The organism is Acinetobacter sp. ANC_7504 (genome assembly GCF_056779995.1).
In genome coordinates this window covers 115,343-230,685 of record NZ_JBWYIZ010000002.1, presented here as the reverse complement: position 1 = coordinate 230,685, position 115,343 = coordinate 115,343, and the positions used below count along the sequence as shown (strand labels likewise).

Sequence of the window (115,343 nt, the reverse complement as noted above, 5' to 3'; positions counted from 1 at the left end):
GCGGTACATCCCAATCATCAACGGAATGGTGTTGCTACAGCGTTGATTCAACATTTGGAAAAAAGATTGATTGCACTTGGTTGTCCAGAAGTTCAGCTTTTAGTGCAAAAAGAATTTATTGATATTCAAAACTTTTATGAACAATTGGGATATGACGAAAAAGAAGTTGTATGCCTTGCTAAAAGACTCATTCACGACCATTAAGAAATTTTATAAAACAGGAGCATTTATCAATTTACCGATCCGTAAAAATATTGGGAATCGAATATTAAATTTATGACCGGTATCATTATTCAAAGTTAAGGCATATTGGCTCATCTGATTTAAGATTTGTGTCGCCTGATTATTGGCTTGCGTATTTTGTTTAAGATATTTCTTTAAAGCTGACCATGTATTTAAATAATCAATCAATTGATCAATCCGCCATTTACAATGCATGTGCTGCTCACGGGTCGGGATTTCTTCAAAAGGAAATGGAATCGTTTGATATTTCAGATCAATATAGTGACGCTCACTCTCCCAATATGTTTTCAATACTTGGTAATATAGCTTTTCAATACAGCTTTGGAGCTCCTCATTCTCCACTTCAATAAGCCCATATCCAATCACTGCAAAGACACCCTGGGGCTTCAGTGTTCGATAGACTTCTTGAAAAAATAGCTCAAAGTCAAACCAATGAATGGCTTGGGCAACTGTAATCAGGTCAAAACATTGTGCTTTAAAATTGCTATGTTCAGCGTTTTCAATTCGGTAGATTACATTATCTATTGCTGGGGCTTGCTGAAGCTGTGCTGCGCTTATATCCGTTGCAATGATTTGATTAAAATGTGGAGCTAATATCCGAGTAAATTGTCCTGAAGCAGCCCCGCAGTCCCAAGCCATTTCATAGTTCTGAACATATTTTAAGATTTCGTCAATCACACTTTGTGGATAACTTGGACGGGCTTGTTGATAAAGCTCACTTTGATCAGAAAATAGGTCTTTCATTTTTTATTTTGGATTTGATCGAGAAATCAACCTTAGCACATCAAAGAAAATGGATGATGCATGACTTCACTTCATTTTGTATTTTTTATAAGCAAAAAAAATCCTCAACAATGTTGAGGATTTTTCGAATATGGTGGCGAGACCCAGGATCGAACTGGGGACACACGGATTTTCAATCCGTTGCTCTACCAACTGAGCTATCACGCCGATGGGGTGTATTAAGCCGTAACTGAGCTCAATAGTCAATAAAAATCATGCATTTTTTATTTGTTCGAGTAAATTTTACCCCAAAAAAAAAATCTCTGATGGGATCAGAGATTGAAAATACAAATTCTTAAAAGAATATGGTGGCGAGACCCAGGATCGAACTGGGGACACACGGATTTTCAATCCGTTGCTCTACCAACTGAGCTATCACGCCGATGTCGCGTATTAAACAGTTTCATCTCGATATAGTCAAGCAAGTTTTTGGGATATTTAAACAACTGGATGTTTTTAAAACAATATTTAGATTATTCGCTGTAAATACATACAAATCCAATAAAAAAAGCCAGTATTGACTGACTTTTTAATATTTAAAATCGAACAATAGTTTTAAATTTTTTCCAAACTACTTAAACAACGATGTATTGCACCACATCCAGGCTCAAAATGGTTGACGCCTTTCTCTTCTTCCATTCGACATGCTTCACTCACTAAGCGCTCTGCGACACCACGTCCACGGTTAGCCGGATGAACTACGATATTTTCAAGCGTTCGACTTTCACCTTGTCCAGTTGACCAAATGGCCCCAATGATCTTTGTATTAAATTCTGCCGTGTAAAGTAAGGTATACTGAGCTAAGTTTTGCTCAAGTTGTTCAATAGCATCTTGTCCGTCACTAAATTCTGGACTGGTGTCATATAAGCGCTCAAGCTGTTCACGAACTTCAACATTATCAAGCGAAGTTATTGCATGTACGGTTATAGGCATTGATTAACCCTCCTGAGCAATCTAATATGCTGTCACTTTCGTGACATCGAAAATCTACATTCATCATTTTTAACGTTTTTGAGGAACGTGTCTATGACGCAACGTATCAGTGAAGTGGTAAGAAACACAAACGAAACCAAAATTCGTGTTCGCGTGAATCTTGATGGTACTGGTCAAGGCACCCTCAATACAGGTGTTCCATTTTTAGACCATATGATCGACCAAATCAAGCGTCATGGTTTATTTGATATCGATATTCATTGCGACGGCGATTTAGAAATTGATGATCACCATACAGTAGAAGACTGTGGTATTACCCTTGGTCAGGCATTTGCACAGGCTTTAGGTGACAAAAAAGGTTTACGTCGCTATGGTCACTTCTATGCACCCCTTGATGAGTCCTTGAGTCGTGTCGTTGTTGACCTATCAGGCCGCCCTGGCTTATGGATGGACATTCCATTTACGCGCGCGCGCATTGGTACTTTTGATGTCGACCTATTCTCTGAGTTTTTCCAAGGCTTTGTGAATCACGCATTAATGACACTCCACATAGACAATTTGAAAGGTAAAAATAGCCATCACCAAATTGAAAGTGTATTTAAAGCATTTGCACGAGCACTTCGTATGGCTTGTGAAGTAGATCCACGTGCAGAAAATACTGTAGCTTCAACCAAAGGTACTTTGTAATGACCCGTATTGCCCTTCTTGATTATGGCATGGGAAATCTTCACTCAGCAGCAAAAGCACTTGAGCATATTGGTGCAACCGTTGATGTGACCAATGATCCTAAGCTGATTGCTCAAGCAGATAAAATTGTGTTCCCAGGCGTTGGTGCAATGCGTGATTGCATGCAAGGTATGCATGAGGCTGGCATTGACGAGGTTGTACGCAATGCCGTTTTCAACAAGCCTGTCCTTGCGATTTGTGTCGGCATGCAAGCTCTGATGCAACACTCTGAAGAAAATGGTGGTGCAGATGCATTAGGCATTTTTGAAGGTGCTGTTAAACGCTTTCCAGATATTGAAGGTTTAAAAGTTCCCCATATGGGTTGGAATCAGGTACACCAAGCAGATCCAAGCCATCCAATGTGGAACAACATTGATCAAGATGCTCGTTTCTATTTCGTACATAGTTTCTATGTTGAACCGAAACAATCTGAGATCATTGCTGCGACATGTAACTACGGTTTGGAATTCTGCACCGCAATCCATAAAGATAATTTGTTTGCTACGCAGTTCCATCCAGAAAAAAGTCATACAGCTGGCTTACAGTTGTTGAAAAATTTTGTAGAGTGGAAAATTTAAAGCCATAATAAAGCTCACTGTTTTCAGTGAGCTTTTTTTCAGACTTTACTCTAAATATCTTTTACGACAAAGCCACCTTCAATTGGCTCAACAGTTACTTTAATTTCTGCTTTTAGATTCAGCGCAGCATAACGACTTTTAAGTTCTGAAATTAGTTGTTCTGGCGTTGCATCTTTTAAAGCCAACTCATCCTTCAAATGATACTGTTTAAAACTTTCTGATTTTTTACCATCTTTTGCGTCTGAAACCCATCGTTCTGCAGCACTCAGTACTTTCGCTAATTCAACTAGATGTTGAGCATTGGCAGGAGTTGACTCTTGCACCCATTTCGACAGTGTTTCCTTAGAGACTCCCAATACATTCACCACATCAGCCGGTTTAATGTTTTTCTCTTTGATCAATTTTCTAAGTTTTTTAGCACCTTCGCTAAATAAATCATCTTCTTGAACTGCCATCGCTTCTGTCCAAATCTTATTCACTGTCTGCAGTTTCAATTTAACATTAAGCCTATGCAGTTGAGTCTAATATTGCCAAACAAATCAGATGAAATTTAAATTATTTTCAATATTGATAATTCACAAATAAAAGTGTGATCTAATTTTTCTCATTACTCAGTTTGAATTAAAAAGAAAAATAATTTGACCCAATGATTAATTGTTAACTTATGTAAAGACAATGAGCACCAATTTTAATCATTAAAAAAATACACAAAATTCACAAAATCAATCAACGAATCGAACAAGTTGGCATTTTAGGTATTTACACCATGCTACTCGATAATATTCATGCATTATAAGTGTACATTTATTCTATCAAGCACCAAATTAAACCACAATAAATAATTGATTTTGTTAACATTTTTAAACATTACCCTTGTGTTGTATTAAGTTGCTGTTTTTACGGCATATCTTCAAAATTATTCCACTTATATTGTCTTTTTTCGATTTGTCTGAAATTTTTTTCTTTGTTAATTATGAACTTGCTGAAACAACAAAGATCCAACACTAACCACATATATTTTGGAGCAATCTGCACATGTTTAAACTTTTTACTGGAAAAATCAGTGGCGTTCTAAGCCTTGCTTTACAGGGAATTACGAAAGCAGTTGGTTTTATTCTAGAAACCGTAACGACAGTTGTAGATACCGTTGTTGACACAGTAGGGACGCTGACCAAACCATTAACGGATAAGTTAACAGAATTGCCACTGATCGGAGATACAGTGGAATCGGTACTCAATCTTGAAAATAATTTACTAGGAAATTTAAGCGGAGGCTTACACGCTATCGCTGATGATTTTTCGAAGGGAGATCTATTAGGGGGCATTAATACTGCATTGAATGGCACTACTGCAACTGTAGGCCAAACCATCAAAGATGTTTCAAATGTTGTAGGTGAAGTCGCTGGTTTAGCCGATCCCGTGACCGACCTGCTAAGCCAAGTGCCAGGTTTAGGTGCTGTCGTAGATGTTGTCGGAGAAACTTCTTCAAATCTTTTGGGATTCGTGAGTGAAACGGGAGATTATGTCGCAAGTACCAAACCTCTTGATCTCGTGACTGGTCTCATTGATGATCCTTTAGGCAGTGTCACAGGAACATTAGGAGACGTCTCAGGAACATTGGATAATTTACTGGATGACTTAGCACCTGTAACAGATGCTCTGTCATCGATTCCTGTCGTGGGTGATCTTGTAGGATTCACGGGAGAGATCACAAATGCTTTAGGTGCAATCCCAACCAGTATCACACCAACTAGCTTTGATCTAATCTCTAACTTAGATACAACACCATACATTTAATTCAAAGTTCGTATTAAAAACCGTCAACATTGTTCTGACGGTTTTTTTTCATTGTTACTTCGCTCATTTGATGTTTCTTTGCTAAGATTGCTGCGAATAAACTCCAGAATACTGGCAAGGAGCGAAAGCATGCTGATTATCCCTGCAATTGACCTTAAAGATGGTAAATGTGTCCGTTTAAAACAAGGTCGTATGGAAGACGATACCGTTTTCTCTGATGATCCTGTGGCAACAGCACAACATTGGGTAGACGCTGGCGCTCGCCGTTTACATTTAGTTGATCTAAATGGTGCTTTCGCTGGTACACCTATTCACAAACCTGTTGTGGAAGCGATTGCAAAAGCACAACCTGAACTGCCAATTCAAATTGGTGGTGGCATCCGTTCTCTTGAAACCATCGAACACTACTTAGATGCAGGTGTATCATTCGTCATTATTGGTACAAAAGCAGTCAAAGAACCTGAGTTTGTTGAGGAAGCTTGTAGAAAATTCGCAGGTCACATCATTGTCGGTATTGATGCAATCAATGGCATGGTCGCAACTGACGGCTGGGCAAATGTAACTGACGTGAAAGCAACTGATTTAGCTAAACGCTTTGCAGATGCTGGAGTATCTAGTATCGTGTATACCGATATTGCACGTGATGGCATGATGCAAGGTGTGAATATCGAACAAACAGTTAATCTTGCGACTTATTCAGGTTTACCTGTGATCGCTTCAGGCGGTGTGACCAATCTTGACGACGTTCGCAACTTAAAAGGTCAGCCTGGTATTTTAGGTGCGATTACTGGTCGTGCAATTTATGAAGGCACTTTAAATCTTCGTGAAGCTCAATTATTACTTGATGAACAAGCGCTCTAATAGCGCATGTTTCTAAAGAGGTCTTAGGACCTCTTTTTTCTTACTTAAAAAATATGTTGAATTTATCTCCTACCCTCAAAACCAAAACACCACAACTTGCCCTCATTGCAATTACGATGATTTGGGGTGCCAGTTTCATAACAGTCAAATATGGATTGAGCTTCAGCACACCAGTGCTTTTCGTTGCCTTTCGATTTGCAGCAGCTGCGCTGGCTGTTGGTCTCATCTCACTTCAATATTGTAAAAATTTTAGTGCCAAAGATATTTGGGCAGGATTTTGCATTGGAACAGTGATTGCAATTGGCTATGGAACGCAAACCATTGGCTTACAGACCATCACCAGTAGCGAATCTGCCTTTTTGACAGCACTTTATGTGCCGTTGGTTCCCATCTTATTGTGGTTGCTCTTTAACAAAAGGCCACATGTCATGACATGGATAGGGGCAGGACTCGCCTTTGTAGGTTTAGTTTTCTTAACAGGCAATGGGTTTGGTGCTATTCGGCTTGAATTTGGTCAGATCATTACCTTGATAGGATCAATTGCGATTGCACTTGAAATTATTCTCATTAGTTACTTTGCGCCTCGAGTCAATTTACGCCGAGTGACGATATTACAACTCATTTTTGCATCGTTAATTTGTTTTCTAATGGCACCATTGGTGGGTGAAACACAACTCCCTGAGTTTAACTGGATCTTCGTTGCGATTATTGTAGGTTTAGGACTTGCAAGTGCAATCATTCAGTTAGTCATGAACTGGGCTCAACGCGTGGTTGATCCTTCACAGGCTGCCATTATTTATTCTGGCGAACCTGTTTGGGCGGCTTTGATTGGGAGATTAGCAGGTGAGCGTTTAGCTATGCTCTCAATTTTAGGTGGCGTGTTGGTTGTGCTCGGTGTAATTACCAGTGAGTGGAGACCAAAATTTAAGAAGAAAGAATAAGCTTATTGGGGCTCTTTTAGCTTTAACATCATACATGGTTGAAAATACTGCACTTCAGGCATAGGCGTATAAAAGGGATGCAAGAGTTCCTTCCATTTTAAATACGCCTCTGACTGCCTAAAACCTTCCGTATGATCTTCAAGTTTGTCCCAGTAAATCAGTAAAATATAAGCATGTTCATTATTCGTATTTTTAATCAGCTGAACCGCATTTAGCCCCTTCATTGGTGAAATAATGTCTTTAGCTAATTTAAAAGCATTTTCGAATGCCTCACTCTGGTTCATTTTGATATTTAAATGAACATGCTCAATAATCATGACACCACCCCATTCATGAGTTTTAATTATTGATACATTGGCTCGTTATCATTGACCTTAATAATTCCTTTGATCGCACGATAAACAATCCAAACCCATGACAAACCAATCACTGCGATACAGAATGTTGTTGCACCCAGTGCTACACCAGCAAAGGCATTAGGATTGTCACCCGTGAAGAATAAGAACAAAAACGGCAGGAACGCGATGATATTCCAAATTAAATACCACCAAAAAGTACGAATTTGCCAAGTAAAATGACTTTCAAAAATTGAGCCCTGTACCTTTGATCGTTTCCAATAGTTAATAATTAGCGCAATAACCGCCAAAATACCTGCTGAAAAAATAGCGATGATATACAGGATATAAAGTAAAATCGTTAAGCTGCGGTTTGGATCTTGATCAGCTGTATAATTCATAAAGTCACCTTTTTAATTTTTTTGAGGCTTTATAATTTCAAACCATTAAATGGTGAAATTATCCATAAAATAATCAGTATATTAAACGCTATAGTACAGAAATAAATTTTTCGAAATGGTTGTTTTTGTGTTTTATGACGCAAGCGTTGCTGAGCAAGCCAAGCACTCGGCCATCCTCCTAATATAGAAACCACATGTAATGTATTTTCTGGTACACGTTGACTCCCCTGTTGAGCCGCCGCTTTATCGTGTGCATATAAGCCATAGGTGATCAGGTTCATCAATAAAATGACCAACACCACCATCATACTCAATAGCCCCACGAGGACTAATGTAGCAAGCGTCAAGATATAAGCAATAATCGCTACTTGCATCGGTTGCATTTTTTGTTGAGTAACTGGTGAATGACGCGGCTTCGTTTTTACTTTTTTTGCCTGAGTCGCTTTTAAGTATGTTACTTGTTTCGCTTTAAATCGACCTTGACCATCCAATTGAACGATATACTCCAAAGCACAACCTGGAATCGGTCTTGGGCCTGGTTTGGCAAAATCTTTAATGTGAAGGAAAACGCGATCTTTGGATGAATCATTGGGTTGAATAAATCCATAGCCTTTTTCATCAAACCATTCAACTAGACGACCTTGATCACGCATATTTCCCCCAGATTTTTTAAATTTTTAAGCTGTGACAAATTTTAATCGTTCAACCAGCATATTGCGCATTTCTAAAGGATTTTTTTGCAAAATATCCTCGCCAACACGCCCCATTTCTTTGTTCTTTTGAGCCACTAGCAAACGCATCATCCAGAAACGTCCAGCTGCCATCGCTAAATAGAGTTCTAGGCATGATTTTTCATCACTGGTCATTTCACGTACACTTTGATAAGCCTCCAAGAATGCTAAGGCCTTTTCCTCATTCAAATGAACACTTGGATATTCTGTACAGAAATCATTCATCGTAATGGCGATATCAAACAAAAGTTCATCTTTATTCAACTCATAAAAATCGAGTATCCCTTTTAAAGTAGCCCCTTCAAATAAAGTGTTATCTCTAAATAGGTCAGAATGGATAAAACCTCGTGGACGATCAGGGTACATTGCGGTAAGAGCGTCATATAAACCTAACAAACTATTTAATAATACTTGATCGGCTGGATTTAGCGTAGGTCGAAGCTGCTGAGCCACACTTAACCAATAATCATGATTACGATACTCTGCGCGCTCTAAGGGAAAGTTATCGAGAGCCACATGTATTTGAGCCTGTGCAATAGCAATGGACTGAACCTGTTCAAGTGATGAAGGCATAGGATGCTTGCCACGCATTCTAGGCGCAATTTGTGCAGGTTTATTTTTTAAGATCTGAATCGAACGTCCTGAATGTTTCAAAGGTACAGGCACAGGCAGACCTGCATGACCCAGATGCTCAAGTACAGGGATGAGTTCACCTGCGCCTTGCTCATCCATATCTTCAAAAATTGTTAAAACAAATTCGGTTTGATCTGCACAAACTAGAAAATAGTTCGTATTTTGAATACCTCCTTGAATCGGAATCAGGTCAATCACCTCTAATCCATAAGGCGTAGCAAAATCCTGAACTTCCTTTAAAGTCAAAGTGGTATAAACCGACATAAAAAAACCTGCGAAAAAACTTACATTATTTTGATAGAATACCTGCTCCGACTACCAAGGTGTAGCACCAAAGTCTGTAAGTTTCATAATCGGCTGTTATTTTTGGAAAAAATTATGCTTGCTAAACGTATTATTCCTTGCCTCGACGTAGATAACGGTCGAGTTGTAAAAGGTGTTCAATTCCTTGATATTCGTGATGCAGGCGACCCAGTTGAAGTAGCACGTCGTTATAACGAACAAGGTGCAGATGAGATTACTTTTCTCGATATCACTGCAACATCTAATGGCCGTGACACCACTTACCGTACGGTTGAGCGCATGGCTGAAACTGTATTTGTACCACTGACTGTAGGTGGCGGTGTTCGTAAAGTTGAAGATATTCGTTTATTGCTTAACGCTGGTGCAGACAAAGTCAGTATTAACTCAGCTGCTGTCTTTAACCCTGAATTCGTTCAAGAAGCCTCTCAACGTTTTGGTGCACAATGTATTGTAGTTGCGATTGATGCAAAAAAAACGGGTGAAAATAAGTGGGAAATTTTCACACATGGTGGTCGCAAACCAACGGGTATCGATGCGATTGAATGGTCTGTGAAAATGGCAGAATACGGCGCAGGAGAATTGCTCATTACGTCAATGGATGCAGATGGTACAAAAGCTGGTTATGACTTAGCATTGATGCGTCAGATTAATGATCGTGTAACGATTCCAACGATTGCTTCAGGCGGTGTGGGTAATCTTCAACATCTAGCAGACGGAATTTTACAAGGGGGTGCTGATGCGGTGCTTGCAGCCTCTATCTTCCACTTTGGTCAACACACCATCCCAGAAGCAAAACAATATTTAGCTGAACAAGGCATTGAAATGCGTCTTTAATCATGCCCCATAAAAAAGAGGCAAGAGCCTCTTTTTTTTTCAAAAAAAAAGAGCCCGAAGGCCCTAAAAACCAAGAAAAAACAGCGCTTGGTTCGTTATGCAAAGCGATAAACTGGAGAGTTCTACCATCAGATTTTCATTCTCCGATTTATTCATCTCATATCATAAATGACAGATCTGCACGAAATCTTGACAAAAGCTACATATTTTATTGACCAATCATGACAAACCAGATGTCAATTCAGCCAATTCCATATCTAATCTGACTTACTCCACTATAGCCAAAGCTTTTTTTGAAATATCGGAGCGCGCTGCTATCTGCTCAACCCACTTTGCGGGGAAATATTGTTCAACAATATGATTGACTCGTTTTGAAATAAAAGACGGTAACTGCACCCCTAAAGGGTTATCTTCCTTCAAATCTGGCGTTGAAATGACACGTGTCCCTAAAATGTAATCAAACCAAGGCTTAGTGACACACCAATTTGCATCTTGATTGGCGTTCATATGGTGGTCATAGTGCCAAGGAATTTTCTTTTTTGCCCAATGAGGTTCGAGGTGAGCTCTGCGATGCGTGTAGTAGTAGTTACAAGCACTATAAAGCACGGATAAACTCATGCCTTTCGAGATTGGATAAAATGCTGTTCCAAATACAGCAGCAACAATCCCCAATGATACGATTTCATTTTTTGTTCGCCAATTTGAGATTCCCTCTACATAACCCTCATCATGGAAATCTTGTGTTCTAACTTCACGGTGATGTGCCCAATGAGATTCCATATTTTTAGGCACAGGACTAAACCTCGCTTTACCCGGACGGTGTACACCATGTAGAACATATTTATGCGCGACCCATTCAAATCCATTGGCAATGATTAAGCCTGCAACAAAACCTTTAATCATGTTCAAAATCCCTGTTTCTTTTCTTTCAATATATCTAACTCAAGCTCTCAACCATTGACGCAAGATAAAATTTTCATTGACAAATCACGACATATTTTTCAATGTCGTATGGTAGAAAAAGCGCTTGTATGGCACTGTAAAAACAGGCTTAATAACTCATCGTGATTTCAATTGATAAAACAAGAAAAGTATTAATCACATGCAGCAGATAAAGGATTATTCAGGCTCGGTTCATGGTGGACTTGGACATCTCTTACATAATTATTGTGAAGAGAGCGGTCTCCCTATTTCTGCAAAATTGGCAAGTATTCAGCAAGCCGAACGCTTTGACTTTAGCATTTGGCGTGAAATATTAAATGAAATTTATGAAGTACACCCACAACCTGCGTTAGGGTTAGAAATTGCTCAATGGGTCAAACCGCAACATTTAGGCATTATCGCGTATATCGCTTTATCATGCGATAACCTAGCAGAAGCACTCACCCGTTATCATGAATATCATCGTTTAATTTATGATGGTACACCTCTCGCCGTTGATCTGGAGCAAGGCGTATTTAGCGTACGTTGGGAAGATTTGCCAATGCATTTGTCGACACAAATCACGGATGAAATTGCGATGGCATTATTGGTTGAATTTCTAAAACGTTATGCGGGTATTGAGCATTTACATATTCAAGAAATTCACTTTCGCTTTCCAGCACCAAAAAATATTGCGATTTATGAGCGTTTTTTTCAGAGCAAAGTAAAATTCTCTCAGCCTCATGTCAAGCTTACTTTTCCAAGCCAGCTCCTACAAGCACCGATTAAACAAGCTGATCAAACTTTACAAAAACTCCTGATGCAACAAGCTCAAGATTTGTTAAGTCGACTCCCCAACAACACACAAATCGATGAGCGGTTACAGCAAGCCATTCTGATTGGAATACAGAGACACAATTATCAAATTCAAACTGTCGCAGAACAAGTGGGAATGTCCGTCAGACAACTTCAGCGCCATTTACAAAATCAAGGTGATACCTATCAGCAGCGTGTTCAAGAAGTCCGCAAACTTCTAGCGATTCAATATCTACAAGATCCTTATCTCAGCTTACATGAGATTTCGTTATTGCTCAGTTATTCTGAACAAAGTGCATTCCAACGCGCATTTCGTCAGTGGATGAAGATGACACCCCAACAGTGGCGTATTCAACATCATATTCGCACTTGATGATTGTGAATTTAAGTCTTCAGTCTAAAGATGATTGATGAATCACAAGAAAGGATTTTCTATTTCATTCTCAGCCGTCGTTTCTATTTTTTCTGCTAAATTTTTTTGATCTTCTAAGTAGATGACCATTGCATCTAAATATTGTTTTAACGCTTTCGCAGCGGCTAAACCGGCTTGATCTTTGGTGATTTGCAAGTTGCCATAAATACTCACACGATCAAGATCGTTTTCAAGCGTCAAGTCATGAATGGAATGTGACTCAGTCCCATTTTCAAAAGGCTTAAACATGGCAAATCTCTTTAAGTTTATAAATATCAATCCCTGAAGATAAATGAATCTTCAGGGCGAATTCGAGCTTTTTTATTTAAGGATTTGTAATAAATATTGCAACAACGCTTGAACCAACTCTTTCACGATTGCATCTTGTGCTTGTTCATCGATCTTAGCCTCTTGATTCGTTGCGGTTGTATTGACAGGTACGCTTTGACTACTAAACTCTTTTTGCAGCGCTTTGAGTTGATCTGTTGAGATATCAACTGCACATTGGCTTTCGGCATCCCAGTGCGAATACTCTATGGCTTGTTGAGCTTTGACCTGATTGGCTTTTAATGGCAATTTATAAGTATTACGCTTTTGCTCAGATGTAAGTTGAGGAAACAGATTCATGCCAAGCACTTCTTCTAACTGGCATACACTGACCAATTGCATCTGTAGTGAATTATTATTTGGAGCGTAATATGCGCCAATAGCACCTGTTTTAGGTATATATACGGCTTTAAACACTGCTGTTGGAACAATAACACCGCGTCCAATGGTTTTCAGTTTTTTGCCACTATATACAGGCCCGGTAATCACATACACATCATGTTTCTGCTTCATAACGATTGCACGTGTCGCTTCCTCAATTTCTCGCCAGATTTGTTGGTTATTCTGCGGAGCTTGAGGAACCATATTGGCTAAAGAAAAACTGTCGTACTGTGCAGCTTTATTTGGCATATCAGCATTTGGAGCCATATGACCACGGTCATATCCCGACCCACGATAATCTGACAATAATGCTCGATGCTTTTCTGCTACACGAGTCTCCTCATGGAAACTGTCTTCTCTTTTTATTTTTTGGCTCAGCCGATCTGGATTCAGATATTCAGCTACCCATAATGGTGTTTTTGAGACACCAGAATACATAGTGGTGAATCCATTAAAGCATAATGGGTAGCGATCTTTATTTAAGCTCTCTTTGATTAAATAAGGTGGCTCTTGGCGATAAAATTGATTTAGACAAGCTGTATTATTAACCGAACCTGAAAATGGCAGATATGAAGACAACTTTTCTTGACCGAAAGCAATTGCAAAGCTTCCTGCTGCAACAATACCTAATACAGCTTTTACCACAATATTATTCAAACTCAGATTACCTATTCATTCCGTGTTCAACTTCTGGCCCAATGCGTGGGCTTTATTCAAAACCGGCCACAGCTTAACAAGCTATGGATTTGAAGTACATCAAGTGAATTTTCAAGTGAATAAAGGATCTTCGCATTCCGTTCAAATATCACTCAAAATAAGTAACAAATTGTTGTTTTTATAGAATAGTTTTTTAATACTCTTTAAGGTTTTACGTGTATTTGATTGAATTACATCAATTACTTGTGAAATGCTATAAAAGTTATTTAGTAAATTAAAAGAATTGAAAGTGAGGACACTATGAAATTAGCACATACTTCTTTGACAGCATTAGTAATGGGTTTATCTTTGGCAAGTGCAAGTGCATTTGCTGAGCCACCAGTTCAAGCTGGCGAAACTTTGGAAAGCCTTTCTAAAGCTAAAGTCGTAACAACAGTGAATGGTCAGCCTGGTACTTTACAAGAAGTATTAGCTAATGGTCAGATGAAAGTTATTTCTGAAGGTGCTACAACACAAGCGCCTGCTGATGCGAAAGCGCCTATTGGAAACTTACCACCTGCTGAAGCAGAAGAAACTGCTCCTCAAACACAAACTGCAGTTCCAGCTCAACCTGAAGTAAATGCAACTGAAGAAGCCCCTGTAGAAGCACCAGCGGCTGAGTAAGGTATTAGACTTAATAAAAAAACCGCCTTGAGGCGGTTTTTTTATATCCAAAATTTTAGCAAACGCTTACTCAGATTTCGATCTGGCTTCCCATTTCGACTACGCGATTTGGTGGGATTAAATAGAAATCACTCACAGGACTGGTATTCCGCTGCATTGATATAAATAATTTTTCACGCCATGGCGCCATTCCTTCTCCCACGGTATGAATCAGACGATCACGTGAAATAAAGAAACTAATTTGCATCATATCAAATTCAAAATTTAACTGCTCATATGCCGCTTTCAGCGCAACTGGAATGTTGGGTTGGTCTTTAAACCCATAATATACAAAAATCCTAAAGAATCGATTATCCATCTTTTCTACACGAATTCTCTCAATATCAGGTACATATGGTACATCTTTAGTAATGACCGTAATCATCATATTACGTTCGTGTAGAACCTTATTATGCTTAATATTGTGCAACATCGCATGTGGAATGATATTAGGTGTTCCTGTGAGGAAAATTGCATCCCCAGGAACGATCAGCGTTTCATCACTCATCTTGACACTTTGAATAAAGAGATCAATAGGTAACGCATCAGACTCAAGCTTATTAAGTACGATTTGACGGCCATCTTTCCACGTCATTAAAACGGTAAATACAATTGCACCAATCAAGATTGGCACCCATCCACCACCAACAATTTTTAAAGAAGTCGAAGCAACAAAAATGAGGTCGATGATCAATAAAGGCACAGCAAAAAGGGCTACTTTCCAAACAGGCCAGCGCCAAACGCCATAAGCTAAAATCGAAATTAAAATCGTACCACACAGCATCGTCATGGTCACTGCTACACCATAGGCACTGGCAAGATTCGCACTATTTTCAAATAATAAAATGAGAATAATGACTGAAATAAATAATACCCAGTTGATGAATGGGACATAGATTTGTCCTTGTTCAATATCAGAGGTGTGTTGCACGGTTAAACGCGGTAAATAGCGTAATTGGATCGCTTGATTGACCATTGAGAATACACCCGTAATCACCGCTTGTGAGGCAATCACAGCAGCAGCGGTTGCAAGACCAATCATTGGAAATAAAGCCCAATCAGGGACCAACAGGTAAAATGGGTTCTCAATTGCATTTGGGTCTCGTAAAAGTAAAGCACCTTGACCCGCATAGTTAAAAACTAGACTTGGCAATACAATCACAAACCAAGCAAGCTTAATGGGCATGCGACCAAAATGTCCCATATCTGCATATAGTGCTTCACCCCCCGTCATCGTTAAAATGACGGCACCCATCGTGAGGAATGCAACAAAAGGTTGGTTGATGATAAAGCCAAACGCCCAGTGCGGACTGATCATTGCCAACACGAACGGTGTTTGCATAACACTCCATAAGCCTAATAGTCCAATAGATGCAAACCACAATAATGTGATTGGTCCAAAGAACTTACCCATGGTCGCCGTGCCGTGGCGCTGAATTAAAAACAGTGCTGTTAAAATACCGATGGCCAATGGTAATAACCATTGATTAAACATCGGAGTCGCAATACTTAAACCTTCAATCGCAGATAAAATAGAAATTGCTGGGGTAATAATGCCATCACCAAAAAACAGTGATGCACCAATAAAGCCCAAGGCAATGAGATAAATTTTGCGCTGATCTGCAATACGAGTTGAACGTAGATTCAAGGCAAGAAGCGACATAATACCGCCTTCACCATTGTTATCTGCCTTCATGATGACTGAGACATATTTAAAGCTGATGGTGAGCATCATGCACCAGAAAATGAGCGACAAAATGCCCAGAACGGTTGCCTCAGTAATTGCAATATGAGCCGTAAGGAAGCATTGACGCAATGCATACAGAGGACTGGTTCCAATGTCACCAAACACCACCCCTAATGCTGCCAATGTTACCGCAGGAAGTGCGGCTTTTTTTGCAGTGCTTTGCATATTTTAGTCTTCATGCATTCGACAGAATTTTTCGGCAATCATATCACTGGCTAAAAACTTTTTCTTTAAATCAATTGTTTCAACTTGGCATCTGCTTTTTTTTTAGTTATCATCGCACGCCTTGGTGAAGTGTCCGAGTGGCTGAAGGAGCACGCCTGGAAAGTGTGTATACGTTAATAGCGTATCGAGGGTTCGAATCCCTCTTTCACCGCCAGAATTTAAAAAACCGAATCATGAGATTCGGTTTTTTTTCGCCTAAAACTTCGCTTTTGGCACGTATCTCGCTTCATTTTACTGTCATCAACATCATGTTAAGTTAATAAAAACAATACTTAAGGAGCTGAACAACCTAACAACGTTATTCAAATAGATGATTTTTGCACACCTATAATAGAGAACCTGCTATTCCGGAGATAATATGAATAACAGCGCCAACTATGTAAAACAAATTAAAAATGCAAAACGTGGTGGCTACACACCCACTATCGCTAAAGATGTGAATAAACACAAAATTCAAAAAGCGCTAAGATTAATTGAGCAATGGAGAAAATTAGCACAAGAGTTAAAACCTCAAATGCAATTTGATATGGCTTATACTCTTGAAGAGTGTGCACAAGACCTTGATCGTATTCTAAAAAACAAATAGCTGATCCTATAAAATTTTCTCAAGATGCCTGTACACGCTATGACGGGCATCACTATAAAATGAGGAGAAAAGACGATCAAAAATAAAGCAAAAACAATTCATCCTGCTCAATTTTAATTAATCGATTAATTTTTGACTTGCGTTTTAGTGAAAAAACGCTATTATTCTCTCCACGTTGCCGGCATAGCTCAGTTGGTAGAGCAACTGACTTGTAATCAGTAGGTCCACAGTTCGAATCCGTGTGCCGGCACCATTTTATACTTAGCCTCGCTTTTTAGTGAGGCTTTGTTGTTTTTGATGATTTATTTTTTACTTGCACTCACTTGTACATATCGCACGATCCCCTCTTGATAAAGTTTCGCACACAACTTTGCTGTCATCTTAATTTTTGCCAAATCTAAAACGTGATACGAATGAGCTTGGATGTTATTTTTAAAAATATCACTCTGAATATACGTTGCAAATCCTGCAAATACCTCGTGACTCAAATCTTGAATATGTATATCTCTAAAACCCGTTTGCACTAAGATTGATTGTGTTTCATCGAATGAGTGCAAATGGTTCAGTTGAACGTCAGCTGCTTTTAATAATAATTTAACTTTCAATTGCGCTAGAGGACTCAAAGTATAGAACTTTGAATTCAAAGCAAGATAATGAAATGCTAAGCGTCCTTTTGAATTCAAAATACCATCTACAGAACGAAGAAATAAATTCAAATTACTGTGATAAGCAGCATCGATGCAAATTGCCGCATCAAATTTAAATTCAAATGATCTAGATTCTAAATTTAAAAATGTTCCCTGCGAGATCCGATTGACATGAGGTAAAAACTTACGCGTATGATTTACATAATATTCTTGTAATTCAATTCCTTCCAAGTATTCGATTTGAAATTTTTCTTTCCATAAAATTAGGCTAGCACCTTGTCCACAACCTAAATCAATTAATTTATCTTTTGAATTTAAATCAATAGATTGAGCAAGGGTTATTGCGAGTAACTCGCAGGCTTGTGGATAATTCAGCTGGTCAGTTTTCCACAGACCTAAATTACTCCAAGCACAATTACGGTAATCCCCCAATAAAGCTGCATTGATCGCATATTTATGTCGAGAGGCTTTCATCCATGCTTGGAGCTTCTTCATTCAATCCCTTAATATCCTAACTCTGGTGCAACCTGTACCTTAGGCTTTAAACCTAAAAATGGTAACGGCGCATCGAGTAATTTTGCTATATCCATTGCTGAAGTCACCGCTGACTCCAAAATTGGTAATCCATCACATGACCAAGAGCCACAATAAAATACTTTACGACCTTGTTGTTGGTGACGAGCATTCAACTCATGCGTTAGTGGTAGAGTATGTCGGTCTACAACAGCTCTAGTGAGTTTCACTTTATGTATTACTTTTTTAGGATCAATCTCAATTACTGGATTCCAAGTTTGAAAAACAGGAGATTTACCCACTAATGTTGGCTCAATCGAATTCAGCCAAACAGTGAAATGCTGTTTAGTAAATTTACGATCCATCATATAACTCAATACGCACCAATCTTTACGCTTCACAGGCATTACCACTGAATCAGTATGAATGACCAATTCACCATCAACAAACTTAAATTGTTTGAGAAGTGCAATATCATCCGCAAACTGTTCAGCATCTAAAAACTCATGAACTTTTGTTGTTGGTGTCGCGACAATCACGCGATCAAATAAGTCAGATTCACCTGCTTCATTTTCCACATAGACTAAATCACCCTGCTCTTGTACACGAGTAATGGGCTGCCCACTTCTTAAATCGATATCTTCCAGCAATTTATCAACGAAAGCTGGCGTCCCACCTTGAATTCGAAGGAGTGCATCTCCATCCGTCAGTTGGCGTAAGAAAATCAACAATGGTTTCGCTGGCCATTCACCAATTGTTTTGGCATCACATGTACAAATGGTAAATAGGACAGGCATGACTGCCCCATTCCAAAATACTTCTTCTATTTGGTTATATTTAACGAACTCATCTAAAGTGATATCTTGATTTTTAGATTTAAAAAACTGCTTCAATGCAGATCTAAGTTGTAACATCCCTTTCACTAAACGGATGCCATATTGCTTTAATCCTTTTCGATTGTTAATGATTGGAAAGTTGCCTATGCGTGAACGTGATGTTGTCAGCCAAGTTTCGATTTTATCTTCAAATAACCAGCTACATGACATATATGTACGTACTGGAAAAGTGTTGAGACCCAAATGTGTGGCAAGACTCAATGTATTTTTCCAGAGCATTGGATTCATGACACGTAATGGCGAATCAATAATCCCACCTTCATACTCAAGACTATAACTATCCATACCACGCCCTGGAAGCGCCTCGAAAACTGTGATCTGGTGACCAGCATCCTTGAGAATTCTCGCAGTTGCCAACCCTGCCATACCACTTCCAATCACTGCAATTTTCAAAATTATGATCCAAGCATTAAAAATTTTTTTAATTATGCGATAGAACACTTTGAAACTTGCTATTAAAAACTTCCAGATTTTATTTGTTTTTGATTAATTTTTAATCAAATAAATTTGCGTAAAATTCTTGCTACACTATTCGTCATACGCTAAATATTTAATACACTTGTATTTTTTAAGAAATCAAAAAATATGTTTAAAAACAAAATAGATATTTTCACCAATAATTTAATTTTTTAGTTTACAGCTTAAAAAAAATGCATTATCATTGTTTTGAAAATGAGAACTACATCACATTAATAAGAAACACAAATAGAATGTGATCTAGAAAATAAATATAAATTACAGCGTATAAGGACCTCTGTTGTGTGGGATAGAGGTCCTTTATTTTTTTAAAGTGATGATTACAAAAAAAGCGGAAATGATATTTCCGCTTTTCTCGTTCCAATTAACGTGCAATTTCACCAAATTTACCATTATTGAAATCATGAAAAGCTTGAATGATTTCTTCTTTGGTGTTCATGACGAATGGTCCATGCCCTTGAATTGGCTCATTTAGTGGCTCACCTGTAAGCACTAAAAATTGTGTATCTTTATATGCTTGCAATTGAATTGCTGCCTCACCATCACGAGCAAACATCACAATTGAACTGTCTAGAACTTTTTGAGCCCCATTAATTACGAGTTCACCATTCAACACTACAACCAATACGTTGTGATCTACAGGAACATGTATGAATGTTTCATACTCAGCTTTAAGCTGACCATCCCACACATTTATTGGAGTAAATGTTTCAGCAGGACCATAATGACCACCAAACTCACCCGCAATTACACGGATGTGACCAGCATCATCATCCATGGTAATTGTTGGAATATCATGAGATGTGATCGCTTGATAACGTGGTTGAGTCATTTTATCTTTGGCTGGTAGATTGACCCAAAGCTGTGCCATTTCAAGAATTCCACCTTTTTGAGCAAATTCAGGAGAATGAAACTCTTCGTGAACCAATCCGGCCCCAGCAGTCATCCATTGCACATCTCCTGCCTCGATAACACCACCACCACCACTGGAATCCTTATGTGCTAAACCACCTTGGTAGGCGATAGTCACTGTTTCAAATCCGCGATGAGGATGTGAGCCAACACCTAACTGACGTGTCGTTGGCTCAAAGTGATGTGGTGCACCATAATCTAATAACAAAAAAGGACTAAGTGCTTGACCTAACCGATCATAAGAAAATAAGTTACGCACTGGCAGACCATCACCAACCCAATGTGTATGTTGGTTACGATAAACCCCAATTACTCTTTTCATCTTTTACTCCTATATTCGATAGGATGAACATGCGTTCATTTTAGACTTTGCACAGAAAATAAAAAGAGCTTTACTGCCACACAGATTCCTATTTTTATGATTATAATAATCTAAATTAATTCATATATGTGACTATTCACTGAAATTTGAAATTCATGATTACAATATTCCTATTAATAAGACTAATTATCCTAAAAATGGTCACAAATTTATCTCATTTTCAGTCTAATATAACTAGTGACTGAATACGAGTTCATTGATACGTATTCACACTTACTAACATCATAGAGGCTAATAATAATGGGCAAACCTTACGTTCGTTTAGATAAAGATAATGCAGTAGTGCTTTTAGTCGATCACCAAACAGGTCTTCTTTCTCTTGTACGTGATATCGATCCTGATAAGTTTAAAAACAATGTTTTAGCACTCGCAGCAGCAGCAAAATACTTTAACTTGCCGACAATTTTAACAACAAGTTTTGAAGATGGTCCTAATGGTCCACTCGTTCCAGAATTAGTTGAAATGTTCCCTGATGCTCCATATATCGCGCGTCCAGGTCAAATCAATGCTTGGGATAACGAAGATTTTGTAAATGCTGTTAAAGCGACAGGTAAAAAACAACTGATCATCGCTGGTGTTGTGACTGAAGTATGTGTTGCATTCCCTACACTTTCAGCTCTTGCTGAAGACTTTGATGTATTCGTGATTACTGATGCATCTGGTACATTCAACCAAATTACGCGCGATGCTGCATGGAACCGCATGTCTCAAGCAGGTGCTCAACTTATGACATGGTTTGGTGCTGCAGGTGAGTTACATCGTGACTGGCGTAATGATATCGAAGGTTTAGGTGCTTTATTCGGTGAGCATATTCCTGACTATAAAAACTTAATGGTTAGCTATGTAAAGAACACCACTAAAAAATAATATTTAATAAAAGCGACCTTTGGGTCGCTTTTTTTTACCATATTCAAAACCCAAGATGATTTCTTGAACGGCTTAGTTTAACCTATGCTTAAACTTTATCGGATCAGGCGTCGAGGTGAAAATTGCATTCATTTGATGACTATTACTATTTTTATTTGGTCGTTAAATACGGCGGTTTCAGTGCTGCTAGTGACGCGTCAAATATAACTAAATCAAAGCTTAGTCGACGTATTTTAGAACTCGAAGCAAAATTTAATGTCACACTCATTCAACGTTCTACTCGCCATTTCAAAGTAACGCCTTTAGGTCAAGAATTTTTTCAAGAATGTGAAAAAGTAATCAACCAAGTTGATTGCGCTCATAATGTTTTACTTAAACAGAAAAGTGAACCTCAGGGTCTAGTTAAAATTAGTTGCCCACCCGTAATGATGCGTTATCAAATTCGCTCTTTACTCAATGATTTTTTGAAGCGCTATCCAAAAGTTCAAGTCGAGATGGAATTAACCAGCCGACGCGTAGATGTATTGCACGATGATATTGACTTGGCGATCAGAACTAATTTTTCTGCCAATGAAGACTCCACCATCGTGGTTCGTGATGTCATCAAAACCACTCATTGTTTAGTGGCAACCCCTGAGCTTTTACAGGGTCGCGTTTTAGAATATCCAACTGAAATCAATGATTTTCCAACAATTGTTTTAGGAACTCAAAAAACACACTATCAATGGAATTTGCACCGAATTGAAGGGCATGATCTCATTGAAATTCCATTACAACCACGTATTAAAAGTAATGATTTGGCTGGTGTGTATTATTCAGCGATGGATGGATTAGGTATTGCAGATCTACCTTATCTTACAGTACAAAAGGATTTGGCAGCAGGACGGCTTGTACACATCTTACCTGACTGGTGCTCAAATATAGGGACTGTGCAACTCGTTTATGCATCACGTAAAGGACAACGACTCGTGATGGAAAAACTCATCGACCACTTGGTTGAAGGTTTACGACAAGCAGCACAAAATCAAGAAGGTTATGCCTCTTAATAAAAAACCAGCACATCGTGCTGGTTCTTTACTTTTCAACTTAATTTAGATCTTACCTACAAGATCGATTGATGGTGCAAGTGTAGCATCACCTTCTTTCCATTTCGCAGGACATACTTCGCCTGGGTGGGCATGAACATATTGAGCCGCTTTCACTTTGCGAAGAAGTTCTTGAGCATCACGACCAATACCACCTGCATTAATCTCTACAATTTGAATTTTTCCTTCAGGATCAATTACAAATGTACCACGATCTGCCAAACCTTCAGATTCAATCAATACATCAAAGTTTTTAGACAATGTCCACGTTGGGTCACCAATAAGTGGATACTGAATTTTACCAATCACATCTGAAGTATCATGCCAAGCTTTATGTGTGAAATGAGTATCTGTAGATACACCATAAATTTCTACACCTAACTTTTGGAATTCAGCATAGTTATCAGCAAGATCGCCTAATTCTGTTGGACATACAAATGTAAAATCTGCAGGATAGAAAAAGACAACAGACCATTTACCTTTAAAATCTTGCTCAGAAACTTCAATGAACTCACCATTTTGATAAGCAGTTGCATTGAATGGTTTGACTTCAGTATTGATTAAACTCATGTGTTTTCCTCTATTTCTTTGTGAGAGTGTTGCTTCGATGAAATAGAGAATACAAAAGATGACTGGATTGGTAAAACCGAAAGTATTTATAAAAACAATCGAATTTCCAGATTTAAAAGTTAATATATTTCTTTAAGAGAATAAATTAAATATAAAACACTGATTTTTTTTAAAACTTATTTAATTGGTTTCAAATTTTTGAAAATAATACTTTTCTTTTTTCATCCCAAAGAGAAAGATCATTCACTCTGTATGACCATAAACGATTCGAGTAATATCCATTGGGTTTAACCTCACACTATGAAAGCTCACTGTTCGAGGCTTACGATTCACCATCTTTCCCAAGATCATTAATCAAACGCTGATCTATTTCTATAATCATTATAAGAAACGATTGAAAATCTTGCTGCTCTAGCTCATTAAACTTCCTCTTCTGCACTCACCTGATGATAAGATCGATTAAAATAGACAAGACTTTCCTCTTGCGAGCTTTGTTGAATGGCTACAACTCGGCAAATAAAAATACTGTGTGTGCCCACTTGTTGAATTTGCTCAATCTCACAATCAAAACTGACTAAAGCGTCCTTTAAGACCGGGCAACCTGTTTTCAATTTACCCCATTGGGCTAATCCAAAACGTTGTTCTGCACTCAATTGACTCGATGCAAAAGCATTTGAAAGAGACTCATGTTGAGAACTGAGCACATTGACAGATAAAACTTTGTTCTCAATAAAATACTGATGAGATCGGGATGATTGATTCATACACACCAAAAGTGTAGCAGGTGAATCAGTAACGCTACATACAGCAGACGCTGTGAAACCATGCTGTCCTGTTTCACCAGCTGTTGTAATAATATTGACTGCAGTAGTTAATAAAGACATTGCGTTTCTGTAGTCTGAAGCTTCAACCATTTTTCTCTTCTCAAATATAAATTGCTAAACTCGTGCGAACCTAGGATATAGGTGATTGCACAGATGATCCATCTTGAATGTAGAAAATAAACTCAGCTAAAGCACTAACTTCTTAGTTTAAGATCGCTGAACCCATACTTAAGGCTTCAAGTTTGTCACGTCCCACGTGACGAGACAGTGGTATCATTTCACAGTTGGTTGAAGGGTATAGCTTATCAGCATCGACAAATTGCAAAACTTTACGCAAAGTGTTCACCACTTCGTCAAGTGTTTCAATTTGATTGGTTGCCACATCGATTACACCGATTATGACTATCTTCCACGAATCAGTTCAATAAGATCCATGGATATATGTGAGTTTTGCACTCTAAAGAAATGATGCCCCAACTTAGATTTTTGTAGTATCGGGAGTGACGTTTCAAAAGGACGCCGTTCATTATTCAAAGTTCGTTTCCCATTTTTATTATCTTTCATAGAATTACTTTTACAAATATGTATGGCGGCTTCACATTTCAAATTTTCAAGCGCTAGCTCAAGAATAGCAATTCTCTAGACAAATCAAAATTAACTTTGTATCAAATTACTCAAGGTCATAAATAGAAATAAATCAAGTAGCGATCTAACGTCGCTCGAATTACGAGTCTAAAAGCTCTATGATGAACTGTGCTCAGATTATTCACGGTATATTTACTTAAGACCAATCAAAATAATTCGATCAATAAACCTATCATGACTACCTAAAAAAAGAGCCTAGATAGTGAATCTAGGCTTCTCTTATTTTTATGCTGGGATACTTGCTACTATATCCTCTCGAGACCAGAGTCTGTGATTTTGTATCGCTTTCTTAAATTTATCTTGATGATCTTTAAAGGTTTTACTACTAAAAATAGCATCATCTTGTTCGATACCAAAGTATTCGAGAAGGTTTTCTTTATCTCCAAGCAAATAAATTGGTTTAAGATGTTTAAAAGTTTCAAGAACATAGTGTTTTGCAACTCCATCAGCCTTAAATGCTTCTAGATTATCGCCATCAATAACAACAATTGCGTCATATGTAACTGACGGCTCACCATTTTGTCGACCATCTACTGCAATTTCTTTTCCATCTTTAGATTTAACTGGAGCTGCACTTGGAGCTAAAACTTCTGCAACCGCATTTTCACTTTCAGCCCATGCTTTCACGGCATCTACAGAAGTTGCATTTGCACCATTATGCACAAGTACTGCAATTTTACGTTGTTTAATATCTGATGCTGGGAAAGCCTCAATGCTAAGTTTTTCTGAAATTTTAACTTTACTTTGTTTTTTAATCGCTGGCTTATCAGACAGTTTTAAACCTAACTCATTTGCAACGTATGTCGCGAGATCCTTATCGATATTTACTAGAATTCGATCAACCACGCGTTGACGAATTTCTTCATCTTGAACTTTAGAGAGTTCAAATGCGTAAGCATCTTTAATATGCTGTTGTTCATGCTTCTTCAAACTCATATAGTGAAGTGTCGCTTGTGAGAAATGATCTGCAAAGCTTTCAGGTCGAATACGTAATTTACTTGCTTCCACATGTTCAGGATAAGAACTAAATCCCCCTTCTTGCTGCCCAATTTCTCGTGGCCAATTATCATCCACTGAATTTGGTTCATAATTTGCTTTTCCCTTGTAAACTTCATGGTTAGCAAATCCACCACGTCTATTTGTATGAAAAGGGCATACAGGTTTATTAATTGGAATTTGGTTAAAGTTAGCTGTACCTAAACGATGTAGATGGGTGTCTGTATAGCTAAATAATCTTCCTTGAAGTAAAGGATCATTACTAAAATCTATACCAGATACAATATTTGCTGGGCTAAAAGCAACTTGCTCCGTTTCGGCAAAGAAATCATCTGTATTACGGTTCAATATAAATTTGCCTAATGGAGTTACAGGTACTAATTCCTCTGGTACAAGCTTAGTTGGATCTAAAACATCAAAATCCCATTCAGAAGCTTCTTCTTCCGTGAAAATTTGAGCTCCTAGCTCCCATTCAGGATAATTTCCATTTTCGATTGCATCCCATAGATCTCGTCGATGGAAATCAGGATCTTTGCCATTCAGTTTTAATGCTTCGTCCCATACGACTTGAGCAACCCCTTGCTTTGGAGTCCAATGAAATTTGACTAAATGAGCTTTGCCTTGCGCATTGATAAGTCTGAATGTATGTACACCGAAACCTTGGATAGAACGCAAATTACGAGGAATAGCACGATCTGACATCACCCAAGTTGTCATATGTGCTGTTTCGGTATTTAAAGAAATGAAATCCCAGAAGGTATCATGTGCTGATTGTCCAGTCGGGACTTCATTCGGATCTTCTGGCTTGACAGCATGGACAAAATCAGGAAATTTAATAGCATCTTGTATAAAGAAAACAGGAATATTGTTTCCTACTAAGTCATAATTTCCTTCTTGCGTATAAAACTTAATAGAAAAACCTCGAACATCACGCACAACATCTGCTGAGCCACGTCCACCTTGAACTGTAGATATCCGCGCAAAAATAGGGGTAGGATTGCTGGTATCAGTCAGAAATTTAGCTTTAGTCCATTTTTCATTGCCTTTATACGGTTCAAAATATCCATGAGCACCAAATCCTCGAGCATGGACAACTCGTTCTGGTATACGCTCACGATCAAAGTGAATTAGTTTGTCGCGCAATAGAAAATCTTCTAACAGTGTAGGACCACGCTCCCCTACTTTAAGACTATTCTGATTATCGACTACAGGAACCCCTAGTGAAGTCGTAAGTGTTTTACCTTTAGGGTCGACATAGCTATCCTGTTCAAACTGTTGAATTTTTGCATTGCTACTGATCTTCTTCTTACTCATGTTATTTTCCTTATTACATAGTTGTTAAGATAATAAGTTGTGCTTTCATAGATTGCACTTATACAGGTCACTATTTGTACAGGAATTTATCTTAGTACGTTAAAAAGATATTCTCATTATAGTTTTACTTAAAAATAACAATATTAAAAAATGAATTATCCAACTTTTATTCACATAATTTTCGGATATTTTTTCTACAATCACCATTGGTATGTATGGGGTAAATCTTAATCGTGATCTATATAATTCTGTTACTAATATTATGATTCTATTTCCATAAAAGTCTAATTTTTCGCATTAGACTTTTATGGAAAATATTTTTTAAATCATAATCTTATATAGATTGTTAAATCCCAAGAAAAAAGATCGACCATCTAAGTTTATTTCAAATACTTCACCTGATTCGACTTCAACTTGTTTAGAAACTTCTACAAGAATTTGCCCTCTCATCGTATTTTGAACTTTATGAAATGGGATAATGTTAATTCGAATGGTTTCACCATTCACTGCTTTTGCTGTAGTCCAGCCATTAGAGATATTCATTTTCACTTACTCATTCATGAGCTCATGTAAAATTAAAAATAATATTAAATATTTAAATCGAGAGTATGGATTCTGATATCGAAGAGGCTCAAGCCTATAATTCAAATTACAATTTTACATTAGCATGTATTTAATTATAAAAAGCCCACAATGAGATTGTGGACTTCTAAGATCGGCATGGTGCGAGTTCATGCTCTGCGTTAACTGTTTAGACATCATAGATATTAAAATCTATAAATTGAGAATACGCAATTCTAAGTTCTATCTAAACACTTCCGTTTCGCTTACGGATTCGATCAACAATGATTATACCATAAAAAATACTTTATGGTTTAATTTTAATATTTAAATGAGCTGGTAAATTTTACCAGTATTTAAACTATGAAAATTTAAATCAAAACTAGGTCTTATATTTTCATTATCAACAGTGATAAATTTAATATTTATTTGAGATAAGTTCGAAGCATGCTGCGAAGTATTAAATGTACCTATCACTGCATATTTAACTTCAAACTGATCTTTCACCTCAATTAATGAGGTATTCATGAAATAGCTACAATATCACTTGCTTGTAAGCCACGCTGACCTTGTTGTACAACAAATTGAACTCGCTGTCCTTCGACTAGATTCTTGAAACCATTTGCTCGAATTTCACTAAAATGAGCAAATACATCTTGACCATTATCTACAGCGATAAATCCGAAACCCTTAGTTTCGTTGAACCACTTAACTGTACCAGTTGTTAAATTAGACATCATTTATTTCCTATATTATGTAATGAATAATTAGAAAATAATTTTGAAGATAGACTTTTAATAGAATGAAAGATGTAATTAATATCAGATCAAAATAAAATTAGTAAACAATAAAATTATAATTCTAGAAAACCAATATAACACATATTTAATTGATTTATTGATTTAATTTTCTTTAATAAAAAAACCTAACTACAGATCGACCGCAATTAGGTTGTAAACTTTTAAATTAGTTTTTAATTGGTAGCGGGAGCTGGATTTGAACCAACGACCTTCGGGTTATGAGCCCGACGAGCTACCAGACTGCTCCATCCCGCATCAACAAGTGCATTTGTACGCTAATTTGAGATATATAGCAATCTAAATAATTTATTTTTATCAAAAACTATAAAATCATTATCGTTACTAGATAAATTATTCAGATAATTCTGTTTTAAATTTTTGATGTAAAGACCTATACAAATTGAGTTTAAATTTTTCATTATTTAGTAATAATGTCGACTCTTCAGCCCAAGTAGCCTTTCCCACATCTAAACCAGAATGATTCAATGCCCAATCAGATATATACCCATAGATAAAAGAGTTATCAGCAAAGACCCATTTTACGATCTTATTTTGTTCATTCAGAAACACCTTATATGTAGGTAATGAACCAAAAAAACTAAATTTAGTGTATATATATTTGTAATGTTCGTTCATAGAATTATTTTAAAAAAAAGATGGACCATAATAGCAGTTTTATGTGTTTTAACTCATAAAAAAACATCGCTTGTAAAATCAATTCGAGGTTGATTTTAAAATACGGATTCACTTTTCATAAAAAATTAATGATCACATGAAGGTCTTCTCGATCACTTTTTCAAGAATAATTTTAGAATTAATGTTGGCTATACCTTTAATTTTGTTTAACTTATTAATAATAAACTGGGAAAACCCATTTAAATCTTTGGTGGCCACAAAGAGAACGTAATTCGAATCCCCTGTAATTATAAAAGCATTGATCACTTCATCAAAATTACGAATCTGGCTCAGAAAATGCTGATGATCTGATTCGGTCAGCTGATTGAGTTTAATTTCGACAATCGCCTCAACCTGAATACCCAATTTTTCATAATTAATTTTTGCTTGGTATTTTTCGATGACTCCATTGTTTTCTAAAATTTTGACACGTCGATGGCATGCTGAAGCAGAAAGATTCACTAAATCTGCCAATTCCTGATGACTTAGTCGTGCATTTTGTTGTAATAGTCTTAAAATTTTATGATCAATGAGGTCTAAATTCATTCCTAAATATCATCCTGATTTTTTATATTTAATTCGAATACTATCCAGTTTTCATGCAATTTCAAGCATAATTATCGGATAAATACTAAAAATTACCGTGATAAAATCGAATGAAATAACACGGACCGAGTCAGGATAAAAATGATTACCTTAGATCAATGCAAAGCATGGGATGCTGAAGACGAACTGAAACATTTAAAAAATGAATTTGCTATACCTGAGAATACTATCTATCTAGATGGAAATTCCCTTGGTGCACGCCCTAAATCTGCTTTAACACGTGCTCAAGAAGTGGTGAGCCAAGAGTGGGGGGAAGATCTCATCAATAGCTGGAACAAAGCGGATTGGTGGGGATTATCGACTCGGTTAGGTGATAAGGTGGCTCAGCTCATTGGGGCAAATCCAGGCGAAACGGTGATCTCTGATTCAACCACACTCAACTTATTTAAAGCACTCTCTGCTGCTGTCAAAATCCAAGCTGAAATCGCTCCTGAACGTAAAGTGATTATTGCGGAAAAGGACGTCTTCCCGACTGACCTCTATATTATTGAAGGTTATATTGACCTTGTTCAAAAAGGCTACCAACTGGTTTTAATCGAACATCCTGATGAATTAGAAACCACTCTGAAAGCCCATCAAACGGCAGTTGTGGTGTTGTCACATATCAATTACCGCTCAGGCTATTTCTATGACATGGAACAGGTCAACCAAACGATTCATCAACATAACGCTTTGGTCATCTGGGATCTATGCCACTCTGCAGGCGCTGTTCCAATCGATTTAAACAAGACCCAAAGTGATTTTGCCGTAAGTTGCACATATAAATACCTTAATGGTGGACCAGGTTCTCCTGCCCTCATCTGGGTAAATGCAAAACACCAAAATAAATTTTGGCAACCTCTTTCAGGATGGTGGGGTCATCAACGTCCTTTCGATATGGCTGATCACTACGAGCCAGCTCAAGGCATTCGTCGTTTTTTATGTGGCACACAAAGTATTTTGTCCATGAGTTTGATCGAATGTGGTTTAGATGTGTTCTTAAAAACTGACATGCAAAAGATCCGAGAAAAATCTCTAAATTTAACGGATCTCTTTATTCAATTGGTTGAACAGGAATGTGCTGAATTTGGTTTTGAGTTAATTACACCAATCGATCATTTACAGCGCGGTAGTCATGTGAGTTATTGCCATGAACACGGCTATGCCATTGTCCAAGCGCTTGTTGCGCGTGGTGTGATTGGAGATTACCGAGAGCCAGCCGTGCTCAGATTTGGGGTCACACCTTTGTACCTAAGCCATGAAGACATTTGGCATGCTGTTCAACATCTTAAACAAGTGATGCTGAATGAAGAATGGAAAAATGAAAAATATTCGGTGCGAGGTCAAGTAACTTAATTCAGTTACTCACTTTACATCACCATGGCCAGGAGGGCTTATGAGTAACTTCGATAAAATTCAAACACGCGAAGCAGGATTACATAAAAAATTAACCGCTAAACAAATGGGCATGATTGCAATAGGCGGTGCCATTGGCACCGGTCTATTCATGGGTAGTAAATTTGCCATTAGTTTTGCAGGACCTGCTGTCATTCTAAGCTATGCGATCGGCGGATTAATTGCTTTTGCACTAATGGCTTGCTTGGCAGAAATGACTGTACAACACCCCACTTCAGGCTCGTTTGGTGCTTACGCTGAACATTATATAAATCCACTTTCTGGTTTCTTAGTTCGTTATAGCTACTGGGCATGTATCGTGTTGGCTGTAGGCACAGAAATTACCGCCGTGGCTGACTATATGAAACTTTGGTTTCCTCATGCCGGTTCAGGTATTTGGATCGTGTTTTTTTCAACCGTACTTCTCGCAGTAAATGCTTATAGTGTCAAAGCATTTGGCTTAGTTGAATATTGGTTTTCGACGATCAAAGTGTTTGCCATCATTGTGTTTATTCTGTTGGCAATAGGTATTTTGACGCAAGATCCAAATCCTCATCAAGCGCTAACTCACAATCTCACTGCACATGATGGCTTTATGCCAAATGGATTTAAAGGTGTTTGGATTGGTGTCATTATTTCTATTTTTAGTTATCTCAGTATCGAAATGATCGCGGTTGCTGCAGGTGAAGCCAATGATCCTGAAAAAGCAGTTAAATACGCTTTCAAAAGCACTGCGATTCGCTTATTTCTATTTTATTTACTATCGCTGAGTTTAATTGTCACTCTCGTTCCATGGACTCAATTGATAGCACCAGGTGCAACCAGTCCTTTCGTGTCTGTTATGCAAATTGTCGGCATTCCTTTTGCTGATCATATTTTAAACTTCATTGTGATTGTGGCAGCACTGTCCGCAATGAACAGCATGTTATATATCTCAACGCGTATGTTATTCAGTTTGTCACGTTCAGGAGATGCACCGAAACTGTTTGGTAAAATTCGTAAAAATGGGGTGCCCATCAATGCCTTGCTACTTTCGGCAACAGGTATTGCTGTGGCGAGTATTGTTTATAGCATTAATCCCGAATCAGCATTTCCAATCATGATTGCACTGTCCATGTTTGGAGCTTTATTTACTTGGGGAGCGATCTTTGCCACACACTACTTCTTTAGAAAGAACTTGGCAAAAAATAATATCCACCTCAAATACAGCATTCCTGGTAGTCGTTATATTTCCTTTATTGGTTTGTTTGCCATTCTTGCAATCACGCTTACCACATGGTTTACGCAAGAATTTAAATCAACTCTCCAGTTTGGCGTGCCTTTTATCGTGATGTTAATCATTTTCTATCAAATGAAGAAATCATCCTTAAAGCATCAATTAACTGAAAATGAACAAGCCTAGTAAAGGAGCTGTAAATCATGCTCTATGACAACTCGCAAACTGTGACGGATGAAAATCAGATCTTGTCTGATTTTCAAAAAATGAGTCAAGCGACTTATATGCAACACCATCATATTGCCGATTTACAGTACGACTTTCAGAGAAGATCTACACTGGATTTTTTCCCCACACCTGTTGCCACCAATACTACTGTTATTTTTATACATGGTGGTTATTGGCAATGGTGTGAAAAAAGGGATTTTGCCTTTGTTGCTGAATTTGTTTTAAAGCAAAATGCTCAATGTGTGTTGGTTGAATATGATTTAGCACCTCAAAGTAGTTTAAATCTGATTAATCTACAAATTCGCAAAGCGCTCGATTATATCCACAAACAAACTTGGATCAGCTCCAATGTCATTGTGGTTGGGCATTCTGCCGGTGCCCATTTAGCTGCTTTAAATTTAGATCACCCCTTGATTGGTTCAGCGGTATTACTCAGTGGGATCTATGACCTAAAACCGATTCAAGAAACACATTTAAACAAGGCGCTAAATTTATCTGAGCTAGACATTAAAAACTTAAGTCCAGTTGAACATTCTACGCACTTTGCTAAGCCCTGTACGATTGTGTATGGACTCGATGAGTTACCAGAACTGAGATGGCAAAGCCAAAAATATTATCAATTTCGGCAGCAACTAGAGCCTGAATTCACGCATCTCTTGAGTTTTGCAGACACCAACCACTACTCCATTTTGGAACGATATTTTAAATCGATAATGACCACCTAATTTCTACTCAGCTTTAATCAGCTGAATCACCAGCTTAATTCATATCTAGTCACACGGATGTTACTATGTCAAAACCATGCTTTTACAAGCTATTGCTTTCCTGCACCTTTATTTTGTCAAATCTTACATTTGCCGAGATAACACTCATTGATGAACAGCAAATTGTGAGTGAATCCGATCGTTTAAAACTCACCACGTCTGGTAGTATTCGCCTACAAGCCTTAAATTTCGATCATTACGATCAATCTAACGAAAATCAGAAATATCGCAGAGATGGCTATAGCTCAAATAGCCGTATTTATGCCAATGCTGATTATGCATGGAATGAACGTTTGCATTTAATTGCAGGCTATCAAAACTATATCAATCTTCCCAAGATGCTGGATTGGGACGGTCATTACCGTTCCTCTGATGAAAACATCACCACCGAACAGGCGTATATTGGTCTGCGAGATTCAGAATACGGTACCGTTAAATTTGGAAAAATCTATAGTATTTATTACGACATTGTAGGTGCCAAAACTGACCTATGGAATTACTCAACCTTGGCTCAGCCCCAAACGTGGAGCCCTGTCGCTTATACAGATGGTACGCAAGCAGCTCATAAAACTTTACGTTATGAGTTCAAAATGGATAAAGCAAACTTATATGCCAGCTATTTGTTCAAGGATAGTACGACGGTCGCAGATACGGATGTGCAATATCAACGTAAAAATGGTGCCGAATTGGCAGTTGATGTGCATTTAAATAAAAATTTAAGTTGGGCGACCTCATGGAAGTACAACGATGCTAGTCTGAATAATCAACAAGATAAACATGATTTAAAGCAAGAAATTTGGGCAAGTTCATTATTTTATTTTGATGGAAAATGGATGCTTAGCTTTGGCGCTGGTTGGTATAAAAATCTAGTTCCAAATTTTGATGCTTACAGTGAATCGAGCGATTTTCAACTTCAATCATTGCTGAATACTGAGGCTTATGGCGTTGAATTTTATGCGGGACAGCACTTCAAGATTGAAGAATACGGTATCAAATTCATTCAGCCCTATATCATGGGAAATCAACTTGAATATACCAGTGGCTCAGAGTTTAAACGCCGTGATCTCGGTGTTGGTATAGCAGCTAGATTTAACCATGGTTTTGGATTTGATTATGAACGTTTATATACACATGATACGTTCCAAACCCCAGATATGCATTTATTCCGTTTACGTTATGAATGGTAAATTCTAATTTTAGGTTAACTATCCTTCAAAGCCTTGTTATTTAAAAAGGCTTTGAAGGATCACTCATGGATTCGCATCAAATCTCAATAAGTTGTAGCGTTATACAAAGTCTTTAATAAATTTTATTTAATGCATAACATTTCAATTAACTTAATATTTTTAGAAAGTTGCATTGACATGGGTTCAAAATAAATCGTATCGAATGAATTATTATCATCTACGGCTTTACCTTGCGGCGTAAAACGCTGGCTTTTGACATAGGCTCTGGCTTTATTTTGACAATCAATTTGATGAACGGCTTGTATGTAGCCCTTGGGTTTGATGTTTAATGAGGGTACGCCATGTTCATACACATATTTATAGTCAATTTCAAAAATATGCGAGGCTTGATCGAGTGATTTAATAGTCGTTTTATCAATATAAGACCAGCCCCCATCATCCCGATCAAACATGGTCCATTGTGGTGATTGTGCTAAGCTCATGCTGCTACACAGCACACAAGTTAAAAATATAATCCCGTGTTTCATTCAACTATCCCTAATTCAACTATGAACAAACGTTTTACTATATCACCATAAAAACAAAAAACCCTTTGTTATACAAAGGGTTTTTAACTATTTAATTCATTGTTAAATAATAAAAAACATTAAAATTTAACAAAAACTACTCTCAGGTATGTGTCAGAACGGTAAATCATCATCTAAATCAGATGGTGCTGTCGCCATTGGCTTCGGCGCTGGTTGATTTTGTGGCTTTTGGAAGCCTTGGTTAACGTTGTTATTACCATAACCAGCTTGGTTACCATAACCGCTACCTTGATTATTATTGTTATAACCACCTTGGTTGCCATAACCACCGCCTTGGTTGTTATTAAAACGTGGTTGATTATAACCTTCACCACCATTTTCACTTTGCTGACGATTATTAGAATCTAACATCTGCATTTGTTCGCCACGAATTTCAGTCGTGTAACGTTCTTGACCATTTTGGTCTGTCCACTGACGGGTACGTAAAGAGCCTTCAATATAAACTTTTGAACCTTTACGTAAATATTGCTGTGCAATTTCACCTAAACGATTATGTAAGACGATACGGTGCCATTCTGTTTGTTCTTTGCGTTCACCTGAGTTTTTATCTGTCCAAGATTCACTTGTTGCAATTGAAAACTGCGTTAATGAACCACCATTGGGAAATGTTTTTGTCTCAGGATCTTTACCTAAAGTACCAACTAAAATAACTTTATTCACGCCGCGCATGTGCTCTAATCTTCCTATTCGATTCTATGTTTTACTTTATAAGAGTTATGATTAAATGGCTACCTCTTTACCCAACAAGTGCGTTAAATGTTGTCGCGCAGTTTCGTCTAACTGCTGCTTATCAACTTTGACATAGACCACTTGTTGATCAGTCATCACCACGACCTCTTCAATACCACGAATTGCCAGTAACTGAGAAGTCCATTCATCTGTTTCTTGGACTTTGGGCAAACTCAAAATCAGTGATGATAAATAACGTGGCTGCTTTAACCCAAAACTAATCAACAGCCAAAGAATGGCAATTCCTGTGAGTGCCCCCCAGCCTAGAGCAGTGTTATTTAACATCAGCAATTGACCACCCAGTATACCGCCAAAAAAAGCACCTAAGAATTGACCACTGGCATTCACACCCATTGCTGTCGCTTTGGATTGGATAGGTGCTGCCTTCGATAACCAAGATGGCAGTAGTGCTTCCATCACATTAAAGGCAATAAAGAAAAGACCTAAACCAAGCAACAAAATGTATTTCGATTCAAATCCAAAAATCATCACGATCAAACCAGCGATGATCCCAGCAATCGCAGTCAGAAAAATACCTCGCATTTTTCGATATTTTTCAGCAAGAATGATACTAGGAAAAGCAAAAAATAAACTGATTACCAATAAGGGAAGATAGATCAAACCATGCTGAGCTAAAGGAATATCTGCAAAGTCAATCAATTGAGAAGGCACATAGATGAACATCGCCGTCAGCAATAAATGCAAAGCAAACACAGAAACATGTAAGCGATTTAAATCGCCCATTTTCAAAACTTGTTTTAGCTGAGTGAGATAACCTTGCTGAAAATTTTTATGATGACGTGTTGTTTTGGGAACAAGAAATAGCATTGCAATGGCAAGTAATCCCATGAGTGTGGTCACCCAGAATAAGCCTGAAATACCCACCACGCTGGTCAACCATGGCCCTAAACTAAATGCAATAACGAAAGAGAGACCAATACTCATCCCCATCATTGCCATCGCCTTCATACGATTTTCTTCACGCGTAACATCTGCCAATAACGCCATGACGACAGCAGAGACAGCTCCACCCCCAGCTATTGCACGCCCTATAATCACACCATAGATTGTGTCTGACATTGCGGCGATTGCACCACCCAAGGCAAACAGCAATAAACCCAATACGATCAGCGGCTTTCGGCTATAACGGTCTGCAATCAAACTAAAAGGAATTTGTAGTATTGCCTGAGTCAAACCATACACACCTACGGCCAAACCAATCAAAGCAGGTGTTGCATATTCATAAGCCTGTCCCGCAACAGAAAAGACCGGGACAATCATAAACAGACCTAACATTCGCAATGCAAAAATGCTGCTCAATGCAAATGTGGAACGGCGTTCTAAGGCATTCATCATAAAATTTAGGTAATCGCGTGATTTCTATGTCTACTTTGATTATAGAATATTCGGCTGATGAACAGGCATGAATTTTATTTGAAATAAAGATCAACACCATCTGTTTTCCCTAGGGCAAAAGCCTTAAGCCAAAAAAAGCACAGCTTGTGCTGTGCTTTTTTGATTTATTCATCTAGCCTTGCAGCGCTTGACGCTTCTTATATTGAATAGATGCAATCACTGCCCAAACAATAAATGCTACACCAATCAGACCTGTTACCACTTCAGGAACATGTACGCCCGTACCACTCGCAATCATAATGAAAGCTAATGCACCAATTGCATAGTGCGCACCATGTTCTAAATAGATGTAAGCATCTAAAGTGCCTTTCTCAACGAGATAGATGGTAATCGAACGAACAAAGATGGCACCAATCGCGAGACCTAACATAATCACCACAACATCTGAAGTAATGGCAAAAGCACCAATCACACCATCAAAACTAAATGATGCATCCAATACTTCTAAATACAAGAACCCACCGATACCTGCTTTGACTACGCCTGTTGGCACACCATTACTATCGTGACCAATTGCATTACCATTTTCATCAATTTCAGGCTCACCACCCAGCAAATGGCTCAGTACTTGTACCCCAATATAAATGACGATGCCCCAGATACCCGCCATAGTCACGACTAAGCGTTTAGCTTCATCAACATTAGCTGCCATGATCAGTAAAGCCACTAAAGCAACAAATACAGATAGTGCAGGTACAGATGCCAATTTCGCTAAACGACGCTCAATCCATTTGAACCAATGCGTGTCTTTACCATCATCCAAGAAAAAGTTAAGGAATACCATCAATAAGAATGCACCACCAAATGCTGCAATTTCAGGATGATGATTCATCAGTCGTGCCGAATATTCTTTAGGGTCATTTAATGCCAAATTGACAACTTCCATCATGCCCATATCCGCTGTGACCGCGACGATCACAATTGGGAAGATTAAACGCATACCAAATACTGCAATGAGAATACCTACAGTCAGGAAAAGCATTTTCCAAAAGTGATCCCAATGACGAAGCACTGAAGCATTGACAACAGCATTATCAAAAGAAAGTGAAACCTCCATCACAGCTAAAATTGCAGTGATGGTCAGTACGGTGAACATGGTCTTGAGGCCAGCTTCTGGACCATGGGTATAACCCCAATAGGCAGACAGCGCAAGACACACGATCGTGAATACGATAGAGAAACCAAAATGTTTCCACATAATCTAGCGACCTTATAAAAATGATGTGAATTAATAAAAATTTTACAAAACATAAACTTAGAATTTTTATATGACGAATATTAAACGAAGTCTGTGCTTAGTGATTTGTAAAAATTCTATAAATTGAATGTCTGATCTCTAGCGCTAAAAGACACTCAATTAAACTGTGCTAATTATGACGAGTTTTCAAAATTTATCCAAAGTTCTTCGTATGATTTTTTTGTTGAAGATGATGTATCGCTCAAGCTAGTTTTGTAACGACAAATTGATATGATCTTAGATGATACCTAGAGATGATTTTATTCAGGATGGATTTATGCGTTTTTCAGAAGCCGTTTGGCAACGAAACTACGATTTATATCAAAAAACATTAGCACTCCCTTTTAACCAAGAACTGGCGCTTGGAACACTGAATCAAGAAGCTTTTTGCCATTACGTCATTCAGGATGCGCATTACCTGGTTGCCTATGGTCGAGCATTGGCTATTTGTGGTGCTAAAGCATATGACTCCGATGCCATTATTCAATTTACGCAAGGTGCTAATGAAGCAATTGTGGTTGAGCGTGAACTGCACAATGGTTTTATGCACGAATTTGGCATCACTAAAGCTGATTTTGAAAATACACCTTTGACTGCTGCTTGCCATCATTACACCTCATTTCTGACAGCTACTGCATGGTCAGAGAGTTATCCTGTCGTTTTAGCTTCATTACTGCCGTGCTATTGGATTTATGCGGAAGTGGGCAAAGACATTCTTAAACGTAATATTGCAAATAATCCTTATCAAGCGTGGATTGACACTTATGCTGGCGAGCATTTCAACGAAGAAGTACGCAAAGTCATTGAAATTATTGACCGAGTTGCGGCAGAAAGCGATCAACATACCATTGAAAAAATGCATCAAGCTTACACACGGGGAGCTGAACTCGAATATTTATTCTGGGATAGTGCCTATCATCAACGTCAATGGTTAAGCCTAGATCACTCATGATGCTATCACCTGCATAACCAAATTAAAGGTCGGTGATCTAAACTGCATTGCCGACTTTCAGGCTCATTTCGATTTAAATGAATTTAAGACTGGATTTTAAAGCAAACTTCAAGCACAATTATTATTGATAATAATTCTCATTATCATAAATAAAATTTACTTGAGGTTTTCTATGCAACATTCACTGGGAACAGAAGCAATCCGTGCATATTTCACTTTACAATGCTGTTGGTTAAATAATGAAGAAGTTTATTTAGAAAAAGGCTGTACACACTGTGGATCTGCTGCCACATATCTCATTTATTTTACCAATCATCATATTCAAAATTTAATGCTCGACTTCATTGCTCAATACTCTTGTTCAAGCTCTATACGTTTTGATTTTCTAGATTTACAACATTTCGAAGCGGAATATAACGATTTTCTTCAACACTTAGAAAAAGAAGTGAATTTTTACGCACGTCAACATCATGCTATTGAAAGACATATATGTTTTGAACAGGTGGACTCTATTTTCGAACGTCACTATTCACGTGCTTGCTGATCAATATTCACCCGAAATTCACTTATATTTAACATCCTGTGGCTCATCATGACATCAAATTTGCGAATTGATTCTGTCTTGTTCATCTATTTAAAATCAGATTGCAGGAGCTCTCAAAGCACTTTACATTGGACTTTTGCTGTTCAATGAAATTTTACCGAGATAATTTGTCGTGTTTTATTTTTCATTTGTGCTTGAACAAAATTAAATCGCTATCATATATCACCTTCACTCAGCATATTTTCGAGATGTTTTATGAGCCAAAGTCATATCCGTATTCGAGGCGCACGCACCCATAACTTAAAAAATGTGAACCTTGATATTCCACGCGATAAGTTCGTGGTGATTACGGGACTTTCAGGTTCAGGTAAATCTTCACTGGCTTTCGACACCTTATATGCAGAAGGTCAACGTCGCTATGTTGAATCTTTATCTGCCTATGCACGCCAATTCCTATCCCAAATGGAAAAACCTGAAGTCGATTCGATTGAAGGTTTAAGCCCAGCTATTGCCATCGAGCAGAAATCAACCAGTCATAACCCACGTTCAACGGTCGGTACGATTACTGAAATTTATGACTATTTACGTTTGTTGTATGCTCGAGTGGGTACACCCTACTGCCCTGAGCATGACTTGCCGATGGTGGCACAAACCGTGTCGGAAATGGTTGATGCGGTTAAAGCACTTGAAGAAGGTACAGCTTTATTGTTACTTGCTCCTGTTGTACGTGAGCGCAAAGGTGAATACACCAATTTATTTGAGCAATTACAAAGCCAAGGTTTCGTCCGTGCACGTGTAGACGGTGAAATCATGGAAATTGATCCACCGCCTGAACTGGATAAGAAGAAAAAACATACCATTGAAGTCGTGGTCGACCGTTTTAAAGTCCGCGATGACTTAGGCAACCGTATTGCAGAAAGTTTTGAAACCGCACTGCGTTTAGGTGGCGATATTGCCATTTTGTCATGGATGAAAGGCGAACAATCTGATCGTGTGTTTTCAGCAAAACACTCATGTCCTGAATGTGACCGTGCCGTTGCCGAATTAGAACCTCGTCTGTTTTCTTTTAATAACCCATTTGGTGCTTGCCCAGTCTGTGATGGTTTAGGGACACGTAGCCATTTTAGTTCTGACAAACTCATTCCAAACCCTGAAGTCAGCATTAGCCAAGGGGCAATTCGTGGTTGGGATCGTCAGCGTCCATACTATTACAGCATGATTGAAAAAGTCGCTGCACACTTCGACTTCTCTCTTGATACGCCGTGGAATGAACTTGATGCGGAGACCAAAAAGAAATTCCTTTACGGTACAGGTAAAGAAAAAATTGACTTAAGCTATATCGATGAACGTGGTCGCCGTCATAACCGTGTGATGGCTTTTGAAGGGGTTTTACCACACTTAGAACGTCGTTACCGTGAAACTGAATCAAACTATGTGCGTGATGACTTAGCACAATACTTATCTAATGCTGCATGTGATGCTTGTGGCGGTTCACGTCTCAATGAAATTTCACGTCATGTGCGTGTCAAAGACAAAACCATTGCCGAAATCACCAAAATGTCGATTGGCGATGCCGAAAGCTACTATCAAGACCTGAATCTTGAAGGTGCCAAAGGTGAAATTGCCGATAAGATTTTTAAAGAAATCCGTGAGCGTTTGCACTTCCTTGTATCAGTCGGCTTGAACTATTTAAGTCTATCTCGTTCAGCCGAAACCTTATCAGGGGGTGAAGCACAGCGTATCCGTTTGGCTTCGCAAATTGGTGCAGGTCTTATGGGCGTCATGTACGTGCTGGATGAACCATCAATTGGCTTGCATCAACGTGATAATGACCGTTTGCTTGAGACTTTGGTTCGTTTACGTGATCTCGGTAACACTGTCTTAGTGGTAGAGCATGATGAAGATGCCATTCGCGCAGCCGATCATATTATTGATATTGGTCCTGGTGCAGGTGTGCATGGTGGTCATGTCATTGCCGAGGGGACTTATGATGAATTGGCAGCCAATGAGGATTCTCTGACCGGCAAATACCTTTCAGGTAAGTTAAAAATTGAGGTGCCGAAAACGCGTGTACAACCACCTAAACCTGATGAGCAAATTAAGCTGATGGGTGCATGTGGTCACAACTTAAAGAATGTTGATCTCACCATTCCTTTAGGTGTTATGACCTGTGTGACGGGTGTATCGGGTTCAGGTAAATCGACTTTAATTAACCGTACTTTATTGCCACTTGCTGCAACACAATTGAATGGTGCAACGACGTTAACGGCAGAAAAATTTGATTCGATTGATGGCTTACAATTCCTCGATAAAGTCGTGGATATTGACCAAAGCCCAATTGGACGTACACCGCGCTCAAACCCTGCAACCTATACAGGTTTGTTTACGCCAATTCGTGAACTCTTTGCTCAAACCCCAGAAGCCAAAGCACGTGGGTATGCCGCAGGTCGTTTCTCGTTTAACGTGAAAGGTGGTCGCTGTGAGGCTTGTGAAGGCGACGGTATGATTAAAGTGGCGATGCATTTCTTACCGGATATGTATGTGCCATGCGATGCCTGCCACGGCAAGCGTTATAACCGTGAAACTTTGGAAGTCGGCTATAAAGGTAAAAACATTTCTGACGTGTTAGAGATGACCGTTGAAGATGCAATGCATTTCTTTGATGCGATTCCTGTCATTCATCGTCGTTTAGAAACTTTAAATCAAGTTGGTTTGGGCTATATTCGTTTAGGTCAGTCGGCAACCACGCTTTCAGGTGGTGAAGCACAGCGTGTGAAACTTGCACGTGAGTTGGCGAAGCGTGATACAGGTAAAACCCTGTATGTGCTTGATGAGCCAACCACAGGTTTACATTTCCACGATATTGCGAAACTTTTGGATATCCTGCATGAGCTACGTAACAAGGGTAATACCATTGTAGTGATTGAACATAATTTGGATGTGATTAAAACTGCCGACTGGATTGTGGACTTAGGGCCTGAAGGCGGTGCAGGTGGCGGTATGATTATTGCTGAAGGTACGCCTGAAGAAGTAGCGAAAAATAAGGTTTCGCATACTGCACGTTTCTTAAAACCAATGTTGAAATAATCTCCCCCCTTACGGATTAATGCTCCTCATCTTTGAAAAGGAGGGTTAGGGAGGTTTCAAAATAATAATTTATTATGCTAATACGGTGATTCATTCACCGTTTTTTATTCTTATGACTTTATTAGAAATATTAGATACAGCTATTAAAATTGGTTTAGGTGCGCTCATTACAGGGATCATTACTTATTTCAATCAAAAGGCAAATTTGAAGGCACAACAAAATAAGGAAAACAAAGAATTTAATCGTAATCTTTTAACAAAAATTTCTTCTGATATAGAGGAAATAAATCATTTAATTTTAAAAATTTGGGCTATATTTGATTTTGAAATTAAAAAGCCTGTATTAGATAAAGAAGTAATTAGCGACAGACTCTCTCCTCTGCGAGAAAACCTATTTGATGACTTTAATCTATTAAGTAAAAATGAAGGGCTTTTACTTTTATATGACTATAAAGATCAACAAGAAATATTGAGAAGATACGGTGAACTTGTAGGTGCTTTTAATTCCTATACATGTTTTCGTAAAGAATCTGTTTCAATTGAGAAAACTGCTGAATATAAAGCAAGTATATTAGAGACTAGAAAACAACTTTATCAAAGTTTAAATAAAGCCATTCCTAAATAATTTTTAACTGAAATCCAATCACATGAAAGCGACCTGGATGTCGCCCGTTTGATTAAGATATAAGGATGTATCCTCAATCAAACAAAAGCATTTTGCCTACTTTTTTCTTTCAAAAGTAGGAAACTACTACGCAAATTTAATAAAAAATCTAACTGACAATTGAGGACGTGACTACTGCCAATATTCACATAATCTTAGCTTGAAACCGTATTGCGCCCCTGCGCCTTTGCCCTAAACAAAGCTCGATCCGCTTTCGCAAATAATGCTTTCCAAGAATCAGCACCTACCGCAACACCCACACTGATCGAAACCGTAAATGATTGACCTTGCTCATCTGTAAATTGTAAATCACCAATACCCTTACGCATCTTTTCTGCAGCACGTAAACCATGTTCAAGGTCTAAATTTTCAATCAACACCAAAAATTCATCACCACCAAAGCGAACGACTAAATCAGTTGATCGAACATTATGACTTAAACAATTTGCCACCTGCTGAATGACTTGATCCCCTGCCACATGACCATACTGATCATTAACCTGTTTAAAATAATCAATATCTACAATCATCAAACACGTTTGGGTAAACTTATTGGGCTGAGCTTCCATAAGTTTGGTATAGGCTTCTAAAGCAAAACGATTTGAAACACCTGTTAATTTATCAGTATTGGCAATATTCTTTAATTCAAATTCAAACTCATCACGTTGATGCAACATTTTCTGAAGTTTTTGCATCGCTTCGTGTAATGAATGTACTTGCTTCTGCTGATCTTCAATAAAATGACTATCGACCAAAGCATTGGCATACGACAATTCAACTAATTTATCTCTCACCATTATAAGCGGCGAAATAACTTTATGTTGAACATAGATCATCGTAAATAAAGCAGCCAATAGTGAAATTAAAGAGACTATCAACGTGAGTAGGAAGTTCAATTGATTCGCGTCTTTTTCTGACTTTGCGATTTCAACGCTCTTATTGAGCAAATAGTCTTGTAAATCGATAACTGTTAAGAATTTACCAGATACAGCTACACTTAATTCAGTCCCTGATAAAAAATAAGGTTGTCCCTTTCGGCTTTCATCAATTAATCGCATGATGATAGGTAAACCTTGATCAATAAACTGAGTTTTCACTTCTTGGTGTAAGCGAGCGAATTCAGCTGTACGATGGCGTTCGGGTTGGATGGTATTCACTAAATCCCACAAATAGCGAACTTGTTTTTGCGTTTGTAATGCGCGTGCAATATTGTCACTTGGTAACGGCTGCTGAAATGTCACATGTGCAGTTACATTTGAAGCAACACGTCCAGCCTGATCTCGCAAATCAGCCAACACCAAAATCATGGTGTAATAATGCCCCATCGAACTATCTTTACTTTTAGACTGCATTACCAGTTTCTTCAGTAAATCATGACTGCTATCCCACGCATTAAACATTGTAAGAATAGCTTGATCTAAAGCTTCAGGCGTACGCTCTGCAAATGGCAACGAAATATAGTGATCGACTTGTTTGCGACCTTCCGCTAATTTTGGATTTAGGTATTGAGCGACGTACTCTTCTAACCCATCATATCCAGACTGATCTAATCGATGAATCGAGACCTTAATTTGTTCATCTACTCCCGCGCGATACTCAATAAGCGCTTGTTTATTTTTTTCAAACTCTTCTTGTGAACTCGACATTGCTATGTTCGCAGGGCCACGCTCGCGTGAAATACGATTCGCTAGAGCAGCAACGGCACGAAGATTTTCTATTTCAATCAATGCTGTTTGTGATTTCTGATATTCGCGATAATGGCTAATGACCAATGGGATTGAAATACAGAGGATAGATAAGACGATAATCATCACGAACACAAATAGGCGGCGACCAATTTGCTCGGAATGTGATTTTAACATCCAAACTACCTCTAAAATAAAAGACCGTATAAAGCGGTGAGATTTATAAAATTTCTTTGAACTTAGTTATATTTTACAATATAACCATGCTTAAAAAGCACTTAAAGCACAAGTTTTTATTTAAGAAACAATGTGATAAATATCACACTATTGTAATGCCGTAAATTTTTTTTGTTCAATATTTAAATTATTTTTCCACAAATATACAAGTGACATATTTGGCAGTATTTACTTTTTTTGAATTAAAATCAGATGATTATTTTGATCACTTAATCAGCATCGAAAAAATAGATCATGCGCATAATTTTTAATCATTATACAAACCTCATCCTTTAAACCATAATGCTTACATTGCAAAGACACTGATTCATATCAGATTTGCTTAATGAATTTTGTTCTACCCTCGGATGTTTCTCCCACATACAGAACATCCTTTTTCAGCCCAGCCATCCCAATCGGCTGGGTTTTTTTTATCTTTTATATGACTTTTAACGTAAATAATGAAATAAACCAAGTCGATCTAAAATATCTAAAGTGATTGCCTTCCGTTGCTGAATTTTATCACCATTTTTCATTTCTAAATTTAATGCAAAGGCAGTGACTTGACCGCTGGCTTGTTCTACAAAACCCACATACCAGCCCACCTGAGGCTCAATATCCATTCCCCAACCACTTTTGGCATATAGCTTATTCGCACCACGTGATTCGACATACATCATGTCTCTTACATCTTGTTGTACATCTCTACGAAACGGCAATGACAACTGTGCCAATCTATAAACAAATTTAACTTGTTGATCAGGTGTAATCTCTAGAGGACCTTTTAACCAAAACTGATCTATCTCATCCCCGACTTTTGCATTTCCATACTGAATTCGAATTAATTCCTGTTGCATCAATGTTGGTCCAATACGGTGTGCTAAGGCTTGATACACAGGTACAACAGATGATTGTAAGGCCTCACCAAGCGTAAAATCACGTTGCCAACTATCAAATGAACGCTTATTTCCATCCCATTTAAACACTTCATACCGAGTTGATTTATGATGTTCTAATCCAATCAAAGCATTCACTATTTTAAAAGTGGATGCAGGGATAAAGTTTTCTTTTGCTCTTGTTCGATCAGAACCGTAAGTTTTAACGTGTTTGCCATCATAGGTGATAAATACACCTTGAATATTTTGCTGATTAAATAGGGTCTCAATATGATGCTGATTCTTTGATTCACTGCTATTCAGCATTGAATCATCTTTTAAATCGTATGCTTTTGTTCTCGGATTAATATGATCTAAGGCCTGGCAGGCAGATAGAAAAACAGACGTTAAAACAAGTGCAACAACGTAGATTCCTTTCAATTCAATGTTCCAATTTGACCAATGCATTTAATTCAATTTTGACAGATTATTTCTAATTTTTTTGTCTATTTTTAACACTTTTTTTAAAAATATTATTTACATGTGCAATATGCTGGTGCATAATGCCCCACATTAGGGCGAGATAGAAATATACCTCAGCAGAATTTCTGTATTTCCCCCAAGTTTTGGCGAAAAAACCTAGTTTTCATAGAAAACTAGGTTTTTTTTTGCTCAGTATTGATAAAGAATACACCTGATTATGCACTATAATAGTGCAAATAAATATAAGTTAAAAAAAACCCAGCCTTGGGGAAAGCTGGGCATATAAGAGAAATAACCACTATAATATTTAGTAAATCTAAAAGGCAAAACTCAATTTATTTAAATATAAAAAAAAACTTAGTTAAGGAGCATGTAATTATGTGAAAATTAACTTAAATTGCAAACATCGTAACCCTTTGAAATTCCGAATCAACCTAACACTTTACTACCAAGTAGGTGAAAAAAGTCACATTATTTATTTTCAAATGATTTAAAATTAAACGAAAATCTTAAATTTCATGTAAATTAACATTTTCTTTATACGTTTTATCCGATTCTAATAATCTTTTTTTTGTATAATTTCGATGCAATTTTTTAAGCTTAATCGACGTTGAAAATCTCCTTATCACATTGTTATTTTTGAATAAAATGTTCAAAAATTCATGTTCTTAATCTTCTTGTATCAAGACATAACACACAAAATAAATTTAGACCAGCAGACTATTACCTTAAAGATCATTGACTTAATACATTGTTACAATACAATATTTACTGCATATTCATTCGACATTTATTTGGTAACTATTATGAAAAAAATTAGTTTAGCCACTGCTTTATTAGTAGCAATGACTGGGGCACACGCATATCAAGTTGAAGTACAAGGCGCTGCTGAATACTTTGATGACTCATTGAACAATGATAACTATACTGGTTCTGTTCAAGGTACTTACTACTTCAAGAATGTAGACTCAACTAAAGGTCCTTTAGCTGAAGCGGCTTTCTTAAATCAAGCATCTAATGTTTCTGTTGCTTATAACTTCGGTGAATATTCTGCTGATATTAAAGCTGCTAATCAGAAAGTTGAAGCTCAGCAACATAACTATGGTGCAAAAGCTGAAGCTTATATCCCAACTAAACTTATTCCTTTATATGCAAGCGCGTCATATAGCCACTCAAAAACTGATGCTAAAAATGAATTCACTGCAACCAATCCATCTAACCACCCACAAGTTGCTAAATTAGCAGATGGTAACGGCGATCGTTATGCATTAGAACTTGGTGCAATGTTACTTCCAAACTTCTTGGTTGCTGTAGGTTATACAAGCGTTGCTGATCAATACTCTTTTGATGTCTTTAAAGCAATCAACAACGGTAGCGTATTCTCAGCACTTGAAACAGGTACTATTGCTGAAGATCAAGATGCGATCACAGCACGTACTAAATATGTAGGCGGTATCACTGATACAAATATGTCTATTGGCTTTGAAGCTGGTTTAGTATACGGTGAAGATACACTTTACCAATTAAAATCTGACCTTTACTTCAATCCACAGTTAAGCGCAGGCGTATCTTATACTGAATCAAGCTTTAATGACACTCCAAGCTCAGCTATCGGTGCTAACGTAAACTACTTCATCACTCCAGCTGTAGCTGTTGGTGCAAGTTATGTAAATGCTAACGCTGAAAATGGTTCTAGCCGTGATACTGAAACTGTTGGCTTAAATGCTAAATTCCGTTTCTAATAAGTTATTAGATACAGAATCAAAAAAGGACGCATAATGCGTCCTTTTTTTATCAGTCACTAGTTACTCAGGGCTACGAATTACACTTAAAAAATGTAAATGTCTTTCGTATTGATCAATAACATCTTGAATTAAGTCTTCTTGTGTCCAGTCCATTACATCATAGGCCTGTCCACCCTCTCTTAAAAACACTTCCGCCTGATAATAATCCTGCTCAGTCACCATTGTATCTGGCATAAAGCTCGGTGGCGTTGTTCTTTGTGACATCACTTGATATACAAAATTCAACTCGTCATGATGATCTACCCTCAACTCTACCCCTTCAGCCAATCGATTTACACTAACCTTAAACTGTCTTCTCTTGAACTCTTTCTGCACTTGCTCTAATGCTTGAGATACTTGAGATTCAATAAATACATCAACCTCTTCCTTAGAATGAGGATAGTGCATAATCAATCCTAAGCGTTTTTGCCAACTCCGTGGTTGATGAATTGCTCGAGGTGTAATTCTCGCCTCTTGCAGAGCATTCATTTTAATTAAATCTACTTTTAAGGCTTTGAGTAATCCCCAACAAATAAAAAGCATAATGACGGAGAATGGCAACGCACTCATGATGGTCGCAGATTGTAAAGCACCAAGCCCACCGACCAATAATAATACAATTGCCAATACCGCCATAAGCACAGTCCAAAAGAGTCGTTGCCATGTCGGTGAACCTTCACCTTTAGCCGTCAAATAGTCTGTAACTAATGCACCTGAATCCGCTGAAGTGACAAAGAATAAAATAACCAGCGATGTTGCTACTACACTCATGATTGAAGCGAGTGGTAAGCTATTTAAAAATTCGAATAATGCAACGGAAGAATCCTTCTGTACTGCTAGCATCAGTGCTTCATTGCCTTCTTGCATAATACTGAAGAGCGCAGCATTCCCCATAAAGCCCATCCAAATGAGTGTAAATCCAGTAGGAATCAACATAACCCCAACAATAAACTCTCGAATGGTTCTTCCATGTGACACACGTGCGATAAACATCCCGACAAATGGTGACCACGAGATCCACCATGCCCAATACATAATCGTCCAACCACCAATCCAACCATTCGGTTGATAAGCATATAAATTAAATGTCATGGTAAAGAGATTAGAAACATACTGACCCATGTTCTGAATTGTGGTTTGCAAAAGATAAATGGTAGAACTCGCGAAGAATACAAAGAGCAATAAACTTAATGCCAATACCAAATTCAACTCAGACAACCGTTTAATTCCTTTTTCTAAACCTAGAAAAACGGACAGTGATGCCAATGTACTGACGATAATAATCAGTATCACTTGTGTACTTGCTGATTGAGGAACATCAAATAAATAATTCAAGCCTGAGTTAATTTGCGTTACACCAAAACCCAACGTTGTCGCCACACCAAATACTGTTCCAATCGTGGCAAATGTGTCTACGGCATCCCCCATTGGACCATGAATTTTTTTTCCAATGATCGGATAAAGCGCGGAACGTACTTTTAAAGGCAATTGATGTCGATAAGCAAAATACGCCAAGGACAATCCAATCAATGCATAGATTCCCCATGCATGAAGTCCCCAGTGGAAGAAAGTCACTCGCATCGCTTGCTGCGCTGCCATAACGGTTTCTCCATCACCGACTGGCGGAGAGACATAATGCATTACAGGTTCTGCTACCCCAAAAAACATCAAGCCAATCCCCATACCTGCGGTAAAGAGCATTGCAAACCAAGAGCCATTACTGTAACTCGGTTGGCTATGATCTGGACCGAGCCTGATTTTGCCGTAGTCAGAAATTGCGATATAAGCCAGCACGATCAGAAATATGGCAACTGCTAAAACATAAAACCAACTAAAAGAATCCGTAATCCATTGGTTCAGTTGCTGAGTAACTAATTCAAAACCATGAGGAGATAACACCACAGTGGCTAAAAATACAAAAATGATGAGTACCGTGCTGATAAAAACACGTGGATTCACATTTGAATACCATGAAGGATGCTGAGAAGACATAATTCCCCTATATATTTATTTTTCGGTGAAACGCTTCAAACTGGATAAAACGCTATATGAAATGAGATCATTTATTCTCAACCTCATACAAAGCCGAGTTAGTTTCATCAAAGACGGAATAGAAAAATCGACTCAATATAGAGCATCGGAGACTGTTTTTTGATCTAATTACTTATTATTCATGATTTTGCAGATGAATGCCGTTAGCAAGATGTAACGTTCTGTTTTAATCATCCTGATGCTTTGGCAAATGAGCAATGTATTGCAGTGCAATTAAGCGCGAAACAATCAAAGCCAGATACATGACTCCACTAAACATTTGAATCATGGCAATCAGTCTCGCTAGCGGACTCAAGGGCATAATATCTGAAAGACCTGTTGCCGACTGAATACTAAAACTGAGAAACAACAAATCTAACCAACTATGTTGAACAGATTGTTCAGGCGTTATGCTAAAACTCAGTGGGTCATATAGCTGGCAGATGCTATACAAAAATGCGAAGCTCCATGCAATTAAAGTAAAAACAGCCGCTGCCGCAAATAATTCATCTTTGGTCAAATAGCGGTCTTCGAACATATATCGAACCAAACCATAAGCCGCTGTCGTATACGCGATAACTTCAAATACATGCGCTGTAATTTGAATATAGGCTTGATGATATCCAATCAGAATCAAGAAAGAAAAAATGAGAGCTCCTAATACCCCAAATAAACCTACAGCACTAAAAATTGGGGTCATTTTGATGACTTTAGCAATAATAAGAAGGACTAAAGCGCCGAGAATCCAAGTCATGGAGCGATAAGCCAAATCATGACTTGATATCACTGCGAGGAATAAAATCAGCAGCTGTAAAATCAGTAGACACGCGGATGGTAAACGTACGAGATCACGTATCACGCGGCATATTAAACTCATCTCAACTCCAACTATTTTTATTGTTTTGTTTGAATGAAAGCATAGCGGACAGTTGATGACTTGTATGTCATTTAAAATAGAAATTTGGTAAAGAAAAAAAGCCCCTTAAAGGGGCTTTTTATCATGATCAGTATGGTTTAGTGGTCTGACGCACCAGAAATACCAATACCTGTTTGTGAACGTACAAACTGTGCATCAAATGCTTTACGTTCTGCTTGCGCTTGTGCAGAATTGTCTGTCACAGAGAACAACCAGCAGAAGAAGAATGCTAAAGGCATCGCAAATAATGCAGGACCGTTATATGGATTAATTGGTGTATCAGAAATACCAAGCGTATCTACCCAAACTGCTTTAGAAAGTACGATGAGTACAACCGCTAAAACTAATCCAACAACACCACCGGCAACTGCACCACGCGTTGTTAAACCTTTCCAGAACATTGAAAGTACAAGCACTGGGAAGTTTGCACATGCAGCAACAGAGAATGCTAAACCTACCATGAAGGCAACGTTTTGTTTCTCGAACAAGATACCCAAGATCATCGCAAAGATCGCAAGACCTAAAGTCGCGATTTTAGACATACGAAGTTCAGATTCAGGTGTAGTTTGTCCTTTTTTCAATACGTTCGCATATAAGTCATGTGAAATTGCTGAAGCACCTGACAACGTTAAACCTGCAACAACTGCGAGAATCGTGGCAAATGCAACCGCTGAAATGAAGCCCATGAACAAGTCACCGCCTAAAGCATCAGACAAGTGAACCGCAGCCATGTTATTACCACCAACAAGCTCTAGCTTGCCAGTTACTGCCATTTTCGCAATATCAAGGAATTGTGGGTTGTTCGATACATAGAGAATCGCACCGAAACCAATGATGAAAGTTAAAAGATAGAAGTAACCGATAAAGCCTGTTGCAACAACAACTGATTTACGTGCTTCTTTCGCATCTTTTACTGTGAAGAAACGCATGAGGATATGTGGTAAACCAGCTGTACCAAACATCAATGCTAAACCAAGAGAAATCGCATCAATTGGGTTTGATGCCAGACTACCTGGTCCCATGATTTTGGTTGCATCATCTAAGGTTAAATCATGTACTTTAGAGAAGACTTGAATCGATTGCTCGAACATATTGGTGAAGCTAAAGCCAACGCCTTTCATCACCATAAATGCCATGAAGGTAGCACCTGACAACAACATCACTGCCTTAATGATTTGCACCCATGTTGTCGCTAACATACCGCCAAACATAACGTATGCCATCATGAGCAGACCGACGATGACGACAGCAATGTTATAGTTCAAGCCAAACAGAAGCTTGATCAACTGACCAGCGCCGACCATTTGGGCAATCAAGTAGAATGCAACAACAACAAGAGAGCTTAACGCTGCCAGTGTGCGTACAGGTTTTTCTTGTAAACGGAATGATACAACGTCAGATAAATTGTATTTACCCAAGTTACGCAAACGCTCTGCTATCAAGAAAAGTACGATAGGCCAACCTACCATGAAACCAAGTGAATAGAGTAAGCCATCGAAACCTGACAGGAAAACCATCGCAGAAATACCAAGGAACGATGCTGCGGACATATAGTCACCAGCAATGGCTAAACCATTTTGGAAACCAGAAATTCCACCGCCTGCGGTATAGAAATCTTTGGTGTTTGTGGTTTGTTTAGCTGCCCATTTGGTAATCCCCAGCGTTGCACCGACGAAAATCAAGAACATGATAATCGCAGGCCAATTTGTTGCTTGTTGTTCTGCTGCACCTAAATCAGGACCTGCAAATGCCAATCCAGATAACATTGCAGTCCCTGCAAATGTGAGTAAAGAATTCCATTTCATTTTAGTGTAGTCCCTTCTCGTGAGTGATGGCTTCAACTTCGCGCATAGCTTCTTCGTTTAATTGATCGAGCTTATTGTTGGCAATGTACGAATACACACCACATAACAAGAAAGACAGCACGATGATGCCTAATCCTAGAGGGATACCCCAAGTGGTTACACCACCTGAAAGCGATGACAATAAAAACTCTTTGTTATAGCCAACTAAAAGCATAAAACCAACGTAGACAAACAGCATAATGCCTGTCAATGTCCAGCTCAGTGTGCTTTTCTTTTTGACCATTTCTTTGAATTTGGGATTCTGTAGAATTTGCTCTACTTGTCTCTCATCCATAAACAAGACTCCATATGAGACCCAACCGTAGGTCATTTTTTTTATTTAAATTATTCCGATTTTTAAATTAGCAAGATTTTGCATTGGTTGTAATTTAGACTTTGGTCGCTAAATTTTGATCAATTTGAACGTGACAGTTCATGGATGCGTTATCATTACACGAGATTCTCAAGTGTAAGTCCTATGAACAGTTGGTTGATTATTGGGGTACTCGCCCTCTACATCCTCATCCTTTTTATTTGCGCCTTTTTTGGTGAAAAACATGCCAGTCGGCTCAGCCCACGTGGACGCATGTTATTGTTTAGTTTGACCTTAGGCGTGTACTGTTCGTCTTGGACATTCTACGGCGCAACGGGTGCTGCTGTTCGTGAAGGGATCATTTTCCTTCCAATCTACTTAGGCCCACTTCTGTTTGTCTGGTTTGGTTACGATATTTGGCGTCGCTTAGGTCGAGTACGTCAGCACCATGCTATTTCCTCAATTGCTGACTTTGTGGCAGCACGTTATGGCAAAAGCGGACCTCTCGCCTCACTCGTCACCATTTTAGCCGTGATCGCCATCATTCCTTATCTTGCCTTACAACTGAGAGCCATTGCACTCAGTGCATCCGTGATGTTGCAACAAGATTCAGAAGTGATGAATCTGACCACCAATGGTGTACTTGCACTTACAGGGGTTCTCGCAATTTTGGCTATGATGTTTGGTACACGTCAGATTGCCAACACCGAACAGCATGGCGGTTTAATGCTGGCAGTCGCTTTTGAATCCTTTGTTAAATTATTTGCACTCCTCTGTGTCGCTTTTTTCTTTTTATTTGAACGCCCCGAAAACCTCATTCAAGTTTCCGCAGACGTATCCAAAACCTTCCATGAAATTCAACTGATGGGCGTGCCAGATACCTTTTGGATTCAAACACTTTTAGCAGCATTAGCGATTATATGTTTGCCACGCCAGTTTCATGTTGCTGTAGTTGAATTACGTGATGAAAAACATATTCGTGGTGCGCGCAGATGGTTTGCCGCTTACATCATTTTAACCGTTGTCGCGATTATTCCGATTGCAAGTTGGGCACTTCATGCTGCACCAGAATACATGGCAGTCCCTGATGTTGCCGTGCTGTCACTGCCTTTGAGCTATAACCAAGAATGGCTGACGCTCTTAGCATTCCTTGGAGGATTTTCGGCTTCAACTGGTATGCTTTTAGTCTCTTCAGTCGCACTCTCAATCATGCTCAGTAACGACTTGATTATGCCTGCGCTATGGCGCTTGGGTTGGATTTCTCGTCATGACAAGCGTTTACCTCGAATGCTGAAATTCACACGTCGCGTATGTATTTTGGCGGTCATGCTACTTGGATTCTTGTTCTTCCATTTCTTTAATGACATTGATCAGCTGTCAGTATTTGGTCTTTTGGCATTTAGTGCTGTTGCACAGTTTGCACCTGCACTTATTGGGGGGTTGTACTGGCGTGGTGGAAGTAAGCAAGGGGTCTATGCAGGTCTCATCGTTGGTTTTGTGATGTGGAGTTACACACTGCTCTTACCAACAATTTTAAGAAGTTTACCAGATGAATATTATCAATTTACTTATTCGTTTCTGATGTTTGGCCCTCTGGGATTTGACTTATTAAAGCCTGAAGCATTACTTGGTTTTGAATCATTTGCGCCATTAACACATGGTGTAATTTGGTCACTTGGCTTAAATATCGTGCTCTACATCTGGATCTCACGAATTTATCGTCCAAGTATTGCTGAGCAAATACAGGCAGAAAGTTTCTTCTATTACGAAACTAAACCCCTACAAACGCAACAAACCTCAAATGAAGTTAATTATTTACATCATGATGTCGCACGATTAAAAGTGGGTGACCTGATCACGCTTGCCAAACGGATTACGGGTGAAGGTCCGACCATGCATGCGTTTAATCAATTCTGCTTATCCAATAATGTGATATTAAACGAAAACAGCAGTGCCAATGGGATGTGGTGGCGTTTCACTGAACAATATCTTGCTGGCACAATTGGAGCTGCATCGGCACGTACCCTACTCACTACAGCCATGGTTAACAATGGATTAGCACTTGGACAGGTCGCTAATATTCTAGACCAAGCATCACAATGGCAACGCTTTAACCAAAATCTAATTATGACCATGATCGACCACATGACCCAAGGGGTAAGTGTTGTCGATGAAAACATGTGTTTAGTCGCATGGAATAATCAATATCTCGTTTTATTCGATTATCCAAAAGATTTGGTATATGTGGGCTGCCCGATTGCAGACTTGATCCGATACAACGCAGAGCGCGGTGAATGTGGACCTGGTTCCGTTGAAGAGCACGTACGTAAACGTATTCATTGGATGAAAGTAGGTAGCGCTCATGAGTTTGAACGTATTCGTAAAGATGGTCGTGTTATCCAAATGCGAGGAAATCCAATCGAAGGCGGTGGCTTCGTGACGACATTTGCTGATATTACGGCATTCCGAGAAACTGAAGCACTACTTGAAGGACGCGTTCAAGATCGTACTCAACAACTTGCCAATGCCTTGGCAGAACAACAATTGGCACGTGAACAAGCTGACAAAGCCAATATGTCAAAAAGTCGATTCATTGCTGCAGCAAGTCATGATTTACTTCAACCTATGCATGCTGCACGGTTATTCAGTACGGCATTAGAACAAAGCATTCAAAATGAAGAAGATGCTAAAACGCTACAGCAACTCGATCGTGCCTTACATGGTGCAGAGAGTATGCTTTCTGCATTATTAGACATTGCACGTTTAGAAGGTGGAACAATACAACCTAAACGACAAGCCTATCCATTACATGACCTATTGAGTGACTTAGAACTACAATTTAAATCAATTGCAGCACAACGAGCGATCTCCTTCCGAGTGCATGACGTGAAGTTCTGGATTGATACAGATCCTCAATGGATTCGCCGTATTATTCAAAACTTTGTCAGTAATGCCCTAAGATACACAGCAAAAGGTCGTGTAATTGTTGGGGTGTTACGTTCAGCAGAAAGAGCAAACCATATTCGTATTGGTGTTTGGGATACTGGTCCAGGGATTGCTGAACAACAACGTATTAAACTCTTCCAAGAGTTTGAACGTTGTGGACATACCTCGCCATGGGGTGAACAAGGTTTAGGTCTTGGACTCGCCATCGTTCAGAGAATGACCAGCATGTTGGGTTATCCTGTGCATGTGTATTCCGAGTTGGGTAAGGGTTCATGTTTTATGATTGAAGTCCCACTCATCGATGCACCAAAGGTTGTGACCGCACCAGTTCAAGCCACACCATTAAAATCTGCAGCGTATAAAATTTTATGTTTAGACAATGATGAAACTATTTTAGAAGGCATGGCAACTTTGCTTACTAAATGGGGTTATCAAGTGTTTAAAGCCACAGAACCTGAACAAGCGCTTGAGATTATTCAACAAGAGAACATTCAAGTTTGGTTGGTCGATCAACACCTGAATTCAAATAAAATAGGATTAGATTTTATTGTAGAACATCGTCAAGAAAATGTGCCTGTGGCATTGATTACAGCTGATTCAGATCCTGAGCTTCCGCAAAGACTCAAAGAGCTGAATATTGTCCTATTGAAAAAACCTCTCAAACCTGCCTCTCTACGTTCATGGTTATCAGGTTTAAAAATTTCAAAATAAGATTCGAAATAGTCATATTTTGATACATTCATCACCCAGTTTTTCCAAGAAAAGCTGGGTGATTTTTATACATATTCACACCGTACTTTACAATGATTGGCAGATCTCAGCTTTAGAGGTGGCAAAAGAGAACAAAATAAAGCTAAAAAGAGCATTGGCAATTGACCAAAAAAATCAAAGTCCGATTTTCTATGGCAAAACACATCAAAAGTTGAAATATCATTTAAAACAAATAGTTACAAGTTTACTAACATCATGTTTTTAGATGACAAATTTACTCATCAAATAAAAATTAATACTTTAGTCTTATTCTTATTGCAATCAACATAATTCTAAATCTAGCCATCAGCACATCTTCTTTCGATTAAAGAAATCAAAGTGCCTCAAATTTTCTCGAGAATAAAAGTATCAAATGGAGTCTTGCAATGAATATTTCAGAAGCTATGCCACATGGTTTAGATCGTAATCACGAATTTCATCGCCAATATGGTGCCAATGCAATTTTGCCTGAAATCAAGTGGCAAGAAATTTTTCCATCTACATCCTTAAAAATTGTACATGTACGTGCCTTAGAACAGATTTACCAAACTGCAGTACCTTTAGCTTTACAGGTTTTTGAACAATTAAAATTTGATGTATTTACACCAGCAGCTTATCACCCTCAAGGCTTAGGTTTATTTGATAAATTGGCACAACAAGAAAATCAACTTATTCAACGTTTAGCATCAGAATGCCGAGATTTAGATGAACATACGCGTCATCAAGTGTGGAGTATGTTGTTGCGTGGTGGTGCCGTTTTGGTCTTTAAAGCTTGGCTTGGTAAAGTGAAAACTGGTGAAAATACGCTGGATACCACGCAGTTTGATGAAATTTCAGATTTACTCTTCATCAAAACACCGCCGCTTGCACTCGCAGAACAACTGGGCATCGATGCATATGCAGATTTCGATCATATTTTTCTCATGTATGGCAATGAGGTATTTTTAGATCGTTTTAATGGACTTGAAACGGCTGCACTCTTTGTTGATCTGAAAGTTTATGATGCCGCTTTTTTAAGTCTTAGAGATGATCGCGTTGCAGAATATTTAAAACGCAAGGGCTATGTAACACAAGATCAAATTGATGAACTTCAATGTGCACTCAATCCTCTATATTGTAATGAGTTGACACCTAAACAGGACTGTTTAGCCTAAAGTAGATACGCATCGAAAAAAAGACCTTTGATTAGGTCTTTTTTTCAAATCTAAGAATCAATTAAACACGTTTTTCTTCGATGTTTAATGCATTAATCGCTAATACAGCCTGAGTACGATTTTGAACGCCTAATTTACGGAAAATCGCGGTCACATGCGCTTTAATCGTTGCTTCAGAAACATCAAGTTCGTATGCGATCTGTTTATTCAACAAACCTTCCGCAACCATCATTAACACTCGGAATTGTTGTGGTGTTAGAGATTGAATACGTTCTGCTAAAGCTGTTTCATCTGCAGCACGTGGATCAAAGTTTAAATTCGCAGGCAGGTTTGGTGGTAACCACATATCCCCTTCTAATACCTGACGAATCGCTTCACCAATGTGACTTGGATGCGCTGATTTTGGAATATAGCCCATTGCACCATGTGCAATCGAGCGTTGAATAATTGAAACTTCTTCATGCGCCGATACGACAATAATTGGTAACGATGGATACTGTGCACGCACATGCACCAACGCTGAGAAGCCTGATGCACCTGGAAGATTCAAATCTAAAAGCACTAAATCTGGTTCAGGACCTTTTTCTAAACGTTCATAAAATTCATTAACAGCAGCTGTTTCATGGATTTGGGCTTGCGGTAAGCTGTAACGAACTGCTTGAATTAAAGCATGACGAAACAGTGGATGATCATCAACGATTAAAATATTCATAAGCGAGGCGAGAGATCTCAAACACAATCAATATACTAACTGTGCTATAGCTGTTAAGGATATATAAATATTAACGAATTTTTGCAGAAAATGTCGGGCTAAATCTTACAAACGCGATTTTTTTATGTAATTTTGAAAATTCGATAAGCACATCACTTTTAAATATAAAATTTATTCAAATATTGAAATAGCTTATTCATAATCATAAATATACGTTTATTCAGTTATTTATCACTTATTTATATCTCAAAAAGATTAAATTATCGCTATATACGCAAAAATGATATTTATTCTTATTTTGCTTATTTTACAGAATAAGCATAAATCCACATAAATAGTGCATCCGAGATTAATTTTAAATTTTTAGGTTTGTACTATGTCTACTGCTCAACAAAAACCATTAAATATCGTTGCTGTCTCTGGCGGTCTAAATAATCCTTCAAAAACTGAAGCGCTTGTTCAAGCGATTTTGGATGAGTTAGGTGAAGCAACACCTATTAATGTGCATTTTATTAAATTTAGCGAAATCGGTCATTTATTAGGTGGTGCCATTTATCGCAATCAGCTGCCGCAACGTGTTCAAGATGATCTTGCTGCTGTTGAAGCCGCGGACGCATTGATTGTGGGAACGCCCGTATATCGCGCATCTTTCACAGGTTTATTTAAACATTTCTTTGACTTTGTAGAACAAACTGCGCTGGTTGATGTGCCTGTATTACTAGCTGCATCAGGGGGCAGTGATCGCCATGCCTTAGTACTTGAGCATCAATTGCGTCCTTTATTTAGCTTCTTCCAAGCACAGACTTTGCCAATTGGCGTTTATGCAACTGATCGTGATTTTACGCCTGAATACACCATTCACAGTGAACTATTACGTGCGCGCATTACCTTAGCCATTGCTCGTGCTTTACCAATTTTAGAGTGGGCACCAGCCAAAGGTAAACGTGCTGAAGTCGTTAAAGATAAAACCCAACAAGCCAATCAAAACTTGGGCATTAACAAACAAATCGAACAAGAAGAAGTATTGCCTTCAGCAGCAGTACCAAGTTTAGATGCAGCAGAGTCACGCTTGCATCACAAGAATAATGCTGCCCCAAAAATTGAAGTGGCATAAATATAATTGAATCAATGAGGGTATAAGCCATGTCTAATGCAGAAAAACAAGCGATTAAATTTGCCTATTGGGTTCCAAATGTCAGTGGTGGTCTTGTCGTCAGTAATGTTGAACAACGAACAGACTGGAGCTACGACTACAATGTTCGACTCGCGCAAGCTGCTGAAAAAAGTGGATTTGAATATGCTTTGACACAGATTCGATTCACGGCAGGATACGGTGCTGAGAATCAGCATGAATCTGTAAGCTTTAGTCATGGCTTATTGGCAAAAACTGAAAAGTTACATGTAATCGCAGCAATTTTACCAGGCCCTTGGAAACCCGCGCTGGCGGCTAAACAGCTCGCGACAATTGATCATTTAACCAATGGTCGTATCGCTATTAATGTTGTGAGCGGATGGTTCCGTGGTGAATTTGATGCCATCGGTGAAGAATGGCCTGAACACGATCAACGATATGCACGTTCAGAGGAGTTTATTCGTAGCTTAAAAGGCATTTGGACGCAAGATAACTTTAGTTTTGATGGAAAATATTATCAATTTAAAGACTACACCTTGAAGCCAAAACCTGTTCAAAGCCCACATATTGAAATTTTCCAAGGGGGTAGCTCGCGTGCCGCACGTGATATGGCATCTCGTGTTTCTGATTGGTATTTCACCAATGGAAACACGCCTGCTGAAATTAAAAAGCAGATTGATGACATCCGTGAAAAAGCCAAGCTGAATCAACATCAAGTCAAAATTGGGGTGAATGCCTTTATCATTGCTCGCGATACTGAAGAGGAAGCAAAAGCTGTACTTCAAGAAATCATTGACAATGCAAATGTAGAAGCAGTCAATGCCTTTGGTGATGCAACTCGTGAAGCTGGTGCCGCAACTCAAGAAGGTGAAGGTAACTGGGCAAAATCAACATTTGAAGATCTTGTCCAATACAACGACGGGTTCAGAACAAATCTCATCGGTACACCGCAACAAATTGCTGAACGTATCGTTGAATTAAAATCAGTTGGTGTGGATCTGATCTTATCTGGCTTCTTACATTTTATAGAGGAAGTTGAATATTTTGGTGAAAAAGTACTGCCTTTAGTTCGAAAACTCGAAGCTGAACAGCAACAACACATTACCGCTAAATCAGCTTAATTTGTCTTCGATTATTCAACAACGATCTGAATGAAATCAGCGCTTTGTTCAATCTTGTTTTGACCCTGATAACTATAATAATAGCGTCATGCAGTAGCAACTTAACCCCCAAGGCTCGGCTTGGGGGCTTTTTATTGGATAGTTCATATAATCTGATCAGCAACAGTACATCGAAAATTGAATAAATCGTACATTGTTCCGCTGTTGCACGGTTATAATCACCTCAAAAATGAAGACAGCACAGCCTTATGGGTTCAATTCAATCAATAGAACATTCAAACAATTCCTCTGGTGCTTCAGCGAATAAAATGGCGGTTCATATTATTTTCGCTATTGCATTAGCGCATGGATTACATGATCTGATCCAGTCTTGCTTACCAGCCATTTATCCCATGCTGAAACTCAATTTTGACTTGAGCTTTACCCAAATCGGGATTATTTCTTTGGTCTATCAAATGACTGCATCTATTCTGCAACCTTGGGTTGGACTCTACACTGATAAGCATCCTAAGCCCTACCTCCTCCCTTTGGGTATGTGCGTTACACTGCTAGGTATCGTTTTGCTAGCATTTGCATGGACTTTTCCAATCTTACTGATTTCAGCAGCACTCATCGGTGTGGGCTCATCTGCCTTTCACCCAGAAGCCTCACGAGTAGCGAGAACAGCATCAGGTGGTCGCTTCGGAACTGCTCAATCCGCTTTTCAAGTGGGTGGTAATAGCGGCTCTGCCGTTGGGCCACTGTTGGCCGCAGCAATCATTGTACCGAACGGCCAAGCCTCAGTTGCTTGGCTCATGATATTTGCCATTTTCGCTATTTATCTGCTTTACAGAATAAGTCGATGGACCATTCAATATGGTGTTCAAGCTGCTTCAGCAGTAAAAGCCAAGCAATCAACGCCGTTGAAAGATTCTAAACTTGTACAGGGAATTGTGATTATCTGTGCGTTAATGTTTGCAAAATTCACGTACATTGCAAGTATTGGAAATTACTATACCTTCTATTTGATCGAAAAGTTTCAGGTCAGTATTCAACAAGCTCAGCTTTATTTATTTGCTTTTTTAGCCGCAGTAGCAATCGGTACTTTTGCTGGCGGCCCTATCGGTGACAAAATAGGTCGTAAAGCTGTCATTTGGATTTCCTTTATTGGCATGGCACCCTTTGCATTACTCATGCCACATGTGAATTTGATGTGGACGTGTATCTTTGCGATTCTTGCTGGATTGATTATGTCTTCCGCATTTTCAGCAATGGTTGTATATGCACAAGAAGCGATGCCAGGTCGTGTCGGCATGGTCTCTGGTTTGATGTTTGGTTTGATGTTTGGGATCAGCGGTATCGCGGCAGCAGCTTTGGGCTATGTAGCAGATCATCAAGGTATTCGTTGGGTATTTCACTTTAGCTCATACTTACCACTACTGGGTTTATTGACCTTCTTTTTACCTAGAACCAATTGATCTGCGTAAGATGATCATCTCTACGATCTCAGGTAGGATTAAAAGCAATTAAGATTTATTTTTAGGCAAAGGTTTATTATGTATACAGGTATCGTGCAAGGGTTAGAAAAAGTATTAGATATACAGCATAAAGAGGGATATCGGACTTTTGTTATTTCTAATGCGCTCAATCTTTTTCATGATGTATTTATCGGCGCCAGTGTTGCGATTAATGGTGTTTGCTTAACCGCTACACAAATTGATCTGATCGCTGGTCAAGTGCATTTTGATGTTTCAAATCTAACACTTGAATTAACCACTTTAGGTCAACTCAACGTCGGTGATGAGGTCAACATTGAACGCTCCGCTAAAGTAGGTGCTGAGAATGGTGGGCATAATTTATATGGTCATATTGAAGGCACTGCAACCGTAAAGCATTTAACCAAAAATGGTGAAACTGTTCATATCGACCTTGAAATTCCAAATGGCAATATCAAATATTTCTTCTTAAAGGGCTTTATCGGTTTAAATGGCTGCAGTTTGACAGTCAATCGGGTTGATCGTGCAAACAATCAAATCTCAATCGATCTTATTCCAGAAACTTTACGCTTAACCACATGGAAATATATTCAAGTCGGCGATCAAGTCAATTACGAAATTGATCAGATGACACGTACGCTTGTCGATACTTTAGAAAATATTCATCAAAAATAAATAAAAGCCTCTACGATAGAGGCTTTTTTCATAATCAATTGGATCTAAGAGTAGAAACTCGGATCTGGAACTTTTCCAGTTAATGCCCACTCTCCGACTTCCTGATATTTATAATCAATTGGATCATGCAGGGTTTGGGTTCGTACATTACGCCAGAATCGATCTAAATTCAGTTTTGCAGTAGTCGCGCGTGCACCCATCACTTGAAAAATATTTTGTGTCACATAAAGTGAAGTATGAGTCGCTGCAATTTTGGCGGTTGCGATTGCAATTGAGGCTTCACCACGTTGCTCCGCAGTTAATGTTTCCCCTTCATCCCACGCCTTTTGTAATGTATTGATCGCTTTTTCCGCGAGCAAGCGCACACCTTCAAGTTGCACATAAAATTCGGCGAAATGCTTCTGGGTAAATGGATCATTCACCGCTTGTTCAACCAGTGATTTCGACCAAGCTTTTTGTGTTTGAACTGTCTCTTTCGCAACATTGAACGCTCCCTCAGCAACACCTAAAAATAAATGCACGAAAATCAGTTGAGCAATTAGCGGTCTCAAACTTGAATAAGGTGTACTTAAAGGACCGGGATTGAGGAGTAATTCATCCTTGCGAATTTTGACCTGTTCAAAATGACTGGTACCACTATCCGTTTGACGTTGCCCCATATTATTCCAATCCCCAAGAAAGCTCACGCCCTCTCGTGCTGTTGGAATCACGCCAATCAGTAACTTTCCATCTTCATTAAATCCCGAACAGAGCAGGATATCTGAATCAATTGATCCAGAACAAAAACTTTTATCACCATGGAAGATAAATTCTTCATCAGAAACTTGTTTCGCGGTTGTTCTACGATCTAATGGATTTAACGTATTTCCCCAAAATAAGTTGTGTTTGGCAGTTTGTCTAAACCAATCTCCATATTGAGCTGGCTGTGCGAAAAGTTGTACCGTCGCAATAAGCAAATGATGAAAGCCATATACATGCGCAAGTGAACTATCAACTTGAGCAATGGTTTGAATAGTTTTAAAAATCGTGCTCCAAGTTGCACCTTGCCCACCAAATTCTTTTGGAATAGATAAAGACAACAAACCACTTTGTCGAATTAGATCTCGCTGAGCCTTTGGATTTCCACCTTGTTTATCTCGTTCTGCTGCGGTTTTCGCAAACTCAGATGCAAGTATTTGCGCAGTCTCAAGTGGCGTTTCAGGATTAAAATTTAGGGGAGAATTCATTGTTATATTCCGTATCGCATCTACTGATAAGCTTAGCAGATCAACATGATTTGACTTATCACAATGCCTGCTTTTCTTATCACTGAACTAAAAATACCGCTAGTTGAACTAACGGTATTTAAAAAATGACTTCGTCTGTTTAATCGGGATTACTGCTGTGATTTCACTTCAGCAATTAATTGATCCACGACCTGTGGATCTGCCAAAGTTGAGGTATCGCCCAAACTATCTAGCTCATTAGCGGCAATTTTTCTCAAAATTCGGCGCATAATCTTGCCTGAACGTGTTTTGGGTAATGCTGGCGCCCAATAAATTGCATCTGGTGTAGCCACAGGTCCTAAAACTTTTCTTACCCAACCTACTAGCTCTTTCCTGAGTTCTTCTGACTCTGGCGTATCTGCCTGTAAAGTTACATAGGCTGCAATCCCTTGACCTTTGATGTCATGTGGCATACCCACAACGGCTGCTTCTGCAACATGTTCATGTGCAACCAATGCACTTTCAATCTCTGCAGTCCCCAAGCGGTGTCCCGAAACGTTCAGAACATCATCCACTCGCCCCGTAATCCAGTAATAACCATCTTTATCACGGCGTGCACCATCTCCCGTGAAATAATTCCCTGGATAAGTTGAGAAATATGCCTCGATAAAACGATCTGGATCACCCCAAATGGTACGCATTTGTCCTGGCCAAGAATCTTTGATCACCAAATTACCTTCAGCCTCTCCTTCTAGCTCTTTACCATCAGCATCAACCAAAGCAGGTTGTACACCAAAGAATGGGCGTGTTGCAGAACCAGGTTTAAGTGCAGTTGCGCCCGGTAAAGGCGAAATCATGAAGCCACCTGTTTCAGTTTGCCACCATGTATCTACAATTGGACAACGACTTTCACCAACTACGGTGTAGTACCAGTTCCAAGCTTCAGGATTAATTGGCTCACCGACGGAGCCCAACAAGCGTAAGCTACTACGGTCACTTTCACGGATAAATGCATCACCTTCACGCATCATCGCTCGGATCGCCGTTGGTGCCGTATATAAAATTGTGACGTTGTGCTTATCTACAATATGTCCAGTGCGTGCCCAAGTTGGGTATTGTGGAACACCCTCAAACATCAATGTTGTCGTCCCATTTGAAAGTGGACCATACAACACATAAGAATGACCAGTAATCCAACCGACATCAGCGGTACACCAGAAAATATCATCTTGTTTTAAATCAAATACTTCCCTAAAGGTAAAGTTCGCGTAAGTCAGATAACCGCCTGTAGTATGTAGCACACCTTTAGGTTTACCCGTTGAGCCTGAAGTATATAAAATAAACAGCGGATCCTCTGAATTCATTGGTTCAGGTGGACAGATATCTGTGACTGTCATGATTTCCATGTGATACCACAGGTCACGACCTTCATGCATTGTGATTGGGTTACCAGTACGATGCACCACAATGACATTTTGTACAGAGCTCGTCCCTTCAAGCTCCATCGCTGCATCAACGTTTTCTTTCAGTGGAATTGGCTTACCACCCCGCATGCCCGAGTCTGCTGTAATGATGACTTTTGCTTGGCTATCATCAATACGACTTGCTAAAGAATCTGGTGAAAAACCTCCAAACACCACGCAATGTACCGCACCAATACGTGTACATGCCAACATCGCAATGGCTGCTTCAGGGACCATTGGCATATACAGAACAACACGGTCGCCTTTGGTCACGCCATGCTTCTTGAGAACATTGGCAAAACGACAAACTTCATCGTGTAATTCTTCAAATGAAATAATTTTATGGCGTGATGGATGATCACCTTCCCAAATAATCGCAGGTTTATGTGGGTGTTCTTTTAAATGTCGATCGAGACAGTTTTCACTGACATTTAATTGGCCATCTGCAAACCATTCAACTTTGTAATTCTCTTTATCAAAGTTGGTATTTTTGACTTGTGTAAAAGGCTTAATCCAGTCTAGTTTCTTGGCTGCTTCGGTCCAAAATGCTTCGGGGTTTTCAATAGATGCTTTATACCGCTCGAAATATTGCTCTTCATTGGTTCGTGCAGTTTTTTTAAAAACTTCGGGTACTGGATATATTTCATTCATAATTCGCATCCTTGATTTATGTTTCTCATCTCGAGAGTTGTCTTGATCATACTGATCATTTTTTGTCTTATATCTTGAGTATGACTATACTTTAAAATTTCAAACAATCATGCTTTGGTCGTAGACTGAGCATTCATTTATTTCAAAAGTTATCCGTATCTTCTTGCCAATTGAACAACCTAAAATATCTAACAATCAATGATCCGAATCATTGCTGATCATCATTCATAAGCAAGTAAAATCTGTCGTTGTCAAAAAACTCCATTTTTTTATCAATAAATACCATTTCGATTTTTTTGTTGGACAAGGTGCTGAATGTTTATAAAAACATGCAATTTTTTTGTTATTTTCAGTTTATTCAATGAATAAAAATGACGATAAAACCTGCGAACGTGATTTTTATTCACTGTATTTTCAGGCAAAATGTAAACATTCAATACATTTGGAACACTCGTGGCTGAACAACAAAATTCTTTGAGTCAGGTGGCTCAAGGTACGACTCAACTTCTACAAGATGCAAGTGAGAAAACGGCTCAAACCGTCATTGCACATACTGCGAAATACAATGATGCATATACCACCATTGATAAAATCATGGATGGCTTTTGGGAACGAATCCCTTATATCTGTATTGCTTTGATTGTATTTACCTTATTTTGGTTGTTGTCTAAGCTGTTCAAATTATTTGTCAGAAAAGCACTTTCAGAGCGTTCATATACCAAACAAAATTTAGTGCTCGTCCTCAACCGCGTCGGTAGCTCTTTTATTATTTTCTTTGGCTTCTTAATTGCGATGGTTATTGCAATTCCAGGGTTTACACCTGGACAGCTGATGAGTGCACTGGGGATCGGATCTGTCGCAATTGGTTTTGCATTTAAAGATATTTTTCAAAACCTGCTCTCTGGTATCTTAATTCTACTCGGTGAACCCTTCAAAATTGGCGACGATATCATTGTGAATGGTTTAGAGGGGACCGTTGAAGATATTCAAATTCGTGCAACCTACTTACGTTCACCTGATGGTCGCCGTATCGTCATTCCCAACGCAACGGTTTATACCAATGCAGTTACTGTTAATACGGCATATCCACGTCGTCGTTGTGAATTCGTGGTCGGTATTGGTTACGAAGATGATGTTCAAAAAGCGAAAGATATTATTTTGAGTATTTTAGACCGGGATCAACAAATCCTCAGTCAACCTGCATTTAGCGTGAATGTCTCTGCCTTAGCTGATTTCTCAATCAACCTCACTGTACGTTGGTGGGTGAATACGGGTGAAACTGCGACATCTACATCTATTAGTTTAGTTCAAGAAAAAGTGATTCAAGCTTTTGCTGAACATGAAATCTCGATTCCATATCCAGTTCAAGAGGTTAAAGTCTATCGCGGAGATTCTTCACAAGAAGATGAATCACCACGTGCTAAACAGACGACCTAACACATAAGGAATCACCGTCTCAGTACGAATAATTCGGTTGCCTAAGCTGACAGCTTGGCAGCCGTTTTTTATGAGTAAATCAATCTCATAAGGAATATAACCACCTTCAGGCCCAATCAATATCGTACACGGGTGCTCAATCGCATGAGGCATACTGTGGGTTGCATAAGGATGTGCTACATAAGCTGGTCGTTCAACGGAAATCATTTGAGGAAGAACATCTTCCACAAAAGGTTTAAAGCGTTTATACATTTCGATTTCAGGTGGAAATGTATCACCCGCTTGTTCTAAGCCCAGTTGAACATAGTGATCAATTTGTTGTAAAAATGGTGTTTGCCAATAGCTTTTATCGACCCGATAGCTGTGCAGCAAAATGATTTTTTCTACGCCTAAAGTTACAGCATCTTGAATCAATCGTCTCAATACTTTCGGTCTAGGCATAGCAACGATTAACGTTACAGGTAATTTCTTCGGTACAGGCTCTTCATAAAGTGGCTGAATTAAGATTTTCCTTTCAGAAATTTCTATGACCTCAGCTGTATATCGACCAGCACCTCTAATACCAACCTTTAAAGTATCTCCAATTTTAATATCAAGTTGATGCTTCAGATGCTCAATTTGGCGTGCAGATTGAATCGTCCAGAGGTCATCCTGTGCTGATGCAGGATCAAGCAATACAATATTCATATACTTAAAAACTAAAGGTATTGATTCAGGACATGAATATGTTTTTGCAATGACCCTGTATTCCGTTGCATGATCTTTTGAGCCTGATTTTGTACTGCTAAAATCGTTTCATCCTGAGATAAGCACTGAATAAGATGATTCACCACCTCTTCCGTAGTTTGACCGATTAGAATCCCTTTTTCTTCCACAAATTCATCGACAATGGTTTGAAAGTTAAAGTAGTTCGGTCCAATCACAGTCGGGACATTGAGTGATATTGGCTCTAAGATATTATGCCCACCGCCAGGTTCATTTAATGATCCACCCACAAAACTTGCTTGGCTCAATGCATACCAAATCCACATTTCACCCATACTATCAGCAAGATAAACTTGTGTATCAGCCTCAATGATTTCACCTAAACTACGTCGATGCATTTTTAACTCATGACTTTGAATGGCTTGTGCAACTTCATCAAAACGTTCTGGATGACGCGGTACAATAATCAGCAAGACGGCAGGATGATCATTTAAATAATCTTTAAACTTAGATAACAGATTTTTCTCTTCAGGATGATGTGTGCTTGCAATCGTAATAATTTGGCGTGCTTGCAAATCCCAATCTTGATGAATTTGTTGCGCTTTCAATAGCATTTCTTCGGGCGCATGAATATCAAACTTAATACTACCCACTGTTTGACTATGCGCTGTAGCAGCACCTAAAGCCCTAAATCGATTCAGTGAAGCTTCATCTTGAGCCAAAAGTTGAGTCAGACCGCTGAGCATAGGCTGAGTAATACTTGGTACTTTGGCGTATCCTTTTGCTGACTTTTTAGATAAACGTGCGTTCACCAAAAAAGTGGGTATTTTACTAATTTTCGCCTGATCAATTAAATTGGGCCATAGTTCTGTTTCAACCAAAACCAACATTTTGGGTTGATATTTTTTAAAAAAAGCACTGACTAATTTTTTTTGATCTGCAGGTAAATATACTGCTTGAAAAAGATCTACATATGGTGCTTTTGCAAATAAGGATTTAGCTCGTGCCTGACCTGTTTTGGTGGTATTCGAAACCAACACAGCATACCCAAGCTTTAAATAATGTTCTATCAGAGGTTGTGCAGCATTGGTTTCTCCAACTGAAACCACATGAAACCATATCGCATTAAGATTTTTTGGAGATTGAAACGGACCGAAGCGCTCTAAGCACTCTTGATGAAATTGCTCAATATTGTCTGCTCGCTTTTTTATACGCCATTTATAAATTGGCTTTAGTAAAGCCAATGCTGCGTTATACCAAAATGGAGTTGTCAAAACGTAAGACCTCGAGCATTCTTAAAAAAATAGGGCATGACCACGAAGTTGAGATCATACCCTGCGAATTTTTTCGGTTCAAATACTTATCTTAAATTTCAATTTCCTTGTAAAAAAGGATAATCGATATAGCCTTCAGCCACATTCGTCCCGATCATATTTTCTAACTTTAATTCATTCAAAGGAGCATTCTGTACCAAACGCTCATATAAATCAGGATTGGCGATATAATCTTTACCAAAAGACACTGCATCAGCTTGACCTGAAGTGAGAAGTTGTAAAGCATCCTCTCGACTTAAACGCATATTGGCAATAAAAGGAATACCTTGTCCACGCGCTTTTAATTCTTGGCTAATACTGTCTTCTGCCAAATATTCACGTGTAAAGAAAAATGCAATGTTTCTTTGACCGAGTTGTTCTAACACATAACCAAAAGTTTCACGTGGATCATCATCACCCATATCGTGTTCATCACCACGAGGAGCTAAATGTACACCTACTCGACCAGCACCCCAAACTTCAATTAGCTCATCCACGACTTCTAACAAGAAACGCGCACGATTTTCAACCGAGCCACCATATTCATCTTCACGCTGATTGGTTTTCGATTGCAAGAATTGATCAATTAAATAACCATTCGCCGCATGCAATTCCACACCATCAAATCCTGCCTCTTTAGCACGAATTGCTGCTTCTTTATATTGCGCTGTAATCGCGTGAATTTCAGAAATTTCTAATGGACGTGGCAAGACATAAGGACGTTTCGGACGCAACAAACTGACATGTCCGGCTTGTTGAACAGCACTCGCCGAAACGGGTATATCACCCTTCAGTAAATCTGGATGTGACACACGTCCAACATGCCAAAGCTGAGCGACAATTAATCCATCTTTATCATGAACAGCTTGGGTTACTTTCTTCCACCCTTCTACTTGAGCATCAGTGAATAATCCTGGCGTATTTAAATAGCCATTCGCCTCCTCAGAAATTACGGTCGCTTCTGAGATAATTAATCCACTACTTGCACGTTGCGCATAATACTCAGCCATCATTTCTGTTGGTACGCGATCATCTGTCGCACGACTACGCGTTAAAGGTGCCATAACCACGCGATTTTTGAGCTTTAATTCACCAAAGACTACTGGGCTACTAAAATCAGTCATTCATCTATCCTCTTCACTCATTATCGTTAGAGTGATTGTTGAAGGTGTTCTGCAAAACTTTTTATCAGTGCTTCATTACGAGAAAAATAAGACCATTGACCATGCTTAGTAACATGAACCAAACCTGCTTGCTGTAAAACAGATAAATGATTAGACATGGTTGACTGAGATACATCTGCAATTTTTTCAATCTGTCCTGCACATACGCCACGACTAAAATCTTGCACGCACTCATCTTGTGGAATAAAGCGCTCTGGATCTTTTAAACATTGTAAAATTTGGCGGCGTATCGGGTTCGATAAGGCTTTAAAAATTGCTTCAGTATCCATCTCATTTCACTCAAGTTAATGATCTGCACTGTGCTGAACTCATTATATCGATTTTTATAGATATTAATATCGAATTATTACGATATTTAACAAATCGAGTTTATGAATGACTGTGCCGAATAATTCTGATTCTAACATTGAACTGATTTAATCTAGCAAGCTTCGTGCTAGAACGAAAAAGGCAGGGCTTTTGCCCTGCCTTTTTTTAAAAAAATATTAAAGCCCTTGTTTCAAACTAGCTTCAATAAATTTATCAAGATCACCATCTAACACGGCACCCGTATTTGAATTTTCAACGCCAGTACGTAAGTCCTTAATACGTGAATCATCCAACACATAAGATCGAATTTGGCTCCCCCACCCAATATCCGATTTAGAATCTTCTAGTGCTTGAGCTGCTTCATTACGCTTATTCATTTCCAATTCGTACAATTTAGCACGAAGCTGTTTCCAAGCATGATCACGGTTAGCATGTTGTGAACGCTGGTTCTGACAAGCCACCACAATTCCAGTTGGTGCATGGGTTAAACGCACGGCAGAATCTGTTTTGTTAATGTGCTGACCACCTGCACCTGAAGCGCGGTATGTATCCGTACGGACATCTGCTGGATTGATCTCAATTTCAATGTTGTCATCAATTTCTGGAGACACAAAAACCGCTGAGAATGAAGTGTGACGACGGTTGCCTGAGTCAAAAGGTGATTTACGGACTAAGCGATGTACACCTGATTCAGTACGTAACCAACCATAAGCATATTCGCCTTCTACACGAATAGTTGCCGATTTAATCCCAGCCACATCACCGTCAGATTCTTCCATTAACTCAGCTTTAAAGCCATGACGCTCAATCCAACGTAAGTACATACGTAATAGCATAGATGCCCAATCTTGAGCTTCAGTACCACCTGACCCCGCTTGAATTTCGACATAGCAAGGATTTGGATCCATTGGATTACTAAACATACGTCTGAATTCAAGTTTAGCCAGTTCAGCCTCAGCTGAATCAAGTTCTGCTTGAACATCTGCAAGCATTTCTTCTTCATCCGCTTCTACAGCAAGATCAAGCATCGCTTGTGCATCATCAAGTTGTGTTGCTAAACCATCTAAAACATTTAAAACGTTTTCGAGCTCACCTTTTTCTTTTGCCATCGCTTGAGCACGATTTTGATCATTCCAAATTGCTGGATCTTCAAGTTCGCGGAGAACCTCCTCTAAACGCTCTTTCTTTAGATCGTAGTCAAAGATACCCCCGTAGTGTTTGACCACGTTCGTTCAAGTCTTTCAGCTGGAGAAGATAAGGATTAATTTCCACGGTGTAGATCCTAAATATGTCTATATCAAAATTGGCAATATTTTAACACAGCCAAGTAAAACTTGAGAGTTTGCTTTTTTATTCAATATTCTCTTGACCATTGTTTAGTTATTATTAACAATACATTTAATTATTAAAAAATACTTACTTTATTTTTACAACAATAAGCAGAGACTTATGAAAATGAACAAAACCTATTTGGCTTTGGCCATCCTCCCTTTGACAACTTCAGCTATGGCCTACCAAGCTCAAATTGATGCTGGATATACCTATTTTGACCATGATAGTCTCAAGGTTGATTATCACGGTGTATTTGAAACAGAAGGTACTTATTACTTCAAAGCAGTTGATACTGAAAATAAACCACTTAATGAGGCTGCATTTCTTGGCCACCATAATCGCGTTTCAGCGAAATATAGTTTTCAGCATATTAAAGACGATAAAGTGTATATAAATGAAACAGTTGCACAAAGCAAACAAGAGCTGCACGGCTATTCAATAGGGGGAGAATATTATATTGATCAACTGTACTTCACAGGTGAGGTCGGTCGTCAACATTATAAAGTGGAGTCACGCTCAAGCTCACTAAACGGTTCATCTCATGCTAAGCAGCGTTTCGATCTAACCACCTATAGAGCTCTCGTTGGTTATACTCCTATTCAAAATTTACTGATAGCAGTAGGTATTAATGCTTATAAAGGTGAAGGCTTTGATGAAAATGCTTTTGCTTTAAAAGCCAAATATGTCACCCCATTAGGCCAAAATGGTCAATATCTCAATTTAGAATTGGATGGTAGCTTTGGACATGATATTGATTCGATTACATTTGGTGGGGATTATTATTTAACTCAACGCTTAAGCCTAGGTAGTGCTTATACGCGAGATACGAATAGCACTAGTAAAATTCATAAAGACGAATACCAATTACGTGGCAAATACTTTATCAATAATAACCTCTCTCTTGGGAGTATTTTAAGATTCAGTGATGATGAAAATAAGTTTAATGTAAACGGAACATATCGATTCTAATTCCATTCAACAGGGGGAAGTAGCAGTGCCAAAACTGCTACTTTCGTTCAAATTGCATACAATTCATATTCAAAAGCAACATAAAATGACTAAAACACCTTATCTTTCACATGAATTAACATGTTTTTTTATTTTTTAAAATCAATAACTTAAATTTTTATTTTTACATAAAAATTACACAAGATACATTACTGTTACTTTTGCTTGATTGATCCTTCATGATTTTCCCCTACACTGAACTTGTAACAAAAAATGTATTAACAACTAACTCTATTGAGGGGAAGTATCCATGAAAAAATTAGCAATCGCGTCTGCACTTCTTTCTGCTTTAGCTGTAACTGGAACTGCAAATGCATATCAAGCTGAAGTAGGTGCTTCTGCAGGTCTTATCGATCCTGATAATGGTAGTACAAGTGGTTCATTTGGTGTTGATGGTACTTATTATTTCCAACCAGTTCAAACACGCAATGCTCCACTAGCTGAAGCTGCATTCCTTGATCGTGCAAGTAATGTAAATGCGAAATACCAATACAGTGAAGTTGGTGATGATGAAAGACATCAATACGGCGTAGGTGTTGAATACTTCGTACCTAATTCTGATTTTTATGTAAGCGGTAATGTTGGTCGTGATGATCGTAAATTTGATATTGGACCTGATTTTGATGAGACAGTTTATGGTGCTGAAGTAGGTTATTTGCCTGCACCTGGCTTATTAATTGCAGCAGGTCTTAAGGGTTACGATAACGACTATGATGATGGTGTTGACCCAACATTACGTGCTAAATATGTAACTACATTGTCTAACGGTAAAGATATCAACTTAGAAGCTGGCGCTGCATTTGGTGACCTTGATGAATATAATCTAGCTGCTGATTACTTCATCGATAAAACTTTAAGTGTTGGTGTGGATTACTATAGTAAAGATACTGGTCCTGCAGATACAAACGAGTTTGGTGTAAGCGCACGTAAATTCTTCACACCTCAAGTAAGCTTAGAAGGTCGTGTAGGTTTCGGTGAACTTGCAAATAATGATTACAACAAGTTCGGTTTAGCTGCTAAATATCGCTTCTAATATCTTAATTAAAATTTAGTGTTTCTTAAAAGCCCATCTTAATGATGGGCTTTTTTTGTGCAAAATCCCGATGGAATGTCATTTTTTGTGCATTGACTCATCCCCTTTTGTTCTTACAATAGAAATCAGCTGTCACAAAACAGTCATATTTCTATAACAAAGAGAGTCAATATATGTTTAAAAAAATTACACTTGCGACTGCACTTATTGCAAGCTTAGGAACTGCACATGCGTATCAAGCTGAAGTTGGGGCTACAGCCAAATTGATCGATCCTGATAATGGTAGCAATTCTGCAGGTTTTGCGCTTGATGGCACATATTATTTTAATCCTGTTCAAATCAAGAACTCTCCATTGAACGAAGCTGCATTTTTAAATCGTTCGAGCAACGTGAATGCAAAAGTATCTTATGACGACTTTGATGTGGTCGAATACTGGAATTATGGTGTTGGAATTGAATACTTTGTTCCAAATACTGATTTCTATCTAAATGCCAATCTTTCTCAGGAAACTCAAAAAATACCTAACACCCCTGATAATGATGTCACAAACTATAAAATTGAAGCTGGTTATTTCTTAGCACCATCTTTATTGGTCGCAGCTGGTTTACGTGGTTGGGATGATGACAACGATGATGGTATTGACCCTACTATTCGAGCAAAATATGTCACTCAAATTGGCACAAATGATGTGAATTTAGAGGCTGGAGCTGCATTTGGTGATCTAGACGAGTTCTCGTTAAGAGGCGATTATTATATTGATAAAACACTCAGCGTGGGTGTTGACTATTTCAATCAAGATTTCAATGGCGGATCTTTTGATGAGTTTGGTGTAAATGCTAAAAAATTCTTCAATCAGCAAGTAAGTGTCGAAGGTCGAATTGGTTTCGCAGATGACGGTAATACCTTTGCTGTACGTGGTGCATACCGCTTCTAATCTTTGAGTGCTAAAAACCGCTCTAATGAGCGGTTTTTTATTGATGCATATGTACAATGCGCATTTGTAAACTGGTATTGCCATTAAAGGTATTTTTATCCAGCTCATAGACCAAGCGAATTTCATTGAGCATCGGATCAAACTGATATTTATCTGCTGCGTTAAAGGCGATTGCCTCTACCACTTGACCATTTTCTAAAGCTACACGCAGTTTCAAGTGCACATCCTTAAGCCAGCGATAATCCAAAATTTTAAATACTCCCTCGAATACAGGCGCAGGAAACATTTGCCCCCAAGGACTTAAATTTTGTAATACGTCCACCGTTTCAATTTGGAAAGCTGAAGCTGGCAACTCCCCATCCGTCCATAAGGTTGCAGTAAACAGACTTTCATCTTGACTGGCAATCAACTGCTCAAATACCTGCTTAAATTCAGCAAAATGTTCTTTTTTAATGGTTAGACCTGCAGCTGCAGCATGCCCACCAAAGTGACTGACAATATGTGGATATTGCTCAGCCACACGCTCAATCGCATCCCGAATATGAATTCCCTCAATTGAACGCGCTGAACCTTTGATATGAATGCCATCTTCATCACGGGCAAAAACGATACTCGGACGATGGAACTGCTCTTTTAAGCGTCCTGCCACAATTCCAATCACACCTTGATGCCAATGTGGCTCAAACATAATTAACGCTGCAGGTATTGCATCCTTATCTAGCTGAATTTGATCTAATGCAGTCAATGCTTCTTGTTTAATTTTACCTTCTACCTGACGACGTTCCACATTGAGTTGATTCAGCTGTTCCGCTAAAGGATATGCTGTAGCCAAGTCGGATGCCAAGAGACATTCGATGCCAATATCCATGGTTTCCATACGCCCTGCCGCATTAATTCGCGGTCCAATCACAAAACCTAAGTCTTGCGCTTTCAGTCCTGCAGGATCACGTTTGGCAATATCTAATAAGGCTGAAATCCCAGGGCGACATAATCCTTGTTGAATCCGCTTTAGACCACTGTCGATTAAGATTCGGTTGTTATAGTCCAAACTGGCAACATCGGCATAGGTCCCAAGCGCAACCAAATCCAAATAGCTGATCATTTGTGCAAAAGACTTGCCCATTTTTTTACGATGACTGGATAGGTTCGCCAACACATAAAAGGCAACTCCTACTCCTGCCAAAGCTTTACTTGGAAACTCACAACCGAGTTGATTCGGATTCACCACTGCCTCAGCCATAGGCGTTGGCTTGGTTGTGAGATGGTGATCGGTAATAATTACTTGCATCCCATGATCTTGAGCTTGCTTAACTCCATCATGACTTGAAATGCCATTGTCGACCGTAATCAACAAATCAGGCGTAAAGTTGGCAAACGCAAGATCTGCAATAGCAGGTGTCAAACCATAGCCATACTTAAAGCGATCAGGGACTAAATAATCAACATCTGCCCCCATGTCACGTAGTGCAAGCATCATCAGTGCTGTACTGGTCGCACCGTCAGCATCATAGTCACCGACAATCACAATTTTTTTGTGTTGATCAATGGCTTGGTCGATCAACTGAATTGCAGCATCTAACCCCTTCATAGTTGGCGCTAATAAGTATTTTAATTTCAGTTCTAGTTCTTGTTCAGATTCAACGCCTCGACGTGCCAAAATTTCGGCAATAAATGAAGGCACGCCCTGAAAATTTTCAGGGCGTGTTAAAAATGGACGTTGCTTGATTTCAAATTTTGGCATTTATGGCATCAATCGTTGTAATTTCCACGCACCGTCGATTTTTTCATAACACAAACGGTCGTGCAAACGGTTTGGGCGACCTTGCCAGAACTCATAATAATCTGGCTCTATACGGTAACCACCCCAGAAGTCAGGCTTATCTAAAGTTTGTTGATCTGCCACACGCTCATGCAAATCATTAAAGCGTTGCTGTAGCTCGTCACGGCTCGCAATCACACCACTTTGTGGGGTACTAATATGCGCTGCAATTTGACTATCACGCGGACGCTTATGGTAATAATCAGCGGATTCTTGTTCCGAAATTTTTACCACTCGACCTGAAATGCGAATTTGGCGTTCTTGTTCTGCCCAATAAAACAGAATTTGCGCATAAGGATTGGCTACTAAGTCGAGTCCTTTTTGGCTGTCATAATTGGTATAGAACGCATAACCATTTTCATCCGCACCTCGAAGTAATACGGTACGTACGTGCGGTCGACCATCGGCATTTGCCGTAGCCAATGACATGGCATACGGTTCGTGAAGCTGAGCTTCTAACGCATGGTTAAACCACAATAGAAACTGTTCATGTGGATCAGCATTCACTTGATCCTCATGTAATTCGCCTTTTTGATAATTTAGGCGCAGTTCACTGAGATCTTTAATCAAATCACTCATGAGTCAATCCCCGATTAAGCTGCTGCATTAGCACGTACAGCATCTGCCAAAGCATGTGCCAGTGCAGTCACTTCTTGAAGATTATCACCTTCAACCATCACACGAATTACAGGTTCAGTCCCTGACTTACGAATCAGTAATCGACCACGACCTTTAAGTTGCGCTTCGGCTTTGGCAAATTCTGCAGCCAATGCAGGTACTGAGTATGGATCAAACATTGCATCTAAACGGACATTTACAAGCACGTTTGGCAGTAATTTAAAGTCAGCAACCAACTCATGCAATGCTTTCTTCTGTTCAACCATGACAGTTAAGACTTGTAGGGCTGCAATAATCGCATCACCTGTGGTGCTCTTGTCTAGAGTTAAAATGTGACCTGAAGGTTCACCACCAATAACCCAACCGTTTTCCTCTAAACCTTGCAGTACATAACGGTCACCAACTTTGGCACGTAGCAGTGGAACTTCTGCTTTTTCAAGTGCTAATTCAAGTGCCATATTGCTCATGAGCGTACCGACAATACCGGCTGGTTTATTGGCACTTTGTGTCGCCAAGATATATAGAATATGATCGCCATCAATCAGCTTTCCATTCTGATCCACTAGAATGACACGATCTGCATCGCCATCAAATGCAATACCCAAATCTGCTTGATGCTCAACAACAGCAGCTTGCAAACTCTCAGGATGAGTTGAGCCACAGCCTTGGTTAATATTCAAACCATTCGGTTCATTATGAATCGCAATCACTTTGGCACCGAGCTCACGGAATACCGCAGGACCCACGTTATATGCTGCTCCATTGGCACAGTCGACGACAATCTTTAAATTGTTTAAATCATAATGGTATGGGAACGTTGATTTACAAAATTCAATATAACGACCTGGAGCATCATCAACACGCACACTTTTTCCTAGACTCGCAATATCATCAATGACAATATCTTTCTCGAGTTCAGCATTAATCTCATCTTGAAACTCGTCTGGTAATTTTTTTCCTTCTGAAGAAAAAAACTTAATGCCATTATCATGATAAGGGTTATGTGAAGCTGAGATGACAATCCCTAAACTGGCATGCAAAGCACGAGTTAAATGAGCAATGGCAGGCGTAGGTAATGGACCCAATAAATGCACATAAACACCAGCTGCGTTTAAACCCGATTGTAAAGCAGCTTCTAAAATATAACCTGATAAACGAGGATCTTTGCCCATCACCACAATCGGTTTATTTCTTTTTGTTCTACGCTTAAGTACTTTACCCGCAGCAAACCCTAATTTGAGTGCAAACTCAGGTGTGATTGGAAATACACCGAATTTCCCACGAATACCATCAGTACCAAAATAACTCATTCATTCTCTCACTTCTTAGCGGGTGATTAACATCATCCTTTTTCAATGCGCACCACTTTACACCAAAATAAAAAAACCGTCATTTACATGACGGTTTTTTTAAAAATTGTTTTATAACAGGCAATTAACCAACACGGTAATTCGGTGCTTCTTTAGTAATGGTCACATCGTGAACGTGTGATTCAGACATACCCGCAGACGTGATTTTCACGAATTTCGCATTTTGACGAAGATCTTCAATCACTGCAGAGCCTGTATAACCCATAGATGAACGTAAACCACCCATCATTTGATGCACGATGTTGCCCATTGGCCCTTTGTAAGGTACGCGGCCTTCAATACCTTCTGGAACCAACTTCTCAGCACCTGCTTTAGAGTCTTGGAAATAACGATCCGCAGAACCTGTTGCACCCGCCATTGCACCCAATGAACCCATTCCTCGGTAAGCTTTGTAATAACGACCTTGGAAGAATTCAACTTCGCCTGGTGCTTCTTCAGTACCAGCAAGTAAAGAACCCACCATAATCGTACTTGCACCTGCACCGATCGCTTTTGCCATATCACCTGAGAAGCGGATACCACCGTCTGCGATCAATGGAATTTGATCTTTCAGTGCGTTAGCAACAGAATCGATCGCCGAAATTTGTGGCATACCAATACCTGCAACAATACGAGTCGTACAGATTGAACCAGGACCGATACCTACTTTCACAGCATCTGCGCCTGCATCAAGTAAAGCCAATGCAGCATCGCCAGTCGCAATGTTACCGCCAATGACTTGAACTTGTGGGTAGTTGGCTTTAACCCAACGTACGCGCTCGATAACACCAGCAGAGTGACCATGTGCAGTATCGACTACAATCACGTCAACACCCGCATCAACCAATGCTTCAACACGGCTTGGAGTTTCTACACCTGTACCAACTGCAGCACCCACACGTAAACGACCTAAGTCATCTTTACAGCTATTTGGATAAAGCTCAGCCTTATTAAAATCTGTTACAGTGATTAAACCTTTTAGTTCGTTGTTTTCGCCAACAACAATCACTTTCTCAATGCGATTTTTTTGGAGAAGTGCCTGAATGTTTTCTTTCGATTCACCTTCGCGAACGGTGACCAAACGATCTTGACCAGTCATGATGTTGCTTACTGGCTGTTCAAGATTAGTTTCAAAGCGTGTATCACGACCTGTCACAATACCAACTACTTTGCCATCTTTCACCACTGGCACACCGCTGATATTGTTCGCTTGCGTAATTGCGATTAACTCACGCACAGTCGTTTCAGGGGTTACTGTAATTGGATCTTTCACCATGCCTGCTTCGAATTTTTTCACACGGCGTACTTCAGCAGCTTGCGCTGCAATATCCATATTTTTATGAAGGATACCAATACCGCCATTTTGTGCCATTGCAATTGCCATACGGGATTCAGTCACCGTATCCATTGCTGCAGACACAAGAGGGATATTCAAATTAATGCCGCGAGTTAAACGTGTCTTTAGAGAGACATCTTTTGGGAGAACAGTAGAGTAGGCAGGGAGTAATAGGACATCATCAAAAGTTAACGCGTCTTGAACGATGGTCAACATAACAGTCTCACTGGTAATTTCCGTGCGCCATTATATACAAATTTTAAGGTAAATTTCATTTCTTATTATCGACAATTTTATGAAATTTACCCACCACCCCTATTTTTATGCAATTTACTATCCGAAAAAATCATAATAAGAGCATATAAAACAGAAGCATATTTTAAATCATTCAAATTAACTGACCTGATCGTAATCGTCATCATTCGACGATGGAACAATTTCAATATCAATTAATGGGATCAGATGATGGGCTTGTCGAGCTTTGGCACATTGCGCATCTCCGGCTTGGACCTCTCTACACGATGAACTGCGAACCGTATAGATCGAGCAAGAGACTTGCTTCCCTATTTCTCCTTCTAGAGCAACGCATCGCGGGTTAGTTTGATTCGTCCCCACCATACAAGCATATACAGGGTTAATATCCTCAACCATCTCGGTAGGGATGTTCATCGCTTCCGCACCATAAAATGAAACACGGAAATAGGCACAACAAGCACCACAACTTAAACACGCATCCTGTGCAGAAATCTGAGAGAGCATTTTTAAATCTCTTAAAAATAATTTTTTAGTGACGAAATCCTAAAAAAACTTAATTTCAAAAACAAGATTTATTTTTATTATATTTATTTACTAATCAATAACTTCCATTAAAAAAATGCACCATTATGAATCACTTTCATGGTGCATTATTTCAATACTATTTATAAATAAACTAAATCTTTTGAAGATTCAGATCTTTATGCGTATACAACCATTTATAAACAATAATGTTGCACTAAAGTGCCCACACCAATGACAAGGAAAATTATTGCGCCAATTTTGTGAATCAAGGAAATAGGTAATCGATTCGCCAATTTATCACCAATAAATACTGCCGGCGCATTAGCGATCATCATACCTAATGTCGTTCCAGCCATCACCCACCAGATACTGTCAAAACGTGCAGCAAGTGCCACTGTCGCAATCTGCGTTTTGTCGCCAATTTCAGCCAAGAAAAATAAAATAAATGTCGCTCCAAAAACGCCAAATTTTTGCCATTGTTGAATACTTGCTGACTCATCCTCTAGTTCATCAGGGACCAGCATCCAAGCAGCCATAGCAATAAATCCTATTGCTAGAATCCACATGAGGATCTCGGGACTTAAAATTGTTGTAACCCATTGTCCTAGAGCAGCGGAAACTCCATGATTGACAATTGTCGCTAACAAAATAGCAATTAAGATTGGAACGGGTTTACGAAAGCGTGCAGCAAGAAGTAAAGCTAACAATTGGGTTTTATCACCCATTTCAGCTAGTGCGACGATACCTGTAGACAGAAGGAATTCATACATGATGTCTTTCTCTGGCTAGCATAACAAATACCAATGACCCACCATCCCTGCTAGCCAAAAATCCGCAGAATGGTAAATCAAAGGTCTTGCCAACAAAAGAAAGCTCAAATAGAGCTCATTTGGTTCTTTGCTATGATGACCATGCTCGTTTTAGAGCAAATATGTTGACCATCACCTGTTCTATTGCAGAACAGCGGCTACTCCCCAATGAAGTTTATCCATTATAATCCTGGCTTTTTGTTTTTACAAATAAAAACCCCACCGAAGTGAGGTTTTGATTCTGCAGACAAAATACGTTAAAAATATTTAGATGAGCAATGTACGAATATCTTTAAGCAGCTTCGTCAGTTTATTGGTAAAGCGAGCAGCATCAGCACCATTAATGACACGATGGTCATAAGACAATGACAATGGAAGCATTAAACGTGGATCAAAACCTTGTCCATTCCACACAGGTTGCATCGTTGCAGGTGAAATACCCAAGATTGCCACTTGCGGCCAGTTGACAAGCGGAGTGAATGCCGTACCACCAATTGCGCCTAGGCTTGAAATCGTGAAGTTGGCACCTTGCAGATCTTTCGGTGACAATTTCTTATCACGCGCTTTTTGACCCAACTCACCGAGTTCAACTGCGATTTGCTTAATTGATTTTTGATCTGGATTACGTAGCACAGGCACTGTTAAACCATCTGGTGTAGCAACAGCAATGCCCATATGGATTTCTTTACGCAGTAATACGGTTTTGCCATCATCAGACAAATGACCTGCAAACTCACGTTCTTCTTTTAGCAAATGCGCTACAGCCTTGATGATGAATGCCATAATGGTCAGGCTAATGCCTTCTTTCTTAAAGTTGCCTTTAAGCTCATTACGCCATGCTTCAAGCTCCGTAATATCTGCCGCATCGAATTGGGTCACTTGCGGGATATAATTGTTCAATGACAACTGTGGAATAGACACTTGCTGTAAACGTGTTAACGCTTTTTCTTCTACACCACCAAAGGCATCAAAACTTGGTAATTTAGGCAATCCTGCTGGTGCAGCAACTGTCGGTGCAGCAGTTACAGGTGCTGGTGCAGTTAAACGTGTTTTCACATACGCAAAGATGTCTTCTTTCATTAAGCGTGCATGTGGACCAGAAGCTTTGACTTCTGCCAACACAACACCAAGCTCACGCGCCAACTTACGTACCGCAGGACCAGCATATACTTTAGCATTTGCTGCATTTTGCTCTTTGGTCAGCTTATCTGCTGAAGGAGCAGCTGTTTGTACAGGAGCACCAGCTTGCGCAGGGACTGCTTTTGGTGCTTCCGCTTTTGTACTCACTGGTGCTGCTACAGGGGCTTCTGTAACTGGGGCTACTTGACCTTCAGCCTCAATCGTAACTAAAGCCACGCCTTCAGACACGTTTTGACCCAATTCAATATGAATTGCGGTAATCACACCTGTGGTGGTACTTGGCACTTCAACGGTCGCTTTATCTGATTCAACCACAATGATACTTTGGTCTTTTTCAACCTTATCACCAACAGCCACTAAAATTTCAGCTACAGCAGCTTTGTCTACACCTAAGTCAGGGACAGCAATCTCAACTTTACCTGCTGGCGCTGAAGCAACTGTCACTTTTGTTGATTCTGCAGGTGGTGCCGCTGCAGCTAGAGCAGTCATCGGTGTAGTTTCTGCAGCAGCTTGCGCCACGTTTGATACTGAAGCTGCTGTTTTCACTTTCAGAATCACAACACCTTCTTTGACTGTATCACCGACTGAAATTTCAATCGATTCAACTGTACCCGCAACAGCACTTGGAACTTCGACTGTCGCTTTGTCAGACTCAACAACAATGATACTTTGATCGGCATCAATTTCGTCGCCAACCGCAACCAAGATCTCACCCACAGTGGCTTTTTCAACACCAATGTCTGGTACTTGAACATCAACAGTTTCAGATGCCGTTGCTGCTTTTGGTGCTTCCGCTTGAGATTGGGCTACAGGTTCTGCGTGAGCTTGTGCTTTCGATTCTTCAACTTGTGCTGTAGGTGCTTCAGATGACGTTTGCCGCTCCGCTTCAAGCTCTACCAAAACCGCACCTTCAGCAACTTCGTCACCAAGGCTCACCAAAATACTTTTCACCACACCTGCTGAAGTGCTTGGCACTTCAACAGATGCTTTGTCAGACTCCAACAAAACAATGCTGTCATCGACACTAATCGTATCACCCACTTTGACCAAAATTTCAGCCACTGTAGCTTTATCTACACCAATATCAGGAGTCGTAATTTGCATGCTTAGTTCTCCTCTTTGTAGTCAGCTACAGCGTGAAGTTCAGGCGTTGTTTGAGGTGCCCAAGCGACTGGACGGTCAGTATCTAATTCAAAGCTAGAAATCGCATCTTTAACTAGACGCGCATCTACTTCACCCTCGTCAGCAAGTTTCTTCAGTGTCGCAACAACAATATGTGCAGCATCTACACCAAAGTAGCTACGAAGTTTTGCACGTGTATCTGAGCGACCATAACCGTCTGTACCTAATGCTACAAATGGACGGTTATCTGGAAGGTAAGCGCGAATTTGCTCACTGTAAGCACGCATATGATCTGTTGCAGAAACGACGATACCTTTCGTACCACGCAACTGCTTCGACACCCATGCTTCTTTTACATCTTCAGTAAGTGGATGTAAACGATTATATTCTTCGCACGCCATACCATCACGCGCAAGCTCATTAAAGCTTGTTACGCTGTAGACATTCGAATGAATTTGATATTCATCACGTAAGATTTGAGCCGCTTTAATCACTTCACGCAGAATTACACCTGAACCTAAAAGCTGAACTGTGGCTTTTTCATCTTCCTCAAGTAAATACATACCACGTTTAATGCCTTCTTCAGCACCTTGTGGCATCGCTGGATGCTCATAGTTCTCATTCATTACAGTTAAGTAATAGAACACACGCTCCTGATCCACATACATGCGTTTTAGACCGTCATGTACAATCACCGCAAGTTCATATCCGAAACATGGATCATAAGAAATACAATTTGGAATCGTATTCGCAAGAATATGTGAGTGACCATCTTGATGCTGTAGACCTTCACCATTCAGCGTAGTACGACCAGCAGTTGCACCCAATAAGAAACCTTGCGCCTGTGCATCACCTGCCGCCCATGCAATATCACCAATACGTTGGAAGCCAAACATTGAGTAATACATGTACATCGGGATCATAGGAAGGTTATTGGTTGAATAACTTGTTCCTAAAGCAGCCCAAGCACTCATCGCACCTGCTTCATTGATCCCCTCTTGAAGCATATGACCATCTTTCGCTTCACGGTAATGCATCAACTGCTCTTGATCTTCAGGGGTATATTTTTGACCGTGCGCGGCATAAATGCCCAATTGACGGAACATCCCTTCTAAACCGAAAGTACGCGCCTCATCTGGAACAATTGGTACCACACGGTCTTTAATTGCTTTTTCTTTCAGTAGTGCAGAGATTAAACGTACCATCACCATGGTCGTTGATTGTTGCTTACCATTAGAACCAGCTAACACTGCATCAAATACAGACAACTCAGGAATCGCTAAAGATTCGCTCTCTTTACGACGTGCTGGTAAGTAACCACCTAATGCCTCACGGCGAGCCTTCATATACTTAATTTCAGGCGAGTTTTCACTTGGGCGATAAAATGGAACTTCTTCAAGTTGCTCATCGGTAAATGGCAAGTTGAAACGGTTACGTACATATTTAAGCGATTCAAGTTGCATTTTCTTGATTTGATGCGTTTTATTGACCGCTTCAATTTCTTCAGATAAGCCGTAACCTTTAACAGTTTTCGCGAGAATAACCGTTGGCTGACCTGTAGATTTCATGGCTTCTGCATAAGCAGCATATACTTTGTAAGGATCGTGACCGCCACGATTTAAATTATCGATATCTTCATCACTTAAGTGTTTAACTAACTCTTCAGCTTCAGGATATTTACCAAAGAAGTGCGCACGTGTATAAGCACCACCTTTCACTTGATAACGCTGATAATCACCATCTACAGCTTCTTCCATAATGGCTTTAAGCGCACCAGATTCATCTTTAGCAAGTAGTGGATCCCAATGACGACCCCATACTACTTTAATCACGCGCCAACCTGCACCACGGAATAAAGACTCAAGTTCTTGGATGATCTTACCATTACCACGAACTGGACCATCTAAACGTTGCAAGTTACAGTTTACAACCCAAACCAAGTTGTCTAACTTTTCACGACCTGCCAACGAGATTGCACCAGTACTTTCTGGCTCATCCATCTCACCATCGCCAAGATAAGCCCAAACCTTACGATCTTCTTCTTTAATCAAACCGCGGTTCATCAAGTACTTTTGAATATGTGCTTGATAAATGGACATGATTGGACCCAGACCCATCGATACCGTTGGGAACTGCCAATAGTCTGGCATTAAGTATGGATGAGGGTACGAAGGTAAACCAATACCATCAACTTCACGACGGAAATTGTTCAGATGCTCTTCAGTTAAACGACCTTCCAAGAATGAGCGCGCATAAATCCCTGGTGCACAGTGACCTTGATAATAAATCATGTCACCGCCGAAGTTATCACTGTTCGCACGGAAGAAATGGTTAAAGCCAACATCATATAAAGTTGCAGAAGATGCAAAGCTGGCTAAGTGACCACCAAGATCGTCGCCTGTTTTATTGGCGCGAAGCACCATTGCTAAAGCATTCCAACGAATCAAAGCACGAATTCGGCGCTCCATATCTGGATCACCAGGCATTGCAGGTTGCTCTTCTACTGAAATCGTATTTAAGTAAGGAGTATTTAGACGCTGAATGGGAACATGTTTCGCAATCGCACGTTGATACAGTTTTTCAAGAAGAAAGGCTGCTCTTTCCGTCCCCATATGCTGTAAAACAGAGTCAAAAGCGTCCTGCCACTCTTGGGTTTCTTGTGCGTCGGTATCACCGTAATACGCCATATTACACCTATATTCATGCCTATTTGTATGCCCTATATTTAACATATTTTCGCGATACGCAGTTATGGCTATAAATGAATACGACATTAGACTAATATTTCGATAATAAATAGTACTTGACCATTTATTACACAAATTAACACTAAAACGCCAATATTGCTGTTTTTTTATACAAAGCTTTATTCTAATCTTAAATTTAATCAGGTGACCTGACAGCAAAAACGGAAAATCGCCAAGACTTTGCTTGGCGATTTATTCAAACGACTTAACAATGGATGTGTATTAATGAGGTTTGATAATTAATTAAGGCAACATCGCTAGGTAAGTTGAAGGGTTTTTACGCTGACCATCTTTGACCACTTCATAATGTAAGTGAGGACCAGTACAACGTCCAGTACAACCCACATTGGCAATATGCTCACCAGCAGTGACTTTATCACCTACTTTAGCAATCAAGCGTGAAGCATGTGCATATCGTGTGATATACCCATTACCGTGGTTGATTTCAACATATTGACCATAACCTGTACCCCAACCTGATTTGGTCACTATACCTGGACCGGTTGCATAAATTGGAGTGCCTGTTGGTGCAGCAAGATCTAAGCCTGAATGGTTTTCAGCACGGCCGCCCATTGTTCGGCCGCCATAATTTGAACTGACACGACCAGTTGGAAGCGGGTGTGTCACTAACCATGAATATGCATTATTTGAAGAGTAACGATTTGAACTTGTCGTTGTAGTTTTTTGAGCAGGGTATTTACTATTAAGCAGCGCATTATTTAATTCGATTGGATCCGTCTTCGCTCGAACTGTCACATCGACTTGTGCTGTCGCTGGAATGTCCATGTCATCAGGATGACTATAAGAACCTTGTGATAGTGTTCTTGTTAACTCTTCCAATCGATCAGGATTGGAGGCTTGTGTGGCATCTAATTGAACTAAATCTGCAAATGCAACCGAAGCTGCTGAAGCTGCTAAAGAAAACGCTAATAAAATACGTCGCGTATACATATAAACCTCATTAAACTGTTCTTACTCAAGTCTCTTGTGTGATCTCTTCCTTGATATCGAAAGAAACAAGCGTTTAAGATTAAGACAAAACAATGTAGGAACAATGTATGTCAGAACCAAAAAATATGTTTCAACAAACAAGACAACACATAAAAACAGGAAACTTATCGTTTCTCACAAAGCAAGTTGCTGACTGGCAGAGACTTACAAAATTAATTCAACCGCTATTGCCCAAAAATGAACAATGGCAAGTTGTCTGTTATCAATACGGTATTTTGACCATCACCGGTGAAAATCAAGCCATGATTAGTCAACTCGGTTACCTTCAAAAACAGTATATTTCTCAGTTATCACAAATCCCTGAACTCAAAGATTTACAAAAAATCCAAGTTCGTCTTCGAGCAAAAAAAGAAATTCCCCAAACACAAACTGAAAATTCCAAAACTTCTTTATGTCCGACAACGCAAGAAATGTTACTCAACGCTGCTAGTTTTGTGAACGATCCTAAGCTTAGCCAAGCTATGATACGTTTGGCAAGCAATAAAAAGTAACTGGACCATTTGATTTAAACGTCATTCACTAGTTTAAAAGCGAATTAAGTCACACTTAACAATGTTACACTATAACATTTAACCTGAAGACAATGACTTAGATCACACTTACATATTGAATTGGACAAGACTTTTCGTCATCAAATGTTACAATTTCATAATTAGATGGATCACTCTGAACATTGCGAAGCAGTTGATTATTGAGTGCATGTCCAGATTTGTAACCATCAAACTTCGCAATAATTTGATGTCCGAGTAAATAAAGATCACCCACCGCATCTAATATTTTATGACGTACAAATTCATCAGCAAATCGTAAGCCTTCTTCGTTCACAACACCTGAATCATCAACACCAATTGCATTATCTAAACTAGCACCCAAAGCTAAATTATTCGCCTTAAGATAATCCAAATCTTTCATAAAGCCGAAAGTACGTGCCTCACTGACTTCATAAACAAATGTTTCCGTTGAGAAATCAATACTGGCAGACTGATATTCTTTGGCAAAGGCTGGGTGATCGAAATCAATCGTAAAATTAAGTTGAAAACCATCATGCGGATTAAAAATAGCGCGCTTATCGTCAATTAATGCTTCTACAGGCTTTAATATTTTTATAAATTTTTTAGGCGCTTCTTGCTCCATCAACTCACCTTGCATGAGTAAATAGATAAATGGACCGGCGCTTCCATCCATAATTGGAACTTCTGAAGCTGATACTTCAATAATCAGATTATCAATACCAAGACCTGCAATCGCACTCATAATATGTTCGATAGTCCCAACTTTGGCATTTTCTTGTACCAAATTTGAACACATAAATGCTTCTTGAATCAGCATCGCATTAGCAGGAATATCTACAGGCGGATTTAAATCAATACGGCGAAAAACAATACCCCCATCAGCTACATGTGGTACAAAGTTAATCATTACTTTTTGCCCACTGTGTAATCCGATACCACTCGCTTTCACGACTCGTTTCAGGGTGCGTTGTTTCAACATGTTTCTTCAATATTCATCTAAAATCTAGTATACGTTAGCACATTTAGCCATTGATAAAAATCAAAAAGGTGGCATAAGCGCCACCTTTTCTGTTTGATCATCGTAAACACATTATGTTACATGTTATTTACGCTGTTGATTTTTAAGATAATCTTGAATGCTCATTGGTGCAGATCGAGGCGCTGCAGAAGGCTCTGGGGCTACACTCTCTTGATTCTGACGTTTACTGATTGCTGGAACATCATCTTCATCCAAAGCAGCAGCTTGCCCACCAACTGATGGGTTTACACTCACTGGCGCACGGCGCTTCACTTCCGTTTCATTCGCATTACGAGTTAAACCTGTCGCAATCACAGTAACACGGATTTCATCACGCGCATCTGGATCAAATACTGTACCAAAGAAGACTTCACCTTCATCCAGATCAACAATTTGATTGACAACATCTGTGATAATTTCAGTTTCACGCAAGGTAACATCATTACCGCCAGTGATATTAATTAAAACACCCTTCGCGTTCATAATATTTACGTTGTCAAGCAACGGACTGCGAATCGCAAGACGCGCTGCATCTTCAGCACGATCTGGACCGCTACTCTTACCTTCACCCATCATCGCATAACCGCGTGTGCTCATCGCTGTTTTTAAATCGGCGAAGTCAAGGTTGATATGACCAGGACGCACAACTAAATCAAAGATACTTCGTACCGCATTAAGCAAGACATCATCCGCTTTGCGATAAGCATCTTGCATCGAGATATCACCATAAACGCTAAGTAGGCGTTGGTTTGGAATGATAATCAATGAGTCAACATGCTTTTCAAGTTCTTCGATCCCTTTTTCAGCAGAACGTTGACGACGACGACCCTCGAAGTTAAATGGAGTGGTGACAACACCAACCGTCAAAATACCCATTTCTTGTGCTATTTCAGCCACGACTGGTGCTGCACCAGTACCAGTACCACCACCCATGCCGGCAGTAACAAATACCATATCTGCACCTTCCAGATGCTGACGGATTAATTCACGACTTTCTTCTGCTGCAATTTGACCGACATCAGGATTTGCTCCTGCACCTAGTCCACGCGTACTTTGTTGGCCCAATTGGATTTTGAATGGCGCATTCATACGATCCAAAGCTTGTTTATCTGTATTTGCACAAACAAATTTCACGCCTTTGATATCAGATTGCACCATGTGTTGTACGGCATTACCACCACCGCCACCAACACCAAACACAGTAAAACGGGCTTGACCGTTATTATCGGTTTGTTCATCTTCTAAAAATTCAAATGAAGCCATGACCTTAACTTTTCCTAATAAATTTGGCAGTCACTTAAGCCCGTATACTGCCTTGATCTTCAATAATAAAAAATTGTTTTTAGGATGCGTTGCAATCACATTCTTGTCAAGCACATGAAGTTGCTCTTACAAGTTGCAAACAATACTCCCTTAAAAACTAAACTTAAAAAATACCTTTCAATTTGTTATTAAACGCATTCCAACCATTCGCTATGCGCTCTAATAATGGACGCTTATTCACTTCTTCAGGTTGCTCAACCGATTCTTGTAAATCGCTTTGACTAAATAACAGCAGTCCCGTTGCGGTAGAATACATTGAACGTCTTAATGCAGGTAAATGTTGATCATCCGCATATACTTGTAGCGGAGGGTTGCCTAAATGAGCAGAAACACCCAACATACGACGTGATAATGTGATCATACCCTCAATCTGACATGCATCACCACTTAAAACTACACCGTGGTATAAACTTTGTAGCGCACCACGTTGTTGTAACTCATCACGCACCATAGAAAGAATTTCTTCGTAACGTGCAATAATAATCTCTGATAGCTCAATCCGACTGATCGCCTGAGGACCATCGATCGCTTCAAACTCGATCATATGTTCAGGTTTGACTTGCTGTAAATCAACACAACCGTAAAGCAATTTGAGTCGTTCAGCTTCTTCGGTCGTCGTTTGCAATACTGCAGCGATATCACGCGTTACATTTTCACCACCACGTTGAATGGTGTGTGCTAGCACTAAATGACCTTCAATATAAACTGCAATATTGGTTGTACCAGCCCCAATATCCAATAAGCATACCCCATACTCTTTTTCATCTTTCAGCAATGCACCTTCAGCCGTTGCTAAACATGAAATCACCATCTTTTCGACAAAAATATTGGCGCCTTTCATTGCACGATCTAAATTTTGCATGGTGCTGATTGGTAGCATCATGAGTTGATAATGCGCCGTCATGCTATTTGCTGAAAGGTTAATTGGATTATGCACCCACTCAGGTGAATCATCCAACTCAAAACCCAATGGGACTGCACTTGCAAGATAATGATCAGAAGTTAAATGACTAGCTTTTGCCATTTCTAAAGCTTTAACCACTTCTGAAGTCGTAATGGTGCGTTCTGGATTAGAAATCGGTGTCCGGCCTGTCGCATAAGCACTTTGCAGTTCTGTACTCGGGATCGATACCCATGCCGAATGCACACGACACTCCGCCATATCTTCTGCTTCTTGTACCGCATTCTTAATCGCAGAGATCACCTTCTCAAGGCTAACAATTTTTCCTTTGTTCATGCCTTTATTTCGCGCAGTCGCCATACCGATGACCTGGATATTATCCGGCGCATGCACTTTACCAATTAGAACTGAAACTTTATGTGTCCCAATGTCTATCGCAACAACTGAGGGAACAGCCTCATTCATGATTCACTACCATTTTCTTCATTGTTTATATCTGGCTTATGCCTATTTTTAAAGCCACGTATTATGGCTTTGCAACTCTTGAATCTGCAATGTTAATGTCATTAATGGTTACAACAAACTGACCATTTATAATCTTTGGTGGTGTCGCATTTTTCCATTGAATCGCCAAGCCATTACGGTAACGTAAGTCAATCGCTGAAACTCTTGGCCAAACCACTTTCAGATCTGCTTGAGATAAGTGACTCAATCGTTGCAGTTTGCTCATGGTCTGATCCTGATCCACAATAATACGTAAACCCGAATCGAACTGCATAAACCATGTCCGACGATCTGTTAAATATAGCTCTTTCAAACGCAGATTCACTGGACTAAACAGTTGATTAATTTCATGATAACGTCTCATCATGACTTTTGACTGATCTGACGGACCATGCATAAGTGGTAAATTTGCGTGATTTCTAGAATATGCCTCTGTATACACCACACCCTGATCACTTAACAGACGTCCTGTTCCCCAACGCGCAATCGGATGTTTCGGAATAACACGAACCTTAATACCGTCTGGCCAAGCTCTAGAAATGACCACTCGATCTACCCAAGAAATCTCTAATGCCTTATCACGAATTTGCTCAAGATCAGCAGTAAAATAATTGCCTGTAATGGTAGGCATTAACTGCTGTTTCACTTGACTAATTTCAGGCTCGGCTTGCAGACCAACCACATCCAAAGATGCTACCTTTGCACTGGTCATGACGCTATATAAGCCATAAATGCCGACCAAAAGTACACAACATGCAAAAATAAGCATGACCCAACCACCCGCATTAATCATTTTCTCTTTGCGAGTCGGTGGTTTGTCATGAATCGATGTAATCGCCGCACGTTTGCGACGCATCGATGGAGGTAGTTGAGCCATAACTTAGTGTGATTCTTTCGCTAAGGTTTGCTCTAAAATAGCCAAACACAAATCTTCAAAACTATAACCTACTGCTTGAGCTGCTTTTGGTACCAATGAATGACTGGTCATGCCTGGAACAGTATTCACTTCTAGCAGCCAAAATTGACCTTGCTCGTCCTGCATAGCATCAATTCTACCCCAACCACTTGCCCCAACAGCTTGAAACGCTCGTAAGCAAAGCGCTTGTAAACTTTTTTCTTCAGCTTCACTCAAACCACAAGGGATACCATATTCAACATCATTACGTTGGTATTTAGCTTCATAATCATAAAAGGCTACATCAGCTGGAGGTTGTAAACGGATGACTGGTAATGGTTGTCCGTTTAAAAATGAAATCGTAAATTCACGACCTGTAATCCACTTCTCAGCCATGACCACGGCATCATGTTGAGTCGCTTTTTTAATTGCTTCAGCTAAATCCTCTGCTTTCTCAACCTTACTCATGCCCACACTCGAGCCTTCGTGCACGGGTTTGATAATCAGTGGTAATCCAAGCTCTGCAACGAGTGCTTGTGCATCAGTATCTTTAGAAACAATACGGTATGGCGCTGTAGGAAGTTCAGAACCTTGCCAAATTTGCTTGGTCTTTACTTTATCCATTCCGATAGCCGACCCCTGCACACCAGTTCCAGTATATGGAATATTTAACCACTCTAATGCGCCTTGGATTTGACCATCTTCTCCACCACGACCATGTAACACAATAAATGCACGATCGTAATTTACCAGTTCAGTCACACTGCGTTCTTGAGGGTCAAAACCCTCTGCATTCACACCTGAACGTACCAATGCTTCAAGTACAGCCTTACCACTATCTAATGACACCTCACGCTCTGCAGATTTACCACCAAGCAATACAGCAACTTTGCCGAATTTAGAAGCATTTGACACGTTTAGTTCCTTAAACTTATAAAATTTTCAATTTAGCCAAATCATCAAACGACGATTATTTTAAATAGAGCTGGTTCTGAGCAAGCTCAATTGAAATTGCTCCAACGTTACCCGCACCTTGAGTCAATAACAAGTCATTTGCTTGTAACACTTTTTGTATCACATTTGGCAAATTCCCTTCTACTGGATCAATCAAGATTGGTTCAACATCACCACGCAATCGGATACTTCTTGCCAATGAGCGACTATCTGCACCAACAATCGGCTTTTCACCTGCAGAATATACTTCTAATAGCAGTAATTGATCGACTTGTGACAAGACATCAACGAAATCATCAAAACAATCACGTGTACGGCTAAAACGGTGAGGTTGGAACATCATCACAAGTCTACGATCAGGATGACTTGCACGCGCAGCTTTAATCGTTGCTTCAACTTCTTTTGGATGGTGACCATAATCATCAACCAGTTTGACCGTTCCATCACCTAACTCAAATTCACCTTGAATTTGGAAACGACGCCCTACACCACTAAAACTTTCTAAAGCACGAGCGATTGCAGCATCAGATACACCTTCATCAGTTGCCACACCAATCGCAGCTAACGCATTAAGGATGTTATGCAAACCAGGCATATTAATGGTTAACTCGAGTGGCTCTTTGTTTTTACGAAGCACAGTAAAATGTGATTGCATCCCTTCTTGTACCACATCTACAGCACGAATATCGTTATCTTCGTTAAAACCATAAGTTAAAACAGGTCGACCAATACGTGGCATGATTTCACGAATATTTTGATCATCGCCACACACTACGGCTAAACCGTAGAATGGAAGCTTCTGCAAGAATTGAACAAAAGTATCTTTCAAAACATCGAAGCTACCACCATAAGTGTCCATATGATCAGCATCAATGTTGGTGACAATAGCGGCCATTGGTTCTAAATATAGGAATGAAGCATCAGATTCATCTGCTTCAGCTACAATATAACGACTCGCACCTAAAGCAGCATTTACTCCAGAGCGATTAAGCAAACCACCAATCACGTATGTCGGATCCATGTTTTCTTCAGCAAGCATACAGGTCACCAAACTTGTCGTAGTGGTTTTACCATGTGTACCTGCAACCGCAATACCATGACGGTAACGCATCAACTCGCCCAACATTTCCGCACGACGAACTACAGGGATACGTGTTTCAATCGCTGCTTTAATTTCTGGATTTTCTTGGTCAATCGCAGTCGATACAACCAATACATTCGCACCGTTAATATTATCAGCAGCGTGTCCGATATGAACTTTAATGCCATTTTCTTCAAGCTGTGCAGTGGTTTTAGAGACTTTAATATCCGACCCTGAAACTTTATAGCCTTGGTTTTTTAAGACTTCCGCAATCCCGCACATTCCTGCACCACCAATACCCACAAAATGGATATGCTTGATACGGCGCATTTCAGGAATTTTAATCAGGTTTTTTGCTTTATCAGCTGGGTTCGTTGAAGACATAATTTTCTCTAAAACTTACAAATCTTGAATTAAACCAACCACACGCTGAGTTGCATCTGGTTGAGCTTGTTGACGTGCTTTAACAGCCATTTCCGTCAACAATGTACGGTTCATGAGTGGCAATAAAACTGCTTTTAATGAATCAGGAGTGAGTGTCGCTTGTGGACAAATTTTTGCAGCATTAATATCTGCTAGGAATTTGGCATTCGCGGTTTGGTGGTCATCTACTGCACTTGGCAAAGGTACAAATACGGCTGCAACACCCGCAGTAGCAATCTCAGTGACCGTCAGTGCACCAGCACGACAGATTACAAGATCGGCATTGGCATAGGCTTCCGCCATATTTTCAATAAACGGTTGAACTTCTACCTGTAAATGATCAGGAGCATCGGCATAACGTGCCCGCGTGCTATCAGCATGATTTTGACCACACTGATGATAAACACTTAAAGGGACATCTAATTGTTTCAGTGCTTCGGGTACGCGCTCATTCAATGCTTGTGCGCCCAAGGAGCCGCCTACAATTAAAATACGAATAGGTTGATTGGCTTTTTCTCGCTCTTGATATCGCCAAGCAGGACTCAATATCGCAGAAATTTCCTTACGTACGGGATTACCTGTAGTCACGATTTTATGATTTTCTGGAAATGTTTTCGGGAATGCCTGACAGACCGTTTTAGCAACACGAGCCAATTGGGTATTGGTGAAACCCGCTACTGCATTTTGCTCATGAATGATGACAGGAATACCAAGAATACGCGCAGCCAAACCACCAGGACCTGCAACATAACCGCCAAAACCAGCGACTGCATCTACGTTTAATCGTTTCATATAGCGCATTGCGCTAAGCGTTGCTTTTAAAATTTTAAAAGGGGCTTGCAGCTTACGGACGATTCCATTGCCACGCACACCCTGAATATCAATTTGATAAATTGGAATGTGGTGATTTTTAAGCAAGCGGTTTTCCATACCTGAAGGCGTTGCCAACCATGACACTTCGACACCTTGCTGTTGTAATTCCTGAGCAACTGCTAGGGCAGGAAATACATGTCCACCTGTACCTGCAGCCATCATCATGACATGTTTAGGTTGTTTATGCTGAGCTTGTGTCACGGTCTAATTCTTCAAATCTAAGAGCTAACAGAAAATTTTATATAAGGCATCAATTGTAATCACAATCGTATATCCATGAAAGTTTATTTACTTTTTTTCACGGACCCTTTAATTGTTTTTTTCATATGATTTCAGAGTTTAAACTAGATTTATTATGAGGTGTGCCTTTTTTATGTATTTTACCATTCGATCTAGTTTATAACGCACCAAAATAATGATTAATGTGCACATTAAAAACCACCACAGTATTGGCTCTATTGTTCCTTCGTATCTGCACTACCACCATATTGGATATAAACTTATGTCTAAATGGTATGAGGCAATAGTTCTATTTATGATATTGCTATATCTCATTGAGATTCAGCTCGCGAATAAAAGGATTTTTAAACGCAAATGTCAAAAATATCATCTTATGACATTTGGATTATTTTGGCAGGCTACCTTGCTGCAATTCATGTCGGTAAACTTTCTGCTGTTATTCCAATTCTTCAAAAAGATTTAAATCTAAGTTTCACCCAAGCAGGCCTATCCTTATCACTGGTTCAAGGTGCTGGAATGCTATTTGCCCTGTGTATTGGTGCTGTATCTGAGAAAATAGGACTCAAAAAATGTCTTATTTTTGCACTCATTCTATTGGGGATGAGTAGTTTTGCAGGCTTATGGATTGATCATAGTATTAGCCTTTATTTTTTTCGATTTATGGAAGGCATTGGATTTCTCACCATTAGTCTTTGCGCTCCCGCAATTTTAAAACGCCTAAGCACGCCTGAAACCATGAATTTTAAAATGGGGTTATGGAGTTCTTATATGGGAGTTGGGGTTAGTCTTGCTATTTTGACCATCCCTGTATTACTCGAATGGCTCAGTTGGCAACACATTTGGGCATTATTTGGTGCCTTTTGTTGGCTGGTTGCCTTGATGATTTACCATTTTTTACGTTATGACGATAAGCAAACCACTGTAACGACAAAGGCACTGAGCACATCAACCTCCAACTCTTTTTTATCTATTGTTAAAGTCACCGTGACCCATCCACCCATTCTCTGTCTAGCCGTTATCTTTGCTTGCTATACCAGTCAATGGATCACACTCACAGGTTTTTTACCCAGTCTTTATGTCTCATTCAATATGGATTTAAAGCTTGCAGGAATTTTGGTGTCAATGGTTGTATTATCTAACTTAGGTGGAACCTTTGGCGCAGGCGTATTACTTCAAAAAGGCATATCTCCTTTTAAATTACTTCAATTTAGTTTTTTAAGTCTAATTTTATGTAGCTGGGTTGTATTTTCACAACCCTATTGGTTGATTTTTGAGTTGCAATATTTGTGCGCTATTTTGTTTTCTTTTATCGGTGGCATTATTCCGACGACCGTCTTTGCCAATACGCTTAGATACGCACCACAGGTCAATGCAGCAGCATCCAGTATGGGCTTAGTGCTGCAAATTTCTGCATGTGCGCAGTTCCTTGTTCCCCCAGCAACAGCAGCTCTCGTTTCGTCTTCTCACCAGTGGTCCAATGCCGCATGGGTTACCGTAAGTCTTTCCACCCTAGGACTATTGACCAGCTATTATTTATTTAAAATATATACGCAAAAAAAAGAGCCTATTTAGGCTCTTTTTTGCAGATCAACTAACGTCCAGCTTCCAAAACATCAAATAATGTATCTGCGATAGAAGTACCAAATTGTGCGTCTATTTCACGTATACACGTTGGACTAGTCACATTAATTTCTGTTACATAGTTTCCAATGACATCAAGACCAACAAATACCAGCCCCTTCTCACGCAAGAATGCTCCAACTTTAGCAGCAATCACCTTATCATTTTCAGTCAACGGACGTGCTTCACCACGCCCACCAGCAGCAAGGTTACCTCGCGTTTCACCATTTTGTGGGATACGCGCTAAACAATATGGAATTGGCTCACCATTGACCATCAGAATACGCTTATCTCCATCCACAATTTCAGGAATATAACGTTGCGCCATAATCGGTTGCTGCCCCATTTGAGTCAACATTTCCAAAGTTGAACCGATATTTGCCCCTGAAGCAGTTAAACGGAAAATCCCCATACCGCCCATCCCATCTAGCGGTTTTACAATCACATCTTGATGTTCAGCAATAAACTCTCGGATTAAACTTTGCTGTGAAGTTACCAAAGTCGGAACCTGCAGTTCTGGAAATTGTGTAGCGAACAGCTTTTCGTTACAGTCTCGCAAACTTTGAGGTTTATTGATAATCCAGGAACCTTCACGTTCCGCTTGTTCCAGAATATAAGTTGTATAAACAAAGTTCATATCAAAAGGTGGATCTTTACGCATGAGTACAACATCGTATGCGGCTAAAGATTCTTTCTGTTTTTCACCAAGTTCATAGTAATGATTATAATCCTCAAACACTTTAAGTGGTGAGATCAAACCAAAAGCTTTGCCTTGATCGATATATAAATCTTCCTGAAGTGCATACCCTAACTCATGACCGCGACGTGCAGCAGCCCAAAGCATTGCCATGGTCGAATCTTTTTTAAGGTTTACATTTTCGATGGGATCCATCACCACAAGTACGCGCATGATCTGTTCTCTATTTTATCAATGAAGCGATTATAACGAAGTTTAGTGAACGATCTACTGATCTATCAAAGGATCAATTGTATAAATTCAGAGAAGCTCTTTCCTATTTCTGCTGAGCACTAGAATTTGGATTCATATCAAACTACTAAAAAAAATAATAAAAAACGGCGCAATGAGCGTCAGGAAAAATCCACTGAGAATTGCAATTTGTACATCTAATGGTGAACAATTGTTTTTTACAAAGGGTAAAGTCGAGTCCATCGCCGTGGCACCACATACACCAATGATTGGCTTTGGATAACGCTGACCTAATAAATACAACAATGCAATCGCATAAAACTCTCGTACAAGATCTGTGATCAAAGCAAAAGTTCCCTGCTCAGGTCCTAAAACTTTAGCAACTAAAGGACCAGAAAGAGAGAACCAACCAAATCCACTCCCCATCACAACGAGTTCGACAAAAGATTGAGTCATGATATGACTCGTCAAATAAGCCGCAATAAATAGTGCAATGATTGAAAAAAATGGCACTTTAATATGATTCATAGTGAGGGCTTGAATTTTAATCGTAGACAAATCCACTCCGATTAAAAAAATCAACACATACAATAGTATCGCGCTTAACATTTCCCCTGATAAAGTCTTGGGTAATAGCCAATATAGCCCCATCCCGATCAACACCATTCCAATCGCAATCAAGCATTCGGTAATAGGTTTGAGCATATCCTTGAATGATTTTTGGTGCTCAGCCTTAAAGTGGCTACGATTAAATAAAAGTCCAAAGGTAATCACACTTAACACTGTAGAATAAATAAAAGCTTCAATTAATATTTTTGAACCAAGATCTTTATCAAACAAGACACTGCCAAATTGAAAGCCTATAGAGATGAGGAGCAACCACACCAAAAACGTAATTTGACCAACCAATATATTGCGAACTTGAACGTTTGCAGCTTTACCTATGCCCCAACCCAATATAAGAGAAATGAGAATAGGTAAAAGCGAAATTATTAAATTTTGAATCATATTTTTTGCTTTGTAAGAGAGAAATCAATCAAAATCATCCAGCGCTCACCAGCCTCAGCATTTGTGCCTTGACCTATTTTTCTAATAGGTGATACATAATGTGAAACTGCTGGATCGTGTACAGCAAAACTTTCAGAAGCTTGTCTCAACGTAAATTTTTGATAAATATTATAATTATTTACCTCATCTAAACGCTTATTTCTTTCCTGAGGTGATGCAATAAAGTTTTCACCTCCTTCAATGTTATTGCTCCTATAAAACAAATGAGCAAATGTGAATGGCTCACCATCCTGATGAAAACAATTAGGCGAACTAATTCCTAGCTGATCGGCATGAGTTGAACGTAGTTTGACAAAATGGACACCCACGTAAATTGGCAGATAGGCATTTTCCAAACCAAAAGTAAGTTGATAATCATCTACAATCAAATCATTAAGATATTGCGTAGATTTAGCTTCTTGGCTCAACGCGTTAAAATAACGAATCGACTGATGCTCGGGATTGTTCCCTCCCTGATCATATCCAGATAACTCCTGCCCTATATTATCACGCACTGTCGGCAACCAAATAGGCTTAAGATCTTTTTCCCAAGGTAAAATTAAGGCATTTCCGTATCTTCTAAACCTTTGAGTATGTGTAGGTGCAAAAGGATCTTTTTCAAGTTTTTCAAACTCTTTAGCTAGTAATAGTTTAGAAAAATGATCCACCTCTATAGATTTATAATGTAGATACCCTTTTGCTTTGAAGGTATTCTTCAAATCAATTTCTTGATGTTTTATAGCAGTCAAATTGCTATACGCCAGTATTAGCGTCTAATTGATCAAGCACAATTAATCCTTAAGAATAACTAAATAAATATCATAGTTACGCTAAAATTATTACGTTTTTATTAAGGTTTACTCACAAAATAATATTACTATTTCAAATTAAATTATTAAGAAAAATTACAAAATTATTGTTACAACTTCAAATACGAATTACATCAAACGTTAACATCGTTGAATAAAACTAACAGGACTTAATATTCCAACAATAGGTACAAGTCCATGATTAAAATAATTTCTACACTATGTTTACTCACTATCAGTTCAGTTACTTTAGCAGCAGGCAATCCTACACGAGTCGGTGATGTACTCGGTCGAGACCTCAACGTTCCAATTGTTGGTGCATTAGGGCATACAGGTGTATATGTAAGTTCAAACAATATTGTTCAAGTCATGAACAAAACGGCATATGTAGATGTGATTGAATATGTCAGCTTAAGTGGATTTAAAACTACAAAATATTGGGGAGCAAAGGCCAAAACAAGTTTTGGATATAAATCTCCTTACTCATCTGCTGCTAATCAAATCACTGCGATTTCAAATCAGCAACGACCTCATGTCGCTTACACGCTGTATTCAGCAACACCGAACCCAGCTGTGCAAGTCTGTTCACAATATAACTCCAACGGTGCTTGTAGCAAATATACATGGCAAAAGGGAACGTTCCGATGTGACAGCTTTACGAAATGGCTCTACACTCAGACAGGTAATGGTAATCTAGGAGGAAGCACACCGCGTGGAACTTTCAACAGTAGCTTACTCACAATTACACGAGTGTAAATAAATCATTCCCATTATATTGCCTTCACATCTCTGATGTTGAAGGCAACGACAGCTTAATATTATGAATAAGAAAAATATTTTTTTGGTTATTTTGATCTTCGTGATCTGTGCAGTAATTTTATGGGTGTATTTGAAATCGACAGCAGATACGACTCAAAGTATATCAAATCAAAACAATAATACTTCAACGCTAAAAAGCAATGAAGATCGTGCGACTAGCTTGTCTGAAAATAGTGCAGATATGGAACTCAACACTAGCAACCTACCCGTATGGGCAAAAAAGTTACTTCAACTGGATCAATCTGCTGCGAATCGAGAAGAAAAAATACATGATTTAATTCAGCTCCTTGAACAAAACCAGCATGATGAAAATGCAATAGAAGAAATCCTGACTCAACTTACTTCTCTCAATCCTTTAGAAGCAACTGAACAAATTTTGCCATTTCTCACACATCAAAATCCTAAAATTCAAAGCTTAGCGATAGGCGCACTGAATAATGCGATGTTGCTGACTGATCGAGAACATGAACTCAAAAAATCCCTACCTGAAAATGATTTGATTCGACAGAAAATTAGTCACGCTTTAGAGCAACGTTTTCAGGATCCAAATTTAGATCCAAAGGTTAAACAAGTTCTTATTTCTAGCCTACCGCATACCGCATCTGTCCAAACTCAGCACAATCTTGTACAAGAACTTCTTCAACAAAATTCTATCTCACCAAACGAAGCACAATTTCTTTCTCAATATCTGCTAAATGGTCAGGGAAATAACACAACTTTAGAACAACTTGCGCATAAAAATCCGAAGATGATTGAAGACATTATTGCGAATTTAAATAATCAAATTGTCGACCAACCAGCTATTGTTGAAGTTCTGAATAATGATCAAAAAAAGCAACTACATAATTTTATCTTACAGCATCCACCAAGCTCGAAAGATGAAAGCTATGGATATAAAAATGATATATGGCGATTTTCTTTAAACCAACTTCAACAATAAATAAAAGTTAGACTGGTTTTATATGAATATTTTTCAAGCTTATAATTACATAAAATTTACATTTAAAATAATTAAATAACTTCTCACTCCTATTTTAACTATAAATCAACATAGATTTAATACATTAATCTTTTTTATTTTAAGCTAAATTAATATTACATTTTAATCATTCATGATTTCATTTTTTTAATCGTGATGACTAAATATTTAGCACTCCAATAATCATAGTTATAAATTTAATGAGGGCATTATGAAAATAGTTTTAATTGGTGCAACAGGCATGGCAGGTTCTCGTATTCTTGAAGAGCTTGTTTCACGTGGACACTACGTCAAAGCGATTGCGCGTAATACAAGCAAAGTTTCAGATACAGAGCGTGTGTTAACTGTAGATTTAGATTTAAATGATCAAGAAGCACTTGTAAATGAGCTGAAAGGTCAAGATGCTGTAATTAGTGCAGTACGTTTCCAAGGTCTTGATATCAATTCACTTCTTAATGCTATTCGTGAATCAAAAGTTAAACGTTATATTGTTGTTGGTGGCGCTGGCGGTTTAACTGTACCAAATCAAAATGTGCGTGTAATCGATACAGAAGACTTCCCTGATGCATATAAAGCCGAGGCGGAAGCAGGCATTCAGTTCTTTGATAAGTTAAAACAAGTGGACGACATTGACTGGACCTTTATTGCTCCTGCAGCGGAATTCGGTCCTGGTAAGCGAACTGGTGAATATCGCTCTGGTAAAGATGAACTTATCGTTGGTGAAGAAGGCAGTAAAATCTCTGCAGAAGATTTCGCAGTAGCGCTCAGTGATGAGCTTGAAAATAATAACCATATTCAAGAGCGCTTTAGCGTAGGTTATTAATATTCAATGATATTATTAAAAAAGGAAGCTTAGACTTCCTTTTTTATTATTTATTTCGCTCTATGAGATATTTTAAATAAATGAGATGAATGAAATCTAAAGAGGTTATAATATTTATATAAATAAAATTTAAAAAGTAGTATTTTCATGAATTATCTTGAGTATTTTTTATATATTTTCACTGTCATTATTATGATTGCCACTCCAGGCCCTGTTATGATTTTGGTGGCCAGTGCAGGTGCAAAAGGTGGTTATCGAAAAGCATTACAGACTATTTTAGGTACTAATGTTGCCTCACTATGTTTAATTACCCTTTCAATTCTTGCACTTAAGGGTGTTCTGCATTTTAATGAGCATATTTTCAATGTCATCAAAGTCCTAGGATGTCTTTACATTGGCTATTTAGGTTTTGAAATTCTTAGAGAAACTTTTCAGCACAATCAAACTGCCTCTTCAAAGATCAAGCCGATCGATAGTGGTTTTTCCAAAGGTTTTTTAGTTGGTATTTCCAATCCTAAAGATATTATTTTCTTCACTGCTTTTTTTCCGCAGTTTATTCAAATTACGCCAAATATAGATTTAAGTTTGACGCTGTTAATCATCACATGGATCATTTTGGATTTTGTCGTACTATCTTTAGTCTATTTAGGGTTTAACGCTATTTCTCAACAACGTATTTATTCAAAAATCTTAGCCTTGTGTGGCGCGATCCTCATGACCATCGCTGGGTATGGGATATTCAGCACAGCGCTCTTTTATGAGTCTCTTTAACTTACTTAAACTACAATTTATGAATGTATTTATTCCCGAGGTTTCTAATGATGCAACCCGCCATGATCGTCTTTTATTCAGAAGATAAAAATCATTGAGTAGATGATTCTTGCCTGCGATCAGGTTATACATTTGCATATGCCCCACCGTGGCAAAATCGTCCTTGAGTGATGAGGTAACAAGAACTGAATGAAAAGTTGGGCATAACGTAAAAATGTAATTTGTGTGATGCAGACAAGAATTTCGCATAAGGTGTATTATGTTAATTTTAGGAAATCTAAATACTCTTTTGATTCACACGCTTTGAAAGCTCTTCTGCACTTTCTACACGTTCAGAGTAACGGTCAGTGAGATATGAGGACTGTCCCCTGGTTAAAAGCGTAAATTTATAAAGTTCTTCCATCACATCGACAATCCTCATGTAATAAGAAGAAGGCTTCATACGACCATCCTCTTCAAACTCTAGAAATGCTTTAGGGACTGAGGACTGATTTGGTATCGTGATCATACGCATCCAACGCCCTAAAATACGTAATTGATTTACAGCATTAAAGGATTGCGAACCTCCACAAACTTGCATTACAGCTAAGGTTTTACCTTGCGTTGCACGGATTGCACCCGCTGCTAATGGAATCCAATCAATTTGAGCTTTCAATATCGAACTCATTGAGCCATGACGCTCAGGAGAGCACCACACCATGCCTTCTGACCATGCTAAGAGTTCATGGAGTTCCTTAACCTTTGGATGTTGCATATCACCATCTTCAGGGAGGGGTAGCCCTTTTGGATGGAAGATTTTCACTTCCGCACCAAAATATTCAAGGATTCGACCAGCTTCCTGAACAGCTAAACGGCTATATGATCTATCACGATTTGAGCCATACAAAAGCAGTATTCTTGGTGGATGTTTAAGGTTCTTTGCCTGAACTTTTTCTAAAGTCGGTTTTTCTAAAAGACTAGGATCAATATTTGGTCGGTTCATTCGACTCATGCCTCTTTAAACACTTTTTTTCTCAGCCATAGCGAAACTGTCACTAAGGCAATCAATACAGGAACTTCAACAAGCGGACCAATCACGGTTGTGAAAGCCACAGGTGAAGCTAATCCAAAAGTGGCAATCGCTACAGCCAGTGCTAATTCAAAATTGTTGCCTGCCGCAGTAAAGGAAATAGCAGTTGTTTTAGGATAATCGTTACCCATCCACTTACTCATAAAGAAGCTGATGAAGAACATCGCAACAAAGTAAATTGTCAAAGGAATAGCGATTCTAAGCACGTCTAGAGGAAGGCTAATCACTTCACCACCTTTAAGACTGAACATGGCTACAATCGTGAATAAAAGGGCAATAAGGCTGATTGGGCTAATCTTTGGGATAAATTTATCCTGATACCAAGCCAAACCATTCTTTTTAACCAAAATCAGTCGGGTTAAAAACCCAAGTAAGAACGGAATACCTAGATAAATAAGAACAGCATGGGTAATTGTCCAAAAGCTCACATTAATGATTTGTGCTTCTACCCCAAAGAATGGTGGTAAGAAGGTTAAGAATAACCAAGCATAAGTACTAAAGAATAAGATCTGGAAGATACTGTTAAACGCGACTAAGGCAGCGACATATTGATTATCCCCACATGCCAGATCGTTCCAGACGAGGACCATCGCAATACATCGGGCTAAGCCTATGAGAATTAGGCCAGTCATGTATTCAGGATAGGCATGTAAAAAAATGATTGCCAAACCAAACATTAAGCAAGGTGCTATTAGCCAGTTTTGAACGAGAGATAATGTAAGGGTTCGCTTGTCCTCAAAGACTTTAGGCAAAGTCGCATAGTCTACTTTGGCAAGTGGTGGATACATCATCAAAATAAGCCCTATTGCGATAGGGATATTCACTGAATTAATGCTTAATTGATCGAGTACCGCAGATGCTTGAGGAAAAAATACACCAATACCTACTCCTAATGCCATGGCAATGAAAATCCATAGCGTTAGATTTCGATCTAAGAATGAGAGCTTTGATCCGGACATTGAATTACTCGCATTGCATAGAGATAGATAAGTTGCTTGCAGGTTTATTCAGTACTTCATCATTTAAGACATTGAGCACTTCATTTACCCATTCTGGTAAATCAGGATTTAATCGGTAATACACCCATTGTCCCTTACGCTCATCTAGCAAAATTGAGAGGTTACGGAGTAAAGCCAAGTGACGAGAAATTTTGGGTTGGCTCAGTTGTAAGATCTCTGTGATTTCACAAACACATACATTCTGTCTTTCTAAAATAATTTTTAAAATATCCAAACGTGTCGGGTCAGATAGGCATTTAAAGAAATCTGCTTGATCCATCATCTACACTCCAATATATGCTATTGCGAATATACGCATATCCATATATAAATGCAATATTATTAAGTTCTGAGTTAATCCAATGTCATCGAAAGTTAAGATCTATCACAACCCAGCTTGCGGAACATCAAGAAATACACTAGCTCTCATTCGAAATACAGGAGAAGAACCTGAAATTATTGAATACCTTCTTACCCCTCCGAGCAAGAGAGAACTGATTAATTTAATTGAAAAATCAGGTCTTTCTGTACATGAAGCTATTCGTAAAAATGTAGAACCTTTTGAAACTCATAAATTGGATCAGCCACACTGGACAGATGAACAGCTCATTAATTTTATGCTTGAGTATCCAATTTTGATTAATCGTCCATTCGTAGTAACTGAGATCGGTGTAAAACTTTGTAGACCATCTGAACTCGTTTTAGATATTTTATCTGCACCTCAAATAGGTGCTTTTACTAAAGAAGATGGTGAAATAATCATCGATAAAAATGGTAAGCGGATTAAATAAATCCGCCTCATTTAACATAATGGTCGTTATGCGAAATCAAAAATAGTAGATAAGGATCATATTTTGACCTTAATGCAAAACGTAACATTTTGATTTAAATTAAGAAAATATAAATATTTTAAGAAATATTTTTATATAATATCTCTTTAATGAAAGAAGCTTTTACCTTTCTATAATCATCTTCTTCAAATCCAATACAGTCGATTTTTAACTGATTATATTGATCTACTAAATGTGGTGAAGAAATTAAGATATCTCTAAAAGTTAGAAAATTTAAGTACAAAGAATCTTCAGTAATAACTTGAAATGCTATATCTTTCTCAGAGTTAATAGCTTCTAGCATGCAAAGATCATTTGTTCTTAACGTATTGCTTTTCTCTCTAAAATTTAATTTTTTTAATAAATTTATAGATTTTTTAAACTCTTTTTCAGGGATACAAACTAAAATATCGAGATCACCCTTAGAATATGCATTAGGTATTGCTGAAGATCCTATATGCTCAACTCTAGCATTTGGAAGTAATCTTATAATTTTCTTTTCATATTCATTAAAAAGAATTTTCAATTCATCTTGATAAGCACTTGCAGGAAAAAATTTCATTATTCTAAAAACTAACTATTAATTCAGAAATACTTTATCAAACATAAAAAATCTAATAATTTTTTTATGTTTGATTTATTTAACATAAAATCTCTTATGCGAAGTTAAAAATAAATTACCAATAAGCCAGATTATTCTGAATGTATTCGGAGTTTTCCTCATTATCGATTATCAACTCATTTTTATAAATTTTTTGCATTACCTCTAACAATTGTTGCTTCTCGTTCCCTTCTAAGGGTAATTCATCTAGATTTACAATAACTTCATAATTTACAGTCATATTAAACGTAAACTTAAATTCTTTTTCACTATTCTTATATGATAAAAAAGTGTAATACATCCCACTTCGAAATTTCATTAATGCATAATCAGTTTTAATAGGTGAACCACCATTCCAACTGATAATCAACTTAGCTACCTGCTCACACTTTTCTGGTGAAGCTATTCCATTGTATTTTTTTATGGATTCATCATTTAATAAAATACTAATATCGCTTACATCTCCAAATTTTTCTATAATTTCACAAATTAAATCAGTTATATATATTAACTCTACATTTGGAATTTTTAACTTAGGCAACCAAACATGTCTAAGTATTTCTTGAATTTTATGTCTATTGCACATATGTAAAACATTCTCAATTGGAACTATATTTTTATATTTAGCACAAAATTTCTTATAAAATAAAAAAGCCCAACATCCTGTTGGGCTTTTTTACGTATTTGATGCGTTGGTATAACTCCTGTCGTACCTACATATTCCATTGCTACGATTTCTTATTGTTATCTGGAGCATCCTGCTCTCTATGTGTTCATCATAGAAAATTGAGGGGGATTGGTATAGACGCAAAATACCTGAATGAATGTGAGCCAAGGCGTACAAAATTGATTAAAACTTATCCCAAAAGTTGTCCGCAGAAATTGGGGATGAATTTGATCTTAAAAGGCATATATCTTATAGGGAATTGCGGTTTCTGATCACTTTTTGAACAATTTTATTGGCAAGAAGTATCAAAATTGCTCAAAAAGAAACCGACATGTTTCAAAGTCGGCTTTTTGCTGTTTTTCGGGGTCGGTAAATATTTTTAAGTTATTGATTTTGAATAATTATTATGATTGCATTTCGCATAAGCTCTATTATGTTAAATGGGTTATTTATGGCTCTTTCTAAGAATCCGAATAGTAGTAATATACTTATCCAATGAATAAGAACATTAAATTAATGAAATACTCAAAAGCAAAAATCAAAAAGGCCCTCTTACTTGCTCCATTACCAGTATTCTTATTTCATTTCTTCTTTAAATTCATGCATCATGAAGGAAAACTCAGCTTAAATGCAGATTTCTTTTTTGCTATTTTTCTTGGTTTTTTAGGTTATTGTCTTGTTTATTTAGCTTATTGCATTTTGACCGTACCTTTTAGTTTCATTTTCTCTATTCTTTTAAATCATTATCGTTTCCTCAACTTATTAACCATCTGTATTAGCTCCTTAATTATTTCTACACCATATTGCCTTTTTCTGAGATGGTGTTTTAAAGAAGAAATTTCTCCACCGCACTATATGGAAGGAATGCCTCAAGAATGGTGGATGATCTATACTGATATATCTTTTTTTATTTTTACATTATCCGTTGGCCTATTTTATTGGTTATGTTTGATTCTTCTAAAAGAGAAGCAATCACACACTGTAATCACCCGCTTTATGTAATATTTCTAAAATTAACATAATACACCTTATACGAAATTTTTTTTATTAAATACAAATCAACAACTTATATCGATATAAAAACCCAGACCTATAGATCTGGGCTTTTTTATAGATTCTTCACGTTCCACGCTTATTTATTAAGCAATGTTTCACATTAATATTAAGTAGAACTTTATAAGACTTAGATTCCGTACTTCACACGGTACGCTTCCATTTTCGCTAAAGCATCTTTGTCGCCTTTAGCATCTAAGTAATCCATTAAATCTTTCATTGTGATAAGCGCATGCACAGGAATTTCAAGCTCTTTTTGAACTTCTTGAATCGCAGACAATTCACCCTGACCTTTTTCTTGACGGTCAAGTGCTACCAATACACCGGCAATTTGCGCGCCTGCATTTTTTAAAATGGTCACAACTTCACGAATGGCTGTACCCGCAGTGATCACATCATCAATGATCCACACTTTTTTACCTTCTACCGAAGCACCCACAAGCACACCACCCTCACCGTGATCTTTAGCTTCTTTACGGTTGAAGCCCCAAGGTACACTTACACCGTGGTTTTGTGACAATGCTACAGCCGTTGCAGCTACAAATGGAATCCCTTTATATGCAGGGCCAAATATCACTTCAACGTGTTCGCATTCAGTTAACTTTGCTGCATAGCCAGAAGCCAAGCCAGTTAAGGCTTCACCGTCATTTAACAAACCGGCGTTGAAAAAATAAGGACTCACACGACCTGATTTTAAAGTAAACTCACCAAATTTAAGCACACCACGTGATAATGCCAGTTCGATAAAAGCTTGTGGATTAAATGCCGCTTGCGCTGTCATGAGGTGCTCCATTTATTAAATTGAGGTTAAACTCGAGCATGATACCAAAGAGTAGCTATCCTAGTGATCAAAAAATTTTACGTGTCGTATCAATCAACGTAAATGGTCTTCGTTCTGCAGAAAAAAAAGGAATTTTTGACTGGATGGCAACTTCAGATGCCGATGTCATTTGCATGCAAGAATCCCGTATTACACACGAACAATGGACAGATAAATTTAAGCCAGAAGGTTGGTATACACACCTATTCCCAGCTGAGCGTCCTGGCTATGCTGGTACCGCAATCTATAGTCGTTTGCCGTTTATCTCAGTTACCGATGGTCTGGGTTTTGAATTGGCTGATTCACAAGGTCGTTTTATCTCAGCAGAATTTGATCTAGGCTTAGAGAAAACAGCTCATATTTGCTCACTCTATTTACCATCAGGTTCTTCTGGTGAAGAAGCACAAGCCCGTAAAGATCACTTTCTAAATGAATACAAGCAGATCTTGAAACAATGGCGTGATGAAGGTAAATCTGTGATTGTTTGCGGTGACTACAATATCGTACATAAACGCATTGATATTAAGAACTGGTCAGGCAATCAAAAAGCTTCAGGTTGTTTACCACATGAACGTGCATGGCTCGATCATATTTATGATGATTTAGGCTATGTCGATACCTTCCGTGAAGTGCGTAAAGAAGCAGAACTTTATTCATGGTGGTCAAACCGAGGACAAGCCCGTGCCAAGAACGTGGGTTGGCGGATTGACTATCAAGCTTGCTCACCAGATTGGAAAGATCGTACTGTGAATGCATGGGTATATAAAGAAACGTGGTTTAGTGATCATGCCCCTGTCATTATCGATTATAAAATTTAGTGCCGTGCAAACTGAGTGAACAACTGTTTACTAAATGCACGCTAATTGCTCACAAATCTTGTCGTGTTAACGTATTTTTATTCCGACTAATTCAGTGCATTATTGTCGCACGGCACAGGGACATGTCAGGATGACAATAGGGATTGGAAGCCGTAGGATGAAAAGAAAATAAATTTCGGTTTATTTTCCAAGGATGAAGACATTGGACGTTGAATTGAGACCCGCATGATCAGGATGATTTAATGCGGGTTTTCTCTATTTAAAAGATCAATACAAATTTTAAGATAAGAAATTTTCCACCATTTTATTGATAACCACCATGAAGCCACACTGTAGATTTCAAACCTATTTAAAATATTCTGATCACATTTATGTTTTTGCGTAAATTTTGCTAAGCTCTAGACTGATCACAATGAATAAGACTGTTAGAGATGATTAAAGTTTACGGCATTAAAAATTGCAACTCGATGAAAAAAGCATTCGATTTACTCAATGAGTTGGGGCTTAGTTATGAGTTCCACGATTATAAGAAACAAGGTATTGATGCTGAAACAGTACAAAAATGGCTAAAGGATCTTGGTGCTGAACTTGTCCTCAATAAAAAGGGAACGACTTGGCGTAAATTGTCTGAGGAAGATCAACAAATTGCCCTTGCATCTGAACAGGGTTTGATTGAAGCACTGACTACACATACGAGCCTTATAAAAAGACCAGTGATCACTACTGAATCAGGCTATGTAGTAGGTTTTGATGAGAATGCGATAAAAGCATTAAAGAAATAAGAAATAAAAAAAGCCGAGCAACTACTCGGCTTTTTTATGAATCTTAAATTAGTTCACGCGTACCCAAGTTTGGTTACGACCAAGCGCTGATACGCCGATGAAACCACGAAGTTCGAGCTTTTGACCACCGTCTTTCAATGAACCCTTCAATTTGTAAGTTTTTCCAGATTGTGGGTCTAAGATTGAACCACCATCGTAATTCGTTCCACCTACATTTTTAAGACCCTTCACAATGGTTAAACCTTTTAAAGATTTCTTGTGATAGGGACCTTCACAGTTCGTACATGAATTTTCTTGACCCGGTGTGACAACACTCTGAATCGTTGCATTCAATGTTCCGTTTGGCTGTTCAGTGAATTTTACAAAAGCTTTAGCTTTTTTAGTTTTCTCATCAATCGTATTCCACACGGTACCATTGAGTGGATCTGCAGCATTTGCAAATACTGCTGAAGCGAGTAATCCTAACGCTAGTGCAATTTTTTTCATTGTTTTTTGTTTCCCTTGCTGAATTGACTTTAATATTATTAAAAATTGATAACATTTAAGCAATTTTTGAATGTGACTATTTAGTGTACCATTGTAATGCTGTGTGCTGATAATAAACATAATTTCATTAATATGGAAAAACAATGAAGATCAATCCGGTTTTGAAACAATACATAACAGAGTCTTTTTTAAAAACGAGTCTTCGCTTTCCGAGTCGCTTTAATCTTCCCCCCACCGTACTTCGTGTTGCCTTAGAGCAGATGACGCGTGTTTTTCCACAGTCCAAAGATGTCAGTATTCGAAAACTAAGAATCGCAGGTATTCGTGCCGAAGAAATTTTGCCTCAACCTGAAACGACTCAGCTCATTTTTCACATTCATGGTGGCGCATTCTTTTTAGGATCGTTAAATACACATCGCGCATTGATGACTGAAATGGCACTTCGGACTCAAATGCAAGTGCTACATATCGATTACCCTCTTTCACCTGAACAACGTTTCCCCGATCTCGGAGAAGCAATCTATGATGTGTACCAATTATTGGTAGAGCAAGGTGCTCAACCGAAAGATATTATTTTATCTGGCGATTCTTGTGGTGCCAATTTAGCACTTGCACTGGCTTTACGTTTAAAAGAAGAAAATCCAAAACTTCTTCCAAGTGGCTTGATTTTAATGTCACCCTTTCTTGACTTAACTTTGACCAGTGAATCTCTACGCTACAATCAAAAGCATGATGCTTTATTGTCAATTGAAGCTTTAGAAGCAGGCATAAATCATTATGTTCCTAAAGGTGTAGATGTCTCAATTCCCGAAATTTCCCCAATTTTTGGAGATCTCAAAGGATTGCCACCGACATTGGTTCAGGTGGGTTCAAAAGAAATTTTGTTAGACGACTCTACGCGATTTGAAGAAAAGGCTAAAGCAGCTGGAGTGGATGTTGAGTTTAAGTTATACACCGGTATGTGGCATAACTTCCAAATGTTTAGCGCTTGGTTTGATGAAGCAAAGCAAGCTTTGACCGATATCGCAGAGTTTGCCCATCGTTTGGATAAAGACTGATTGAATCAAAACTAAAGTAAACATAAAAAAGAGTAGCGTAAGCTACTCCTTTTTTATTCATTTAGAATAAGTATGAGACACCAAATCCACCATGATAACTTCGATCGGATCCACTTAGGTCTACACCGATGCTTGCATCTAACTGCGCACGATCATTCAAGGCATAGATTAAACCAGATGCCAGTCCATACTCTCGCTCTTGGCTTTCTTTCTTGGTAAATACTGCTTCAGAATAGCCCGATAAATTACCCACGATTTTATACCCAATAGTAGGTACAGCAGTCACCGACCAGTCACTATTTTGAGCCGAATAGAACATTCCTATTCCTGTCGTTACAGTATCGTTATATTGATACTCAACAGATGAGCCCAAAGTATAAATATCATCAACATAAGTAAAACGATCATTTCCTGTTGCGATTTTAGCTTGTGCCAAAATTGCCATTTTCAGTTGATCATCTTGTAAGTCAACGTGATGCTTAATCCCAACAGAAACATCACCTAAACCATCATGGTCATCAGTTCGATTTTGGATTCGGGTCCGCTCCCACGCTGGGCCATCCCAACCCAATTGAAGCTCAGTATTCTTACTCAA

At 38.8% G+C, this 115,343-nt stretch carries 108 protein-coding genes, 5 tRNA genes, 1 pseudogene and 1 riboswitch (2 of these 115 running past the window's edge); of the genes and pseudogenes, 44 read left to right on the top strand and 70 right to left on the bottom strand.

Features of this window, described 5'->3' with window-relative positions:
• Window positions 1-204 carry the 3' end of a GNAT family acetyltransferase gene (locus AC1M9F_RS05025; protein ID WP_179999046.1) on the top strand. It extends 219 nt beyond the left edge of the window, so only the last 204 of its 423 coding nucleotides appear in the window; the start codon falls outside the window, past its left edge; it ends in the stop codon at window positions 202-204.
• Between the two features lie 6 nt (window positions 205-210).
• Here the strand turns inward: AC1M9F_RS05025 and AC1M9F_RS05020 are convergent, their stop codons facing one another.
• The 4 genes from AC1M9F_RS05020 to AC1M9F_RS05005 all read right to left on the bottom strand — a co-directional run bounded on the left by AC1M9F_RS05020 (window position 211) and on the right by AC1M9F_RS05005 (window position 1,959).
• The gene (locus AC1M9F_RS05020; RefSeq protein ID WP_481597207.1) at window positions 211-987 is read right to left on the bottom strand and encodes a class I SAM-dependent methyltransferase; all 777 of its coding nucleotides are present in this window, start codon (window positions 985-987) and stop codon (window positions 211-213) included.
• A gap of 131 nt (window positions 988-1,118) precedes the next feature.
• Window positions 1,119-1,194, bottom strand: a tRNA-Phe gene (locus AC1M9F_RS05015).
• A gap of 138 nt (window positions 1,195-1,332) precedes the next feature.
• Window positions 1,333-1,408 (bottom strand) — tRNA-Phe (locus tag AC1M9F_RS05010).
• A gap of 173 nt (window positions 1,409-1,581) precedes the next feature.
• Window positions 1,582-1,959: a GNAT family N-acetyltransferase gene (locus AC1M9F_RS05005; RefSeq protein WP_035267556.1), complete on the bottom strand. Its 378-nt coding sequence runs from the start codon at window positions 1,957-1,959 to the stop codon at window positions 1,582-1,584.
• A gap of 93 nt (window positions 1,960-2,052) precedes the next feature.
• Between AC1M9F_RS05005 and hisB the strand changes: the two genes are divergently transcribed.
• On the top strand, window positions 2,053-2,646 hold the full coding sequence (hisB, locus tag AC1M9F_RS05000) for an imidazoleglycerol-phosphate dehydratase HisB (RefSeq protein ID WP_035267557.1): 594 nt from the start codon (window positions 2,053-2,055) through the stop codon (window positions 2,644-2,646).
• On the top strand, window positions 2,646-3,263 hold the full coding sequence (gene hisH / locus AC1M9F_RS04995; protein WP_481597206.1) for an imidazole glycerol phosphate synthase subunit HisH: 618 nt from the start codon (window positions 2,646-2,648) through the stop codon (window positions 3,261-3,263). Before hisB ends, hisH begins: the two co-directional genes overlap by 1 nt.
• A 50-nt stretch (window positions 3,264-3,313) precedes the next feature.
• On the opposite strand, the gene AC1M9F_RS04990 is transcribed toward hisH, so the two are convergent.
• The gene (locus AC1M9F_RS04990; protein WP_481597205.1) at window positions 3,314-3,742 is read right to left on the bottom strand and encodes a helix-turn-helix domain-containing protein; all 429 of its coding nucleotides are present in this window, start codon (window positions 3,740-3,742) and stop codon (window positions 3,314-3,316) included.
• Between the two features lie 556 nt (window positions 3,743-4,298).
• On the opposite strand from AC1M9F_RS04990, the gene AC1M9F_RS04985 reads away from it, so the two are divergent.
• The 3 genes from AC1M9F_RS04985 (at window position 4,299) to AC1M9F_RS04975 (ending at window position 6,862) form a co-directional block, all read left to right on the top strand.
• On the top strand, window positions 4,299-5,060 hold the full coding sequence (locus AC1M9F_RS04985; protein WP_179999052.1) for a hypothetical protein: 762 nt from the start codon (window positions 4,299-4,301) through the stop codon (window positions 5,058-5,060).
• 129 nt (window positions 5,061-5,189) lie between these two features.
• A complete protein-coding gene (hisA, locus tag AC1M9F_RS04980; RefSeq protein WP_035267561.1) occupies window positions 5,190-5,921 on the top strand; it encodes a 1-(5-phosphoribosyl)-5-[(5-phosphoribosylamino)methylideneamino]imidazole-4-carboxamide isomerase in 732 nt (243 codons plus the stop codon).
• 53 nt (window positions 5,922-5,974) lie between these two features.
• Window positions 5,975-6,862, top strand: a complete 888-nt coding sequence (locus AC1M9F_RS04975) for a DMT family transporter (RefSeq protein ID WP_035267563.1) — start codon at window positions 5,975-5,977, stop codon at window positions 6,860-6,862.
• A 2-nt stretch (window positions 6,863-6,864) separates the two neighbouring features.
• Here AC1M9F_RS04975 and AC1M9F_RS04970 read toward each other — a convergent pair whose 3' ends face one another.
• Genes AC1M9F_RS04970 through AC1M9F_RS04955 form a run of 4 tightly spaced genes read right to left on the bottom strand, consistent with a single transcriptional unit; the run spans window position 6,865 to window position 9,226 of the window.
• Window positions 6,865-7,179 (bottom strand): antibiotic biosynthesis monooxygenase family protein, encoded by a 315-nt coding sequence (locus AC1M9F_RS04970; protein WP_092766466.1) that lies wholly within the window; start codon window positions 7,177-7,179, stop codon window positions 6,865-6,867.
• Between the two features lie 26 nt (window positions 7,180-7,205).
• On the bottom strand, window positions 7,206-7,598 hold the full coding sequence (locus tag AC1M9F_RS04965) for a DUF4870 family protein (protein ID WP_035267567.1): 393 nt from the start codon (window positions 7,596-7,598) through the stop codon (window positions 7,206-7,208).
• 29 nt (window positions 7,599-7,627) lie between these two features.
• Entirely contained in the window at window positions 7,628-8,251 is a 624-nt protein-coding gene (locus AC1M9F_RS04960; RefSeq protein ID WP_481597204.1) for a DUF1294 domain-containing protein, read from the bottom strand.
• A 24-nt stretch (window positions 8,252-8,275) separates the two neighbouring features.
• On the bottom strand, window positions 8,276-9,226 hold the full coding sequence (locus AC1M9F_RS04955) for a homoserine kinase (protein ID WP_481597203.1): 951 nt from the start codon (window positions 9,224-9,226) through the stop codon (window positions 8,276-8,278).
• Between the two features lie 114 nt (window positions 9,227-9,340).
• On the opposite strand from AC1M9F_RS04955, the gene hisF reads away from it, so the two are divergent.
• On the top strand, window positions 9,341-10,099 hold the full coding sequence (gene hisF, locus AC1M9F_RS04950) for an imidazole glycerol phosphate synthase subunit HisF (protein ID WP_035267573.1): 759 nt from the start codon (window positions 9,341-9,343) through the stop codon (window positions 10,097-10,099).
• 267 nt (window positions 10,100-10,366) lie between these two features.
• Here the strand turns inward: hisF and AC1M9F_RS04945 are convergent, their stop codons facing one another.
• A complete protein-coding gene (locus tag AC1M9F_RS04945) occupies window positions 10,367-11,002 on the bottom strand; it encodes a hypothetical protein (RefSeq protein ID WP_035267575.1) in 636 nt (211 codons plus the stop codon).
• A 199-nt stretch (window positions 11,003-11,201) separates the two neighbouring features.
• On the opposite strand from AC1M9F_RS04945, the gene AC1M9F_RS04940 reads away from it, so the two are divergent.
• A complete protein-coding gene (locus AC1M9F_RS04940; RefSeq protein ID WP_035267577.1) occupies window positions 11,202-12,209 on the top strand; it encodes an AraC family transcriptional regulator in 1,008 nt (335 codons plus the stop codon).
• A gap of 42 nt (window positions 12,210-12,251) precedes the next feature.
• Here the strand turns inward: AC1M9F_RS04940 and AC1M9F_RS04935 are convergent, their stop codons facing one another.
• Both AC1M9F_RS04935 and AC1M9F_RS04930 read right to left on the bottom strand, forming a co-directional pair.
• On the bottom strand, window positions 12,252-12,497 hold the full coding sequence (locus tag AC1M9F_RS04935) for a hypothetical protein (protein ID WP_179999072.1): 246 nt from the start codon (window positions 12,495-12,497) through the stop codon (window positions 12,252-12,254).
• A gap of 72 nt (window positions 12,498-12,569) precedes the next feature.
• Window positions 12,570-13,613, bottom strand: coding sequence for a DNA/RNA non-specific endonuclease (locus AC1M9F_RS04930; RefSeq protein WP_481597202.1), 1,044 nt, complete (start codon window positions 13,611-13,613; stop codon window positions 12,570-12,572).
• 300 nt (window positions 13,614-13,913) lie between these two features.
• On the opposite strand from AC1M9F_RS04930, the gene AC1M9F_RS04925 reads away from it, so the two are divergent.
• Window positions 13,914-14,276, top strand: a complete 363-nt coding sequence (locus AC1M9F_RS04925) for a hypothetical protein (RefSeq protein ID WP_481597201.1) — start codon at window positions 13,914-13,916, stop codon at window positions 14,274-14,276.
• Window positions 14,277-14,346: 70 nt separating this feature from the next.
• On the opposite strand, the gene AC1M9F_RS04920 is transcribed toward AC1M9F_RS04925, so the two are convergent.
• Window positions 14,347-16,227: a potassium transporter Kup gene (locus tag AC1M9F_RS04920; protein WP_481597200.1), complete on the bottom strand. Its 1,881-nt coding sequence runs from the start codon at window positions 16,225-16,227 to the stop codon at window positions 14,347-14,349.
• 123 nt (window positions 16,228-16,350) lie between these two features.
• On the opposite strand from AC1M9F_RS04920, the gene AC1M9F_RS04915 reads away from it, so the two are divergent.
• The 3 genes from AC1M9F_RS04915 (at window position 16,351) to AC1M9F_RS04905 (ending at window position 17,126) form a co-directional block, all read left to right on the top strand.
• A tRNA-Ser gene (locus tag AC1M9F_RS04915) sits at window positions 16,351-16,441 on the top strand.
• 204 nt (window positions 16,442-16,645) lie between these two features.
• The gene (locus AC1M9F_RS04910) at window positions 16,646-16,873 is read left to right on the top strand and encodes a hypothetical protein (protein WP_035267585.1); all 228 of its coding nucleotides are present in this window, start codon (window positions 16,646-16,648) and stop codon (window positions 16,871-16,873) included.
• 177 nt (window positions 16,874-17,050) lie between these two features.
• Window positions 17,051-17,126 (top strand) — tRNA-Thr (locus AC1M9F_RS04905).
• Between the two features lie 49 nt (window positions 17,127-17,175).
• Here the strand turns inward: AC1M9F_RS04905 and AC1M9F_RS04900 are convergent.
• The 3 genes from AC1M9F_RS04900 to AC1M9F_RS04890 all read right to left on the bottom strand — a co-directional run bounded on the left by AC1M9F_RS04900 (window position 17,176) and on the right by AC1M9F_RS04890 (window position 20,640).
• Window positions 17,176-18,015 (bottom strand): class I SAM-dependent methyltransferase, encoded by an 840-nt coding sequence (locus AC1M9F_RS04900; RefSeq protein WP_481597199.1) that lies wholly within the window; start codon window positions 18,013-18,015, stop codon window positions 17,176-17,178.
• Between the two features lie 8 nt (window positions 18,016-18,023).
• On the bottom strand, window positions 18,024-19,322 hold the full coding sequence (locus AC1M9F_RS04895) for an FAD-dependent oxidoreductase (protein ID WP_481597198.1): 1,299 nt from the start codon (window positions 19,320-19,322) through the stop codon (window positions 18,024-18,026).
• A 448-nt stretch (window positions 19,323-19,770) separates the two neighbouring features.
• A complete protein-coding gene (locus AC1M9F_RS04890) occupies window positions 19,771-20,640 on the bottom strand; it encodes a pirin family protein (protein WP_481597197.1) in 870 nt (289 codons plus the stop codon).
• 300 nt (window positions 20,641-20,940) lie between these two features.
• On the opposite strand from AC1M9F_RS04890, the gene ycaC reads away from it, so the two are divergent.
• On the top strand, window positions 20,941-21,567 hold the full coding sequence (gene ycaC, locus AC1M9F_RS04885; protein WP_035267592.1) for an isochorismate family cysteine hydrolase YcaC: 627 nt from the start codon (window positions 20,941-20,943) through the stop codon (window positions 21,565-21,567).
• Between the two features lie 122 nt (window positions 21,568-21,689).
• Complete coding sequence (locus AC1M9F_RS04880) at window positions 21,690-22,613, top strand: LysR substrate-binding domain-containing protein (protein ID WP_481597196.1); 924 nt, start codon at window positions 21,690-21,692, stop codon at window positions 22,611-22,613.
• A gap of 45 nt (window positions 22,614-22,658) precedes the next feature.
• Here AC1M9F_RS04880 and ahpC read toward each other — a convergent pair whose 3' ends face one another.
• From ahpC to gigD, 9 genes and pseudogenes are all read right to left on the bottom strand, one after another.
• Window positions 22,659-23,222 carry an alkyl hydroperoxide reductase subunit C gene (gene ahpC, locus AC1M9F_RS04875; protein ID WP_035267594.1) on the bottom strand — a complete coding sequence of 188 codons (564 nt, stop codon included), beginning with the start codon at window positions 23,220-23,222 and terminating at the stop codon, window positions 22,659-22,661.
• 419 nt (window positions 23,223-23,641) lie between these two features.
• Window positions 23,642-24,136: a flavin reductase family protein gene (locus AC1M9F_RS04870; RefSeq protein ID WP_481586844.1), complete on the bottom strand. Its 495-nt coding sequence runs from the start codon at window positions 24,134-24,136 to the stop codon at window positions 23,642-23,644.
• A 112-nt stretch (window positions 24,137-24,248) separates the two neighbouring features.
• Window positions 24,249-24,682: pseudogene (locus tag AC1M9F_RS04865) on the bottom strand (uroporphyrinogen decarboxylase/cobalamine-independent methonine synthase family protein); the annotation flags it as partial.
• 234 nt (window positions 24,683-24,916) lie between these two features.
• Window positions 24,917-27,001, bottom strand: coding sequence for a catalase (locus tag AC1M9F_RS04860; protein WP_481597195.1), 2,085 nt, complete (start codon window positions 26,999-27,001; stop codon window positions 24,917-24,919).
• A 321-nt stretch (window positions 27,002-27,322) separates the two neighbouring features.
• Window positions 27,323-27,544, bottom strand: a complete 222-nt coding sequence (locus tag AC1M9F_RS04855) for a hypothetical protein (RefSeq protein ID WP_035267598.1) — start codon at window positions 27,542-27,544, stop codon at window positions 27,323-27,325.
• A gap of 345 nt (window positions 27,545-27,889) precedes the next feature.
• Window positions 27,890-28,090 (bottom strand): hypothetical protein, encoded by a 201-nt coding sequence (locus tag AC1M9F_RS04850; protein WP_092766478.1) that lies wholly within the window; start codon window positions 28,088-28,090, stop codon window positions 27,890-27,892.
• Window positions 28,087-28,299 (bottom strand): cold-shock protein, encoded by a 213-nt coding sequence (locus AC1M9F_RS04845; RefSeq protein WP_035267602.1) that lies wholly within the window; start codon window positions 28,297-28,299, stop codon window positions 28,087-28,089. Before AC1M9F_RS04845 ends, AC1M9F_RS04850 begins: the two co-directional genes overlap by 4 nt.
• Window positions 28,300-28,540: 241 nt before the next feature.
• Window positions 28,541-28,617 (bottom strand) — tRNA-Met (locus AC1M9F_RS04840).
• 513 nt (window positions 28,618-29,130) lie between these two features.
• A complete protein-coding gene (gene gigD, locus AC1M9F_RS04835; protein ID WP_092766480.1) occupies window positions 29,131-29,583 on the bottom strand; it encodes an Lrp/AsnC family transcriptional regulator GigD in 453 nt (150 codons plus the stop codon).
• Between the two features lie 141 nt (window positions 29,584-29,724).
• Between gigD and kynU the strand changes: the two genes are divergently transcribed.
• The 4 genes from kynU to AC1M9F_RS04815 all read left to right on the top strand — a co-directional run bounded on the left by kynU (window position 29,725) and on the right by AC1M9F_RS04815 (window position 34,412).
• Window positions 29,725-30,978, top strand: a complete 1,254-nt coding sequence (gene kynU / locus AC1M9F_RS04830) for a kynureninase (RefSeq protein ID WP_481597194.1) — start codon at window positions 29,725-29,727, stop codon at window positions 30,976-30,978.
• Between the two features lie 40 nt (window positions 30,979-31,018).
• A complete protein-coding gene (locus tag AC1M9F_RS04825) occupies window positions 31,019-32,419 on the top strand; it encodes an amino acid permease (protein WP_481597193.1) in 1,401 nt (466 codons plus the stop codon).
• A 14-nt stretch (window positions 32,420-32,433) separates the two neighbouring features.
• On the top strand, window positions 32,434-33,186 hold the full coding sequence (locus AC1M9F_RS04820; RefSeq protein WP_481597223.1) for an alpha/beta hydrolase: 753 nt from the start codon (window positions 32,434-32,436) through the stop codon (window positions 33,184-33,186).
• A 113-nt stretch (window positions 33,187-33,299) separates the two neighbouring features.
• Window positions 33,300-34,412: a porin gene (locus AC1M9F_RS04815; protein ID WP_481597192.1), complete on the top strand. Its 1,113-nt coding sequence runs from the start codon at window positions 33,300-33,302 to the stop codon at window positions 34,410-34,412.
• Window positions 34,413-34,534: 122 nt separating this feature from the next.
• Here AC1M9F_RS04815 and AC1M9F_RS04810 read toward each other — a convergent pair whose 3' ends face one another.
• The 4 genes from AC1M9F_RS04810 to AC1M9F_RS04795 all read right to left on the bottom strand — a co-directional run bounded on the left by AC1M9F_RS04810 (window position 34,535) and on the right by AC1M9F_RS04795 (window position 38,342).
• Window positions 34,535-34,894, bottom strand: a complete 360-nt coding sequence (locus AC1M9F_RS04810; RefSeq protein ID WP_092766485.1) for a hypothetical protein — start codon at window positions 34,892-34,894, stop codon at window positions 34,535-34,537.
• A gap of 198 nt (window positions 34,895-35,092) precedes the next feature.
• Entirely contained in the window at window positions 35,093-35,668 is a 576-nt protein-coding gene (ssb, locus tag AC1M9F_RS04805; protein ID WP_092766486.1) for a single-stranded DNA-binding protein, read from the bottom strand.
• Window positions 35,669-35,719: 51 nt separating this feature from the next.
• Window positions 35,720-37,084: an MFS transporter gene (locus AC1M9F_RS04800; protein WP_481597191.1), complete on the bottom strand. Its 1,365-nt coding sequence runs from the start codon at window positions 37,082-37,084 to the stop codon at window positions 35,720-35,722.
• 172 nt (window positions 37,085-37,256) lie between these two features.
• Window positions 37,257-38,342, bottom strand: a complete 1,086-nt coding sequence (locus tag AC1M9F_RS04795; protein WP_179999088.1) for a DUF475 domain-containing protein — start codon at window positions 38,340-38,342, stop codon at window positions 37,257-37,259.
• 316 nt (window positions 38,343-38,658) lie between these two features.
• On the opposite strand from AC1M9F_RS04795, the gene tenA reads away from it, so the two are divergent.
• From tenA to AC1M9F_RS04775, 4 genes are all read left to right on the top strand, one after another.
• On the top strand, window positions 38,659-39,333 hold the full coding sequence (tenA, locus tag AC1M9F_RS04790) for a thiaminase II (protein WP_035265765.1): 675 nt from the start codon (window positions 38,659-38,661) through the stop codon (window positions 39,331-39,333).
• Between the two features lie 172 nt (window positions 39,334-39,505).
• Window positions 39,506-39,877 (top strand): hypothetical protein, encoded by a 372-nt coding sequence (locus AC1M9F_RS04785; protein ID WP_180028470.1) that lies wholly within the window; start codon window positions 39,506-39,508, stop codon window positions 39,875-39,877.
• Between the two features lie 255 nt (window positions 39,878-40,132).
• A complete protein-coding gene (uvrA, locus tag AC1M9F_RS04780; RefSeq protein WP_481597190.1) occupies window positions 40,133-42,964 on the top strand; it encodes an excinuclease ABC subunit UvrA in 2,832 nt (943 codons plus the stop codon).
• A gap of 112 nt (window positions 42,965-43,076) precedes the next feature.
• A complete protein-coding gene (locus tag AC1M9F_RS04775; protein ID WP_035265770.1) occupies window positions 43,077-43,589 on the top strand; it encodes a hypothetical protein in 513 nt (170 codons plus the stop codon).
• A 194-nt stretch (window positions 43,590-43,783) separates the two neighbouring features.
• Here the strand turns inward: AC1M9F_RS04775 and AC1M9F_RS04770 are convergent, their stop codons facing one another.
• Both AC1M9F_RS04770 and blaOXA read right to left on the bottom strand, forming a co-directional pair.
• Complete coding sequence (locus tag AC1M9F_RS04770; protein ID WP_481597189.1) at window positions 43,784-45,490, bottom strand: GGDEF domain-containing protein; 1,707 nt, start codon at window positions 45,488-45,490, stop codon at window positions 43,784-43,786.
• A gap of 488 nt (window positions 45,491-45,978) precedes the next feature.
• A complete protein-coding gene (blaOXA, locus tag AC1M9F_RS04765) occupies window positions 45,979-46,872 on the bottom strand; it encodes a class D beta-lactamase (RefSeq protein ID WP_481597188.1) in 894 nt (297 codons plus the stop codon).
• 821 nt (window positions 46,873-47,693) lie between these two features.
• Here blaOXA and omp33-36 point away from each other — a divergent pair.
• On the top strand, window positions 47,694-48,629 hold the full coding sequence (gene omp33-36, locus AC1M9F_RS04760; RefSeq protein WP_481591857.1) for a porin Omp33-36: 936 nt from the start codon (window positions 47,694-47,696) through the stop codon (window positions 48,627-48,629).
• Window positions 48,630-48,692: 63 nt separating this feature from the next.
• Here the strand turns inward: omp33-36 and betT are convergent, their stop codons facing one another.
• From betT to AC1M9F_RS04740, 4 genes are all read right to left on the bottom strand, one after another.
• Window positions 48,693-50,663 (bottom strand): choline BCCT transporter BetT, encoded by a 1,971-nt coding sequence (gene betT, locus AC1M9F_RS04755; protein ID WP_481597187.1) that lies wholly within the window; start codon window positions 50,661-50,663, stop codon window positions 48,693-48,695.
• A 226-nt stretch (window positions 50,664-50,889) separates the two neighbouring features.
• Entirely contained in the window at window positions 50,890-51,579 is a 690-nt protein-coding gene (locus tag AC1M9F_RS04750; protein WP_481586857.1) for an ion channel, read from the bottom strand.
• 137 nt (window positions 51,580-51,716) lie between these two features.
• Entirely contained in the window at window positions 51,717-53,423 is a 1,707-nt protein-coding gene (locus AC1M9F_RS04745) for a cation acetate symporter (RefSeq protein ID WP_180028478.1), read from the bottom strand.
• A gap of 1 nt (window position 53,424) precedes the next feature.
• Complete coding sequence (locus tag AC1M9F_RS04740) at window positions 53,425-53,757, bottom strand: DUF485 domain-containing protein (protein ID WP_035265779.1); 333 nt, start codon at window positions 53,755-53,757, stop codon at window positions 53,425-53,427.
• A 183-nt stretch (window positions 53,758-53,940) separates the two neighbouring features.
• On the opposite strand from AC1M9F_RS04740, the gene AC1M9F_RS04735 reads away from it, so the two are divergent.
• The gene (locus AC1M9F_RS04735) at window positions 53,941-57,432 is read left to right on the top strand and encodes a hybrid sensor histidine kinase/response regulator (RefSeq protein ID WP_481586858.1); all 3,492 of its coding nucleotides are present in this window, start codon (window positions 53,941-53,943) and stop codon (window positions 57,430-57,432) included.
• A 425-nt stretch (window positions 57,433-57,857) separates the two neighbouring features.
• On the top strand, window positions 57,858-58,625 hold the full coding sequence (locus AC1M9F_RS04730) for a hypothetical protein (RefSeq protein ID WP_481597186.1): 768 nt from the start codon (window positions 57,858-57,860) through the stop codon (window positions 58,623-58,625).
• A 61-nt stretch (window positions 58,626-58,686) separates the two neighbouring features.
• Here the strand turns inward: AC1M9F_RS04730 and AC1M9F_RS04725 are convergent, their stop codons facing one another.
• Window positions 58,687-59,337 (bottom strand): response regulator, encoded by a 651-nt coding sequence (locus tag AC1M9F_RS04725; RefSeq protein ID WP_035265788.1) that lies wholly within the window; start codon window positions 59,335-59,337, stop codon window positions 58,687-58,689.
• Window positions 59,338-59,713: 376 nt separating this feature from the next.
• Here AC1M9F_RS04725 and msuE point away from each other — a divergent pair, with 376 nt between their 5' ends.
• The 4 genes from msuE (at window position 59,714) to AC1M9F_RS04705 (ending at window position 63,740) form a co-directional block, all read left to right on the top strand.
• A complete protein-coding gene (gene msuE, locus AC1M9F_RS04720) occupies window positions 59,714-60,451 on the top strand; it encodes an FMN reductase (RefSeq protein ID WP_035265789.1) in 738 nt (245 codons plus the stop codon).
• A gap of 29 nt (window positions 60,452-60,480) precedes the next feature.
• Window positions 60,481-61,590, top strand: a complete 1,110-nt coding sequence (gene sfnG / locus AC1M9F_RS04715) for a dimethylsulfone monooxygenase SfnG (protein ID WP_481597185.1) — start codon at window positions 60,481-60,483, stop codon at window positions 61,588-61,590.
• 308 nt (window positions 61,591-61,898) lie between these two features.
• Window positions 61,899-63,047, top strand: a complete 1,149-nt coding sequence (locus AC1M9F_RS04710; RefSeq protein WP_481597222.1) for an MFS transporter — start codon at window positions 61,899-61,901, stop codon at window positions 63,045-63,047.
• A 78-nt stretch (window positions 63,048-63,125) separates the two neighbouring features.
• Window positions 63,126-63,740 carry a riboflavin synthase gene (locus tag AC1M9F_RS04705; RefSeq protein ID WP_035265791.1) on the top strand — a complete coding sequence of 205 codons (615 nt, stop codon included), beginning with the start codon at window positions 63,126-63,128 and terminating at the stop codon, window positions 63,738-63,740.
• 44 nt (window positions 63,741-63,784) lie between these two features.
• On the opposite strand, the gene AC1M9F_RS04700 is transcribed toward AC1M9F_RS04705, so the two are convergent.
• Both AC1M9F_RS04700 and acs read right to left on the bottom strand, forming a co-directional pair.
• Window positions 63,785-64,966 (bottom strand): acyl-CoA dehydrogenase family protein, encoded by a 1,182-nt coding sequence (locus tag AC1M9F_RS04700; RefSeq protein WP_481597184.1) that lies wholly within the window; start codon window positions 64,964-64,966, stop codon window positions 63,785-63,787.
• Window positions 64,967-65,115: 149 nt separating this feature from the next.
• On the bottom strand, window positions 65,116-67,059 hold the full coding sequence (gene acs / locus AC1M9F_RS04695; protein WP_179999124.1) for an acetate--CoA ligase: 1,944 nt from the start codon (window positions 67,057-67,059) through the stop codon (window positions 65,116-65,118).
• A gap of 453 nt (window positions 67,060-67,512) precedes the next feature.
• On the opposite strand from acs, the gene AC1M9F_RS04690 reads away from it, so the two are divergent.
• Window positions 67,513-68,496 carry a mechanosensitive ion channel family protein gene (locus tag AC1M9F_RS04690; protein WP_481586863.1) on the top strand — a complete coding sequence of 328 codons (984 nt, stop codon included), beginning with the start codon at window positions 67,513-67,515 and terminating at the stop codon, window positions 68,494-68,496.
• Here the strand turns inward: AC1M9F_RS04690 and AC1M9F_RS04685 are convergent.
• The 5 genes from AC1M9F_RS04685 to prfB form a co-directional block, all read right to left on the bottom strand.
• On the bottom strand, window positions 68,470-69,183 hold the full coding sequence (locus tag AC1M9F_RS04685) for a 16S rRNA (uracil(1498)-N(3))-methyltransferase (RefSeq protein WP_481586864.1): 714 nt from the start codon (window positions 69,181-69,183) through the stop codon (window positions 68,470-68,472). The two genes, AC1M9F_RS04690 and AC1M9F_RS04685, sit on opposite strands and share 27 nt — an antisense overlap.
• An 11-nt stretch (window positions 69,184-69,194) precedes the next feature.
• Complete coding sequence (locus AC1M9F_RS04680) at window positions 69,195-70,475, bottom strand: 3-deoxy-D-manno-octulosonic acid transferase (RefSeq protein WP_481586865.1); 1,281 nt, start codon at window positions 70,473-70,475, stop codon at window positions 69,195-69,197.
• A gap of 98 nt (window positions 70,476-70,573) precedes the next feature.
• The gene (locus tag AC1M9F_RS04675; RefSeq protein WP_481597183.1) at window positions 70,574-71,638 is read right to left on the bottom strand and encodes an alkene reductase; all 1,065 of its coding nucleotides are present in this window, start codon (window positions 71,636-71,638) and stop codon (window positions 70,574-70,576) included.
• Window positions 71,639-71,664: 26 nt separating this feature from the next.
• Complete coding sequence (locus AC1M9F_RS04670) at window positions 71,665-71,967, bottom strand: ArsR/SmtB family transcription factor (protein ID WP_035265803.1); 303 nt, start codon at window positions 71,965-71,967, stop codon at window positions 71,665-71,667.
• A 216-nt stretch (window positions 71,968-72,183) separates the two neighbouring features.
• Window positions 72,184-73,279, bottom strand: a protein-coding gene (gene prfB, locus AC1M9F_RS04665; RefSeq protein ID WP_481591851.1) for a peptide chain release factor 2 whose coding sequence is annotated in 2 segments (ribosomal slippage) — window positions 72,184-73,206 and window positions 73,208-73,279 — 1,095 coding nt in all. Because the reading frame shifts where the segments join, the coding sequence is not laid out codon by codon here.
• A gap of 177 nt (window positions 73,280-73,456) precedes the next feature.
• Here prfB and AC1M9F_RS04660 point away from each other — a divergent pair.
• The 3 genes from AC1M9F_RS04660 to AC1M9F_RS04650 all read left to right on the top strand — a co-directional run bounded on the left by AC1M9F_RS04660 (window position 73,457) and on the right by AC1M9F_RS04650 (window position 76,315).
• The gene (locus AC1M9F_RS04660) at window positions 73,457-74,308 is read left to right on the top strand and encodes a putative porin (protein ID WP_481597182.1); all 852 of its coding nucleotides are present in this window, start codon (window positions 73,457-73,459) and stop codon (window positions 74,306-74,308) included.
• Between the two features lie 289 nt (window positions 74,309-74,597).
• Window positions 74,598-75,380: a putative porin gene (locus tag AC1M9F_RS04655; RefSeq protein WP_035265806.1), complete on the top strand. Its 783-nt coding sequence runs from the start codon at window positions 74,598-74,600 to the stop codon at window positions 75,378-75,380.
• Window positions 75,381-75,553: 173 nt separating this feature from the next.
• The gene (locus AC1M9F_RS04650) at window positions 75,554-76,315 is read left to right on the top strand and encodes a putative porin (protein WP_481595747.1); all 762 of its coding nucleotides are present in this window, start codon (window positions 75,554-75,556) and stop codon (window positions 76,313-76,315) included.
• 37 nt (window positions 76,316-76,352) lie between these two features.
• Here the strand turns inward: AC1M9F_RS04650 and recJ are convergent, their stop codons facing one another.
• The 9 genes from recJ to AC1M9F_RS04605 form a co-directional block, all read right to left on the bottom strand.
• Complete coding sequence (recJ, locus tag AC1M9F_RS04645) at window positions 76,353-78,056, bottom strand: single-stranded-DNA-specific exonuclease RecJ (RefSeq protein ID WP_481595746.1); 1,704 nt, start codon at window positions 78,054-78,056, stop codon at window positions 76,353-76,355.
• Window positions 78,057-78,713: a pyridoxamine 5'-phosphate oxidase gene (pdxH, locus tag AC1M9F_RS04640; protein ID WP_481586870.1), complete on the bottom strand. Its 657-nt coding sequence runs from the start codon at window positions 78,711-78,713 to the stop codon at window positions 78,057-78,059.
• Between the two features lie 14 nt (window positions 78,714-78,727).
• Complete coding sequence (gene glmM, locus AC1M9F_RS04635; RefSeq protein ID WP_035265813.1) at window positions 78,728-80,062, bottom strand: phosphoglucosamine mutase; 1,335 nt, start codon at window positions 80,060-80,062, stop codon at window positions 78,728-78,730.
• Window positions 80,063-80,186: 124 nt separating this feature from the next.
• Window positions 80,187-81,653: an IMP dehydrogenase gene (guaB, locus tag AC1M9F_RS04630; RefSeq protein ID WP_035265814.1), complete on the bottom strand. Its 1,467-nt coding sequence runs from the start codon at window positions 81,651-81,653 to the stop codon at window positions 80,187-80,189.
• A gap of 177 nt (window positions 81,654-81,830) precedes the next feature.
• The gene (locus tag AC1M9F_RS04625; protein ID WP_179999146.1) at window positions 81,831-82,196 is read right to left on the bottom strand and encodes a YkgJ family cysteine cluster protein; all 366 of its coding nucleotides are present in this window, start codon (window positions 82,194-82,196) and stop codon (window positions 81,831-81,833) included.
• A gap of 215 nt (window positions 82,197-82,411) precedes the next feature.
• Window positions 82,412-82,987, bottom strand: a complete 576-nt coding sequence (locus AC1M9F_RS04620) for a TMEM165/GDT1 family protein (protein WP_481595743.1) — start codon at window positions 82,985-82,987, stop codon at window positions 82,412-82,414.
• Between the two features lie 75 nt (window positions 82,988-83,062).
• Window positions 83,063-83,205: riboswitch (yybP-ykoY riboswitch) on the bottom strand.
• Between the two features lie 88 nt (window positions 83,206-83,293).
• Window positions 83,294-85,270, bottom strand: a complete 1,977-nt coding sequence (locus tag AC1M9F_RS04615) for a 2-oxo acid dehydrogenase subunit E2 (protein ID WP_481597181.1) — start codon at window positions 85,268-85,270, stop codon at window positions 83,294-83,296.
• A gap of 2 nt (window positions 85,271-85,272) precedes the next feature.
• Window positions 85,273-87,975 carry a pyruvate dehydrogenase (acetyl-transferring), homodimeric type gene (gene aceE / locus AC1M9F_RS04610; RefSeq protein WP_092766512.1) on the bottom strand — a complete coding sequence of 901 codons (2,703 nt, stop codon included), beginning with the start codon at window positions 87,973-87,975 and terminating at the stop codon, window positions 85,273-85,275.
• A gap of 303 nt (window positions 87,976-88,278) precedes the next feature.
• Entirely contained in the window at window positions 88,279-88,986 is a 708-nt protein-coding gene (locus AC1M9F_RS04605) for a M23 family metallopeptidase (RefSeq protein WP_481595741.1), read from the bottom strand.
• Between the two features lie 107 nt (window positions 88,987-89,093).
• Between AC1M9F_RS04605 and AC1M9F_RS04600 the strand changes: the two genes are divergently transcribed.
• Complete coding sequence (locus AC1M9F_RS04600; RefSeq protein WP_035265826.1) at window positions 89,094-89,537, top strand: DciA family protein; 444 nt, start codon at window positions 89,094-89,096, stop codon at window positions 89,535-89,537.
• Window positions 89,538-89,634: 97 nt separating this feature from the next.
• Here AC1M9F_RS04600 and lpxC read toward each other — a convergent pair whose 3' ends face one another.
• The 7 genes from lpxC to murG all read right to left on the bottom strand — a co-directional run bounded on the left by lpxC (window position 89,635) and on the right by murG (window position 97,731).
• Window positions 89,635-90,537 carry a UDP-3-O-acyl-N-acetylglucosamine deacetylase gene (gene lpxC, locus AC1M9F_RS04595; RefSeq protein ID WP_481591845.1) on the bottom strand — a complete coding sequence of 301 codons (903 nt, stop codon included), beginning with the start codon at window positions 90,535-90,537 and terminating at the stop codon, window positions 89,635-89,637.
• Between the two features lie 123 nt (window positions 90,538-90,660).
• A complete protein-coding gene (gene ftsZ / locus AC1M9F_RS04590) occupies window positions 90,661-91,839 on the bottom strand; it encodes a cell division protein FtsZ (RefSeq protein WP_035265829.1) in 1,179 nt (392 codons plus the stop codon).
• Window positions 91,840-92,002: 163 nt separating this feature from the next.
• On the bottom strand, window positions 92,003-93,265 hold the full coding sequence (ftsA, locus tag AC1M9F_RS04585; RefSeq protein WP_035265831.1) for a cell division protein FtsA: 1,263 nt from the start codon (window positions 93,263-93,265) through the stop codon (window positions 92,003-92,005).
• A 61-nt stretch (window positions 93,266-93,326) separates the two neighbouring features.
• Entirely contained in the window at window positions 93,327-94,181 is an 855-nt protein-coding gene (locus tag AC1M9F_RS04580; protein ID WP_035265833.1) for a cell division protein FtsQ/DivIB, read from the bottom strand.
• 3 nt (window positions 94,182-94,184) lie between these two features.
• The gene (locus tag AC1M9F_RS04575; RefSeq protein WP_035265835.1) at window positions 94,185-95,114 is read right to left on the bottom strand and encodes a D-alanine--D-alanine ligase; all 930 of its coding nucleotides are present in this window, start codon (window positions 95,112-95,114) and stop codon (window positions 94,185-94,187) included.
• A gap of 55 nt (window positions 95,115-95,169) precedes the next feature.
• Complete coding sequence (murC, locus tag AC1M9F_RS04570) at window positions 95,170-96,618, bottom strand: UDP-N-acetylmuramate--L-alanine ligase (RefSeq protein WP_481597180.1); 1,449 nt, start codon at window positions 96,616-96,618, stop codon at window positions 95,170-95,172.
• A 15-nt stretch (window positions 96,619-96,633) separates the two neighbouring features.
• Window positions 96,634-97,731 carry an undecaprenyldiphospho-muramoylpentapeptide beta-N-acetylglucosaminyltransferase gene (murG, locus tag AC1M9F_RS04565; protein WP_179999161.1) on the bottom strand — a complete coding sequence of 366 codons (1,098 nt, stop codon included), beginning with the start codon at window positions 97,729-97,731 and terminating at the stop codon, window positions 96,634-96,636.
• A 393-nt stretch (window positions 97,732-98,124) separates the two neighbouring features.
• On the opposite strand from murG, the gene AC1M9F_RS04560 reads away from it, so the two are divergent.
• A complete protein-coding gene (locus tag AC1M9F_RS04560; RefSeq protein WP_481586876.1) occupies window positions 98,125-99,342 on the top strand; it encodes an MFS transporter in 1,218 nt (405 codons plus the stop codon).
• A gap of 19 nt (window positions 99,343-99,361) precedes the next feature.
• Here AC1M9F_RS04560 and gshB read toward each other — a convergent pair whose 3' ends face one another.
• From gshB to AC1M9F_RS04545, 3 genes are all read right to left on the bottom strand, one after another.
• Window positions 99,362-100,300: a glutathione synthase gene (gene gshB / locus AC1M9F_RS04555; RefSeq protein ID WP_481597179.1), complete on the bottom strand. Its 939-nt coding sequence runs from the start codon at window positions 100,298-100,300 to the stop codon at window positions 99,362-99,364.
• 132 nt (window positions 100,301-100,432) lie between these two features.
• Window positions 100,433-101,326 (bottom strand): LysO family transporter, encoded by an 894-nt coding sequence (locus AC1M9F_RS04550; RefSeq protein ID WP_035270265.1) that lies wholly within the window; start codon window positions 101,324-101,326, stop codon window positions 100,433-100,435.
• Complete coding sequence (locus tag AC1M9F_RS04545) at window positions 101,323-102,114, bottom strand: 2OG-Fe dioxygenase family protein (protein ID WP_481597178.1); 792 nt, start codon at window positions 102,112-102,114, stop codon at window positions 101,323-101,325. The genes AC1M9F_RS04550 and AC1M9F_RS04545 overlap by 4 nt, the downstream gene beginning before the upstream one ends.
• A 258-nt stretch (window positions 102,115-102,372) precedes the next feature.
• On the opposite strand from AC1M9F_RS04545, the gene AC1M9F_RS04540 reads away from it, so the two are divergent.
• The 4 genes from AC1M9F_RS04540 (at window position 102,373) to AC1M9F_RS04525 (ending at window position 105,566) form a co-directional block, all read left to right on the top strand.
• Window positions 102,373-102,930, top strand: coding sequence for a hypothetical protein (locus tag AC1M9F_RS04540; protein ID WP_481588798.1), 558 nt, complete (start codon window positions 102,373-102,375; stop codon window positions 102,928-102,930).
• A gap of 64 nt (window positions 102,931-102,994) precedes the next feature.
• Window positions 102,995-103,933 carry a hypothetical protein gene (locus AC1M9F_RS04535; RefSeq protein ID WP_481597177.1) on the top strand — a complete coding sequence of 313 codons (939 nt, stop codon included), beginning with the start codon at window positions 102,995-102,997 and terminating at the stop codon, window positions 103,931-103,933.
• Window positions 103,934-104,183: 250 nt separating this feature from the next.
• Entirely contained in the window at window positions 104,184-104,795 is a 612-nt protein-coding gene (locus AC1M9F_RS04530; protein WP_092766521.1) for an NAD(P)-dependent oxidoreductase, read from the top strand.
• 147 nt (window positions 104,796-104,942) lie between these two features.
• The gene (locus tag AC1M9F_RS04525) at window positions 104,943-105,566 is read left to right on the top strand and encodes a LysE family translocator (RefSeq protein WP_481595735.1); all 624 of its coding nucleotides are present in this window, start codon (window positions 104,943-104,945) and stop codon (window positions 105,564-105,566) included.
• A 277-nt stretch (window positions 105,567-105,843) separates the two neighbouring features.
• On the opposite strand, the gene arsH is transcribed toward AC1M9F_RS04525, so the two are convergent.
• Genes arsH through AC1M9F_RS04510 form a run of 3 tightly spaced genes read right to left on the bottom strand, consistent with a single transcriptional unit; the run spans window position 105,844 to window position 107,913 of the window.
• The gene (gene arsH, locus AC1M9F_RS04520) at window positions 105,844-106,548 is read right to left on the bottom strand and encodes an arsenical resistance protein ArsH (protein ID WP_481597176.1); all 705 of its coding nucleotides are present in this window, start codon (window positions 106,546-106,548) and stop codon (window positions 105,844-105,846) included.
• 5 nt (window positions 106,549-106,553) lie between these two features.
• The gene (gene arsB, locus AC1M9F_RS04515; protein ID WP_481597175.1) at window positions 106,554-107,594 is read right to left on the bottom strand and encodes an ACR3 family arsenite efflux transporter; all 1,041 of its coding nucleotides are present in this window, start codon (window positions 107,592-107,594) and stop codon (window positions 106,554-106,556) included.
• A gap of 4 nt (window positions 107,595-107,598) precedes the next feature.
• Window positions 107,599-107,913, bottom strand: coding sequence for an ArsR/SmtB family transcription factor (locus AC1M9F_RS04510; RefSeq protein WP_481595790.1), 315 nt, complete (start codon window positions 107,911-107,913; stop codon window positions 107,599-107,601).
• 82 nt (window positions 107,914-107,995) lie between these two features.
• Here AC1M9F_RS04510 and arsC point away from each other — a divergent pair, with 82 nt between their 5' ends.
• The gene (gene arsC, locus AC1M9F_RS04505) at window positions 107,996-108,424 is read left to right on the top strand and encodes an arsenate reductase (glutaredoxin) (protein WP_481597174.1); all 429 of its coding nucleotides are present in this window, start codon (window positions 107,996-107,998) and stop codon (window positions 108,422-108,424) included.
• Between the two features lie 118 nt (window positions 108,425-108,542).
• Here the strand turns inward: arsC and AC1M9F_RS04500 are convergent, their stop codons facing one another.
• Both AC1M9F_RS04500 and AC1M9F_RS04495 read right to left on the bottom strand, forming a co-directional pair.
• Window positions 108,543-109,025: a GrpB family protein gene (locus AC1M9F_RS04500; RefSeq protein ID WP_481597173.1), complete on the bottom strand. Its 483-nt coding sequence runs from the start codon at window positions 109,023-109,025 to the stop codon at window positions 108,543-108,545.
• Window positions 109,026-109,140: 115 nt separating this feature from the next.
• The gene (locus tag AC1M9F_RS04495; RefSeq protein WP_481597172.1) at window positions 109,141-109,605 is read right to left on the bottom strand and encodes a hypothetical protein; all 465 of its coding nucleotides are present in this window, start codon (window positions 109,603-109,605) and stop codon (window positions 109,141-109,143) included.
• Between the two features lie 642 nt (window positions 109,606-110,247).
• Here AC1M9F_RS04495 and AC1M9F_RS04490 point away from each other — a divergent pair.
• Window positions 110,248-110,733, top strand: coding sequence for a hypothetical protein (locus AC1M9F_RS04490; protein ID WP_481597171.1), 486 nt, complete (start codon window positions 110,248-110,250; stop codon window positions 110,731-110,733).
• A gap of 181 nt (window positions 110,734-110,914) precedes the next feature.
• Here the strand turns inward: AC1M9F_RS04490 and pyrE are convergent, their stop codons facing one another.
• The gene (pyrE, locus tag AC1M9F_RS04485) at window positions 110,915-111,565 is read right to left on the bottom strand and encodes an orotate phosphoribosyltransferase (protein WP_481586886.1); all 651 of its coding nucleotides are present in this window, start codon (window positions 111,563-111,565) and stop codon (window positions 110,915-110,917) included.
• Window positions 111,566-111,603: 38 nt separating this feature from the next.
• Here pyrE and AC1M9F_RS04480 point away from each other — a divergent pair, with 38 nt between their 5' ends.
• On the top strand, window positions 111,604-112,422 hold the full coding sequence (locus AC1M9F_RS04480; RefSeq protein WP_092766525.1) for an exodeoxyribonuclease III: 819 nt from the start codon (window positions 111,604-111,606) through the stop codon (window positions 112,420-112,422).
• Window positions 112,423-112,853: 431 nt separating this feature from the next.
• Complete coding sequence (locus AC1M9F_RS04475) at window positions 112,854-113,204, top strand: Spx/MgsR family RNA polymerase-binding regulatory protein (protein ID WP_035264692.1); 351 nt, start codon at window positions 112,854-112,856, stop codon at window positions 113,202-113,204.
• A gap of 48 nt (window positions 113,205-113,252) precedes the next feature.
• Here the strand turns inward: AC1M9F_RS04475 and AC1M9F_RS04470 are convergent, their stop codons facing one another.
• A complete protein-coding gene (locus tag AC1M9F_RS04470) occupies window positions 113,253-113,690 on the bottom strand; it encodes a DUF2147 domain-containing protein (RefSeq protein ID WP_035264927.1) in 438 nt (145 codons plus the stop codon).
• Between the two features lie 143 nt (window positions 113,691-113,833).
• On the opposite strand from AC1M9F_RS04470, the gene AC1M9F_RS04465 reads away from it, so the two are divergent.
• Window positions 113,834-114,748, top strand: a complete 915-nt coding sequence (locus AC1M9F_RS04465; RefSeq protein WP_035264694.1) for an alpha/beta hydrolase — start codon at window positions 113,834-113,836, stop codon at window positions 114,746-114,748.
• A 61-nt stretch (window positions 114,749-114,809) separates the two neighbouring features.
• On the opposite strand, the gene AC1M9F_RS04460 is transcribed toward AC1M9F_RS04465, so the two are convergent.
• On the bottom strand, window positions 114,810-115,343 hold the 3' portion of the coding sequence (locus tag AC1M9F_RS04460) for a transporter (RefSeq protein WP_035264697.1). The gene runs 234 nt beyond the window's last position; the window shows 534 of its 768 coding nt (coding positions 235-768); its start codon lies off the right edge, out of view; the stop codon is at window positions 114,810-114,812.

Bases quoted from the DNA above. Each gene is read 5' to 3' on its own strand.
- AC1M9F_RS05020 (WP_481597207.1), bottom strand. From the start codon at position 987: ATGAAAGACCTATTTTCTGATCAAAGTGAGCTTTATCAACAAGCCCGT.
- AC1M9F_RS05005 (WP_035267556.1), bottom strand. From the start codon at position 1,959: ATGCCTATAACCGTACATGCAATAACTTCGCTTGATAATGTTGAAGTT.
- hisB (WP_035267557.1), top strand. From the start codon at position 2,053: ATGACGCAACGTATCAGTGAAGTGGTAAGAAACACAAACGAAACCAAA.
- hisH (WP_481597206.1), top strand. From the start codon at position 2,646: ATGACCCGTATTGCCCTTCTTGATTATGGCATGGGAAATCTTCACTCA.
- AC1M9F_RS04985 (WP_179999052.1), top strand. From the start codon at position 4,299: ATGTTTAAACTTTTTACTGGAAAAATCAGTGGCGTTCTAAGCCTTGCT.
- hisA (WP_035267561.1), top strand. From the start codon at position 5,190: ATGCTGATTATCCCTGCAATTGACCTTAAAGATGGTAAATGTGTCCGT.
- AC1M9F_RS04975 (WP_035267563.1), top strand. From the start codon at position 5,975: ATGTTGAATTTATCTCCTACCCTCAAAACCAAAACACCACAACTTGCC.
- AC1M9F_RS04970 (WP_092766466.1), bottom strand. From the start codon at position 7,179: ATGATTATTGAGCATGTTCATTTAAATATCAAAATGAACCAGAGTGAG.
- AC1M9F_RS04965 (WP_035267567.1), bottom strand. From the start codon at position 7,598: ATGAATTATACAGCTGATCAAGATCCAAACCGCAGCTTAACGATTTTA.
- AC1M9F_RS04960 (WP_481597204.1), bottom strand. From the start codon at position 8,251: ATGCGTGATCAAGGTCGTCTAGTTGAATGGTTTGATGAAAAAGGCTAT.
- AC1M9F_RS04955 (WP_481597203.1), bottom strand. From the start codon at position 9,226: ATGTCGGTTTATACCACTTTGACTTTAAAGGAAGTTCAGGATTTTGCT.
- hisF (WP_035267573.1), top strand. From the start codon at position 9,341: ATGCTTGCTAAACGTATTATTCCTTGCCTCGACGTAGATAACGGTCGA.
- AC1M9F_RS04945 (WP_035267575.1), bottom strand. From the start codon at position 11,002: ATGATTAAAGGTTTTGTTGCAGGCTTAATCATTGCCAATGGATTTGAA.
- AC1M9F_RS04940 (WP_035267577.1), top strand. From the start codon at position 11,202: ATGCAGCAGATAAAGGATTATTCAGGCTCGGTTCATGGTGGACTTGGA.
- AC1M9F_RS04935 (WP_179999072.1), bottom strand. From the start codon at position 12,497: ATGTTTAAGCCTTTTGAAAATGGGACTGAGTCACATTCCATTCATGAC.
- AC1M9F_RS04925 (WP_481597201.1), top strand. From the start codon at position 13,914: ATGAAATTAGCACATACTTCTTTGACAGCATTAGTAATGGGTTTATCT.
- AC1M9F_RS04920 (WP_481597200.1), bottom strand. From the start codon at position 16,227: ATGCAAAGCACTGCAAAAAAAGCCGCACTTCCTGCGGTAACATTGGCA.
- AC1M9F_RS04910 (WP_035267585.1), top strand. From the start codon at position 16,646: ATGAATAACAGCGCCAACTATGTAAAACAAATTAAAAATGCAAAACGT.
- AC1M9F_RS04900 (WP_481597199.1), bottom strand. From the start codon at position 18,015: ATGAAGAAGCTCCAAGCATGGATGAAAGCCTCTCGACATAAATATGCG.
- AC1M9F_RS04890 (WP_481597197.1), bottom strand. From the start codon at position 20,640: ATGAAAAGAGTAATTGGGGTTTATCGTAACCAACATACACATTGGGTT.
- ycaC (WP_035267592.1), top strand. From the start codon at position 20,941: ATGGGCAAACCTTACGTTCGTTTAGATAAAGATAATGCAGTAGTGCTT.
- ahpC (WP_035267594.1), bottom strand. From the start codon at position 23,222: ATGAGTTTAATCAATACTGAAGTCAAACCATTCAATGCAACTGCTTAT.
- AC1M9F_RS04870 (WP_481586844.1), bottom strand. From the start codon at position 24,136: ATGGTTGAAGCTTCAGACTACAGAAACGCAATGTCTTTATTAACTACT.
- AC1M9F_RS04860 (WP_481597195.1), bottom strand. From the start codon at position 27,001: ATGAGTAAGAAGAAGATCAGTAGCAATGCAAAAATTCAACAGTTTGAA.
- AC1M9F_RS04855 (WP_035267598.1), bottom strand. From the start codon at position 27,544: ATGAATATCTCTAATGGCTGGACTACAGCAAAAGCAGTGAATGGTGAA.
- AC1M9F_RS04850 (WP_092766478.1), bottom strand. From the start codon at position 28,090: ATGAATACCTCATTAATTGAGGTGAAAGATCAGTTTGAAGTTAAATAT.
- AC1M9F_RS04845 (WP_035267602.1), bottom strand. From the start codon at position 28,299: ATGTCTAATTTAACAACTGGTACAGTTAAGTGGTTCAACGAAACTAAG.
- gigD (WP_092766480.1), bottom strand. From the start codon at position 29,583: ATGAATTTAGACCTCATTGATCATAAAATTTTAAGACTATTACAACAA.
- kynU (WP_481597194.1), top strand. From the start codon at position 29,725: ATGATTACCTTAGATCAATGCAAAGCATGGGATGCTGAAGACGAACTG.
- AC1M9F_RS04825 (WP_481597193.1), top strand. From the start codon at position 31,019: ATGAGTAACTTCGATAAAATTCAAACACGCGAAGCAGGATTACATAAA.
- AC1M9F_RS04810 (WP_092766485.1), bottom strand. From the start codon at position 34,894: ATGAGCTTAGCACAATCACCACAATGGACCATGTTTGATCGGGATGAT.
- ssb (WP_092766486.1), bottom strand. From the start codon at position 35,668: ATGCGCGGCGTGAATAAAGTTATTTTAGTTGGTACTTTAGGTAAAGAT.
- AC1M9F_RS04800 (WP_481597191.1), bottom strand. From the start codon at position 37,084: ATGATGAATGCCTTAGAACGCCGTTCCACATTTGCATTGAGCAGCATT.
- AC1M9F_RS04795 (WP_179999088.1), bottom strand. From the start codon at position 38,342: ATGTGGAAACATTTTGGTTTCTCTATCGTATTCACGATCGTGTGTCTT.
- tenA (WP_035265765.1), top strand. From the start codon at position 38,659: ATGCGTTTTTCAGAAGCCGTTTGGCAACGAAACTACGATTTATATCAA.
- AC1M9F_RS04785 (WP_180028470.1), top strand. From the start codon at position 39,506: ATGCAACATTCACTGGGAACAGAAGCAATCCGTGCATATTTCACTTTA.
- uvrA (WP_481597190.1), top strand. From the start codon at position 40,133: ATGAGCCAAAGTCATATCCGTATTCGAGGCGCACGCACCCATAACTTA.
- AC1M9F_RS04775 (WP_035265770.1), top strand. From the start codon at position 43,077: ATGACTTTATTAGAAATATTAGATACAGCTATTAAAATTGGTTTAGGT.
- AC1M9F_RS04770 (WP_481597189.1), bottom strand. From the start codon at position 45,490: ATGTTAAAATCACATTCCGAGCAAATTGGTCGCCGCCTATTTGTGTTC.
- blaOXA (WP_481597188.1), bottom strand. From the start codon at position 46,872: ATGCATTGGTCAAATTGGAACATTGAATTGAAAGGAATCTACGTTGTT.
- omp33-36 (WP_481591857.1), top strand. From the start codon at position 47,694: ATGAAAAAAATTAGTTTAGCCACTGCTTTATTAGTAGCAATGACTGGG.
- betT (WP_481597187.1), bottom strand. From the start codon at position 50,663: ATGTCTTCTCAGCATCCTTCATGGTATTCAAATGTGAATCCACGTGTT.
- AC1M9F_RS04750 (WP_481586857.1), bottom strand. From the start codon at position 51,579: ATGAGTTTAATATGCCGCGTGATACGTGATCTCGTACGTTTACCATCC.
- AC1M9F_RS04745 (WP_180028478.1), bottom strand. From the start codon at position 53,423: ATGAAATGGAATTCTTTACTCACATTTGCAGGGACTGCAATGTTATCT.
- AC1M9F_RS04740 (WP_035265779.1), bottom strand. From the start codon at position 53,757: ATGGATGAGAGACAAGTAGAGCAAATTCTACAGAATCCCAAATTCAAA.
- AC1M9F_RS04735 (WP_481586858.1), top strand. From the start codon at position 53,941: ATGAACAGTTGGTTGATTATTGGGGTACTCGCCCTCTACATCCTCATC.
- AC1M9F_RS04730 (WP_481597186.1), top strand. From the start codon at position 57,858: ATGAATATTTCAGAAGCTATGCCACATGGTTTAGATCGTAATCACGAA.
- AC1M9F_RS04725 (WP_035265788.1), bottom strand. From the start codon at position 59,337: ATGAATATTTTAATCGTTGATGATCATCCACTGTTTCGTCATGCTTTA.
- msuE (WP_035265789.1), top strand. From the start codon at position 59,714: ATGTCTACTGCTCAACAAAAACCATTAAATATCGTTGCTGTCTCTGGC.
- sfnG (WP_481597185.1), top strand. From the start codon at position 60,481: ATGTCTAATGCAGAAAAACAAGCGATTAAATTTGCCTATTGGGTTCCA.
- AC1M9F_RS04710 (WP_481597222.1), top strand. From the start codon at position 61,899: ATGGCGGTTCATATTATTTTCGCTATTGCATTAGCGCATGGATTACAT.
- AC1M9F_RS04705 (WP_035265791.1), top strand. From the start codon at position 63,126: ATGTATACAGGTATCGTGCAAGGGTTAGAAAAAGTATTAGATATACAG.
- AC1M9F_RS04700 (WP_481597184.1), bottom strand. From the start codon at position 64,966: ATGAATTCTCCCCTAAATTTTAATCCTGAAACGCCACTTGAGACTGCG.
- acs (WP_179999124.1), bottom strand. From the start codon at position 67,059: ATGAATGAAATATATCCAGTACCCGAAGTTTTTAAAAAAACTGCACGA.
- AC1M9F_RS04685 (WP_481586864.1), bottom strand. From the start codon at position 69,183: ATGAATATTGTATTGCTTGATCCTGCATCAGCACAGGATGACCTCTGG.
- AC1M9F_RS04675 (WP_481597183.1), bottom strand. From the start codon at position 71,638: ATGACTGATTTTAGTAGCCCAGTAGTCTTTGGTGAATTAAAGCTCAAA.
- AC1M9F_RS04670 (WP_035265803.1), bottom strand. From the start codon at position 71,967: ATGGATACTGAAGCAATTTTTAAAGCCTTATCGAACCCGATACGCCGC.
- AC1M9F_RS04660 (WP_481597182.1), top strand. From the start codon at position 73,457: ATGAAAATGAACAAAACCTATTTGGCTTTGGCCATCCTCCCTTTGACA.
- AC1M9F_RS04655 (WP_035265806.1), top strand. From the start codon at position 74,598: ATGAAAAAATTAGCAATCGCGTCTGCACTTCTTTCTGCTTTAGCTGTA.
- AC1M9F_RS04650 (WP_481595747.1), top strand. From the start codon at position 75,554: ATGTTTAAAAAAATTACACTTGCGACTGCACTTATTGCAAGCTTAGGA.
- recJ (WP_481595746.1), bottom strand. From the start codon at position 78,056: ATGCCAAAATTTGAAATCAAGCAACGTCCATTTTTAACACGCCCTGAA.
- pdxH (WP_481586870.1), bottom strand. From the start codon at position 78,713: ATGAGTGATTTGATTAAAGATCTCAGTGAACTGCGCCTAAATTATCAA.
- glmM (WP_035265813.1), bottom strand. From the start codon at position 80,062: ATGAGTTATTTTGGTACTGATGGTATTCGTGGGAAATTCGGTGTATTT.
- guaB (WP_035265814.1), bottom strand. From the start codon at position 81,653: ATGTTGACCATCGTTCAAGACGCGTTAACTTTTGATGATGTCCTATTA.
- AC1M9F_RS04625 (WP_179999146.1), bottom strand. From the start codon at position 82,196: ATGCTCTCTCAGATTTCTGCACAGGATGCGTGTTTAAGTTGTGGTGCT.
- AC1M9F_RS04620 (WP_481595743.1), bottom strand. From the start codon at position 82,987: ATGTATGAATTCCTTCTGTCTACAGGTATCGTCGCACTAGCTGAAATG.
- AC1M9F_RS04615 (WP_481597181.1), bottom strand. From the start codon at position 85,270: ATGCAAATTACGACTCCTGATATTGGTGTAGATAAAGCTACAGTGGCT.
- aceE (WP_092766512.1), bottom strand. From the start codon at position 87,975: ATGGCGTATTACGGTGATACCGACGCACAAGAAACCCAAGAGTGGCAG.
- AC1M9F_RS04605 (WP_481595741.1), bottom strand. From the start codon at position 88,986: ATGTATACGCGACGTATTTTATTAGCGTTTTCTTTAGCAGCTTCAGCA.
- AC1M9F_RS04600 (WP_035265826.1), top strand. From the start codon at position 89,094: ATGTCAGAACCAAAAAATATGTTTCAACAAACAAGACAACACATAAAA.
- lpxC (WP_481591845.1), bottom strand. From the start codon at position 90,537: ATGTTGAAACAACGCACCCTGAAACGAGTCGTGAAAGCGAGTGGTATC.
- ftsZ (WP_035265829.1), bottom strand. From the start codon at position 91,839: ATGGCTTCATTTGAATTTTTAGAAGATGAACAAACCGATAATAACGGT.
- ftsA (WP_035265831.1), bottom strand. From the start codon at position 93,265: ATGAATGAGGCTGTTCCCTCAGTTGTTGCGATAGACATTGGGACACAT.
- AC1M9F_RS04580 (WP_035265833.1), bottom strand. From the start codon at position 94,181: ATGGCTCAACTACCTCCATCGATGCGTCGCAAACGTGCGGCGATTACA.
- murC (WP_481597180.1), bottom strand. From the start codon at position 96,618: ATGTCTTCAACGAACCCAGCTGATAAAGCAAAAAACCTGATTAAAATT.
- AC1M9F_RS04560 (WP_481586876.1), top strand. From the start codon at position 98,125: ATGTCAAAAATATCATCTTATGACATTTGGATTATTTTGGCAGGCTAC.
- gshB (WP_481597179.1), bottom strand. From the start codon at position 100,300: ATGCGCGTACTTGTGGTGATGGATCCCATCGAAAATGTAAACCTTAAA.
- AC1M9F_RS04550 (WP_035270265.1), bottom strand. From the start codon at position 101,326: ATGATTCAAAATTTAATAATTTCGCTTTTACCTATTCTCATTTCTCTT.
- AC1M9F_RS04540 (WP_481588798.1), top strand. From the start codon at position 102,373: ATGATTAAAATAATTTCTACACTATGTTTACTCACTATCAGTTCAGTT.
- AC1M9F_RS04535 (WP_481597177.1), top strand. From the start codon at position 102,995: ATGAATAAGAAAAATATTTTTTTGGTTATTTTGATCTTCGTGATCTGT.
- AC1M9F_RS04530 (WP_092766521.1), top strand. From the start codon at position 104,184: ATGAAAATAGTTTTAATTGGTGCAACAGGCATGGCAGGTTCTCGTATT.
- AC1M9F_RS04525 (WP_481595735.1), top strand. From the start codon at position 104,943: ATGAATTATCTTGAGTATTTTTTATATATTTTCACTGTCATTATTATG.
- arsH (WP_481597176.1), bottom strand. From the start codon at position 106,548: ATGAACCGACCAAATATTGATCCTAGTCTTTTAGAAAAACCGACTTTA.
- arsB (WP_481597175.1), bottom strand. From the start codon at position 107,594: ATGTCCGGATCAAAGCTCTCATTCTTAGATCGAAATCTAACGCTATGG.
- AC1M9F_RS04510 (WP_481595790.1), bottom strand. From the start codon at position 107,913: ATGGATCAAGCAGATTTCTTTAAATGCCTATCTGACCCGACACGTTTG.
- arsC (WP_481597174.1), top strand. From the start codon at position 107,996: ATGTCATCGAAAGTTAAGATCTATCACAACCCAGCTTGCGGAACATCA.
- AC1M9F_RS04500 (WP_481597173.1), bottom strand. From the start codon at position 109,025: ATGAAATTTTTTCCTGCAAGTGCTTATCAAGATGAATTGAAAATTCTT.
- AC1M9F_RS04490 (WP_481597171.1), top strand. From the start codon at position 110,248: ATGAAATACTCAAAAGCAAAAATCAAAAAGGCCCTCTTACTTGCTCCA.
- pyrE (WP_481586886.1), bottom strand. From the start codon at position 111,565: ATGACAGCGCAAGCGGCATTTAATCCACAAGCTTTTATCGAACTGGCA.
- AC1M9F_RS04480 (WP_092766525.1), top strand. From the start codon at position 111,604: ATGATACCAAAGAGTAGCTATCCTAGTGATCAAAAAATTTTACGTGTC.
- AC1M9F_RS04475 (WP_035264692.1), top strand. From the start codon at position 112,854: ATGATTAAAGTTTACGGCATTAAAAATTGCAACTCGATGAAAAAAGCA.
- AC1M9F_RS04470 (WP_035264927.1), bottom strand. From the start codon at position 113,690: ATGAAAAAAATTGCACTAGCGTTAGGATTACTCGCTTCAGCAGTATTT.
- AC1M9F_RS04465 (WP_035264694.1), top strand. From the start codon at position 113,834: ATGAAGATCAATCCGGTTTTGAAACAATACATAACAGAGTCTTTTTTA.